We start from the raw sequence: 101,532 nt of genomic DNA, 5'->3' as shown, positions 1-101,532 counted from the left end.
AACCCCCCCCGCGCCCGTCCTCAGGCCGCGCTGCGGCGGCGCAGCAGGCTCGCATCCAGCAGGACGCGGCCGTTCTCGACCTTGGCGGGATGGCTGCGGGTGACGTAGTCATCCGCGCCCTGCGCCTGCCCGGTCGACAGGTCGAAGACCGTGGAATGCAGCGGGCAGGTCACCTTGTTGCCATGCACGATCCCCTCGCTCAGCGGTCCGCCCTTGTGGGGGCAGCGGTCATCGAGCGCGAAGACCTCGTCCTCGTTGGTGCGGAAGACCGCGACGCAGCCCTCGGCGGTCTTCACGACCCGCGCGCCCTGGCGCGGGATGTCGTCCAGCGATCCGATGTCGACGAACAGGGTCATTCCGCGGCCTCCCGGGTGAAATCCGCAAGCGGTTGCCATTTGGGGCGATCCTCGGGGCGGGCACGCTCCGCCCAGGGGTCCTTCTGATAGACCGACTGGCTGATCAGGAACCGGTCATAAAGCGCGCGGCGGCTGTCGATATCGGCCACCACCCGTTCCTTGACCCAGTCGAGCCCGACCTTCGCCACCCATTTGTAGGGCCGGTCCAGATACTTGGCGTTCTCGCGGTAGAGCTGGATGAAGGCCGCCGTGATCTCGAGCGCCTCTTCCTCGGTCGCGACATCGACCAGGCGTTCGGTCTCTTTCACGTCCATGCCCGCGGCCCCGGCGACGCCGATCTGATAGCCGCTATCGACGCAGATGATGCCCACGTCCTTGCAGGTGGCCTCGGCGCAGTTCCGCGGGCAGCCCGACACCGCCAGCTTGACCTTGTGCGGCGTCCACGACCCCCAGAGCAGCTTCTCAAGCTTGATCCCGAGCCCGGTCGAGTCCTGCGTGCCGAACCGGCACCAGTCCGAGCCGACGCAGGTCTTCACCGTGCGCAGCCCCTTGGTATAGGCGTGGCCCGAGACCATGCCCGCGTCGTTCAGATCCGCCCAGATCGCCGGCAGGTCTTCCTTCTTGATGCCCAAGAGGTCGATCCGCTGGCCACCGGTGACCTTCACAGCCGCGCCGTACTTGTCGGCGGCGTCCGCAATCGCGCGCAGTTCCTTGGCGTCGGTCATCCCCCCCCACATCCGCGGCATCACCGAATAGGTGCCGTCCTTCTGGATGTTGGCGTGGTTGCGCTCGTTCACGAAGCGGCTCTGCGGCTGGTCCTCATAGTCCAGCGGCCAGTCGGCCAGCAGGTAGAAGTTCAGCGCCGGGCGGCAGGAATGGCAGCCGTCCTTCGACTTCCAGCCCAGTTCCTGGAAGACCGCCGGCTGCGATTTCAGCTCCATCGACTTGATCAGGCGACGCACGTCCTCGTGGGTGTGGTCGGTGCATTTGCACATCGGCATCGAGGTGGGCATGACGAAGTCGTCGCCCAGCGTCACCGCCATCACCTGTTCCACGAGGCCGGTGCAGGTCCCGCAAGAGGAGCTTGCCTTGGTGGTGGCGCGCACCTGGTCCAGCGTGGTGGCGCCGCCCTTGATGGCCTCGACGATCTTGCCCTTGCACACGCCGTTGCAGCCGCAGATCTCCGCCTCAGGCGGCAATGCTGCAACGGCCGCCATAGGGTCCAGTGCGGCCCCCCCCTGGAAGGCCGGGCCGAAGATCAGCGTCTCGCGCATCTCCGACACGTCGGCGCCGTCCTTCATCAGGCCGTAGAACCAGTTGCCGTCGGCGGTGTCGCCGTACATCACGGCGCCGATGATCCGGTCGCCCTTCAGCACCAGCCGCTTGTAGACCCCGCGCGAGGGGTCGCGGAACACGATGTCCTCGCGGCCCTCGCCCTCGGCGAAGTCGCCCGCCGAAAACAGGTCGCAGCCGGTGACCTTCAGTTTGGTCGAGACTTCCTTCGACACGAAGACCGCGTGCTGGCCGTTCAGCGTGGCCGCCACGACCTTCGCCTGGTCGTAAAGCGGCGCCACCAGCCCGAAGATCGCACCCTGATGCTCGACGCATTCGCCAAGGCTCAGGACATCGGGGTCCGAGGTGACCATGTGGTCGTCGACGAGGATCCCGCGGTTCACCTCGAGCCCGGCCTCTTTCGCCAGCTGGGTGTTCGGGCGGATGCCCACCGCCATCACCAGCAGGTCGCAGGGCAGCTCGGTCCCGTCGGCGAGCGCCAGCGCGCGGACATGGCCGGCCTCGTCGCCCAGGATCTCTTTCGAGTTCGCCTGGCAGAGGACGTGGATGCCCTTGTCGTTCAGCGCCTTGCGCAGCAGGTAGCCGGCGCTTTCGTCCAGCTGGCGCTCCATCAGGTGGCCCATGATGTGCACCACGGTGACATCGACGCCCCGCGCCGCCATCCCGGCCGCAGCCTCAAGCCCCAGCAGGCCCCCGCCGATGACGACGGCCTTCGCGCCGGGCTTGGCGCCAAGGTCGATCATCGCCTGGGTGTCTTCCAGGTCACGATAGGCGATGACGCCCTTCAGGTCCTTGCCCGGCAGCGGGATGATGAAAGGGTTCGAGCCGGTGCCGATCAGCAGCTTGTCGTAAGCCACTTCGCCCCTCTCGCCCACGACCACCTTCCGCGCGCGGTCGATCGACACGACCTTCTCGCCGAAGCGGCAGTGGATGTTGTGCGCGGCATAGAAGCTGTCGTCATGGGTGACGATCTGCTCGTAGGTCTTTTCGCCCGACAGCACCGGCGACAGCATCAGCCGGTTGTAGTTGCCGCGCGGCTCGGCGTTGAACAGGGTCACGTCCCAGTCGGCCGAGGCGGTTTCGAAAAGGTGCTCCAGAGCCCGGCCGGAAGCCATGCCTGCACCGATGACGACAAGTCTCTTCTTCATGTCATTCACCCTCAGGTGTGGGAGGTTTCGGGGGCGCCGCCCGTGTAGGCGGCACGGATCATGATCTGGCTGAGCGCGGTGAAGGCCGCTTCCCAGGCGTGGCGCGTGTCTTCCGACCACGAGGCGCCAAGGCCGTGTTCCAGCGTCCACAAGAGCGCGTCACCGACGGGGCGGTAGAACTCGGGCTTGACGCCGTAGCGGACGTGGTCCTGGGCCAGCTCCTCGATCGCCGGCACCAGATGCGAGGGCTCGTCGAGCATGCTCACGATGGTGCCGAGCATGTTCCACAGCTTCTCGGACTGGCGGAACATGTCCGATCCGGCGAAGAGGGGGCGCACCTCGGGGGCGATGGTGAAGAGCCGGCCATAGAACATGCCCGCGGCCTGCCCCTTCACCTGGTCCAGCAGCCGGTAGCTGGCGCGGACCAGAACGACCTGGTCGGGGCTCATCACGCGGCATCCTTCTTCTTGTGGGCCCCATGCTCGTATTCCTCGAGGAAGCCGAGGATCTCTTCGCGATAGGTCCAGTAGTCGGGATGCTCGAGCAGGGCCTTGCGGGTGCGCGGCCGCGGCAGCTTCACCTCGGTGATCTTGCCGATCGTCGCGCGCGGCCCGTTGGTCATCATCACCACGCGGTCGGCCAGCAGGATCGCCTCGTCGACGTCATGGGTGACGCAGACCGCGGTGACCTTGGTCCGGCTCCAGACCTCCATCAGCACTTCCTGCAGCTCCCAGCGGGTCAGGCTGTCCAGCATCCCGAAGGGCTCGTCCAGCAGCAGCAGCTTCGGCGAGAGCGCGAAGGCCCGCGCGATGCCCACCCGCTGGCGCATGCCGTTCGACATGTCGGCCGCGGCCTTGTCCATGCTGTCGCCCAGGCCCACGCGTTCCAGGTAGTATTCCACCACCTCCTGCCGTTCGGCTTGGCTGGCCTTCGGGTAGACCTTGTCGACGCCGATCGCCACGTTCTCCTTGGCCGAGAGCCAGGGGAAGAGCGAGGGCGACTGGAACACCACCGCCCGTTCCGGGTCCGCGCCCTCGACGTGGTAACCGTCGAGCTTGATGGCGCCCTTCGAGATCGAGTTCAGACCGGCGGTCATCGTCAGCACCGTCGACTTGCCGCAGCCGGAATGGCCGATCAGGCTGACGAACTCGCCCTTCTTCAGGGTCAGGTTGAAGTCCTCGACGACCGTCAGCGGGCCCTTCGGCGTCGCGTAGATCTTGTGCAGCTGCGAATACTGCAGGTAGCGCTCGTCGGTGGCGCTTTCCTGCGCCTTAGCGACCGCCTGCGGCAGCGCATGGCGCGGGGTGACGTTCGGCAGGTTCCGCGTCTCGGCGGCCTTGCCGGCGATCCCCACGTCCATCAGGTACGAGGTGACGTTGGCGCGCAGTTCCTTGAAGATCTCGTCATGGTTCATCGCGGCGCGGTCGCGCGGCCGGGCGAGCGTGACCGGGAATTCCTGGCCCAGCGTGCCGTCGGGGTTCAGGCAGATGATCCGGTCGGCCAGCACGATCGCCTCGTCGACGTCGTTGGTGATCAGCACGACCGTGCGCTTGTCCTGCTCCCAGATCGCCTCGATCTCGTCGGCGAGGTTCGCCCGCGTCAGCGCGTCCAGCGCCGAGAGCGGCTCGTCCATCAGCAGCACTTCCGGCTCCATCGCCAGCGTGCGGGCAATGCCCACCCGCTGGCGCATGCCCCCTGACAGCTCGGCCGGGCGACGTTCGGCGGCATGGCCAAGGCCCACCATCGAGACGTATTTCGCCACCATCGCCGCGCGCTCGGCCTTGGACTTGCCCTTGTGGACCGCGTCGACCGCCAGCGCCACGTTGCCCGCCACCGTCAGCCAGGGCATCAGCGAGTAGGACTGGAAGACCAGCCCGCGCTCGGGGCCCGGGCCGTCGATCGGCGCGCCCTTGAAGGTGACGGCGCCTTTCGACGGGGTTTCCAGACCGGCCATCAGGTTCATCAGCGTGGATTTCCCGGTGCCGGAAAATCCGAGGATCGCCAGGAATTCGCCTTCGCGGACCTCGAGGTTGATGTCGCGAAGCACATCCGCTTTCTCAAGACCTTCGCCGAAGGACTTGAAGACATGAGAGAACTTGAGGATGCCCATCGCGCTCACCGGGTCTTCGAGTAGGTGAAGAGCGACTGCAGGGCGAACATCACGCGGTCGAGCATGAAGCCGATGATCCCGATGGTGAAGACCGCGACCATGATCTTGGCCAGCGACTGCTGCGAGCCGTTCTGGAACTCGTCCCAGACGAACTTGCCCAGGCCCGGGTTCTGCGCCAGCATCTCGGCGGCGATCAGAACCATCCAGCCCACGCCCAGCGACAGGCGAAGCCCGGTGAAGATCAGCGGCAGCGCCGAGGGCAGCACCAGCTTGGTGATCTTTGTCCAGGTGCCCAGCTTCAGCACCTTGCCGACGTTCACCAGGTCCTTGTCGATCGAGGCCACGCCCAGCGCGGTGTTGATCAGCGTCGGCCACAGCGAGCAGAGCGTCACCGTCACGGCCGAGATGATGAAGCTTTTCGCCATGTCCCCAGCATAGAGCGCCGAGACGACCATGGTGACGATCGGCAGCCAGGCCAGCGGCGAGACCGGCTTGAAGATCTGCACGATCGGGTTGATCGCGGCATTGGCGGTCTGCGACAGGCCCGCGGCGATGCCCAGCGGCACGGCGACGGCGGTGGCGATCAGGAAGCCGAAGAACACGGTCTGGATCGAGGTGAAGATCTGCGCGTAATAGGTCGGCTTGCCGGTATAGGGGCGCTCGCGCACCCGCTCGGGGTAGCCGTCCTTGACCAGCTGGGCATTCTTCGCGTCCTGCTCTGCATAGAAGGCGGCGGCCTTCTCACCCTCGGTCACGGCGTCGGCATGCAGCACCTTGGCCTGTTCCCAGACCTCGACCGGCCCGGGGATCGCGCCCAGCGAGGTCTGCACCTGCGGCGCGAGCGCGGCCCAGATGCCGAGGAAGATGGCGATGGCCAGCACCGGCACGCCCAGAAGCTTCCAGATGTCCTTGAGCTGCGCCTTCGGGTTGTCGCCGGCGGCGGCGCGCAGGATCGGGGTGATCCAGGCAAGGCCCAGCACCTTGAACCAGGCGTCGAGCTTGTTGATGCGGGAGAACAGGCGTTCGCGGCGGGCCTCACGGGCCGGATCGGGCATCGCGGACGGATCGATGGCGGTCATGGCGGCGCTCCTTCGGGGGCAGGGCGTGGCGAAATGCGATGGAAAAGACCCGCCGCGGGACGCGGCCGGCGCGGGCCGCGGCGGGAGGAAGAGTGCGTCAGATCAGTTCGTGACCTGGCCGGCGACGACCTTCTGGTCGTCCTTCAGGCCGATGGTCAGGCTGTCGATGTAGGCGTTCGGCGCCTTGCCGTCGTAGCTCACGCCGTCGAGGAACTCGGCGGTCGGTTCGCGATAGCCGTCGGCGTCGAACTCGAACATGTCGGCGGTCACGACACCCTCGGCGACCAGCGCCTCGGCGGCGGCCTTGTAGAGGTCGGGGCGGTAGACCTTCTTGGCGGTCTCGTCGAACCACGCGTCGGGCTTGGCCTCGGCGATCTGGCCCCAGCGGCGCATCTGGGTCAGGTACCAGACCGCGTCCGAGTAGTAGGGGAAGGTCGCGTTGTAGCGGAAGAACACGTTGAAGTCGGCCGCCGGACGCTTGTCGCCCTTTTCATATTCGAAGGTGCCGGTCATCGAGTTGGCGATCACCGCCTTGTCGGCGCCGACATATTCGGGGCGCGACAGGATCTCGACCGCCTCGGCGCGGTTGGCGTTGTCGTTCTCGTCCAGCCAGATCGCGGCGCGGATCAGCGCCTTGGTCACGGCCAGCACGGTGTTCGGGTTCTCTTCCGCGAATTTCTCGGTGAAGCCGAAGACCTTTTCCGGGTTGTTCTTCCAGATGTCGTGGTCGGTGATCACCGGCACGCCGATGCCCTTGGCGACGGCGGCCTGGTTCCAGGGCTCGCCCACCGAATAGCCGAGGATCGTGCCGGCTTCCATGGTGGCGGGCATCTGCGGCGGCGGGGTGACCGAGATCAGCACGTCGCCCTCGATCTGGCCCGAGGTGTCTTCGGGCGAGTAGAGGCCCGGGTTGATGCCGCCGGCGGCCAGCCAGTAGCGAAGCTCGTAGTTGTGGGTCGAGACCGGGAAGACCATGCCCAGGTTGAAGGGCTTGCCCTCGGCCTTGTACTTCTCGATCACCGGCTTCAGCGCGGCGGCCGAGATCGGATGCTCGGGCTTGCCGTCGGCGCCCAGCTTCACGTTCTTCTTCATCTCGTCCCAGATCGCGTTCGAGACGGTGATGGCGTTGCCGTTCAGGTCCATCGAGAAGGGCGTGATCACATTGCCCTGGGTGCCGTAGCCGATGGTCGCGGCGATCGGCTGGCCGGCCAGCATGTGGGCGCCGTCAAGCTCGCCCGAGATGACGCGGTCCAGCAGCACCTTCCAGTTCGACTGGGCCTCGACGGTGACCGACAGGCCCTCGTCGTCGAAGAAGCCCTTTTCCTTGGCGATGGCGATGGGCGCCATGTCGGTCAGCTTGATGAAGCCCAGCGTCAGCTGGTCCTTTTCGATGCCGTCGGTCCAGGCGAAGGCCGAGGTCGCCGACAGAAGCGAGGACAGCACGAGAAGCGAAGCGAAGCGTTTCATTCCAGGTCCCTCATACGATGGCGGCTCGAACTGACTGAGCATGTTGGAAGCCGCGCAAATGAAAATGGCCGCACGATCACCGCCGTCTCTTTCGAGGAAATGGCGGGGTCGAGCGGCTTTGCTCGGTTCCCAAAACTTTGGGGAATGGATGTCGGAACGCCCTTGTTCCGGTGTCTTAAGCTATGCCGCAGCTGCAGCGTGCCTGTCAAAGGTCATCAGGGTGTTAAGGCGAAAATCCGGCGAAAACGCGTTTAGATGTGTGCAGGTGCAGCGAAAATGCTTACAAAACCGTCATCATGTCGTTGCGGGGTCGAATTCCGCGCCATCGAAGAAACGGTTGCGGTTTAGAATCAACCGCCCCTGCGACGCCCCGGCCCCGGCCGGCGCCTCCAGCGCGCCCTCGATCTTTTCCGAGGCTCCGGGCATCGGCGCGCCGGTCCCGGACAGGAACTGACGGTAGAGATCGGCGCGGAACACCGGCTTCGCGGTCTCGGCCGCCCAGACGGGGTCAAGGCCGGTGCGCCCGGCCAGCCGGCGCGCGATCCAGGCCGCCTGACTGCGCCAGGGGAAGGCCGCGCCGCCCTCGTGGAAGACGATGAACTGGTCGGTCTGCACCTCGGCCCCGGCGGGGTCGATCACCAGCCGGCCCTGCATCGCGCGCTCGATCACCTCGGCGGGGACGTTCAGATAGGATTGCCGCGCCAGCACCTCGGAGGCGGTCGCGCGGTTGACCGGGTCGCCCAGCCAGCGCCCGGCGCGCCAGATGGCGCGCGACAGCCGCCCGCCCAGCTCGCGCTCGCTTTCCGCCCAGGAATGGCGCACGGCCAGCACCTTTTCGGGTGCGAAGGACCAGATCGCGGCGCCGGGCAGCAGCAGTTCCGCCACCCCGCGCGCCACGCCGATCGAGCCCCAGGGCTCGCCCACGCAGAAGGCATCGATCTCGCCGGCCTCGACCGCCTCGGCCATCCTCGGCGGCGGCACGGTGCGCACGATCAGGCCCCGTGCGGCATCGAAGCCCAGCGCGTTCAGCCAGTAGTGCACAAGCTCGGCCTGCATCGAGAAGGGGAAGGGCACGCCAAGGCGCAGTCCGCCGTCGCCGGCGGCCGCGATCATCGCCCGGCCCGCGGCGGTGGCATCCTTGAAGTCGAAGCTGTAGCCGTGGTGGCGCAGCGCCTCGGCCAGCCCGCGCGAGACGCCGATCACCGTGCCGTTCACCGACAGCACCTGCAGCGCATCGAGCCGAGGGACCGCGCCCCCCAGCCCCAGCGCGGTGGCGATCGGCACCGGGGCCAGCAGCTGGGCGGCCTCGATCTGTCCGAAGGCCAGCTGATCGCGCAGCATCGACCACGAGGGCGCGCGCCGCAGGTCCAGCGCCAGCCCTTCTTCCTCGGCAAAGCCCAGTTCCTGCGCGACGATCAGCGGACCCGCATCGATCAGCGCGACAAAGCCCAGCGACAGCGTCTCGGTCATTTCAGCAGCTCCGCCGCGGTGACCAGCGCCTGCGCCACGTCGCCGATCTTCTTGCCCTGGTCCATCGCGGTCTTGCGCAGCAGCGCATAGGCCTCGTCCTCGGAAATGCCGCGGGCGCGCATCAGCAGGCCCTTGGCGCGGTCCACGACCTTGCGCTCCTCCAGCGCGGCGCGAGTCGCGGCCAGTTCCGCCCGCATCTTCGAGAACATGTGGAAACGGGCGATTGCCGCGTCGAGCACCGGCTTGATGCGGTCGCCGCGCAGCCCGTCGACGACATAGGCCGACACCCCCGCCTCGATCGCGGCCTTGGTCAGCCCCTCGTCCGAGCGGTCGACGAACATCGCCACCGGCCGTTCCATCGGGCCCGAGGCGATGGCGAGTTCCTCGAGCTGATCGCGCGAAGGGTTCTCGACGTCGATCAGCACGATGTCGGGGCGGCGCTCGGCGATGCGGCGGGCGAGGCCCATCTCTTCGCCCAGAACCTGAATCGTGTGGTCTCCCGACTCGCGCAGCGCATCCACGATCCGCAACGCGCGGTCGCGGTCCTTTTCCACCACGATGATCGACAGACCCTCGGCCATTGGCATCCCTTCCCCGCCGGCGGCACGCCGGGTCGGCCTCAGGTGTAGCCGCCCCGCCGCAGCGCGGCAACGGGGACCGATGCCGCAGGGTCAGCCATACCGCTCTTCGGCCCAGGGATCGCCGCGCATGTGATAGCCGTTGCGCTCCCAGAAGCCGGCCTGATCGGTGCCGATCACCTCGATCCGGGTCAGCCACTTGGCGCTTTTCCAGAAGTAAAGATGCGGGATCACCGCCCTGAGCGGCCCGCCATGCTCGCGCGTCAAAGGCGCGCCCTGCCAATGGGTGGCCAGCATCGCGTCCGGGGCACAGAAATCGGCCAGCGGCAGATTGGTGACATAGCCGTCGGCGCCGTGCAGCAGCACATGGCCCGCGATCTCCATCAGCCCCGCGCGCTCCAGCAGGTCGGTGGTGCGGATCCCGCGCCAGTCGTTGTCATAGCGCGACCAGGTGGTGACACAGTGGATGTCCGAGCGCGCGTCACTTTGCGGCAGCGCCATCAGCGCCGCCCAGTCGAGCGACAGCCGCGTCTCGACGAAGCCGGTCACGTCGAGCCGATAGCGCGCGATGTCGATGGAGGGCTCGATCCCGAGGTCGAGCACCGGCCAGTCGGTCACCAGATGCTGGCCCGGCGGCAGGCGCGCGTCCGCGTCGTGCCGCCCGGTCAGGAACTTGCCCGCCGCCGCCCAGGCGCGCTTGGTGCGAGTCAGCTTGGTCTCGTCCTCGGCCATGTCCGATCCTCCTGCCGCGGATCCTGCCCGCGCCGCGCTATTGCTGCAACTCGGTCGGCGAGGTCGGCTTCAGCGGCATGTCGTCATGCAGCGGCACGGTCTGACGCTCGATCATCCGGTGCACCCGCGGCCGGCCCGGACCGCGGTGCAGGGCCAGCAGCCGTTCGAAATTGTCGAGATCGGCCTTGGTCCGCCGCTCGTTGTGGCGCACGTAGTCGGTCCAGGTGGCGACGTGATAGCTTTCCGTCCAGATGTCGGGGTTTTCCAGGTCGCGCAGCAGCACCCATTGCCGGGCCCCGTCGCGGATCCGCACCCGGCGGCGCGTCGTCATCTCGGCCAGGAAGGCATCGGTATCGCCGGCCGCGATCACGTAGTCGACCATCACCATGATCGGGCCGGACCGCGCGCGCAGGTCGATCTTCAGCTCGGGCTCCTGAAAGCGGCCGGCCGGGTCGAGGTCGAGGTTGGCGAACTGCGCCAGCGGCAGCCAGCGCCCGGCCCCGGCCCCGAACAGCAGCAGCGCCGCGGCCAGCAGCAGCGCCGGCACCACGCCATGCGCCTCGGCCACCAGACCCCAGATCCACGACCCCAGCGCCATGCCGCCGAAGGTGGCGGTCTGATAGAAGCTGAGCGCGCGGCCCACGACCCAGCGCGGCGTCGACAGCTGCACCGTCACGTTGAACAGCGACAGCGCCAGTACCCAGCAGGCCCCCGCCAGCAGCAGCCCCGGCGCCGCCATCCACAGCGCATGCGAAAAGGCCAGCCCCACCATTCCCAGCGCGAAGCCCGCAAAGGCCGCGACGCCGATCTGCTCGTTGCGGAAGCGCGCCCGCACCTGCGCATTGACCATCACCGCGCAGATCGCGCCGAAGCCGAAGAAGCCCAAGCACAGGCCATAGGTCAGCGCCGAGCCGCCCAGGCTCTCGCGCGCGACGATCGGCATCAGCGCCATCGCCGACGAGGCCGCGAAGCCGAAGAGCGACGCGCGTCCCATGACCCGCATCAGGTTCGGCGACATCGCGACATAGCGCAGCCCCGCCCCCAGCGCCTGCGGCAGCGGTTCGCGCGGCAGGCGGGCCGGGGCGCGCTCGGGTCGCCAGAGCCAGAGCGCGAGGATGTTCGGGATGTAGCTGGCCGCGTTCACCGCGAAGGCGGCGGCGGCCCCGGCGATGGCGACGAGGATCCCCCCCAGCGCCGGCCCGACCGAGCGCATCAGGTTGAAGCCCATCGAGTTCAGGCTGACCGCGGCCGACAGGTCCTCGCGCGCGACGATGTCGCCCATCGAGGCCTGCCAGGAGGGGTTGTAAAGCGCGACCCCGGCGCCGATCGCGAAGGTGAAGCCCAAAAGGCCCCAGGGCGAGAGCATGTCGGCCCAGGCGCAGACCGCCAGCCCGATCGAGACCGCCAGCATGAAGCCCTGCGCGGTGATCAGGATCGTCCGCCGCTCGAAACTGTCGGCCAGCGCGCCCGAGACCAGCGACAGCACCATGATCGGCAGCGTGTTCGAGGCCTGCACCAGCGCCACCATGTCGGCCGAGCTGGAGAGCGAGGTCATCAGCCAGCCGGCGCCCACGGTCTGGATCAGCCCGCCGAGGTTCGAGGTCTGCGAAGCGAACCACAGCCTGCGGAACGCGGGGTTCGCGAAGGGGGCGAAGGTCGATGAGCGGCGGGCGATGATGCTGTCCTCCTCCGGCGCCGGCGCGGCACCCCAGAGCCCGGACCGGGGTCTGTCGCGGCCATTTCGCAAAGGAATGCGGGGAAAGACAAGTGGATGCGGACGCGATGGCGTGATCGGCGGCGTGATCGGCTGAAACATCCGCGGCAAGGATCCGCCAGCCGCAGCGCAGCATCACCGATCGGTGAGTTGTGCGGGGGTGCCGGGCGGGCGCAGGCTGCCCATATCGCCCCTGCGGACCACAACAGGAGACGCGCGATGAAACGCAGACCGAGCCCCGCCCTGGCCCTGAGCCCGCTCGCCTTCGCCCTGGCCATGGGCGCCTATGCCGATCCCGGCACCCGCGCCATCGACCGCGAGGCGCGCCTGCCCTCCGAGGACAGTGCACTGGTCATCGACAGCCCGGCCCCCGGACCGCAGCTGCCCGCCGCCCACGCCTGAGCGACGGATGCGGTCCGCAAGGGCTGCAACGCTCAGCCGGAGGGTCGTGCGCGCGCCATGGTCAGTCCGGGCGGCCTGAACGCGTGCCGGCTGCGCCTGGAGTGAGATCACGACGTCTTCGATGCTAGCTGGCGACGTCTGCACGACAGCTCAACGTCGTGAACGCTAAGAGAGCCCCAAACCCGCTTCAGGCTGTGATCGCGCCTCACGCGCGACAAGGGCAAAGCCCCTGCGCCCTCCGTGATCGGCTTGCGGGGCGAAACGGCGGCGCAGGCATCTGCGCAGGCCTTGACCACCACGGCCAGGCTTCCGCAATGGACCCGAGAGGGCCGTGATCACCTCCGCGACAGGATAGCTGTCTGCTCGGCGGACTTTCTGCGGCTTGGTTCTCCGGCGGTCCGCAGCCGGTCGGGCGCCCGTCAGGAGCCCGAGGACAACGCGCACAGGAACCTTGCCGGGCGGCGCGAAATCGGCTTTCTGGGCCGGGCCATGACCCAGGAACGCAAGCCCTCCGCCCCGCTTCTCACCCCGCTCGTCGCGAGCCTGCCCGCAACCGTGCCCTTCGTCGGCCCCGAGGCGCAGGAGCGCGCCCGCGGCGCGGCCTTCACCGCCCGGCTCGGGGCGAACGAGAACGTCTTTGGCCCCTCGCCGCGCGCGATCTCGGCGATGGCCGCCAGCGCGCAGGATGCCTGGATGTATGCCGACCCCGAGGCGCATGACCTGCGCCGCGCGATCGCCGCGGCCGAGGACGTGGCGCCCGCCAACGTGATGATCGGCGAAGGCATCGACGGCCTTCTGGGCCTGCTGGTGCGGATCTGCATCGCCCCCGGCGACGTGGTCGTCACCTCGAAGGGGGCCTATCCCACCTTCAACTACCATGTCGCGGGCTTCGGCGGGCGGCTCGAGACCGTGCCCTACAAGGGCGATGCCGAAGACCCCGAGGCGCTGCTGGCCTTGGCGCGCGAGACCGGCGCGAAGCTCGTCTACCTCGCCAATCCCGACAACCCGATGGGCTCGCACCATCCGAGCCGGGTGATCGAGGCGATGATCGAGCGGATGCCCGAGGGCTGCCTGCTGGTGCTGGATGAGGCCTATGTCGAATTCGCCCCCGAGGGCACCGCGGCGCAGGTCGATCCCGAAGACGGGCGGGTGATCCGGATGCGCACCTTCTCGAAGGCCTACGGGCTGGCGGGGGCACGGGTCGGCTATGCGCTGGGCAGCACCGGCCAGATCGCGGCCTTCGACCGGGTGCGCAACCATTTCGGCATGGGGCGGATCTCGCTGGCGGGCGCGCTGGCGGCGCTGCAGGACCAGGCCTGGCTCGACACCGTGCGGGCCGAGGTCGCGGCCTCGCGCGCGCGCATCGGGGCCATCGCCGCGGCACAGGGGCTGAGCGCCCTGCCCTCGGCCACCAATTTCGTGACCATCGACCTTGGCGGCGACGGCGCGCTGGCACGGGCGACGGTGGCGGCGCTGTCCGCACGCGGGATCTTCGTGCGCATGCCCTTCGTCGCGCCGCAGGACCGCTGCATCCGGGTCAGCTGCGGCCGCGAGGCCGATCTCGACGCCTTCGAGGCCGCCCTGCCCGGCGCCCTGGCCGAGGCCCGCGCCGCCCGCGCCGCCGCCGAGTAGCCCTGCGCAGCCCGCGTGACGCCGGGGCCTGCGATCACAGGCTGCGCAGGCGGCCGGGTGGCTCCTTCCGGGCGGAAAGGCCGCCCGGCGGCGGGGTGATCACGACACCGCGCAGGCCCGCGGCCCGCAACCGGGGCCGCTGACCGTTCCGTGACTTGCCGGAACGACCCCGGCGCCACATCTTGCGTCCAAGCCACCCATACGGAGAGCCAGATGCGCCCCCTCGTCCTCGCCGCCGCCCTTCTTCTACCCGTCGCGGCCATCGCCCAGACCATGGACCATTCCGGCCACGGCATGTCCATGTCGGGCACATCCGCCGCGCAGGACAGCGCCTCGACCGAGGCCTACAAGGCGGCGATGGCGACGATGCATGAAGAGATGATGCAGCCCTATACCGGCGATGCCGATGTAGACTTCGTCAGGGGCATGATCCCGCATCACGAAGGTGCGGTCGCGATGGCGAAGGTCGTTCTGGAGCATGGCAAGGACCCCGAGGTCCGCAAGCTGGCCGAGGACGTGATCGCCGCGCAGGAAAAGGAGATCGCCTGGATGAAGGACTGGCTGGCCAAGAACGGCCACTGAGTCCGGCACCGCGCGGGCCCGGGTGCCGGGCCCGCAGCCCGGCGCGCTGGTCCGGCGGTTTCCGGTCAGGCGCTTTCTGGTCAGGCGCTTTCTGGTAAGGCAGGGCCGATCCGCACGGACCGGCCCGGGACCAGAGACGCGCGAACCGGGGCCCGGTCAGCGGGCCGGGATCACCAGCGTCGCCGTGCCGATGCCCGAGACGCCCGCGGTCAGCGTCGCCGGCCCCGCGATCTCGACCGGGCCGCGGCGGGCCCCGGTGATCACCCATTGCCCGGCCTTCAGCCCGCCGCGCGCCTGCGCGTGGTTGGCCAGCCAGACCAGCGCCGCCAGCGTCCGGGCCGAGCTGCCGCCGGCATTGGTGCCGCCGATCTCGGCGCTGCCGTCGCTCAGGCTGGCCACGCAGTCCGCGATCTCGCGGCTGCGCCAGTCGGCGCGTTCGGCCCCGATGACAAAACCGGCGTTCGACTGCGCATCGGCCAGCCCCGACAGCGGACCCACCGCCTTGCGCACCGCGTAGCGCGAGCCCAGCACCTCGATCGCGGCCGCAGCCTGCCCGAGCGCCGCATCGACCTCGTCCGCGGCATAGGCGCCATCGCGCGGCGGCAGGTCGCGGATCACCTCGATCGCGATCTCGACCTCCAGTTCGGGCAGCGCACCGCCGGCGGGCAGGCTGCCGCCGTCCTCGATGCGCAGCACCATCGGCGCGCAGCTGTGCGCCCCGTCGGCGGCGGTCGCGGCGATCTTCCAGCCCAGCACCGGGCGGCCGGCAACGACGAGGTCCTGCACGCGGTAGGCGGCGGCGGCATCGGCGGGCACCAGATCCCCGGGCAGGTCGGCGGGCCGCTCGCCGGTGGCGGCGGCGCGGGCCAGCAGCTCGGCGGCGGCGGTCAGGGTGTCGGTCATGGGCTCAGCCTTTCGCGATGACGGCAGCGGCGGCGGCCAGCGCCCCGCGGCCATGGGGGATCTCGAGCGCGGTCATCCCCGCCTCCATGGTGCCCAGCACGCCCATCACCATATGGGCGTTCAGATGGCCCATGTGCGCGACCCGCAGGAAGTCGCCATAGCGCGCATCCGAGGGCAGCGTCATGCCCAACCCGATGCCCAGCGTCACGCCGGCCTCGGTTTCCAGCCACTTGCGCAGCTTGCCCGCACCGCCGTCACCGATCTTCACCGCGGTGACCGAGCGGCCGCGCAGCGCCGGATCGGCGATGTTCATCGCGATGTCGCCGCCCTGCCCCCAAGTGTCGAGCGCGGCCCAGACCGCCTCGGACAGGGTGCGGTGCCGGGCCCAGACGTTCTCGATCCCTTCCTCGTCGAGGATCATGGTCAGCGACTCGCGCAGGCCGAACAGGTGGTGGGTGGGCGCGGTGCCGCAGAAGAACTGGTAGTATTCGTTGACCTCGATCCGCGGCGTCCAGTCCCAGTAGGGCGTCGCCAGATCGGCACCGCGGCAGGCGGCCAGCGCCTTGTCCGAGATCCAGACGAAGGCGAGGCCCGGCGGCACCATCAGCCCCTTCTGGCTGGCCGCGACCATGATGTCGACGCCCCAGTCGTCGAAGCGGAACTCGTCGCAGCCGAGCGAGGCGATGCAGTCCACCGCCAGCAACGCCGGGTGGCCGACGCCGTCGATCGCGCGGCGGATCGCGGCGATGTCGTTCCGGACGCTGGTCGCAGTGTCGACATGCGTCACCAGCACCGCCTTGATCCGGTGCGCGGTGTCGGCCTTCAGCGCCTCGGCGATCTTCTCGGGATCGGCGGGCGACTTCAGGCCGAAGTCGATGGTCTCGGCGTTGATGCCCATGCGCCGCGCGGCCTCGGCCCAGCCGATGCCGAAGCGCCCGGTCAGCGCCACCAGCGCCGTGTCCCCGCGCGAGAACATGTTGGCGATCGCCGCCTCCCACGCGCCATGGCCGTTGGCGATGTAGATCGCGACATGGCCCGAAGACAGCGCCACCCGCTTCAGGTCCGGGATCAGGCCCTTCGTCATCTCGACCATCGCGCCTTCGTAGATGTTCGGCGCGGCGCGGTGCATCGCGTTCAGCACCCGGTCGGGCATGACCGAGGGGCCGGGAATGGCGAGATAGCTGCGACCGTGGGCGAGGGGCATGGATCCTCCGGGGAACGGGCCGGGGCGCGCGCGGGCCGCCAACCGGCCGGTCGCGCCCGCGGACAAATGCGGGTGCGCCCTGCCTAGGACGGGGCGCAGGCAAGGTCAATGCGGGCGGCTGCGGCGCGCCGGGCACGCCCCCGCCACGCGCTTGCCAGAGGGGGGACAAGCCGCTAAGCCCTCGTCACCCCGACGCTAACCGATGCCCGAAGGAGCGCAATGCCCGGCCGAGGCCCAGAGCACGATCAGGCGGACGACCAAGCGGACGCCCCCGCCGAGACCGCGCCCCCCCGTCCCCGCACGCGCAGCGGCGGCAAGCGGCCGTTCGACCTGTCCGCCCCCTGGGGCCGGGTCCGCGCCCGTCTGCATATGTCGCTGAAGGACCACGGCATCCTGCGGGCGCTCTGGGCCAACGACCATCAGGTCTGCCCGGGCGTCTGGCGCGCGAACCAGCCCTCGCCCGAACGGATGCGCAGCTGGAAGGCGCGCGGCATCCGCACCGTGCTGAACCTGCGCGGCGACCGGCCGGAAAGCTACTGGCTGCTCGAAGCCGAGGCGGCCGAGGCGCTGGGGCTCGACCTTGTCGATGTCTCGCTGCGCGCGCGCAAGCTGCCCACGCGCGAACGTCTGCTCGAGCTCGAGGCGGTGTTCCGCAGGGTCGAGACGCCGCTGGTGATGCATTGCAAGTCGGGGGCCGACCGCACCGGCTTCGCGGCCGCGCTCTGGCTGATCATGATCGAGGACCGCCCGGTGATCGAGGCGATGCGCGAGCTGCACTGGCGCTTCCTGCATTTCCGCAACGGGCCGACCGGCGTGCTCGACCAGTTCCTGCGCAGCTATGCCGCCGCCGAGGCCGCGACCGGCATCGCCTTCATGGACTGGGTGCGCGAGGTCTATGACCCAGCCGCGGTCACCGCCGAATTCGCGCGCTGGCAGGCCGGACGGCGGCGCTGGCTGCCCGCCTTCCTGACCGGGGGCGGCGGCGCCGAAGAGGGCGAAGAGGGCTGAGCCCGCCCCCTTGAACGCGCCCCCTTGAACACGCCCCCCGCCCGGCGCGGGACGACCTAGCCGCCCGCGCCGCAGTCCAGATCCATCCGCGCCTCTCCGGTATCGCCGGGAAGGCCGGTCACCACGCTGCCGGGCAGGACGCGGCAGCCGGTCGCCTGCTCGGCCGCGCGGATCATCAGCGCCGGCACCGGCGCCCGCTGGGCCCGGGTCAGATAGCCCAGCCGGATCACCTCGGCCCGCTCGCCCTTCCAGAAAACGCTGAACCGGATCCCGCCCAGCTCGAGGTCATGGCGCACGGCGCCGAAGAACTCGGGCGCGGGCGAGGCGCAGGCGGCCAGCAGGGCCAGGGCAGGAAGGCAGCGCAGGGGCGTCATCAGCTCAGGCTGACCGCGGCAGGGTTAAGCAATGATTAAGGGATGGTTAAAAGAACGCCCCGGACCGGCAGGGTGCCGCCGCGGCGCCGCCGTTTCGAGGAATTTTCACGATCCGGGCGGGAACGCAGCGCAGGCGGCGGCGTTTGCCCCCCGAACCTAGCGAAGGAGAACGCCATGCGCATCGCACTCGTCCTGACCGCCCTTCTGGCCCTCACCGCCTGTGAGACCGTCAAGGGCGCCGGCCACGACATCCAGAAGGGTGGCGCCGCGATCAGCCAGGAAGCGGCGAAGACCCAGCAGCAGATGTGATCACGGCGGGTCGCGGCGCCCGGTGCCACCCGGGCCCGCGACCCTCTGAGACCGCAGCACTGATGCAGAAAGCCCCCGCCGGTCCGGCGGGGGCTTTCTGCCGTCTGGGGGTCCGCAAGTCGCAGTGCCGGGGTCTTCCCTGCAAGCGTGCGGACGGGGGACCGGTGGCGGGACCAGGGGCCCGCCACCGGCGCCTGCGGGGTCAGGACAGCGGCACCTGCGCCTGGCGGTCGGCGAAGTCGCGGCGCAGGTCGGCGCCGAACAGCGCCTTGGCGCCGGTCACGAGGCTCGACCCCGTTTCCCAGATCTCGGCGCTGTCCAGATCGAAGCGCAGCAGTTCCAGCGAGGGGTCCGACTTGCCGTTGGGATACCAGGCCGCGACGAAGGGGTTCCAGAGCCGCTCGACCACCGCCGGATCGGTGTCGATCACCAGCCGGCCGCGGATCGTGGCGTAAAGATCGTGGTTCTTCGCCACGAAGGTCGCCAGCGCCGGCTGCGCCCCGGTGCCCAGCGCGCGCGCGAGCGAGGTGTCCTTGGCGGTGAAGATCCAGAGCGGGCCCTGGTCCTTTCCGGTCGTCTCGTCGACCAGCGCGGTCATCGGCCGGGGATGGTCGTCGGTCGCCGTCTCGAGGCCCAGCATCAGCGTGCGATCGCTGGCGAGGTGCTTCCAGAGGTGGTGCTTGAGGTCTTCGGGGCTGCGCATGGCGCGTCCTTTCCTTCCATTGGCTGTCGGAAGGGAAACGCCTTGCGCCGGCCTGCGTTCCGGTGGCTCGACCGGATGTGAGCGCCGGGTGACGAGGCCGGAGGGGCTGCCTGCCCCTCCGGACCTCCCCGGGGATATTTTGACCAATGCGAAAGGATCAAGCGGCGCGGGCTGCGCGGATCAGGCCGAGGATGTCCTTCGCGGCCGAGGGGATGTTGGTGCCGGGGCCGAAGATCGCCTTGACGCCGCGGTCGTAGAGATACTGGTAGTCCTGCGCGGGGATCACGCCGCCGCAGATCACCAGAATGTCGCCGGCACCCTGCGCCTTCAGCGCCTCGACCAGCTTCGGCGCCAGCGTCTTGTGGCCGGCAGCCTGGGACGAGATGCCGATGACATGCACGTCGTTGTCGATCGCGTCCTGCGCGGCCTCTTCGGGGGTCTGGAACAACGGACCCACGTCGACGTCGAAGCCGATGTCGGCGAAGGCCGTCGCGATCACCTTGGCGCCGCGGTCATGGCCGTCCTGGCCCATCTTCACCACCAGCATCCGCGGGCGGCGGCCCTCTTCTTCCGCGAAGGTCTCGACGTCCTTCTGGATCTGGGCGAAGCCCGCGTCGCCCTCGTAGGCCGCGCCATAGACGCCGGCGAGGGTCTTCACCTCGGCGCGGTGACGGCCGAATTCCTCTTCCATCGCCATCGAGATCTCTCCCACCGTGGCCCGGGCGCGCGCGGCCTCGACCGCCGCGGCGAGCAGGTTGCCGCCCTCTTTCGCGCGCCGCTTCAGCTCGGCCAGCGCGGCGTCGCAGGCCGCCTGATCGCGGGTGGCACGGATCCGGTCCAGCCGCGCGACCTGCGCCTCGCGCACCGCGACGTTGTCGATGTCGAGGATGTCGAGCGCATCCTCCTTCGCCAACCGGTACTTGTTGACGCCGACGATCACATCCTCGCCGCGGTCGATCGCGGCTTGGCGGCGGGCGGCGCTCTCCTCGATCCGGAGCTTCGGCATGCCGGAGGCCACGGCCTTGGTCATGCCGCCCATCGCTTCGACCTCCTCGATCAGCGCCCAGGCCTTGTCCGCCAGCTCCGCCGTCAGGCTCTCGACATAGTAGGACCCGGCCAGCGGATCGACGACATGGGTGATGCCGGTCTCTTCCTGCAGGATCAGCTGGGTGTTGCGCGCGATGCGGGCCGAGAATTCGGTGGGCAGCGCGATGGCTTCATCCAGCGCGTTTGTGTGCAGCGATTGCGTGCCCCCCAGCGCCGCCGCCAGCGCCTCATAGGCGGTGCGGATGACGTTGTTGTAGGGGTCCTGTTCCTGCAAGCTCACGCCCGAGGTCTGGCAATGGGTGCGCAGCATCGACGAGCCCGGCTTCTTCGGATTGAACTCGGCCATGATCCGCGACCACAGGAGGCGCGCGGCGCGCAGCTTCGCCGCCTCCATGAAGACGTTCATGCCGATGGCGAAGAAGAACGACAGGCGCCCGGCGAAGGCGTCGACATCCATCCCCCGTGCCAGCGCCGCGCGGACGTATTCGCGCCCGTCGGCCAAGGTGAAGGCCAGCTCCTGCACCAGGTTCGCACCGGCCTCCTGCATGTGGTAGCCGGAGATCGAGATCGAGTTGAACTTCGGCATCTCGGCGGCGGTGTATTCGATGATGTCGGCGATGATCCGCATCGAGGGTTCGGGCGGGTACACATAGGTGTTCCGCACCATGAATTCCTTCAGGATGTCGTTCTGGATCGTCCCCGACAGCTCGGCCCGCGGCACGCCCTGTTCCTCGCCGGTGACGATGAAATTGGCGAGGATCGGGATCACCGCGCCGTTCATCGTCATCGAGACCGAGATCTTCTCCAGCGGGATGCCGTCGAAGAGGATCTTCATGTCCTCGACCGAGTCGATGGCGACCCCGGCCTTGCCGACATCGCCCACCACGCGCGGGTGGTCGCTGTCATAGCCGCGGTGGGTGGCCAGGTCGAAGGCCACGGACACCCCCTGCTGCCCGGCGGCCAGCGCCTTTCGGTAGAAGGCGTTCGATTCCTCGGCCGTCGAGAAGCCGGCATATTGCCGGATCGTCCAGGGGCGGCCCGCATACATCGTGGCACGCACGCCGCGGGTGAAGGGCGCGATGCCCGGCAGGCTGCCCATATGCGGCAGGTCGGCGGTGTCCGCCTCGGTGTACAGGGGTTTGACGCGGATCCCCTCCAGCGTCTCCCAGTCGAGGCTCGACGGGTCGCGGCCCTTCAGTTCCTTTGCCGCCAGCGCCTTCCAGTCGTCGATCTTGCCGCTCATGCCCGTCTCTCTCCCACCGTCGCGGGTGCGCTCCTCGCGCGCTCCGCAGGTTGCTGCTTCCGACCGCGCCGCCCTTCCCCGGGCCCGCGCCGCCGCCTATATTCCGAAGGACAGGAGGACCGATGCCGCGACCCCATGCCCTTGCCCTCGCCTCACTGCTGCTGGCAGCGATCCCGGGCGGCATCGCCGCCACCACGCCTGCCCTCACCCAAAGCCCCGCCGAAACGCTGGTGCGCCCGGCCGCCGACCAGCGGCTCGAGGATTTCCGCTGGCAGAGCCGGCTGGTCGTCGTCTTCGCCGATACCGAGCAGGACCCGGCTTTCACCCAGCAGATGCGCTGGATCGCCGAGCGGCCCGAGGATCTGACCACCCGCGACGTCATCGTGCTGACCGACACCGATCCCGCCAGCCCCGGCCCGATCCGGCAGGGCATGCGCCCGCGCGGCTTTTCCGTGGTGCTGGTCGACAAGGACGGCGTGGTGAACCAGCGCAAGCCCTTCCCGCAGGAGCTGCGTGAGCTGACCCGCGCCATCGACCGGATGCCGGTGCGCCAGGAAGAGATCCGCCGCCAGCGCTTCGGCGGCTGATCCCTGCCCCGTCCGGGTCCCGGTCGCAGGCCCCATCACTCGAACTCTAGGATCACGTCGTCGACCTTCAGGCTGGCGCCCGGGGCCGCGTTGACCTTCTTGACCACGGCCTTCTTCTCGGCGCGCAGGATGTTCTCCATCTTCATCGCCTCGACCGTGGCCAGCGCCTGACCCTCCTGCACCTCGTCGCCCTCGGCCACGTTGATCTTCACCACCAGGCCCGGCATCGGGCACAGCAGGTATTTCGAGGTGTCGGGCGGCAGCTTTTCAAGCATGTGCCCGGCCAGTTCCGCCGCGCGCGGGCTGCGCACGTTCACCTTCAGATCGGCGCCGCGGTGGCGCAGGCGGAAGCCCTGCGGGATCTTGCCCACCTTCACCACCAGCGGCTCGCCATCGACCATGGCGCGGCACAGCTGCATCCCCGGCGTCCAGTCGGCGGTGACACGATGCGTGGCCCCATCGGCGAAGGTCACGGTCGAGCCCTCGCGGTCGGCCGCGATGGTCACCGGGAAGCTCTCGTCCTGCAGCGTCACCACCCAGTCTGTGCCGACCCGGCGCTCATGGTTGCCAAGCGTGCCAGAGATGCGGGCGCGCCGGATCTCTGCCACCCGGTTCATCGCCGCGGCCACCGCCGCAACCTTGCGCAGCGTCGGCTGCGGCAGCACCGCGCCCTGGAAGCCCTCGGGATATTCCTCGGCGATGAAGGCGGTGGTGATGTTGCCCTTCACGAAGCGGTCATGGTCCATCACCGCCGCCACGAAGGGCAGGTTGTGGCCGATCCCCTCGACCTCGAAAGTGTCGAGCGCGATGCGCATCTTCTCGATCGCCTCGAGACGCGTCGGCGCCCAGGTGCAGAGCTTGGCGATCATCGGGTCGTAGAACATCGAGATCTCGCCGCCCTCGAAGACACCGGTGTCGTTCCTGACGATCCCGCCCGCATCCTCGCCCTCGGCCGGGGGCCGGTAGCGGGTCAGCCGGCCGATCGAGGGCAGGAAGTTGCGATAGGGGTCCTCGGCGTAAAGCCGGCTTTCCATCGCCCAGCCGTTGATCTTCAGGTCTTCCTGCTTGAACGGCAGCGGCTCGCCATGCGCCACGCGGATCATCTGCTCGACCAGGTCGACGCCGGTGATCAGTTCGGTCACCGGGTGTTCCACCTGCAGACGGGTGTTCATCTCGAGGAAGTAGAAGTTCCGCGACCCATCGACGATGAATTCGACGGTCCCGGCGCTGGTATAGCCCACGGCCTTGGCCAGCGCGCAGGCCTGCTCGCCCATCGCCTTGCGGGTGGCCTCGTCGAGGAAGGGCGAGGGCGCCTCTTCGATGACCTTCTGGTTGCGCCGCTGGATCGAGCATTCGCGCTCGTGCAGATACACGCAGTTGCCGTGCTTGTCGGCCAGCACCTGGATCTCGATGTGCCGGGGCTGGGTGACGAACTTCTCGATGAAGATCCGGTCGTCGCCGAAGCTGTTGGCCGCCTCGTTCTTCGAGCTCTCGAAGCCCTCGCGGGCCTCCTGCGCGTTCCAGGCGATGCGCATGCCCTTGCCGCCGCCACCGGCCGAGGCCTTGATCATCACCGGATAGCCGATCTGGTCAGAGATCTTCACCGCCTCTTCGGCATCGGCGATCAGGCCCATGTAGCCCGGCACGGTCGAGACCCCGGCCTCTGCCGCCAGCTTCTTCGAGGTGATCTTGTCGCCCATCGCTTCGATCGCCGGGCTCGGCGGGCCGATGAAGACCACGCCCGCCGCCTCGAGCGCGGCGGCGAAGTCCATCCGTTCCGACAGGAAGCCATAGCCCGGATGCACGGCCTCGGCGCCCGTGGCCTTGATCGCGGCCATGATCTTGTCGATCACGATATAGGACTGGTTCGCAGGCGGCGGGCCGATATGGATCGCCTCGTCGGCCATCTTGACATGCAGCGCGTTGCGGTCGGCGTCGGAATAGACCGCAACCGTCCGGATCCCCATCTTGCGCGCGGTCTTGATGACGCGGCAGGCGATCTCGCCCCGGTTCGCGATCAGGATCTTCTTGAACATCAACGCTCTCCCCCTGCGTGCGGTCCCCGGCCCCGCGGGCCGGACATGACAAAGGGCCGCGCGGGGGCATCATCCCCCGGCGGCCCGGAAATCTGCGAAATCTGGCAGCGGTCAGTGGCAGACGCCCGCGTCGTCGCAAAGCGCGCCCGCGGCGGCACCGACCGCGGCGGCAGCGCCGACGGTTGCCAGGTTGTTGCCGGTCGCGACGGCGCCAAGGCCGGCGATCGTGGCGCCGACGGCACCGCGTTCCATGTCGTTCTGTCCGCAGGCCGCAAGGCCGAGAAGACCTGCGAGCCCGAAGGCGAGAGCTGTGCGCTGCATGGGGCTTTCCCTTCCAGAGTGCTGTCCTGCGGGGCGAACCCTTGCGGCGTCAGACGGTTCCGGGACCAAAGCGTTTCCACCCCGCAGCCGCGGGGGGCAGACAGCAAACGGCCGCCGCGCCCGGGGGGCGTGACGGCCGCGACAGGACTGCGCGCCGCGCGGGCGCGGGTCAGGTCAGTACGAGCGGCGGCAGATGCCGGCGTCGTCGCAGAGCGCACCGGCGCCCGCGCCAAGCGCGGCCCCGGCGAGCACGTTGTTGTCGGTCGCATCGGCGATGAGCGCACCGGCGCCGGCGCCGATCGCGGCGCGGCCGCCGTCGGTCTGGGTGCAGCCGGCAATGGCCAGAGTGCCGAGGATCGCGGCGAGGAACAGTTTGGAATGACGCATGTCGAGGCTCCGCCTTCAGAACGGTTTGTTGTCATGCAACATATGACCGGCGCCGACGGTTCCGAAAAGCCGCATTCGGCGCGATGGGCGGCGGGGCGCCGATCTGCCGCGGGCGGGGGAAAAGCCGACCCGGTCCACGCGGGACCAGGCCGGAAGTCAGGGGAAGGGTAACGGTTACAACGAACCGATGCGGCGCCGCGGAACGCGACCGCCGCAATGTCCGAACGATGCAGACCAACCTGTTGCGTCGCAACGCAAAGATGAACAGTGCTCGCGCCATAGGCGAAAACCGGCCGGGTGGTGACCTGCATCGGCGGCATGGTGCTCAGTCCTCGTCCTCGTCCCAGTCGTCATCCTCGTCGTCGAAGCCGTAGTCCGGCTCCTCCTCGGCGAAGACGGCCGGGAACGACGCCTGCGCGCGCTTCAGGTCGATCTTGAGCATCGCGTCGTAACTCTGCGGATCGAAAGGATCTTCCGCGGCCACGACCTCGCGTCCGAACAGCCAGCTCAGCCGGCCGGCGTCCAGGTTGCCGCGTTCGAAAGGCTCTTCCCCGAAGTGGTTCCAGAGCGCGGCCATGAAGGCCTCGTCCGCGCGGCGGTCCATCGCGGCGCGATCCTTGAACCGCTCGCGGCGGATGATCTTGGTGACGCCCTTCTTGGTGACGGCGCGTCGGATGGTGAACTGGAAATCGGTGCCGGTCAGGCGGCCGGGAAAACCGCGATGCTTCAGCATGGCGCGCTCCTCGTCAGGGGGCCGCGCGTCCGGGATATGGCAGGCCGCCAGCCGGGGCCGGCGGCCCGGCAGGTCTCAGTATTTGGCCGTCGGCGCGGGTTCCGCGGTGACGGTCGGCTGTTCGATGTAGGTAACCGGATCCGGCTCCTTAGAACAGGCGGCAAGCGCCGCGCCGAGAACGGCGAGAAGAACGAGCTGACGATGCATGGGATACCCCCTTGTGCGATTGCGGTCGGGGCGCAGGCGACCACGCTGGCCGCCGCGCCGCAAGCCGATGGCCGGACGGTGATCGGAAACCCGCGCATCAGAACATCTCCCATTCGCAGGTCTCCGCCCCGGGGCGATAGGCCTCGAAGAACTGGGTGACCTCGGGATCGGTCTCGCCGAAGGGGATCTCGCTGTCGGCGAGCGAGATGACGATCTGCTGCGGCCTCGGCCCGGTCGAGGACAGCCGCGGCAGCGCGAAGCTGTCGCAGAGCCACTGCATGTCGGCCGAGACCGCCTGAAGATCCAGCCCCGCCGCCTCGCCGCCCTTGATCCCGGGCGCGAGGAACCGGAAGCGCGCGGTCAGCCCGTCGGGGCCCTGCGCGTCCTGCAGGGTCTCGACCCAGCTCACCTCCAGCCCGGAGGGCGTGGCGATGGGCGCGGCCAGCGCCGGCAGCGGCGCCAGGATCAGGACCGCGAGCCGGATCACCGTTCCGCCTCGGGGCGATGCGGACGCTCCGGCCGGCGGGCCAGGCAGTCGATCTCGACCAGCGCGCCGACGGCCAGCGCGGTCACCCCGATCGTGGTGCGGGCCGGGCGGCGGGCGGCGGGGAAATAGCCCGCGTAGGTCTCGTTGAAGGCGGGATAATCCCGCTCGAAGTCCGTAAGGTAGCAACGGCATTGCAAAACATCCGACCAGGAGAGTCCGATGCCTTCTAGCACGATGCCAAGGTTGTCCATCACCCGCCGTGTCTGCGCGACGATGCCTTCGGGCAGTGCCGCATCGGGCGCTGCCGGATCGGTAGGCATCTGCCCGGTCAGGAACACCCAGCCGTCCGCCTCGGTGGCGTGACTGAAGGGGGCGACGGGCCGGGGGCCGTCCGACAGGAGATGGAACAGGGTCATGGCGTGATCACAGCGGGATGTTGTCGTGCTTCTTCCACGGATTCTCGAGCCGCTTGCCCCGCAGCGAGGCGAAGGCCCGGGCGACGCGCCGGCGCGTGGACCGCGGCTGGATCACCTCGTCGATGAAGCCCTTTTCCGCAGCCACGAAGGGGTTTGCGAAGCGATCCTCGTAATCCTTGGTCCGGGCCGCGATCTTCTCGGCATCGCCCAGTTCCGAGCGGTACAGGATCTCGACCGCGCCCTTCGCGCCCATCACCGCGATCTCCGCCGTGGGCCAGGCATAGTTGAAGTCGCCGCGCAGGTGCTTCGAGCTCATCACGTCATAGGCGCCGCCATAGGCCTTGCGCGTGATCACGGTCACCTTCGGCACCGTCGCCTCGCCATAGGCGAACAGCAGCTTCGCCCCGTGCTTGATGACGCCGCCATATTCTTGGCCCGTCCCCGGCAGGAAGCCCGGCACGTCGACGAAGGTCAGGATCGGGATCTCGAAACAGTCGCAGAAGCGCACGAAGCGCGCGGCCTTGCGGCTGGAATCGATGTCGAGACAGCCGGCCAGCACCATCGGCTGGTTGGCGACGATCCCCACCGTCTGCCCCTCGATCCGCGCGAAGCCGGTGATGATGTTGGCCGCGTAATCCTTCTGGATCTCGTAGAAATCGCCTTCGTCCACGACCTTCTGGATCAGCTCCTTCATGTCGTAGGGCTGGTTCGGGTTGTCGGGGATCAACGTGTCGAGGCTTTCCTCGATCCGCGCCGGATCATCGAAGAACGGGCGCACCGGCGCCTTCTCGCGGTTGTTGAGCGGCAGGAAGTCGAAGAGCCGGCGCACTTCGGCCAGCGCCTCGACGTCATTTTCGAAAGCGCCGTCGGCGACCGAGGATTTCTTGGTGTGGGTCGAGGCGCCGCCCAGTTCCTCGGCAGTCACCACCTCATTGGTCACCGTCTTCACCACGTCGGGGCCGGTGACGAACATGTAGCTGGTGTCCTTCACCATGAAGATGAAGTCGGTCATCGCCGGGGAATAGACCGCGCCACCGGCGCAGGGGCCCATGATCACGGAGATCTGCGGCACCACGCCCGAGGCCATGACGTTGCGCTGGAACACCTCGGCATAGCCGGCGAGCGAGGCCACGCCCTCTTGGATCCGCGCGCCGCCCGAATCGTTCAGCCCGATGACCGGGGCACCGTTCTGCACCGCCATGTCCATGATCTTGCAGATCTTCAGCGCATGGGTTTCCGACAGCGAGCCGCCGAAGACGGTGAAGTCCTGGCTGAACACATAGACCATGCGCCCGTTGATCGTGCCCCAGCCGGTGACGACGCCATCGCCCGAGGGCTTCTCGTTCTGCATGTCGAAATCGACCGCCCGATGGGCGACGAACATGTCGAATTCCTCGAACGACCCTTCGTCGAGCAGAAGCTCGATCCGCTCGCGCGCGGTCAGCTTGCCCTTGGCGTGCTGGGCGTCGATCCGGCGCTGACCGCCGCCGAGCCGCGCCTGCTGACGCCGCTCTTCCAGCTGCTGCAGGATATCCTTCATCGCCTTCCCCCCATTCCAAGGCACGGGACCGGGGCCCCGCGATTGCTGTGCACCCTAGCGTCGCACAAGAGTGTTCCCAAGCGCGATTGCGAAAATTTGCAAACTGTTGGCAGAGCGCATTGTGCAAATTGCGTAGTCGCAAATACCGGCGCGTCGCGCTGGCACCTTTGGGCGCTTGGCACTAGCTCTTCGACATCCTCGGTCCGGAGCCACTCCATGCCCTTCGCCCTGCCTGCCCTGCCGCCCGCGGTCTGGACGGTATTGCTGCTGCTTGCCTCGAACATCTTCATGACATTCGCCTGGTATGGCCACCTGAAATTCAAGACATCGCCGCTGATCGTGGCGATCCTGGCCAGCTGGGGCATCGCCTTCTTCGAATACCTGCTGCAGGTTCCGGCAAACCGCATCGGATATGGGCAGCTTTCGGCCGCGCAGCTGAAGACCATCCAGGAAGTGATCACGCTGTCGGTCTTCGTGGTGTTCTCCTGGGCTTGGCTGGGCGAGGCCCCGACCTGGCGGCACCTGATGGGCTTCGCCCTGATCGGCGCCGGGGCGGCGATCATCTTCCTGGGTGCCGGGGACAAGCCGTGATCACGCGCCGCGGTCCGCATATCCTGACGCTGGTCACGCTGGCCGGGATGAGCGCGCTGTCGATCAACCTGTTCCTGCCCTCGCTGCCCGGCATGGCCCGGCACTTCGGTGTCGACTACGCGGTGATGCAGATCGCGGTCTCGGGCTATCTGGCCGTTTCGGCGGTGGCGCAGTTCGTCATCGGCCCGATCTCGGACCGCTACGGGCGCCGCCCGGTGATCCTGGCCGCGCTGGCCGTGTTCCTGCTGGCGACCCTGGGCGCGATGCTGGCCGAGACGGCAACCGCCTTCCTGCTGTTCCGCATGCTGCAGGCGGTGGTCGCGGCGCTGATCTCGCTGACCCGCGCCGTGGTCCGCGACATGCTGCCGGGGCCCGAGGCCGCCAGCCGCATCGGCTATGTCACGATGGGCATGGCGATCGCGCCGATGCTGGCGCCGATGATCGGCGGCGCGCTGGACGAGGCCTTCGGCTGGCGCGCCGGGGTCGCCTTCCTGTTCGCCGTGGGGCTGATCGCCTTCGCCGTCGCCTGGATCGACCTGTCGGAAACCGCGACCCGCGGCACCGGCTCGTTCCGCACCACCCTCGCCACCTATCCCGAGCTGCTGCGATCACAGCGCTTCTGGGGCTATGCGCTGGCAGCGGCGCTGGGGTCGGGCGGGTTCTTCGCCTATGTCGGCGGCGCGCCCTTCGTCGGCAGCGCGGTCTTCGCGCTGAGCCCGACCGAGATCGGCATGTTCTTCGCCTGCCCGGCGCTGGGCTATGCGATCGGCAACTTCATCTCGGGCCGCTACGCGGCGCGGATCGGGATGAACGCCTCGGTGCTGCTGGGCGGCATCCTCGCCACCCTGCCGATGGTCGCGGCGCTGCTGGCGGATCTTGCCGGGCTGATGCATCCGGCGATCTTCTTCCCGGCGGTGGGGGTGATGGCGCTGGGCAACGGCGTGCTGCTGCCCTCGGCCAATTCCGGGGCGATGTCGGTCCGGCCAGAGCTGGCGGGCTCGGCCTCGGGCCTTGCGGGAATGCTGGCCATCGGCACCGGCGCCGCGCTTTCGGCGCTGGCAGGCGCGCTGCTGGGCGAGGGCACCGGGGCGACACCGCTGGTCTTGCTGATGCTGGCCGCCTCGGCGCTCTCGATCCCCTCGATCCTCTGGGTGATCCGGCGCGAGCGGCAACTGGCGCGGTGACCCCTTCCCCGCTTGCTTTGCAAAGGCTATCCTTCGATTAGCAAACGGAGACGGGGATGGCGACGCAGAAGCTTTACGCGGGCCTGAAGCTTCGCGAGACGCGCGGCAGGCTCGGCCTGACCCAGAAGACCTTCGCCGAACGGCTCGGCGTCTCGCTTCCCTATCTGAACCAGATGGAGAACAACCACCGCCCGGTCTCGGCCGCGGTGGTGCTGGCGCTGGCGGGGGAATTCGGGCTCGACGTGACCGAGCTGACCGCGGGCGATGCCGAGCGGATCGTGTCGGACATGCGCGAGGCGCTGGCCGACCCGGTCTTCGCCGATACCGCGCCGCCGCTGGCCGACCTGCGGCTGGCGGCCTCGAACGCGCCGGCGCTGGCGCGCGCCTTTCTCGAGCTGCACCGCGCCTATCGCCAGACCCACGAACGCCTCGCCTCGCTGGACGAGGCGCTGGGCCGCGACGGCACCTCGATGCATGCGAGCCCTTGGGAAGAGGTGCGCGACTTCTTCCACTATTGCGACAATTACATCGATGCCGTGGATCGGGCTGCGGAACGCTTCGCCTGTCCGAAGGGCACTAGGATGGACGTGATCGAGGCTGCGACGGCCGCCCTGAAGACACGGGGCATCGAATTGCAATTTTCCGACATTGCGGAGTTTCGCCAGCAAAGCGCCGATCGGCTGGTGATCTCGACCCGGATCGCCGATGCGACGCGCCGCTTCCAGCTTCTGCACCAGATCGCGCTTCTGACCCAGAACGACCTGCTCGAGGCGACGCTGGACCTCGCGCGGTTCCAGTCCGACACCGCCCGCGCCATCGCCAAGATCGGGCTGGCCAACTATTTCGCCGGCGCGGCGCTTCTGCCCTACAACCGCTTCATCGAGGCCGCGCAGGAGACGCGCCACGATCTGGAACGGCTCGCCGACCTTTTCGGCGCCTCGATCGAGCAGGTGGCGCACCGGCTTTCGACCCTGCAGCGGCCCGGCAACAAGGGCGTGCCCTTCTTCTTCGTCCGGGTCGACCAAGCCGGCACGATCACCAAGCGCCACTCGGCCACGCGGCTGCAATTCGCCCGCTTCGGCGGCGCCTGCCCGCTGTGGAACGTGCACCAGGCCTTCGAGACGCCCGGCCGCTTCCTGCGCCAGCTGGTCGAGACACCGGACGGGCTGCGCTACCTGTCGCTCGCCCGCGACATCTCGAAGCCCGGCGGCAGCTTCACCGCGCCGGTGCGCCGCTACGCGATCAGCCTCGGCTGCGAGGTCAGCCATGCCGCCCAGCTGGTCTATGCTGACGACCTCGACCCGTCGAACCCGCATGCCTACCAGCCGATCGGCATCTCCTGCCGGATCTGCGAGCGGCGCGACTGCCACCAGCGCTCGGTGCCGCCGCTGGAGCGGCGGCTGCGGGTCGACCCGGCGCGGCGGGGCCTGCTGCCCTACGAGATCGCCTGAATCTCAGCCCTGCGCGGGTACCATGCCGCCGATCAGGCGATGCGCGATCTCGTCCTTCAGCGCGGCGCGGCGCTTGCGCAGCTCGGTCTCGGCCTGCGCACCCAGCGGCTCTACCAGCGTCTCGGCCTTGTAGACGGCGCGGTTGACCTCGTCATACTGCGCCAGCAGCCCGGCGAAATGCGGATCGGCGATCTTCAGCAGGTGCAGGCGTTCGACATGCTCGGGGAAATCCTGGGCGATCTGGTGCGGAACATGGGTCATGGAAGCTCTCCGTCCTGAGGTGACGCTCCGACCCTGCGCCCGCGCCGCGGCGCGCGCCTTGATCCGGATCAAGATCCGCCGGCGCGGCGCCATCCGGCGGAACGCGCCTCGGCCTCGGAGCAGAACCAGCGCTCGCCGCGTCCGGTGTCTATCCGGGTCTTGGCGTAGCTGCGCATCCCCGGCAGATGGTAGAGCCGCCCGTTGTCGGAGATGTTGCCCTTGATCGCGCAGGTCTCGGCCGGGGCGGGCTGCGGGGCGGGTTGCCCGGCCGCGCGGAAGGCGGCGGGCGCCTCGGCCTCGCCCTGCCAGATGCCGAGCCCCGCGATCGCGGCGCGCTTCTCGGCATCGACGTAATCGAGCGCGTAGCGACGATAGGCGAAGGCGGCGCCGGCCTCGACCATCGCGGCGCCGATATCGCCGCCGGGCCCGCGGCAGCGCGCGACCAGCCGCTTGTAGCGGTCGCGCTCGATCCCCTCGCAGCGGATCTCGCCCGAGGCCAGGACCGCCAGCTTCTCGCGCGACCAGCGCCCGCAGGGCCAGTCGCGACCGTCGCTGCGGCTGCAGGTCTGCGCGAGTTCCGGCGCGTCGATGCCGTAAAGCCGGACCCGCTCGCCCCCGATGCGAAGCGTGTCGCCGTCATGGACCACGGCGCGGCCCTGCAGGCTCTGCGCCCCGGCCGCGGACGCAAGGCAGAGGGCGGCAAGCAGGATCGTGACGGCAAGGCGGGACATGGGCACTCCGTTCGGTCGGTTTCGGCGCCGCCGAGGCCGCGCGCGGACTTGCCCGCGGGCGGGCTTCATGGGAAGGGAACCGCCAAATCCGGCCTTGGTGAGGCAGGACGGGGAACAGGCGGGGGCAATGCCGGGTCGCGCGCGATGATGCAACTGACGAACGGTCCCGATCGGCGGCCGATCGCCTTCGGCCGCCCGCTGCGGATCCTGCGCGCCGACCATCCGTCGGACGTGATCACGGTGCTGGACGCGGCGGAGGCGGCGCTGGCGGCCGGGCACTGGGTCGCCGGGCTGCTGGCTTACGAGGCGGCGACCGCCTTCGAGCCGCGGCTGGCCGGCCTGCCGCTGGGCGACGGCCCGCTGGTCCATCTGGGGGTCTTCGATGCGCCCGTGATCGCACCCTCGCCCGTGACGCCGGCGCCGCTGCCACGCTTCTCACCCGTGATCACGCAGGCCGAGCACGAGGCGCGGGTGGCGCGGGTGCTCGACTACATCGCGGCGGGCGACTGCTACCAGGTGAACCTGACCCTGCCGTTGCGGGCCGAGACCGAGGCCCCTCCGGCGGCGCTGTGGGCGGCGCTTTTGGCGCGCCAGCCGGTCCCGCATGCGGCGCTGGTCACCCTGCCCGAGGCGCCGGCACTGATCTCGCTGTCGCCGGAAAGCTTCTTCAGCCTCGACGGCGCGTGCGGGATCCGCACACGACCGATGAAGGGCACCCGCCCCCGCCATGCCGATCCCGCCGCGGATTCCGCGGCAGCGCGCGAGCTCGCGCGGTCCGAGAAGGACCGGGCCGAGAACCTGATGATCGTCGACCTTCTGCGCAACGACATTTCGCGCCTCTGCCGGCCGGGCAGCGTGAAGGTGCCGCTGCTGTGGCACGTCGAACCCTATGCGACCGTCCACCAGATGGTGTCCGAGGTGACCGGCCAACTGCGCCCCGGCACCGGGCTGGCCGAAGTGATCACGGCGCTCTTTCCCTGCGGATCGATCACCGGGGCCCCGAAGATCCGGGCGATGCAGATCATCGCCGAACTCGAGGCGCGGCCGCGCGGCGCCTATTGCGGGGCGATCGGCTGGGCGGCGCCCGACGGGCGCGCGGCCTTCAACGTGGCGATCCGCACACTGATCGCCGAAGACGGCGGGCTGACGCTGAACGTCGGCGGCGGCGTCGTGGCCGACAGCACCCCCGCGGGCGAATGGCAGGAGGCGCTGTGGAAGAGCCGTTTCGCGAACCCGGACTGAGCCCGGACGACAGGCTGATCGAGACGCTGGGCTGGACCGGGCGCGAGATCGCGCGGTTGGCGCTGCATCTCGACCGGCTCGCAGCCTCGGCCGCGGCGCTGGGTTTCGCCTGTGATCGCGGACGCGCGGCCGCGGCGCTGGAACGGATCGCGCAGGGTGCGGCGCCGCTGCGCCTGCGGCTGACGCTGGCCCGCGACGGCGTCCTTGAGGCGACGGCGCAGCCGATGGCTCCGGCCCCCGAGGAATGGCGCGTGGCACTGGCGCCGCGGCGCATCGCCTCGGACGATCCGCTGCGCGGGCACAAGACCACTGCGCGCGGGCTCTACGACCGCGGTCGCGCCGCCCTGCCCGCCGGCATCGACGAATTGCTTTATGTCAACGCGGCTGGACGGCTGGTCGAGGGCACGATCACCACGCTGTTCTTCGACCTCGGACAGGGTCCCTGCACGCCGCCGCTGGCCGAGGGCTGCCTGCCCGGCGTGCTGCGCCGGGCACTGCTGGACGCGGGCCGGGTGCAAGAGGCGCCGCTGCCGCTCGACCAGTTGGCGGCGGCGCGGCTCTGGTGCGGCAATTCGCTGCGCGGTCTGATCCCGGCGCGGCTGGCCTGACCCTATCCCTCGCCCCGCCCGTCTCTGGCTAGCGGCGCGGCGAGGGTGACGACACCCCGTCCCGCCGCCTTCGAGGCATAAAGCGCCCGGTCGGCGGCGTCCGCCATGCCGCCGAGTTCGCCCGGCGCGCGGTCGCGCGACAGGGCGATGCCGAAGCTGCCCGAAACGCGGCGGCCCTCGGGCTGGGTCTCGCCCAGGGCGACAATGCGGGCGATGATCCGCTCGCAGATCGCCACCGCCTCGGCCGGTCCGAGGCCGCCACGCAGCAGCAGCACGAATTCGTCGCCCCCGATCCGCGCCGCCTGGTCGCGGGCCCGGATCTCTTCGCGCAGGATCTCGGCCACCGCCACCAGCAGCCGGTCGCCGGCCGCATGCCCCTCGGCATCGTTGACCTGCTTGAAATGGTCGAGGTCGAGATGCGCCAGCGCGAAGGCATCCTCGTTCCGCCGCGCGCGGCGGATGGCCTCGTCGAAGGCCATCTCGAACGCGCGGCGGTTGCCAAGGCCCGTCAGCGGGTCGGCGAGCGAGCGCGCCAGCGCCGCGCGATGCGCGGAATCGAGCCGCAGCGCCAGCCCGCGCAGCTCTGCCGCGACGGCGGATTTCGCTTCGAGCAGGTAGAGCATGTCGACCGTCGGATCGGTCGGCGCGAAATCGGCATCGGTCAGGGCATGGCCCGCAACCGCCTCTGCCACCGCCAGCCCGAAGCCGAGGTTCAGCAGCCAGCCCGGACCCAGCGCGAAGCGCGCGGGCACCGCATGGGCGCGCAGGCGGGTCGGCATCGCCCCGGCCAGCACCAGCTCGAGCCGGCGCGGCTTGGCCTCGGCCAGCCAGCCCATCCCGCCCTCTCGCGTGCCGGGACCGGAGCGCGAGGGCAGGAACAGGTCTTCAAACCGCGCCCCCGGCGGCGGCTCGCCCAGCAGCCGGCGCAGCGTCGGGCCGGTGGCGAGAATCTCTCCGGCCGGTCCGAGCGCGAGGAACATCGGCATCAGCCGCCCCAGCTCTGCCCAGCCCAGCACCGCGCCTTCGTCCGGTGGCCCGGCCCGCGGGCGCAGGCCCGCCTCATCGTCCAGCGAGCGCGGGGCCGCTTCATTGCCAAGCGGGCACAGGCCCGCTTCATTGCCCGTCGAACGCAGGCCAGCGTCTTCGCCCCGCGGGCGGGGCCCCGCATCCGCGGCCCGCGCGGCATCCGCCACGACAGGCGGCGTCCCGGCGAGGGCGGCCTTCGACACACCGTGGGCGGCGACCGGCAGGGCGCCGCTCCCGGCCTGCCGCCACTGGTCCTGACCCGCCAGACAGCGCATCTCAGGCCACCGTCGCGGCCAGCCGGAACCCGCGGCCCGGCGCATAGCGGTCTTCCAGCAGCACCAGCGCGATCTCTGCCCCGCCATCCGCCAGCGTGGCGAAATCGAGGAAGACCAGCGCCCCGTAATCGTCGGCCATCGCCCGCAGCAGGCCCGCCAGCACCGGCGTCACAAGCTCGGGCGGCAGCGTGCCGTCGGCGGCGGGCGCGACCGTCACCCGGTAATGCCCCCCCGCCACCGCCCGTACAGCGAGCGCCGGAAGCCGAAGCTCCGGCAGGGCAAGCGCGACCCGGTCCGGCAGATCCTCGAGCGACAGCAGGAAGTCGGGATAGCTGCTGCCGCCGAAGCGCAGAAGCCGGCGGATCGCCTCGCGGCCCACCAGATAGGCGCCCAGATCCTCGAGCAGAACCAGATCCGGCTTCCCCAGACGGTCCGCCGCCAGCGCGAGGAAGCGGCGGGCGAGCGGTTCGGGATAGTCCAGCATCGCCTCGAACCCGTCGCGGCCGATGCCCAACTCTGACGCGAGGTCGCGCCAGACCTGCGGGGGGTAAGTGTCCCGCAGGAAACACTGCAATGCCCTGTTCACCAACCCGTGCATGATCCGGCCCATCCGATTTGGGCCAAGTCTAGGGATGCATCCTTAACGAACCCCGAACGCGTCAGGGGGCCATCCAGAGCGCCGCCCCATCGGCCCCATCCAACTCGAGCGCCGTGACCGGCGCCGGTGCGAGGCGGAACTCGCCGGCATGCAGGCGCGCCATCAGCGCGGTCGCGGCGGCACCCTCGGGGCCCTCGACCGCAGGACCACGCCGCGCGCCCGACGCGAAATCGAGCCGCGTCACACGACCGTCGGCCAGCAGGAACAGCATCGCCTCTTCCCCCGGCAGGTCGGGACGGAAATCCCCGGCCACCAGCACGCAGCCCGGCCGGCCCTGCGCGTCGCGCGCCGCACAGGCCCGCGCCCAGAGCGTCTGTTCCCAAGGCGCGACGGTCAGATCCAGCCCCGCCGGCAGCCCCGCACCCGCGGGACGGATCACGAGCGCCGCGACCAGCGCCGCAGGGTCGGGCCGCGGAGTCGCGCCGCGGGGGCTGCGGCCTTGCGCGGCGGACAGCGCGTCAATGCGGGCCACCAGCTCTGCCGCGCCCGCGGCCTCGGCCTGCGCCCTGAGCCGCGCCAGCGCCCGCGTGCCCGCACGGCCCCAGTCGAAGCGTAGCTCCTCAAGCGGCAGGTCGTGCTCTGGCGTCCGCCCATCGCCGAACCGCGCGACCTGGCTGGCGGCGGCGAGCCGATAGGGATCGAGCAGCGGCGTCAGCACCAGCGCGGCCAGCGCCCAGACCACCAGCGCCATCGCCCGGTCGACCCGCGCCACCGCGCCCAGCCAGCCCGCACCGCCGCGCAGTGCCGCCGCGGCGTGGCCGATCGCCAGCCCGGCCAGCACCGCCACCAGCAGCAGCGCCGCGACCCGCTCGGGCGTCAGCCCATAGGCCTGGACCCGGGCAAGGACCGCCCAGCCCGCCATCGCCGCCAGCGGCACCAGCGCCAACGACAGGCCGCGGGCCGCCAACCGCTCGACCCGCCCGCTCTCGTCGCGGGCGGCGGCCAGCAGCGCCAGCAGCCCGACCGCGCCAAACCCGATCGCGAGCATCGTGCCTGCGGCCGAAACCTCGCGGAACACCAGGGCGAAGCCGCCAAAGGGCAGCACCAGCAGGAACAGCGCCAGCACCAGCGCCAGCGGCGGCAGGATCAGCCGCAGCATCCGGCTGGCCAGCGCCAGCGGCACCTGCCCCGCCGCCTCGGCCATGACCGCCAAGCCAAGGCCGAAGATCGCCCCGGTGATAGCCCAGGGCAGCGCCTCGACCCGGCGGAACAGCGGCTCGAGCAGGTGCAGACCGACCAGCCCCAGCAGCGTGTCGCACAGCCAGATCACCGCCCAGCAGAGCAAGGTGAACAGCAGCCCGACCACGGCCCGCAGCGCCAGTCCCCAGCCCGCGGCCAGCACCGCGGCCGCGCCTGCCCCCGGTGCCAGCAGGAAGGGCAACGGCATCAGCCCGAGCAGGCTCAGCGCCGGGATCACCTCGTCCGAGGAAATCAGCGCCGCGACCGTGTCGAAGCGGGGCGATGACAGAGCGGCGAGCGCGGCCACCGGCAGTGCGACCAGTGCCGACAGGGCCAGTGCCCGACGCCCGGGCAGATGCCCGGCCAACGCCAGCCAGGCGGAAAAGAAGCTGGCCGCATAGACGATCGCCACCAGCTGCAGCGCCCCGTCGCCCAGCACCGGCACGAGCGCATCGCCCAGAAGCCAGCCCGAAAGTCCGGCCGCCGCTCCGATCGCCGCCAGCCCGATGCGCCCGGCCGGGCGCTGCATGCCCGCAGGCCCTGACGTCTGGGTCATCACCCGCTCCTGTCTGCCGCCTGCCCCTGTCTAGCAGCCGGCGCGCGCGGCGGGAATGCGACCGGAGCGCCGGCCGGTCAGCCGCGGGAGCGAGGTCAGGAGGTCAGAAGTCGGTGGGCGCCCCGCCTTCGGCCTTGCGGCGGGCAACGAAGTCGTCGAGCTCGGCCAGCGCGCCGGCGTCGATCGGCGGCGGTTCGTATTCTTCGAGGATCGCCTTGAAGATCCGGTGCGCGCGGTCCGCCGACCACAGGCCGCCATCGGCCTGCCAGGCCTCGAAATTGCGCCAGTCCGAGGCGATCGGCTGGTAGAAGGCCTCGGTATAGCGCTCCTGGGTATGGGCGCAGCCGAAGTAATGGCCGTCGAAGCCCACTTCCGCGACCGCCTCGACCGCGATGTCCTCGGGGGTCGTGGCCCAGGTCACCGGCTCCATGTAGCGCTGGATCATCTGCAGCATCTCGCAGTCCATCACGAATTTCTCGGGGCTGGCGATCAGCCCGCCCTCGAGCCAGCCGGCCGCGTGATAGACCATGTGGCTGCCCGACTGCACCGCCGCCCAGAGCGAGTTCGAGGTCTCCCACATCGCCTGCCCGTCCGGCACGTTCGCCGCGCAGGTGCCCGAGGAGCGCAGCGGCAGCCCGTAGAAGCGCGCCATCTGCCCGGTCATCTGCGTCGCGCGCATGTATTCGGGGGTGCCGAAGGCCGGCGCGCCCGACTTCATGTCGACGTTCGAGGTGAAGGTGCCGATCATCGAGGGCGAGCCGGGGGCCGCGTATTGCAGCAGCGCGATCGCCGACAGCGCCTCGGCCAGCGACAGCGCCACGGCGCCCGACATGGTGACCGGCGCCATCGCGCCCGCCAGCGTGAAGGGCGTGACCACGACCACCTGCCCCGCGCGGGCGCAGCGCAGCGCCCCGTCGATCATCGGCTGGTCATGCTTCAGGGGCGAGACCGAGTTGATGTTGGTGAACATCCGGGGCGCGGCGCGGAACGCGTCATGGGTCAGGCCGCCGGCGATGCGCACCATCTCCATCGCGTCCTCGATCCGCTCGCGGCCCAGCGAATAGGCATGGCAGACCTTGTCGGTCAGCGTCAGCTTCGCGTGCAGGCAGTCGAGATGGCGGACCGAGGCATGCACGTCGATCGGCTCGACCGGGTAGCCGCCGGCGAAATGGATGCAGTTAAAATACTGGGTCAGCTTCATCATCGTCTGGAAGCCGCCCATGAAGCCCGAGACCTTGCCAGTCTCGAGATCCCAGTAGTTCGGCGGCGACGAGACATTGCCGAACAGGATCTCGCGGCCGCCGAAGGGCAAGGCCCGCTCGGGGTTGCGCGGGGTGATGGTGAAGGTCCGCGGCGCGCGCGCGATCATCTCCATCACGAAATCCTCGTCCATGCGGACGGTGTTGCCCTCGACGATGCAGCCGGCCTGCCGGAACAGCTGCAGCGCCTCGTCATGCAGGAAGCGGATGCCGATCTCTTTCAGGATCCGCATCGCGCCCTTGTGGATCGCCTCGACCCCCTCGGGGCCCAGCGGCTCGGTCGGACGGTCGTGGTTCTGGGGGATGCGCCAGGGCATCTGCTCGATGACATGGGTCTTGGCGCCCGCCCCGCGGCCGCCGGCCCGGCCGCCCGCGCGCCGCCGGCGCTGCCCCTGCTCGATCACCGCATCCGTCATCACCCGCCCTCCTTGGCCTCGCTCACAGGATTGGCGGCGGCGGAGCGGGCTTCGCGGCGATCCGCGACATGAACATGTCGTTTTCGCGCGGCAACCTGCCGCAGATCGCGGGCGTGGCCGGTTGGCAGGCGCGTCCCCCGGCCCGGCGCGCATGGCCGCGACACCGGCAAGCACCTGCGGTGCGGCAACGTCCGCGCGGTGCGACCCGCATTCCTTTGCGCTCTCGGATGCAGGAGGCGCACCAGGCCCTGCGCGGCGCAGCGAGGGCCCAGCTCGCACCCAGCCACAGGCGGCGCGCGCGCATCGCAGCCAGTCAGACGCTGCTCGGCGAAGTGCGCTGTGCACTACCTTGCGGCAGCATCGGGCACAGCCGGCCGCGCCAGGCCGCGCGCCATCCACGCCCACGCGCCAGCCGCGCGGCGGGCGCGCAAGCTCAGGCGGCGTCGACCTCGGCCCGGTCCGGGCAGGCGGCCATGTCGTCCAGCCAGCGCGGCAGGTGGCTGATGTCGGGCAGCACGATCTCGGCCAGCGGGTCGAGATCCGCCGTCCCGGCAAGCCCGGTGAGCACGCCCACGCCGCGCATGCCCGCGGCGCGCGCGGCATGCAGGTCGTGGCGGCTGTCGCCGACCATCGCGATCCGGCCCGGGGCGACGCCGATCTGGTCGGCAAAGGCCAGCAGCTGGCCCGGCCCCGGCTTGGCGCCATGCCCCGAATCGAAGCCGGCGATGAAATCGAAGAGCCCCTCGATCCCGGCCTCTGCCAGATGGCTGCGCGCCGGCCCCTCGGCATCGTTGGTCGCCAGACCAAGCCGCAGCCCCCGCGCCTTCAGCGCCCCGAACAGCGCCGGAAGATCGGTCGCCGCCACCTGCGGCGCCGCCGCGGCCAGCGCGTTCATCCGCGACACCAGCGTCAGCGGGCTGGCGCCGGGCACATGGGGCAGCAGTGTCTCGGCGATCTCGCCGGGGGTGCCGGCGATCACCGGGCTGTCGGGCGCGAACTGCCCGGTCGCCAAGTCAAAGCCGATCGCCTCGCCCAGCCGGGCGGCACGCTCGGCCTCCTGCCCGGCAAGGTCCAAGAGCAGCGCGCGCGCCCAGGCGCTCCACGTCGCCGAGAAATCGAACAAGGTGCCATCCTTGTCGAAGATCAGTCCCTGAATGTCGGTCATGTCGGCCTCTCCCTGGCGGCGAACCTCGCCGATCCATGGCTGTGGTGCAAGCACGGCTTCCGCCGCGCCGCGGCAATATCAGGTAAAATGCGGCAGATCACCGCCCGGAAGCGCCGCCCGCGCCCGCTGCACGCGGAGCGGATCGATCCCGCGCTCGGCGGCGAACTCCAACACCCAGGCGTCCTCCTGCATCAGGAAATCCAGCACCGCCGCCAGGAAATCCGGATCGGCCGCGCGGGCCCGCAGCTCGCCAAGGTCGACGCCGCTGGCCACAAGGAAGTCGCGCAGCGGCGCCCCCTGCCCGGCCAGCCAGGCCAGCGCCTCGGCCGCCAGAGCCTCGGCCGCGCCGCCGTCGGCCCCCGATCCCGAACCTGTTGTCCTCCCGGTCATCGCCGTCGCCCCCGTCATCCCGCGTCAAATGCCCCGCTGCCCCGGCGGATCCCCGCCGGTGTGTCATGTTCGGGCGGCCTGTGAAAGCCTCGCGAAGACTTCGCGCAGGGACGGAAAGGATTTGTTAACTACCTTGGCGCCAGCCTGACGCACGCGCCGCACTCCTGCGGCCGCCGCCATCGCGGAGCGTCCCGTGCCAGGCCGTGTCCTCCTTCACGATCCATCGACCTCGCGCAGGATCCTGCTCGGGGCGCAGCTTGCCGCCGCCGGGCATGTGCCGCTACGCGCGGCCTCGCCGCCCGAGGCGGCCGAGCTTGCGCGCCGCGCGGCGCCGGACCTCGCGCTCGTCTCGCTCGACGAACCCGAGGCGGGCGTCGCCCTGATCGGCGCGCTGGCGCGCGGACCGGGGGCGATCCCGGTGCTGGCGCTGGCCGCCGCGCCGCCGCCGCCCGGCCTGCGGCTGGCCGCGCTCGCCGCCGGCGCCGAAGATATCCTCGAACCGCTGCCCGAGGTGGTCGAACTTGCCGCGCGCATCCGGCACCTGACGGCGCGCCGCGCCGATGCGGCAGAGCTTGCCGCCAGCCGCGACGCCTGCCGCAGCCTGGGCCTGGCCGAGGCTGCGGCGGGGTTTGAGCCGCCCTGGTCGCTGTGCATCCTCGGGACGGCCACCGGCGGCGACGAGCGGGCCGAGCGGACGTTCCTCACCGGCCTTGGTCGCAGATTGCCGGCCCGGCTCGACCGCGCCAGCGCCGAGGCCGCGCTGTCGGGGCGCATTGGTGCGCCGGACGCGGTACTGGTTTGCCTGGCCCCCGGCACCGGCCCTGGCGCGCTGCAGCTGCTGTCGGAACTGCGCTGCCAGCCGGCGCTGCGCCGCGCGGCGATCTGCCTTGGCCTGCCGGCGCGCACCGGGGCGGCGACGGTCGCCGCCGCGCTGGACCTCGGGGCCGCCGAGGTGCTGCCGCTCGACGCCCCGCCGGAAGAGGCCGGCCTCAGGCTCGCACGCGCGATCGGCCGCAAGCGACAGGCCGACCGGGTGCGCGCCGCCATCGACGAGGGGATCCGACAGTCGGTCACCGATCCGCTGACCGGGCTCTACAACCGCCGCTTCGCGCTGCCCGAGCTGGACCGCATCGCCGCGGCGGCCCGGCACCGGCGGCAGAGCTTCGGCCTGATCATCGCCGATATCGACCGGTTCAAGGCGGTGAACGACCGCTTCGGCCATGGCGGCGGCGACGCTGTGCTGGCCGAGATCGCCCGGCGGCTGGCGGCCGAGCTTGGCCCCGGCGACCTGCTGGCGCGGATCGGCGGCGAGGAGTTTCTGGTGGTGCTGCCCGGACGTGGCCCGGCAGAGGCGGCTGCGGTCGCCGAGCGGCTGCGCCGCGCCATCGAGCGGTGCAGCGTGCGCCTGCCGCAGGCCGCACCGGTGGCGGTGACGCTGTCGCTGGGCCTTGCCGCGCTGGACGAGGCCGCCACGACCCGCACCGATGCCGCCGTCCGGGCGCTGGCGCTGGCCGATGCCGCGCTGATGCGCGCCAAGGCCGAGGGGCGCAACCGGGTCTGGCTGGATGTCACGCTGGCGGGGTCTTCGCTGCGCGACGAGGCCACGCCGGTCCGCGAGGGCTGGCTGACCCCGGGCCGGCTGACGCTGCGGCGGCCCGCCGTCTAGCGCGAGCCCCCGCACCCGCCGGCCCGGCCGGCGCTGCGGCAGGCACCGCCTGTCGGCCCGGCCCCGCGGGGCGACCGGCCCGAGCCGGGGGCAGAACCGGGGACAGCCCTGTCGGGGCGATTTTCACCGGGCGACGTGCCCACGGCCGCTTGAGAGGGACCGGCGATACGCGGCGCTCGCAGCGGGCCGTGGTCGGGGCCCTCAGCCGGCACCGATCGGTCGGCACCCCGCCAGGGCAGCGCAAACGTCAGTCCTCGTCGCCGTCGCGGCGGTCGTGCGGCGGCGGGCGCAGGACGCTTTGCAGCCGGTCCGCGAAGGCCTGCCGCTCGGCCGCGGTCATCCGGCCCAGCCGCTCGATCAGCAGCTTGTGGCCAAGGTCGAACGCCCCGTCGACGCGGTGCTGCTGCGCAAGGATCAACTGCGCCGCGGCCTCGGCATCGTAGGGATCCTGCCGCAGCAGCACCAGCAGCCGGTCGAAATCGCCGCGCATCTGCGCGCGCATGTCGCGCATGCTGCCGGCCTGCTCGCGGAAGGCGCTGCGCAGCCCGCGCCGGTCCTCGGGCGAGAGCGCCTCGCCATAGGGTCCGAAGCCGAGATCGGGCGGCGGGCCGCGGTGCCGTTCGCTGAGCGCCGCACCGGCGATCAGCCCGGCAAGGCCGAGGTTCAGCGCGACCGACACGAAGAAGGCAGGCTTCAGCCAGCGCGGGGCGACGGCAGAGGGGGTCTTCATTGGCCGGGAAGTCCTTCGATCTGGTCGAGGAAGCTGGCCGCGACCTCGTAGGAGGGGATCAGCGTCAGCGTCTCGTCGGCGCTTTCGTCGCCGCCAAGACCCGCCGCGAGACCCGAGGTCAGCCCGGAGGCGAGCCCCGGTGCAGCGAAGCCGATCCAGAGCCCGGCGAGCCCGGCGGTGGCGAGCCCGCCCGCCACCTGCCAGCCGTCGCGCAGCCGCGCCAGAAATCCGCGAAGCCCGCCCGCCTGCGTCGCCACCGTGGAACTGGCCGCCGCGGCGCGCAGCGACAGCTGCTCGTCCAGCGCCTCGCCCAGCACCCGCGACAGGAAGTCGGTCCCCGGCTCGACCCGCCGCGCCGCCGCCCAGTCGCCCAGCAGCGTCTCGACCATCTCGAGATCGCGCGCCGCCACCGGGACCCCGGCCCCGTCGCGCTCCATGGCGTCACGGCCCACGGTTTCGCGGCCGTCTGCGTCCCTGTGCTCAGTCATCGCCAAACCCCAGCTCTGCGCGCCGCGGCATCAACAGCCCCGCGAGCGCCCTCTTGGCCCGTGCGGTCAGACTTTCGACCGCCTCGACCCCTATGTCCATCACCTCGGCGATCTCGGGGTTCGAGAGCCCCTCGATATGCCGCAGCATCACCGCCTGCCGCTGCCGCTCCGGCAGAGTGTCGAGCGCGCCGGTCAGCGCCTGCTGCCGGGCCGTCGACATCATCCCCGCCTCGGCGCCCGGGCGGTCGTCCTCGGGCTCGGCCACCTCGTCGAGCGCGACCGAGCGTCCGCGCCGCCGCAGCCGGTCGGTCGCGAGATTGGCCGTCACCCGGTAGAGCCAGGTCGAGACCTTGGCCTCGCCCGCCCGCCACTCGGGCGCGATCCGCCAGAGACGCAGCATGGCCTCCTGCGCGACATCCTCGGCCTCGGCCATGTCCTTCAGCCGGGCCTGCGCCACGCGCAGCGCCAGCGGCGCGAAGCGCAGCGTCAGGGCCCGCGCCGCGGCCGGGTCTCCCTCGGCGTAGCGGGCAAGCAGGTCCTCGTCCGAGGCTTCGGCAACCAGATCGAGCGGCATTCCCATCTCCTCAGCCCTAGTGCGGTTCCGGCCCGCCTGCAACGGCGGGCCGGGGCGTCAGGGCTCAGTTGCTCCCGGGGGCGGGCACGGGGGCGGGCACAGGGGCAGCCTCGGGCGCATCCGAGGGGGCTGCGGCGGGCGCGTCGCCCGGCGCCGGGGCCCCGGCCGGCGGCGGCATCATCCGCTGCATCGGCATACCGCCCCATCCCGCACCATGTCCCATGCCGTGATGCCAGCCGTCCTGACCGCGGCCGCGCCGGCCCTCGCGCATCTCGGCCATCCGGTCGCGCGCCGACTGGAACTCCTCGGCGCTCAGCGCGCCGTCGTCGTCGCCGTCGATCCGGTCGAACATCCGGTCCATCATCGGCATCGGCCGCGCCAGAAGCTCGTCGACATCGAGGAAGCCGTCGCCGTCGACATCCTGCGCCGCCATCTGCCGCGCGACCCGGGCGCGGATCCGCGCCTCGGCCTGCTCCATATCGTGCGCGACCAGCTCGTCGGCGCTGATCCGGCCGTCGCCGTCGCTGTCGACCGCGATCCGGTCCTGCCGCCAGGCCGCCAGTTCCTCGGGGGTGACCGAGCCGTCACCGTCGGCATCGAGCTCGGCGAAATCGGGCAGCATCGCCATCATGCCGCCGCGCCGGCCGTCATGACCGCCACCATGATCACCACCGTGACCGCCGGCCTGCTGCCGCCAGCCCGGACCGGCCTCGCCCAGAGCCGCGCTTCCCGGCCCGCGGTCGGCCAGCGCCGGAACCGCAAGCGCGCCCGCGCCCAGCGCGACGACCAGCGCCCCGCCCAGAATCCGTGCCCGGCTCGAAAGTTTCCTGCCCGTCATGGGTCTCTCCTTGGGTTGCTCCTCTCACCGGCGGCGCGGGTCGGGCCCGTCATCCGCCAGTCCCTCCTGTTACGGCGGGTCGCGGACATTCCGTCGCGGGCCCGCCCCCTTCCCCTCGGGACCGGCCCGCCGCATAGTCGGGGCGGAGACGCGGCCGGGCCCGCCAGTGCAGCCCGGAGGCGAGGGAGAGAAGATGACCGACTGCACCCCAGACCCCGTCGGCCTCCGCCGCACGGCGGCCGCCCCGCCCCCGCGCGACGGGGCCGCGGCCGAACGCCCGCTGGGCCCGGCCCTGCGCCGCGGCTGGCGCCGCCGCTGCCCGCGCTGCGGCTCGGGCCCGATGTTCTCGGGATATCTCAAGGTGCGCGACGCGTGCCCGGTCTGCGGGCTGGACCTGCATCACCACCGCGCCGACGACGGCCCGGCCTATCTGACGATCCTGATCGTGGGCCATATCCTCGCGCCGGTGCTGCTGGGGGTCTACACCGCCTTCCGGCCCGAACCGCTGGTGATGGCCTCGGGCCTTGCGGTTGGCACGGTCGCGCTGTCGCTGTGGCTGCTGCCGCGGCTGAAGGGCGGCCTTGTCGCGCTGCAATGGGCCAAGCGCATGCACGGCTTCGGCCATCCCTCGCAAGACGACCCGGATCACAGCCAATGACAGAGCCCGCCAAGGCCCCCGCCGAGCTTCCGATCCGCGACGCCGCCACCGTCATCGTCCTGCGCCAGACCGGCGCGGGCCCCGCGGTGCTGATGGGCCAGCGCGGCGCCGGGGCTGCGTTCATGCCGTCGAAATACGTCTTTCCCGGCGGCGCGCTCGACCCGGGCGATGGTGCGGTGCCGCTGGCGCGCGAGCTTGACGCGGTCTGTGCCGCGCGGCTCGGCGAGCGCGCGCGGGCGCTGGCCGCCACCGCGATCCGCGAGCTGTTCGAAGAGACCGGGCTGCGCCTTGGCCAGCCCGGCGACTGGCGCGACCCGCCCGCCGACTGGGTCGACTTCGCCGCGACCGGGCTGATGCCCGACGCGGCGCCGCTCGGCTTCGTGTTCCGCGCGATCACGCCGCCCGGCCGGCCGCGCCGCTTCGACGCGCGCTTCCTGCTGATCGACGCGGCGGCGCTGGCCGACGACCCCGACGACTTCTCGCGCGCGACGGACGAGCTGGCGCATCTGCACTGGGTGCCGCTGGCCGAGGCGCGCGCGCTCGACCTGCCGTTCATCACCGAGGTGGTGCTGGCAGAGGTTTCGTCGATGGCGGCGCGCGGCCTGACCCGGCCGATCGCGGTGCCGTTCTTCGACAATTCCGGCCCGGTCAGCCGCTTCTCGCGGATCGGCTGACGCCCGCGGCCTCAGCCCAGAAGCACCACCAGCATCAGGACCGAGGCCACGACCAGCGCGATCCCGCCATATTCGCGCCGCGACAGCCGCTCGCGGAACACCGTGGCAGAGACGATCAGCGTGAACACGATCTCGACCTGCCCCAGCGTGCGGACATAGGCCGCGTTCTGCAGGGCGAAGGCGGTGAACCAGCCCAGCGAGCCCAGCATCCCGGTGACGCCCACCCAGATCGTCTTGCGCCAGGCGCGCACCACCCGCGTCAGCTCGCCCCGCTCCCGCCAGCGCAGCCAGGCGGCCATGCCAAGGCTCTGCACCGTCGTCACGCAGGCCAGCGTCGTGACCGCACGCAGGAAATAGGGCGCAGGCTCCAGCTGCAGCGAGGCGCCGCGATAGCCGATGGCCGACAGGCCGAAGAGCCCGCCCGCCAGAACGCCATAGGCCGTCGCCCGCGACCAGAGCCCGCCCGAAAGCCCGTCCTTCGGCGCCTTCGACAGCATCAGCACCCCCGCAAGCCCCACCGCGATCGCGGCAGCCCCGGCGGCCGAGACGCTCTCGCCCAGCAGCACGGCCGAGAACAGCGCGACCTGCACCGTCTCGGTCTTGGTGAAGGCGATGCCGACGGCGAAATTGCGCAAGGAGAACAGCGCGACGGTCATGTAGGTGGCGCAGACCTGCGCCGCGCCGCCGGCCACCGCGAAGGCCCAGAACCGCGGCCCCGGCAGCGGCACCCCGGCGCCGGTGATCGCCAGCGTCGCAAGGGTCGTGGCAATGGCGAGCGGCGCCCCGAACAGGAAGCGGCTGAAGGTGGCGCCCCCGGTCGAGAGGCCCGCGCCCTTCAGCCCCTTCTGCAGCATGAAGCGCAGGGTCTGCACGGCGGCGGCGACGAGGGTGATGGGGATCCAGATCGGCATGATGGGCGATCCATGGCATGCCGTTCAGCCCGCGAAAAGCTGCATCCTCAACAAATTCGCGACTGTGGCGGGCGCGATGCGGGGGTCACGGCCCCGGCGGCGGCAGCGCCTTGCGCAGGGGATGCGGCACCGGGTCCTTGGCGCGCCAGAAATGCGCCCGGAACACCTCGGCATAGGAGCCGTAGCGATAGTGGTCGTTCTTCGCCAGGAACAGCTCGCGCCGCGCGGCATAGAGCGCGGGCAGCCGGTACCAGGCCACCTGCGGATGGGTGTGGTGCACCGAATGCAGGTTGTTGTTCAGGAACAGGAAGGCCAGCAGTCCCCGGTCCTCGACGATGACCGAGCGGCCGCGGGCGCGCTCATGCGCGCGATGTTCCAGGAAGGTGCGGATCTTCAGCACCGACATCGCGCCATAGGCCGACAGGACGTAGGCCCAGAGCGGCATCTCGGCCACCGCCAGCAACCACAGCACCACCGGCACCAACCCCGCCAGATGCAGCAGCCAGTCGCGCCGGATCCGCCGGTCGCCGGCCCGGATCGCGCGGACATCCGCCCCGCAGAACACCACCGCCCCGATCGCCGGCCCCAGCAGCATCCGCCCCGCCAGCGTATTGTTCACCCGCAGCAGCCGCTGCCCCCAGCGCGGCAGCCGCTGCCAGACGGCAGGATCGAGGTAGTTCGCCTCGGGGTCGTCATAGGGGTCGGTCAGGTTCTCGTCGAAGTGATGCGCCAGATGCGTGTCCTTGAAGCGCCGGTAGGGATAGACGAGGCCCAGCCCCGCGAAGACCAGCGCCTCGTTCGCGCGCGGGGCGCGGAACGGATGGCCGTGCAGCACCTCGTGCTGCAGCGACGAATGCAGCACGATCGCCAGCACCGTCAGCACGACGCCCAGCGGCGCGAACCCCGCCCAGGCCCAGGTCGTGCCCATTCCCCAGGCCAGATAGCAGGCGGCCAGCAGCCCCAGCGTCGGCCATTCGGTTCCGGCATCGTGTCGATGTGCCACGACCTCGGCGGCGTGGCGCATCGCCATGCCCTCGGCGCCACGCAGCGCTTCGTCCTCAAGGTACCGCTCGGCAGCCCTCGTCCCCGCGTCCTTCGGCACGGCAATCCCCTCTCAAGTCCCCGGTTCGGGGATGCGGGGAAATCGCCGGTTTTTCAATCCCGACGGCGACAGAGTTGCGTCGTTTCCGCGCAACTGCCCGCGAAATCGGCAATTTCGCGTCCAGTCTGCCTCCCGCTTGGCGGAGTCAGCGCGGACGCAGCGCCGCCAGCGGATAGCCGTTGAAGGCCATCGCCTCGCGCGCGGCGGCGACGAGATCGCCCCGCGCGGTCGGCTGGCGCGAGACGATCGCCCCGAACCGCCCCGAGGGCGTGCCCAGCGCCGCGACCCGCGCATCGGCATCCATCCACAGCACCCAGATCGGCTCGGTCCCCCAGTCGGGGCGTCCCTCGCCGCCCGGCGTGATCCGCCCCGGGCCGGTGACATGGGCGACGCCGGCCAGCTTCGCCGGGCCGCGCGGGCCGCAGGCGACGCCGCTGACCGCGAAGCCGCCGGGGCCACCCTGCCAATGCTCGCGGGTGATGGCGCAGCGCGCCCGGCCGGGCGGCGGAACGTCGGCCACCACGTACCAGTCGCCCGCGAAGCGGGCCGGGTCGAACAGCGCCTGCGAGGCGATGAAGGCGCGGGTGTCGCGCACCACCGGCGGCACCGGCGGCGGCTTCGGCGCGCAGGCGGCCAGCCCGGTCAGCAGGGCCGCGGCAAGGGTCAGTCGATGCATTGGGTTACCTCTGCGCCGCGCTCGGTCAGGATCGGGTGGCAGCCGAACAGCGGCTGGACCGGGGCGCAGGTGCGGTTGGCGGCCAGACAGGCCGAGGAACAGTCGGAGGCCTTGCTGCAGCTGCGCCCCGCGTCGCGCGGCACCCTGAAGCAGGTCCAGGAATGCGCGCCGGGCTGGCGCGGGGCGAAGCGGCCCCCCTGCTTTAGGCAGGCCGCGGCCGCCCCGGCCATCGCGGCCGGATAGGCGGGGGCCGGCGGCGTTTCGGGCGCGGCCTCGGCGGCCGCTTTCGACGCAGCCTCGGCGGCGGTCCCTGCAGGCGCGGAGGCGGGGGCCGAGGCAGGCGACGCCGGAACCGCAGCGGTGCCAGTGGCCGATCCGGCGGCCGGGGCTGCGGCGGCCGCGGCCGGCGGCAGGGCCGAGGTTTCGATGCTCTCCGCACCCGCACCGCCGCTGACCGGCGCGGTCGCCGCCGCCGGATCGGCAGGCGGGGCCGCCCCCCGACCTGTGCCCTGCCCCGCGCCCGGTCCGAGCCCGGCCAGCTGGCAACCCGCCAGCCCCGTCGCAAGGACGGCGGCCAGCAGGCAGGTCGGGATCCGGGTCGGCAGGCGGCGGGTCATGGGCTCAGAATGGCAGCGGATGGCTGCGGTGGATACGGTCGATGGCGGTCAGAAGTTCCGGCGCCAGCACCAGATCCGCGGCGCCCAGCACGCAGTCGAGCTGCTCCATGCTGGTCGCGCCGATGATCGGCACGATCGGGAACGGCCGCGACAGCGTCCAGGCGATGGCCATCTGCGCGGGGTCGAGCCCGTTGACCCGCGCAAGATCGACATAGGCATCCGCCGCCGCGAAGGCGCGCGGGCCGATGCGCCCGCCCAGATCCGGGGTGCGCGACCGGCGCGAGCCCGCGGGCGTCGCGTCGCCCCGGTATTTGCCGGTCAGCAGCCCCGTCGCCAGCGGCGAATAGGCCAGCAGCGTGATCTTCTCGTTCACCCCCAGCTCGGCCAGGTCGGTGTCGTAGTAGCGGCACATCAGCGAATATTCGTTCTGCACCGCGATCGGCTTCGGGCCATAGCTTTCGCCGCCCAGCCGCAACCATTCCGACATGCCCCAGGCGCTCTCGTTCGAGGTGCCCCAGTTCAGCACCTTGCCCTCGGCCTTCAGGTCGGCCAGAGCGCCAAGGCAGTCTTCCATGTTGGCCAGCGTCGCCGCGCGGTCCTGCTTGCTGGCGTCGAAGCTCCACATCTGGCGGAAGTGGTAGCTGCCGCGGTTCGGCCAGTGGAACTGGTAGAGATCGACGCGGTCGGTCTTCAGCCGCTTCAGCGAGGCGTCGAGCGCCTTGCGGATCGACACCGGGGTGATCGGCTCGCCGCCCCGCGCCTTGCCGCCCTTGCCGCCGATCTTGGTGGCCAGCACCACCTCGTCGCGCCGCCCGGTCTTCGCGAACCAAGTGCCGATGATCTCTTCCGTGCCGCCGATCGTCTCTTCGGACACCGGGTTCGTCGGATACATCTCGGCCGTGTCCCAGAAGTCGACCCCGCGGTCGAGCGCGTGGGACATCTGTTCGTGACCTTCGGCTTCGGTGTTCTGGGTGCCCCAGGTCATGGTGCCAAGGCAGATGGCCGAGACCATCGGCCCGTCGGGTCCGAGCTTCACGCGCTTCATGGGGAGAGCCTTCCTGTCGTTCCAAGACCGCTGGCCGGGAGAGGCCGGCGGCGGGCACGATAGCCAAGCGCGCGGCGGGCTCAAGCCCCCCGCGCGCCAAGGGCCGCCCGGACCCGCTCAACCCTGCGTCACCCGGTCGGGGCCCCTGAAAAGACCCCGAACAGACCCCGGTTCACGCCCCTGTTCAGGCCCCGACCGCCTCCGGCGGCTGCAGGGCGGCCGACAGCGCCGGGACGAAGCGCAGGTGGAACCGGGCGGCCAGCGCGTCGATCTCGAAGGGGCCCTGCGGCTCTTCGGCCTCGATCGCGCCGAAGAAGCCCTCGAACCCGCCGGGGGTGACCAGGGTCATGATCTCGCCCGGCGTGTCGCCCACGTTCTGGAACCGGTGGACGGCCCCGCGCGGCACCACGATCAGCCCGCCCGCCTCCAGATCGACGCGGGCGCCGTTGCACCAGAAGGCGAAGCGGCCCGAGAGCACGCGGAAGAACTCGTCCTCGCGGTCGTGGACATGGTCGGGCGGCCCGGCACCGGGGGGCACCTCGGCCTCGAAGACGCCAAGGCGCCCCCCGGTGTCTTCCGCGGAAATGCGGATCCTGTGCGGCCCGAAGCCGTAGGCCATCGCCCCGGCGCCGGCCACGGAAAATACGGCCTGTTCAAAAGACTTCATCTGTAGCTCCATCAATATTATCGTGCTCAAGTGCGGGTTGTATAAATCTGCGCAGCTTGCCGATAAAGCGGGGCGACCCGGCATCACTGTCTTGATGAGCTGGCTAATGAAGACCGTCGATCCCCTGCATGGCATCGCCGCCTTCCTGGCCGTGGCGCGGCTGGAAAGCTTCACCGCCGCGGCCGAGGACCTGGGCCTGTCGCGCGCCACGGTCAGCGCGCAGGTGGCCGATCTGGAACGGCGCCTGGGCCTGAGGCTGTTCCACCGCTCGACCCGCCTCGTGCGGCTGACCCCGGCGGGCGAGGCCTACAGGTCGGAGCTTTCGGACATCGAAACCCGCGTCGCCACCGCCGAACGCGCCGCGCGCGCCCAGCATGCCGCGCCCGAGGGCCGGCTGCGGCTGACCGCGCCCCCCGATTTCGCGCATCGCTTCCTCGTGCCCTGGGCGACGGAATTCCTGGCCGCCAACCCCGGCGTGCAGCTGGAAATCGACGTCTCGACCGAGGCGCGGCGGCTGATCGAGGGCGGCTATGACCTTGCGGTGCGCGGGTTGATCGAGGTCGCGCCGGACCTGATCACCCGCGAGATCGGACGCTCGCGCTTCTACACCTGCGCAGCACCCGGCTATCTTGCTCGCGCGGGCGTGCCCGCGCTGCCGATGGACCTTGCAGGCCACGACCTGCTGCATTTCGCCCCCCTGCGCCGCGGCCGGATCTGGACGATGACCCGCGGCACCGAGACGGTCGAGGTGCCGGTCACGCCGCGGCTCGCGCTGGGCGATGGCACCGGGCTGATGCGGGCGGCGCTGATGGGCGGCGGCATCGCCCAGCTGCCCGCCTTCGTCGTCGGCGACGAGATCCGCGCCGGCCGGCTGGTCGAGGTGCTGCCCGACTGGAGCGCGGGCGTCGTGCCGCTGCACGCGGTCTATCCCGACAACCGGCTGATCGCGGCGCGGGTGCGCGCCTTCGTGGCCTATCTCGCGCGCCGCGCCGCGGCCGAGCCGGACCTCAGCCGTCACTGACCGCTCAAACCCCGAGCCACGAAGCCCGCGCCCGGCCCCGCGCCCGCCGACAGCCAGCGCGATGACCCGCGCTGCGCCGGACCGCCCCGGCGGCCGGACCTTGCGTTCCGCCACGGCAGGCGGCGGGAAAGTGCCGGGCCGCGCCGCAATCGGCCGGGACATCGCCGGGGAATCGGCTAGGGTGCCCGGGCCATGCGCCTGCTGATCTCTTTCGCCGCCCTCTTCCTGTCGGTCCTGCTCACCCAGCTGGGGGCCGGCGGCGTCGCCCCCCTCGACGCGGTCTCGGGCCTCGCGCTCGGCTTCACCACGGCGCAGGTCGGCCTGCTCGGCTCGGCGCATTTCCTGGGCTTCTTCGTCGGCTGCTGGTGGGCGCCGCGGCTGATGGGCTCGGTCGGCCATTCCCGCGCCTTCGCCGCCTTCACCGCCACCGGCACCATCGGCATCGCCGCCCACATGATGCTGGTCGATCCCATCGCCTGGGCGCTGATGCGCACCCTGACCGGCCTGGCCGTCGCCGGCTGCTACACGATCATCGAGGCCTGGCTGCAGGCCTCGGTCACCAACGAGACCCGCGGCCGCGCCATGGCCACCTACCGCATCGTCGATGTCGGCGCCTCGCTGGCCGCGCAGCTGATGATCGGCGTGCTCGAGCCCTCGTCCTACGCGTCCTACAACCTGCTCGCGATCCTGGCCTGTGCGGCGCTTCTGCCGCTGACGCTGACCTCGGCCAAGCAGCCGGCCACGCCGAAGGCGCCGCGGCTGCGCCCGATGCTGGCCTGGCGGATGTCGCCCCTGGGCGCGGTGATGGTCGTGGTCTCGGGCGTGACCGGCGCGGCCTTCCGCTTCGTGGGCCCGGTCTATGGCGCGGCGGTGGGCCTCAGGCTCGACCAGATCGGGGTGTTCCTTGCCGCCTATGTCGCTGGCGGCTGGGTCGCGCAGATGCCGGTGGGCTGGCTGGCCGACCGCTACGACCGCCGGCTGGTGCTGATCGGGCTCTCGGCCGGGACGCTCGTCACCTCGGCGATGGTGGTGGGCGCCGCGCAGCTGGGCGGCCTGCCGATCTTCGTCGCCGCCGCCGCCTTCGGCTTCACCACCCTCACCCTCTATTCCGTGGCCTCGGCCCATGCCAACGACTTCGCCGAAACGCACGAGCGGGTCGAGCTGTCGGCGGCGCTGATGTTCCTCTACGCGGTCGGCGCCATCGCCTCGCCGCTGGGCGCCTCGTGGCTGATCGGGCTGCTGGGCCCCTCGTCGATGTTCGGGGCCATCGCGCTGGTGCATGTCGCCACCATCGTCTTCGGCCTTGCCCGGATGCGCGCCCGGCCGGCGCCCGAGCCCGGCGCCCGCACCGCCTATGCTTGGGTGCCGCGCACCTCGTTCGTCATCGGCCGGCTGCTCGGGCGCAACCGCTGACCCGCGTCTAGCCCGCCCCCCGCACACATCAACTCACGTTCCGCGCAGGGCGGGCCCCGCCGGCCCGGTCGGCGCAGCATCGCCTGTTTGCCCCCGCGGCATCGGTGGAGCGCCACCGATGCCGCCACGGTCGCTGCCCCGGGTCATTTCCCCCGCGCGCCCGGCCCCTACAAGGGGGGCTGCGGGTGCCGCCTGCCGTGCCGAGACCAGTGACCTGTTCAGCTGTGCCGCGGAGGGCGCCCGTGGACGACACTCCCTCACCTGAAAGGAACAGGACGTGAAAACTCTTGCCCTCGCCGCCGTCTCGGCGGTCGCCCTCTCCTCCGCCGCCGGCGCCGCAACCCTCGCGGTGGACGAGGCGAACTATGACGGCGCCCTGCTGACCCCGAACAGCAGCTACTCGACCACCTGGACCTCGAACGGCACCAGCTGGGACATCCAGGGCTTCTCGTTCACGCTGAACGGGCTCAGCGGCGGCAACGACCTGCCGCTGGTCACCCTCAGCTTCGACGACGGATCGGGCGCGAAGACCTACAGCGACTGGGACATCAAGACCTCGGGCAGCCGCGCGACCGGCACGATGTTCCTTGACGGCTTCGTCACGGACGCCGACTTCACCATCGGCTTCGACTATGGCGACGGCGCGAAGAACGTCTTCGCGAACTACGTCTTCGACGCGACCGTCGCCACCGACGGCGGCACCGACCCGGGCCCGGCCCCGGTGCCGCTGCCGGCCGCGGGCGTGCTGCTGCTGGCCGGTGTCGGCGGTCTTGCCGGCGTGAAGCGCCTGCGCCGCAAGGGCTGACGCCCCGGAAGGCGCCGCGCCCGCGCGTGGCGCCTTCACCGCTGCTGGCCTCCGGCCCCGGGCTGGGCTAAAGGAAGCGCGACACCAACGCGCAAGGCATCTTCATGGCACGGATCCTCATCACCTCGGCCCTGCCCTACATCAACGGCATCAAGCACCTGGGCAATCTCGTGGGCAGCCAGCTGCCCGCCGACCTGACCGCCCGCTACATGCGTGCCCGCGGCCACGAGGTGATGTTCATCTGCGCCACCGACGAACACGGCACCCCGGCGGAACTCGCCGCCGCCAAGACCGGCGAGGCCGTGGCCGACTACTGCGCGCGGATGCATGACGTGCAGGCGGAACTGGCCCGCGGCTTCCGGCTGAGCTTCGATCATTACGGCCGCTCGTCGAGCGCGCAGAACCACCGGCTGACCCAGCATTTCGCGGGCAAGCTGGCCGAGAACGGCTTCATCGAGGAAGTGTCGGAAAAGCAGGTCTATTCGATCGCCGACGGCCGCTTCCTGCCCGACCGCTACATCGAGGGCACCTGCCCGAACTGCGGCTACGACCGCGCGCGCGGCGACCAGTGCGAGAACTGCACCAAGCAACTCGACCCGACCGACCTGATCAATCCGCGCTCCGCCATCTCGGGCTCGACCGAGCTCGAGGTGCGCGAGACCAAGCACCTGTACCTGAAGCAGAAAGCCCTGAAAGGCGACATCGACGGCTGGATCGACGGACAGAAGGACTGGCCGATCCTGACCACCTCGATCGCCAAGAAGTGGCTGCATGACGGCGACGGCCTGCAGGACCGCGGCATCACCCGCGACCTGAACTGGGGCATCCCGGTCAAGAAGGGCGATCAGGACTGGCCGGGGATGGAGGGCAAGGTCTTCTACGTCTGGTTCGACGCCCCGATCGAATACATCGCCGCGACCGCGGAATGGGCCGCCAAGCAGGGTCTGGGCGACGAGGCTTGGGAGCGCTGGTGGCGCACCGACAAGGGCGCCGAGGACGTGCGCTACCTGCAGTTCATGGGCAAGGACAACGTGCCCTTCCACACGCTGTCGTTCCCGGCGACGATCATGGGCTCGCGCGAGCCGTGGAAGCTGGTCGACTACATCAAGTCGTTCAACTACCTGAACTATGACGGCGGCCAGTTCTCGACCAGCCAAGGCCGCGGCGTGTTCATGGATCAGGCGCTGTCGATCCTGCCGGCCGACTACTGGCGCTGGTGGCTGCTGTCGCACGCCCCCGAAAGCTCGGACAGCGAATTCACCTGGGAGAACTTCCAGGCCTCGGTCAACAAGGACCTGGCGGACGTGCTGGGCAACTTCGTCAGCCGGATCACCAAGTTCTGCCGGTCCAAGTTCGGCGAGGCCCTGCCCGAGGGTGGTGAATTCGGCGAGCGCGAGGCGCAGCTGGTGGCCGAGCTGGAAACCCGCATCCGCGCCTACGAGGGCTTCATGGAGGCGATGGAGGTCCGCAAGGCGGCCTCCGAACTGCGCGCGATCTGGGTGGCCGGCAACGAGTACTTGCAGTCCGCCGCCCCCTGGACGGTGATCAAGACCGAGCCCGAGCGCGCGGCGGCGATGGTGCGGCTGTCGCTGAACCTCGTGCGGCTCTACGCGGTGCTGTCCGAGCCCTTCATCCCCGACGCCGCCGCCACCATGCTGGCCGCGATGAAGACCGAGGACCGCAGCTGGCCGACCGACGTGTCCGCCGCGCTGTCGGTGCTGCCGGTCGGTCACGCCTTCGAGACGCCGGAGGTTCTGTTCGGCAAGATCGCGGACGAGAGCCGCGAGGAATGGGCCGCGCAATTCGCCGGCGTCCGCACCTGAGATCAGGCGCTTGCGGGGCGACCTTCACGCAAAGCGTGAGGCGCCCCCCCCAAGGCCCTGTCAGCCGCCAAGATATTGGGTGACGCCGGTCCCGGCCTTCCAGGCCAGCCAGATCAGCACGCCGAAGTAGACCATCGTGATCACGTTGAACGCGTAGCCGGCGATCACCATCGCGCCGTCGCGCTGCATCATGCCCAGCGACAGCAGCAGCACCGCGATCCCGGGCAGCGTGTTCGAGAAGGGCACGAAGCCGAAGGGCGCCATCAGCAGCACCCCTGCCAGGATCAGCATCAGCCCGTTGAACCGCGCCACCGCGCCGGGCGTCGTCAGGCCTGTCAGCCGCGGCCTGACGAAGCGTTCGATCCGGACTACGATGCCCGCCCCGCGTTCCAGCGCCGCACGCAGCTTCTCGGCCGGAAGCTCGCGGTCCAGCACGCGGCGCGGCAGCCAGGGCATGCGGTTCAGCGTGATCGCCACCGCGATCAGCACGATCGCCAGCCCGAACACGGTCGAGACGCCGGGGATCGACACCGGCAGCAGGAAGGGCAGCGAGGCCAGCCCCGAGATCATCAGAAGCCCCTGCTCGCCGATCAGGTCCATCAGCCGGCGCAGGGTGATCTTGTCGCCGTCGATGCGGCCGATGGTGTCGGTCAGCGCGGCAGCGAAGCCCTGCCGGGTGTCGGAAAAGGTGGAGCTGTCGGTCATCGGGGATCCGGGGAGAGGTGCACGGCAGCATCCGGCGCGATGGCGGGACGCACGAGGGCAGAACGTCGGATCCGGGGTCTGGATCCCGGGGAGGACGGGAAAAGGAAAAGGCGCCCCTGCGCGAGGGGCGCCTTCCCCGGAATATCGCTCAGGCGAGCGCGAGGTTGATCGCGGATTCGCGACCGTCACGGCCCGGCTGGATGTCGAAGGTGACCTTCTGGCCGTCCTTCAGCTCGGTCAGGCCCGCGCGCTGCAGCGCGGTGATGTGCACGAACACGTCCTTAGCGCCGCCATCGGGGGCGATGAAGCCGTAGCCCTTGGTTGCGTTGAACCATTTGACGCTGCCGCTGGCCATGCGTCTCTCTCCTCTGTTTCGCCGCCCGCAGGATTGCGACGGCCCGGCACGACGTGTTCGAAGCCAGTGGAAACAGGATCGACAGGCACGTAGCGGCCCTAGATATGACCCGCGAACCCCTTTCTGGCAAGTGTTTGCTGCGCGGAAACGCCGCGTTCAGGCGATCCTTTGCCCCTCTGCGGTGTAGCCCGCCAATGCCCCCGGTTTCACCGAAAGCCCCAGCTCGGAGCCGGGCGCGAGACTGGCCTCCGGCATGCCCGGACGGCGCCATGTAAGGGGCGTGCCGCAGGGCAGCGCGAGATGCACCAGCGTCTCGGCGCCCAGCGCCTCGGTGAAGCGCACGGTGCCTGTCACCTGCGCCCCGCCGGGGGCCGCAAGGGCCATCGCCTCAGGGCGGATGCCGACCTCGGCGGTGCCGGCGGGCAGCGTGCCGGGGTCGCGCACCGAAGCGACCGGCAGGAAATTCATCGGCGGCGCGCCGATGAATTCGCCCACGAAGCGGGTCGCCGGACGCTCGTAGATCTCGAGCGGGGTGCCGATCTGCTCGGCCCGGCCGCCGTTCATCACGATCACCCGGTCGGCCAGCGTCATCGCCTCGACCTGATCATGGGTGACATAGAGCGAGGTCACGCCAAGGTCGCGCTGCAAGGTCTTGATTTCCAGCCGCATCTGTACGCGCAGCTTGGCGTCGAGGTTCGACAGCGGCTCGTCGAACAGGAAGGCCGCGGGCTTGCGCACGATCGCGCGCCCCATCGCCACCCGCTGCCGCTGCCCGCCGGACAGCGCCCTGGGCTTGCGGTCGAGATAGGGGCCGATCTGCAGAAGCTTCGCCGCCTGCGCGACCCGCGCCTCGATCTCTGCCTTCGGCAGTTTCGCGATCTTCAGGCCATAGGCCATGTTCTCGCGCACGGTCATGTGCGGGTAGAGCGCGTAGTTCTGGAAGACCATGGCGATGTCGCGCGCCATCGGTTCCAGATCGTTCACCCGTCTGCCGCCGATCGCGATCTCGCCCGAGGTCACGGTTTCCAGCCCCGCGACCATGCGCAAGAGCGTGGACTTGCCGCAGCCCGAGGGGCCGACGATCACGATGAACTCGCCTTCCGCGATGTCGAGCGAGACGCCGTGGATCACCTCGGTCGGCCCGAAGCTTTTCTTCACGTCTGCGAGGGAGATGGTGGCCATTGGTTATTTCTCGCTGTCGACGAGGCCGCGGATGAACAGCCTCTGCATTCCGATCACCACCGCGACGGGCGGCAGCATGGCAAGGATCGCCGTGGCCATGATCACCGGCCAGTCGGCGAGGTCGTCGCCCGAGGGGAACATCTGCTTGATGCCCATCACCACGGTGTTCATCCGCGGATCGGTGGTGATCAGCAGCGGCCAGAGATACTGGTTCCAGCCGTAGATGAAGAGGATGACGAAGAGCGCGGCGATGTTGGTGCGGCTCATCGGCAGCAGGATGTCCCGGAAGAAGCGCAGCGGCCCCGCCCCGTCGACCCGCGCGGCCTCTGCCAGCTCGTCCGGGACGGTCAGGAAGAACTGCCGGAACAGGAAGGTCGCGGTGGCCGAGGCCAGCAGCGGCAGGATCAGGCCGGTGTAGCTGTTCAGAAGGCCCAGCGAGGCCACGACCTCGAAGGTGGGCAGGATCCGCACCTCGACCGGCAGCATCAGCGTGAGGAAGATCGCCCAGAAGAACAGCTGCCGCCCGGGGAAGCGGAAGTAGACGATGGCGAAGGCCGAGGTCAGAGAGATCGCGATCTTGCCCAGTGCGATACCCAGCGCCATCACCGCCGAGTTCAGCAGCATCATCGCGACCGGCGCATTCGTGCCGCGGGTCAGGGCGCGGGTGTAGTTCTCGATCAGGTGGGGCCCGGGCAGCAGCGGCATCGGCGCACGGGCGATCTCGGCCTGCGTCACGGTCGAGGCGACGAAGGCCAGCCAGATCGGGAAGCAGATCACCGCGACGCCGGCGATCAGCAGGGCATGGGTGGCAAGGCGCGAGGCGCCGTGCGCCTCGACCATGCCCGAGGTGTCGGAAGCGGCCATCAATAATGCACCTTGCGTTCGATGAAACGGAACTGGACCACGGTCAGCAGCCCTACCAGCACCAGCAGGATCACCGATTGTGCTGCCGAGGCGCCTAGGTCCTGCCCCACGAAGCCGTCGGCGAAGACCTTGTAGACGAGGATCGTGGTCGATTGCTGCGGCCCGCCGGCGGTGATGGTGTGGATCACGCCGAAGGTTTCGAAGAAGGCGTAGATCAGGTTCACGACCATCAGGAAGAAGGTGACGGGCGACAGCAGCGGCAGCACGATGGTGCGGAACCGCGTCCAGAAGCCCGCGCCGTCGATCGCCGCCGCCTCGATCACCGAGGCGGGGATCGATTGCAGGCCGGCGAGGAAGAACAGGAAATTGTAGCTGATCCGGCTCCAGGCCGAGGCGAGCACGACCAGCGTCATCGCCTGCCCGCCGTCAAGGACGTGGTTCCAATGGATGCCGATCTGCCCGAGGTACCAGGACACGACGCCGACGCGGGTGTTGAACATGAACATCCACAGCACGCCGGCGATCGCCGGGGCGACGGCATAGGGCCAGATCAGCAGCGAGCGGTAGGTGCCCGCGCCCTTCAGCAGCCGGTCGGCCAGCACCGCGAGGAAGAGCGCCGCCCCCATCGACAGCGCGGTGACGGCGATCGAGAAGACGGCGGTCGTCAGGAACGCCGCGCGGTAGTAGCGGTCGGTGAGCAGATATTCGAAATTGCCCCAGCCCACGAAGCGGGCGGAAAGCCCGAAGGGATCGGGGACGAACATCGACTGCCAGACCGCCTGCGCGGCCGGCCAGAAGAAGAACACCGCCGTCACCGCGATCTGCGGCGCGAGCAGCGCCAGGGGCAGCCAGCGGCCCCGGAAGATCACCCGTTTTTCCATGCGTCCTGTTCCGTGCGTCCTGTTCCGGAATGGGATCGGGCCCCGCCGCTGCGGCGGGGCCCGTCGGTCGTGGCCTCAGGGGCTCAGCGGTTGGCCTGCTCGAAGCGGCGCAGCAGCTGGTTGCCACGCTCGACGGCGCTGTCGAGGGCGGCCTGCGCGGTCTTGTCGCCCGACCAGACGGCTTCCAATTCCTCGTCGATCACCGCGCGGACCTGATCGAAGCTGCCCAGGCGCACGCCCTTCGAGTTCGGGGTCGGCGCCTTGCCGGTCATCTGCTTGATCGCCACGTCGGTGCCGGGGTTCCTGTCGTAGAAGCCCTGTTCCTTCGACAGTTCGTAGGCCGCGGTGGTGATCGGCAGGTAGCCGGTGTCCTGGTGCCACTGCGCCTGGATCTCGGGCGAGGAGAGGAAGTTCAGGAACTGGCCGACGCCCTTGTAATGGTCGGCGTCCTTGCCCTGCATCACCCAGAGCGAGGCACCGCCGATGATGGTGTTGTAGGGCGCGCCCTCGGCGGTCGCGTCATAGGGCAGCGGGCGGATCTCGAAGCCGAACTGGGCCTCTTTCTTCACGCCCGCGTAGCCGGCCGAGCTTTCGGTATAAAGCGCGCACTGGCCCGAGCGGAACGAGGCGCCGGCTTCCGAGCGGCGGCCGCCATAGACGAACTTGCCGTCCTTCGCCCACTGGCCCAGCATCTCGATGTGCTTGACCTGCAGCGGCTGGTTGAAGGTCAGCTCGGTCCCCAGGCCCGCGAAGCCGTTCTCTTCGGTCGAGAAGGGCACGTTGTGATAGGCCGAGAAGCTTTCGAGCTGGATCCAGCTCTGCCACGAGGTGGTGAAGGCGCAGTCGACGCCGCCGGCCTTCAGCTGGTCGACCACGGTCGAGACCTTGTCCCAGGTGCTGAGGTCGACGGTCGGCTCGATCCCGGCCTTCTTCAGCAGGTCGAGGTTGACATACATCACCGGGGTCGAGCTGTTGTAGGGCAGCGACAGCATGTTGCCCTCGGTGTCCGAGTAGTAGCCGGTGACGGCCGAAAGGTAGTTGCCGGGCTCGAACGGCAGGCCTGCCTCTTCCATCACCTCGTAGACCGGCTTCACCGCGCCCTTGGCGGCCATCATCGTGGCGGTGCCGACCTCGAAGACCTGCAGGATGTCGGGCTGTTCGCCGGCGCGGAAGGCGGCGATGCCGGCATTCAGCGCCTCGGAATAGTTGCCCTTGGGGGTGGCGACGACGGTGTAGTCGGCCGAGCCCGCGTTGAAGGCGGCGACCTGGGCGTCGAGCAGCTCGGCCAGGCGGCCGGTGAAGGCGTGCCAGAACTGGATCTCGGTCTTGGCCGAGGCGGGACCGGCCAGCGACAGGCCGGCGGCGAGGGCGGTGGCCGACAGGGCCATGGCGCGAAGGGTCATCGGGTCTCTCCGGTTGCGGATGAGACGCGGGTAGGCAGGTTTCACGACAGCGGGGTGTGGGTCAGGCGACAGTTTGATGACCGGCTCTTACCGCTGCGGGCAGGCGCAGGCCGACGCCGCGCGGCGCCGGACCGCGCGAGGTGATCCGGCTGCGTCGCTGAAAGGGCACCGGCCGCCGATCGGACCAACGGCGACGCCGGGCATGACACCGGGTCGGGTCGTGGCCGCGGAGGGCGCGCCGGTCACGGTCAGCGTCAGTGTTGCATGTCGCCCTCTGCTGCCGCGCGGTGCGACGCGCTGTCTGGCAGCAGGCCGGACGACAGCGCCCGGGGCCGCGTCTTCCGCCTGTCCTGCGGCGCGACGGGCCGGACGGTCGCGGGATGGCCGGGGATGGTCGGCAGCTGCGGGCTTCGCGCAGGCGACCCGGATCGCGACTGCGGCCGGCCCCGCCGGGCCTCGAGCGCATCGGCCCTGCGCGTTGTCCCGCTCGCAGTGTCCCCCGCTGCCTGGTCGCGCAGTCCCGGCTGGGGCGCCGCCCCCCGGGCAGCGCGATGGCACCGCGCCTGTCGCGAGACCGCACGCCATCCGCCTGCGCCGTCGCCGGCACATTCCGTCGGATCGGCACGGGGTGCGATCACCCCGTGCCTGCAAGCAGGTTCCTTGGGTTTTCGCGCCCTGGACAGGCCCGGCGGCCTGCAGACCCGGGCCCGGAAAGCCCCGTGCCTCAGGCGTCGAAGATCACCAGCTGGCGCACGGCCTGACCGGCGGCGAGACGCTCGAACCCCTCGTTGATCTCGTCGAGCGTCAGGCGGTGGGTGACCAGCTTTTCGACCGGCAGCTGGCCGCGCATCATCATCTCGGCGAAGCGGGGGATGTCGCGCATCGGCACGCAGGACCCCATGTACGAGCCCTTCAGCGCCTTCTCGCCCACGGTCAGCGAGACGGCGGGGATCTTCAGCTCGGCCTGCGGATGCGGCAGGCCCGCGGTGACGGTGGTGCCGCCGCGGCGGGTGATGTCATAGGCGAAGGTCAGCGCCGGCACCGCGCCCGCAAGCTCGACCGCCAGATCGACGCCGCCGCCGGTCGCGCGGCGCAGATCCTCGGCCGCGCCGGGGGCGGTGGGATCGATGGCCTCGGTCGCGCCGAGGTCGAGCGCCAAAGCGCGCTTCTCGGGCGAGAGGTCGACGGCGATGACCCGGCGCGCGCCGCCGGCGACCGCGCCCAGCAGCGCCGCCAGCCCGACGCCGCCAAGCCCGATGATCGCGACGCTCTGGCCCGCGCGCAGGTTGCCGGTGTTCAGCACCGCCCCCACGCCGGTCAGCACCGCGCAGCCCAGCACCGCCGCGCGGTCGAGCGGGATCGCGGGGTCGATCTTCACGCAGGAGCCCTCGGCCACCACCACCCGGTCCGAGAAGGCCGAAACGCCGATGTGGTGGTCGACGCGGTGCCCCTCGTGGCTGATGTGATGGGTGCCGGTGATCAGGCTGCCCTGCCCCGCCGCCACCGCCGCCGGCTCGCAAAGCGCCGGACGCCCCTCGGCGCAGGGCAGGCAATGGCCGCAGGAGGGCGCGAAGATCAGCACGACATGGTCGCCCGGCGCGAAGCGGGTGACATGGGGGCCCACGGCCTCGACCACGCCCGCGGCCTCGTGGCCCAGCGCCAGCGGCAGCGCGCGCGGGCGGTTGCCGTCGATCACCGAAAGGTCGGAATGGCACAGGCCCGCGGCGGCGATGCGCACCGACAGTTCGCCCGGCCCGGGGGGTGAAAGCTCGGCCTCGACGATCTTCAGCGGTCGGGAGCGGTCGTAGGGCCGCGGCAGCGCCGTCTCGGCCAGCATCGCGATGCGGGTCTTCACCTGGATCCTCCGCGGGCGGCCTCCTCCGGCGCCCGTTCCGCGGGAAGCTTACCGGCCCGGGCGGCAGGGCCAAACGTGACGTCGCGTTCGCCACGGCACCTTCAGCGCGACACGGGGCCGTGCGCGCCGGGGGACCGGCCCGCAGCGACCGTGCGGCGGGGCACCGCGCGCGCCATGGCCGCGCCTGCCCGGCCCGGCGTCCCTATTTCGCGGCGACCCGGCCCGGCGCCATGTCCCGGACGGTCGCACCTGCACCGGCCTCGCCAAGCGCGAGATCGCGTTCGACCCGGCATCTTCGACACGACGCGGGACCGTGCGTCCTTGGGGAAGCGCTCCGCAGCGGCCGGGCAGCGGGGCACCGCGCGCGGCGTGACCGCGCCTGCCTTGCCCGGCGTCCCTATTCTGCGGCGGCCCGGCCCGGCGCCGCCAGATCCCAGACGGTCGCCGCGGCATCGGCGACGGCTTCCGTCACCCCGCGCGGCAGCTTCGCGTCGCCGATCCGCGTCACCGGCAGGCCGGCGGCGGTCAGCGCCGCCTCGGCCGAGGTCTCGGACAGGGTGCGGTCGAGATGCACGATCAGGTCCACCGCCTCGATCGCCGCGCGCGGCTCGTCGAAGACGCCGCGCAGGATCAGCCGGCGCGGCTCGAGCGCCACCGGCTCGGCCCGGTCGGTAACCGCGATCCCGGCCCGGGCGAGGCTGCGCAGAAGCGCGTAAGCGGTTGTGATCCCCTCGCCTTCGCCGGGGTGCAGGCTCGAGGTGACATAGCTCACGCGCCCCCAGCCCGCGGCGGCCAGACGCTCGGCCGTCAGCATCCCGGCAAGGCGGCCGAAACGGTCGAGCACGACGGCATGGCCCTCTGCCCGCGGCGGATCGACGGCCGCGTCCCAGGGGCCACATTGCGAAGGGCCATCGCCCGGCACCGGCACGAAGACCGGGCGCGAGCCGGTGGCCAGCAGCACCTGCGCCGGGCGCAGCGCCGCCACCGCGACCGGGTCCGCGGGCTGGCCAAGGCGCAGCTCAATCCCCAGCCGGTCGATCTCGGCCCGCCACCAGCCGATCAGCTTCAGGAACTCGCGGCGCGAGGGCGTGTCGGCCCAGCGCGCCATCTGCCCGCCGATCGCCTCTGTCCGTTCGAAGATCACCGCGCGCCCGCCGGCCAGCGCCACCCGCCGCGCGGCCTCTAGCCCGGCGGGACCGGCGCCGATCACCGCGACGGTGCTGCCCTCGGGCAGGCGCGCGGCGGCGGCCTGAGCGGGCGCCCGGCCCAGCGCCGGGCTGGCCATGCAGGTCAGCGTCTCATGCGCCATCAGCGAGTTGATGCAGACATTGGCGCCGATGCAGGGGCGCACCTCGGCCTCGCGCCCCTCTTGCGACAAGGGCAGGATCCGCGGATCGGCGACATTGGCGCGCACCATGCCCACGAGATCGGCATCCCCCGCAGCAAGGATCTCTTCGGCCAGCGCGATCGAGGTGACGCGCCCCACCGTCGCCACCGGCAGGTCGGCATGGCCCGCGGCGGTCAGCGCGCGGCGCACGGCCGCGGCGGCGGTGCGGAAGATCGCGAAGGGCGCGGGGGTCGGCGGCCAGTGGTCGATGCGGGCCAGCTTGCGCAGGTTGTTGCCGCCGGTGACGCTGATGTAGTCGACAAGCCCCGACCCTGCGATCTCGACCGCGATCCGTCCGGCTTCCTCGGGGTCGATGCCGCCGGTCAGGAACTCGTCGCCGGGCATCCGGATGCCGAGGATCCGGTCCTCGCCCAGCGCCCCTCGCACCGCCGCAAGCACCTCGAGCGGATAGCGGCAGCGCGCCGCAAGCGCGCCGCCATAGCCGTCCTCGCGCCGGTTCATCGCCGGGCTGAGGAAGCTCGCCAGCAGCATGCCGTGTGCCAGCGAGACCTCGACCCCGTCGAGATCGCCCTCGCGGCAGCGCCGGGCCGAGGCGGCGAAGCGGCCGGTGATCCAGCCAAGCTCCTCGGCGCTGGCCGCGCGGCTCATCCGCTGTGTCAGCTCGGAGCGGTCCCACGAGGCCGAGACGATGTGATCGCCCGCGGTCTCCATCGCGCCGACATGGGCAAGCTGGGCCAGCATCAGCCCGCCCTCGCCCTGCACCGCCGCCGCCAGCCGCCGGTAGCCCGGGATGATGCCGTCGTCGACATTGACCAACGTCTTGCCGTCGGCCCAGACCTCGGAGGCGACGACCGGCGTCGCCCCGGTGATCTGCATCCCCAGCCCCGCCGCGGCGCGGGCGCGGTGATAGGCGATGTAGCGCTCGCCCGGCGCGCCGCCCTCGGCGAGCCCCGGCTGGTGCGCGGGCAAGTAGACGCGGGCGCGCAGCCTGCGCCCCCTCAGCGACAGCGGACGGGCGGCAAGCGGATAGCGCGGGCTGGCGGTCATGGCGGCCTCGGGATCGGATCGGGATGCCCCGATCAGACCCGCGCCGTCCTTCGCAGGCAAATGAATTCCGTCGCACTGTTCCATTCGGCTTGGCAAAAATACTCCGGGGGAGCCTCGCCCGCAGGCGCGGCGGGGGCAGAGCCCCCTTGCACACGTCCCCGTCCGCCGCTACGTCATGGGAACTTCATCCGTTGGGGTGCCCCGCCGTCACAGGCCGGGGCTGAGAGGCCGCAAGCCAACCCATCGAACCTGATCCGGTCAGCACCGGCGGAGGGAACGGATACGCGCCTTGGCCCCAAGCGGGCGGACCGGCGCGCACTCGCCCCCGATGCCGATGTTCCGACCGCCGCATGGAGGGCGGCAGATGGACCAAGGGGCACAAGACCGCGGCGCACAGGACCGCCAGGCGAAGGCTGGCACCGGATCCGGCGCGCGGGTCGCGCTGACCATCGCCGGTTCGGATTCGGGCGGCGGCGCCGGCATTCAGGCCGATCTCAAGACCTTCTCGGCGCTGGGCGTCTTTGGCGCCTCGGCGCTGACCGCCGTCACCGCGCAGAATACCGTCGGCGTGCAGGGGGTGGCGGCGATCGCGCCAGAGATGGTCGCCGCGCAGATCCGCTCGGTGCTGGAGGACATCCGCGTCGATGCGGTGAAGATCGGCATGCTGGCGACGCCCGAGGTGATCGCGGCGGTGGCGGGTGCGCTGAAGGACTACGCGGGCCCGGTGGTGCTCGATCCGGTGATGGTCGCGAAGTCCGGCGATGCGCTGTTGACCGAACCCGCGGTGGCGGCGCTGGTGTCCGGGCTGTTGCCCCGCGCCACGCTTTTGACCCCGAACCTGCCCGAGGCCGCGCGGCTGCTGGGAACCGCCCCCGCCGCGACCCGCGATGCGGCCGAGGCGCAGGGCCATGCGCTCCTAGCCCTTGGCGCGCGGGCGGTGCTGATGAAGGGCGGCCATGCCGAGGGCGCGGTCTGCACCGACCTGCTGGTGACGCCGGGGGGAACGCTGGCCTTCGAGGCGCCGCGCCTGCCCACCGGCAACACCCATGGCACCGGCTGCACGCTTTCTTCTGCCATCGCGGCGGGGCTGGCGCGCGGGCTGGCGCTGCCCGCGGCCGTGGCGCAGGCGCATGGCTGGCTGCACCGCGCCATCGCCGGGGCCGATGCGCTGAAGATCGGCGCGGGCCACGGGCCGGTGCATCATTTCCACGCGCTCTGGCCGACCCTGGAAGAGGTGAGCAGATGAAGGCGCATATCCTCGGCGGCGGGGTGATGGGGCTGTGCGCGGCGGTGGAACTGGCCGCGCGCGGGATCGAGGTCAGCCTCTTCGACCCGGAACCCGCCCCCGGCCCCCATGCCTGTTCCTGGTGGGCGGGCGGCATGCTTGCACCCTTCTGCGAGGGCGAGACCGCCGAGGAGCCGGTGGTGCGCCTTGGCCAGCAGGCCGCCGGCTGGTGGGCGGCGCAGGGCGTGGCGGTCGAGCACCGCGGCACGCTGGTGCTGGCGCTGGGCCGCGACCGGCGCGAGCTCGACCGGTTCGCGCGGCGCACCGAGGGGCACGAGTGGCGCGACGCCGCCGGCATCGCGGCGCTGGAGCCCGGCTTGGGCGACCGCTTCGACCGGGCGCTGTTCTTCCCGACCGAGGCGCATCTGACCCCGCGCGCGGCGCTGGCCCGCCTGCGCGAAAATTGCGACCGGCTGGGCGTGAGCTTCACCGACACCGCGCCGCAGGGGGCGCGGATCGTCGACTGCCGCGGCCTTGCCGCCCGCGACGCCCTGCCCGAGCTGCGCGGCGTGAAGGGCGAGGCGATCACGCTGCTGGCCCCGGGGATCGACTACGCCCGCCCGATCCGGCTGCTGCATCCGCGGATCCCGATCTATCTGGTCCCGCGCGGTGGCAATGTCTTCATGCTGGGCGCGACGATGATCGAAAGCGCCGAACGGGCCCGCGCCAGCGTGCGCTCGGTGATGGAGTTGCTGAGCAGCGCCTACGCGCTCGACCCCGCCTTCGGCGAGGCCGAGATCCTCGAGATCGGCGTCGATGCCCGCCCCTCGTACCCCGACAACATCCCGCACCTGACCGAGCGGGGCGGCGTGCTTTACCTCAACGGCCTGCACCGCCACGGCTACCTGATGGCCCCGGTGATCGCCGGGATGGCCGCCGATCTGCTGGCGGGTGCCAAGACACCGGAGCTGATGCTGTGAAAGTCTATCTGAACGGAGAGCCCTTGGAGGTCGCGGACGACACGCTCGCCGCGGCATTGGAGGCCGCGGGCTATGGCGGGGCCAAGGTCGCGACGGCGGTGAACGAGGACTTCGTGCCCGCCGCCGCCCGCGCCGCCACCCCGATCGAACCCGGCGACCGGATCGAGGTCGTCACCCCCCGGCAAGGAGGCTGAGATGAGCGATCCCGTCACCTTCTACGGCACCGAAGTATCGTCGCGCCTGATGCTCGGCACCTCGCAATACCCCTCGCCGGCGGTGCTGGCGGAGGCCTTCCGCCGCTCGGGCGCGGGCATCGCCACCGTCTCGGTCCGGCGCGAGGCCGGGGGATCGAGGGCCGGGGCGGATTTCTGGCGCCTGATCTCCGATCTGGGCGTGAAGGTTCTGCCCAACACCGCCGGCTGCCATTCCGCGCGCGAGGCGATCACCACCGCGCAGATGGCACGCGAGCTTTTCGACACCGACTGGATCAAGCTGGAGGTGATCGGCAATGCCGACACGCTGCAACCCGATCCCTTCGCGCTGCTGGACGCGGCGAAAAGCCTGACGGCCGAGGGCTTCAAGGTCTTTCCCTACATGACCGAGGACCTGATCCTGGCCGAGAAGCTGCTGGCCGCGGGCTGCGAGGTGCTGATGCCCTGGGGCGCGCCGATCGGCACGGGGCTGGGCCTGAACAACCGCTATGGCCTGCGGTCCCTGCGCGCCCATTTCCCCGAGGTGCCGCTGGTGATCGATGCGGGCCTCGGCCTGCCGTCGCAGGCCGCCGACGCGATGGAGCTGGGCTTCGACGCGGTTCTTCTGAACACCGCCGTCGCCAAGGCCGGCGACCCGGCGGCGATGGCCGAGGGCTTCGCGCTGGCGCTGAAGGCCGGGCGGCTTGGCTATCTTGCAGACCCGATGGAGCCGCGCGACATGGCCGCGCCCTCGACCCCCGTTCTTGGAAAGGCGTTCCTTTCATGACCCTCGACCGTTTCTACCCGATCTTCCCCGATGCCGACTGGATCGAGAGCATGGTGCCGCTGGGCATCAAGCTGGTGCAGATCCGCCTGAAGGACATGGACGAGGCCACGGTCCGCGCCGAGATCGAGCGCGCGCAGGCGGTCTGTTCCGACTATGGCTGCACGCTGGTGGTCAACGACTACTGGCAGATCGCGCTGGAGCTGGGGGCCGAGTGGATCCACCTCGGGCAAGAGGATCTGGACGAGGCCGATCTCGACATGATCCGCGAGGCGGGGGTGAAGCTGGGCGTTTCCACCCATGACGAGCTGGAGCTGGACCGCGCGCTGGCGCTGCACCCCGATTACATCGCGCTGGGGCCGGTCTGGCCGACGAAGCTGAAGAAGATGCGCTGGGAACAGCAGGGGCTGGAGCGCGTCAGCGAGTGGAAGCAGATCATCGGCGCGACGCCGCTGGTTGCCATCGGCGGGATCACCATCCCGCGCGCGGGTCAGGCCTTCGCCGCCGGCGCCGATGTCTGCTCGGTCGTGACCGACATCACGCTGGACGAGGACCCCGAGCAGAAGGTGCTCGACTGGCTCGCCGCCACCCGCGCCGAAGGAGAAGGCGAGGAAGAAGAGATCGCCGAGATCACCGGGCACGAGGACGAGAGCCCCGACATGGCCGACGACTGGCTGTCGGGCAAGCGATGAGCCGCTACGCCCGCCAGATCGCCGTCGAGGGTTTTGGAGTCGCGGGCCAGCAGGCGCTGCGCGGTGCGCATGCGCTGGTCGTGGGCGCGGGCGGGCTGGCGGCGCCGGTGCTGCAGTATCTTGTCGGTGCGGGTTTCGGACGGATACGCCTCGTCGATCCGGACGTGGTCGACCGCTCGAACCTGCACCGCCAGACGCTGTTCACCGAAAGCGACATCGGCCGTCCGAAGGTCGCGGCGGCGGCGGCGCGGATGGCGGCGCTGAACCCCGAGACGGCGATCGAGTCCCTCCGCGCCGCGCTAACGCCCGCCACTGCCGCAAGGCTGGCCGAGGGCGTGACGATGGTGCTCGATTGCGCGGACAGCTTCGCGGTCAGCTACATCCTGTCGGACCTCTGCCTTGCCGCAGGGCTGCCGTTCCTGTCGGCCTCGGTCGTGGGGCGTGACGGCTATGCGGGCGGGTTCTGCGCCGGGGCGCCGTCCCTGCGCGCGGTCTTCCCCGACCTGCCGCAGCGCATGGGCTCCTGCGCGGTCAATGGCGTGCTGGGGCCGGTCGTCGGCGTGATCGGCAGCCTGCAGGCGCAGATGGCGCTGGCCATCGCCACGGGTGACAGAACCCCGCTGGGAAGGATCGTGACTTTCGACGGCGCGGGCTTCCGCGCCGGCGGCTTCCGCTTCGACCGCGCGCCCGAGCCCGATCACGCGCCGCGCTTCATCGATGCCGGCGCGCTCGACGGCCGCGACTTCCTCGTCGACCTGCGCGCCGAAGACGAGGGGCCGCTGGCCCATCCCACCGCGCGCCGCCTGACGGTGGCCGATTTCGACGCCCCGCCGCTGCCCGCCCCGGGCCAGCGCGCGGTGCTGATCTGCCGGTCCGGCCTGCGCAGCTGGCAGGCGGCCGAGAAACTTTCCGCACAGTGGCCGGGCGAGATCGCGCTCGTGGCGCTGGGCGATCATTCTCAGGGAGAGACCCGATGAAGACCACGCTTCCCGCAGCCCTGATGGCGCTGATCGCCCTGCCGGTTTCGGCGCAGGAGCCCACGCATCTGAAGCTGATGCTCGACTGGTTCGTGAACCCCGACCACGCGCCGATCATCGTCGCGCAGGAGAAGGGCTTCTTCAAGGACGAGGGGCTCGAGGTCGAGGTGATCGCGCCGGCCGATCCCTCGGACCCGCCGAAGATGGTCGCCGCCGGACAGGCCGACATCGGTGTCTCTTACCAGCCGCAGCTGCACCTGCAGGTGGCCGAGGGGATGCCGCTGACCCGCGTCGGAACGCTGGTCGCGACGCCCTTGAACTGCCTTCTGGTGCAGAAGGACGGGCCGGTGAAGACCGTGGCCGACCTGAAGGGCAGGAAGATCGGCTTCTCGGTCGCGGGGGTCGAAGAGGCGTTGCTGACCGCGATGCTGAAGCCCGCCGGGCTGACGCTGGACGATGTCGAGCTGGTCAACGTCAACTGGTCGCTGTCGCCGGCGGTGATGTCGGGTCAGGTCGATGCGGTGATCGGCGCCTATCGCAACTTCGAGCTGACGCAGATGAAGATCGAGGGCGTCGAGGGCACCTGCATCTATCCCGAGGAGAACGGCGTTCCGACCTATGACGAGCTGATCTACATCGCCAATCCGAAGACGATGGACCGCGCGGCGGTGCAGAAGTTCCTGCACGCGACCGAGCGGGGTGCACAATGGATCGTCAACCACCCGACCGAGGGCTGGGAGATCTTCTCGGGCACCGCGCCCGAGCTGAACGACGAGCTGAACGCCCGCGCCTGGGACCTGACGCTGCCGCGCTTCTCGCAAAGCCCCGCCGCGCTCGACCAAGGCCGCTACGCGCATTTCGAGGCCTTCCTGAAGGACGCGGGCCTGATTCCCGAGGTGAAGCCGGTCTCTGACTTCGCCGTCGATCTCGGGGCAACCGAGTGAGCTACGGCACCACCTTCCCGGCGCTTCGGGCGGCGGCGGGCGGGCATTGGCCCGCCTACACCCGCCACGCCTTCGTGCGCAGCATGGGCACCGGAGAGCTGCCGAGCGCGGCCTTCCTGCACTACTTGCGGCAGGACTACCTGTTCCTGATCCACTTCTCGCGCGCCTGGGCGCTGGCGGTGACCAAGGCGCCCGACCTGCCGGCGATGCGCGCCTGCGCGGCGACGGTGCATGCGCTTCTGGACGAAGAGATGAAGCTGCATGTCGCGACCTGCGCCGCGGCGGGCATCCCCGAGGCCGAGCTGCTGGCCACGCCCGAGGCCGTCGAATGCGTGGCCTATACCCGCTTCGTGCTGGATTGCGGCCATGCGGGCGACTTCCTCGACCTGCTGGTGGCGCTGGCGCCCTGCGTGCTGGGCTATGGCGAGATCGGGACGGCCCTGCGGGACGAGGCGACCTCTGACGCCTATGCCGACTGGATCGCGACCTATGCGGGCGATGAGTATCAGGGCGTCTGCGAGGGCGTCGCGGTGCTGATCGACCGCACCGTGGCCGAACGCATCGGGCCCGCGCCCGAGGCCTCGCCGCGCTGGGCGTCGCTGGTCGAGACCTTCGCCACCGCGACCCGGCTCGAGGCCGCCTTCTGGGACATGGGCCTGCGGGGCTGCCCGTGATGCCGCCCGCGGCGCCTCTCGTGGCGCCTCTCGTGGCGCCTCCGGGGCTGGTCCTGCAGGGCGCCGCGCGCTTCGGCGCGCAACCGCTCTTCCCGCCGCTCGACTTCCGGGCGGATGCGGGGGAATGGACCTGCCTCCTGGGCCCCTCGGGCGTCGGCAAGTCGACGATCCTGCGGCTTTTCGCCGGGCTCGACACCGGCGCCGCGTTCGAGGGCCATGTCGGGGCCGATGACGGCGCGGCGCTGGCCGGCCGCGTGACCTTCATGGCGCAGGACGACCTGCTGCTCCCTTGGCTCGACGCATTGGGCAACGTCACGCTGGGCGCGCGCCTGCGCGGCGAGCGTCCGGACCGGGCCCGCGCTTCGGAAATCCTCGGGCGGGTGGGGCTTCAGGGCTTCGAGGCGCGGCTGCCCTCGGAACTGTCGGGCGGCCAGCGCCAGCGCCTCGCGCTCGCCCGCACGCTGATGGAGGACCGCCCGGTGGTGCTGCTGGACGAGCCGTTTTCGGCGCTGGATGCCGCGACCCGGGCGCGGATGCAGGGGCTGGCGGCCGAGCTGCTGGCGGGCCGCACCGTGCTGTTGGTGACCCATGACGCCGCCGAGGCCGCGCGGCTGGGCCAGCGGATCTGGCAATTGACCGAGGATGGCCTGACGGCGCTCGAAGCGCCCGCAACGCCCCTGCCCCGCGCCCCCGACGCGCCCGAGGTGCTGGAGGCGCAGGCGCGGCTTCTGCGCGCCCTGATGGCCGGAGAGCGCGCATGATCCGCGCCCTGCGCCTGCCGCTTGCCCTTTGCGCCGCGCTGGTCTTCTGGCAGGCGCTGGTCAGCGTGACCGGCCTGCCGCCTTTCATCCTGCCACCGCCCGAACGGGTGCTGACCACGCTGTGGTCCTCGCGCGCGCTGATCGCGGAACATGCGGGCATCACCCTGACCGAGATCCTCGCGGGGCTTTTGCTGGGCTCGCTCTTCGGCGCGGGCACCGCGGTCGCGATGGCGGCGCTGCCGCGGCTGGAAGCCGTGCTGCGCCCGGTGCTGGTCTTCAGCCAGACGATCCCGGTCTTCGCGCTGGCACCGCTGCTGACGCTGTGGCTGGGCTACGGGCTGTCGGCCAAGATCGTGATGGCGGTGCTGGTGATCTTCTTCCCCGTCGCCTCGGCCTTCCACGACGCGATCCTTGCCACCCCCCGCGGCTGGATCGAGCAGGGCCGGGTGATGGGTGCCACGCCCGCGCGGCTGCTGTGGCAGGTCCGGCTGCCCGCGGCGCTGCCGGGGCTGGCCTCTGGCCTGAGGCTCGCGGCGGTCTATGCGCCGATCGGGGCGGTGATCGGGGAATGGGTCGGCTCGTCGGGCGGGCTTGGCTACCTGATGCTGCTGGCGAACGGGCGGGCGAAGACCGACCTGATGTTCGCGGCGCTTCTGGTGCTGGCGGCGATGACGCTGGCGCTGCACTGGGCGATCGACCGGCTGGCGACGCGCGCGAGCCTCAGGATGCGCGGCGAGCGGCGGGCTACTGCTTCGCCGCGTTGACGGGGGGCGTCGCGCCGCGCTTCAGCCGCGCCTCGCGCCAGGTGATGTAGCTGATCGCGGCGATGATCATCACGCCGCCGAGGATCACGAAGGGATCGACCGGCTCGCCGAACATCAGCAGGCCAAGGAGCGAGGCCCAGATCAGCTGCAGGAAGGTCACCGGCTGGGTGACCGAGACCGGCGCCACCCGGAACGCTCGCGTCATCGAATAATGCGCAAGGGTCGCGAAGAGCGCGGTGGCGAAGAGTCCGAGGTATTGCGCCCCCGTCGGCGGCACCCAGACCGCGATCGCGAAGGGCGCGAGGAACAGCGCCACCGTCACCGACATCATCGCGACCACCACCCCCGCGGGGGCGAGGTCCGACAGCTTCTTCATCGTCAGGTAGCTGCCCGCGAAGCAGATCGCGGCGCCGAGCTGGGCGAAATGGCCGGGCGACAGCTCGCGCAGGCCTGGGCGCAGGATCACCAGCGCCCCCAGCATGGCGACGGCGATGGCGAGGATCCGGCGCAGCGCCAGCCTTTCGCCGAAGAGCAGCGCCGCACCAAGGGTGACGCCGATCGGGTTCAGGTAGCCGATGGCCTGCACCTCGGCCACCGGGATCCGGGCCATGGCGTAGAACCACAGCACCACGGCGACGGAATGGATCGCGCCGCGCAGCCCGAAGAGCCGCCAGGTGCGCGCCGGGAAGCGGCTGAGCGCCACGGTGCGCAGCGCCGGCAGCAGGAACACGAGGCCCAGCAGGAAGCGCAGGAAGGCGCTTTGCGCGGTGGGCAGGTCGGTGCCCAGGTGGCGCACGATCCCGTTCACCGCGATGAAGGCAAGGCTCGAGCCGAACATCCAGGCCACCCCCATCACGGGGTTCTGGGCGGGACGGGCGGCGGCGGCGGGGGACGGGTTCGGGGACGGGTTCGGGCGCATGGCCCTTCCTCGCCGCTTCGCGCGGCGAAGACAATGCGGCAGATGCAGGCCCCGGCCCGTCAGCCCCCGAGGGCAAGCCCCAGCGCCAGCACCCACATCACCGCGGCGATCAGCCCGTCGAGCACGCGCCAGGCCCCCGGCCGCGCAAACAGCGGCGCCAGCAGCCGCGCGCCATAGGCAAGGCCGAAGAAGAACAGGACAGAGCCCGTCGCGGCCCCCAGGCCGAAGGCCAGCTGGTGCGGCGCATGGGAGGCGCCGACCGAGCCCAGCAGCACCACGGTGTCGAGCCAGACATGCGGGTTGAGGAAGGTGATCGCGGCCAGCGTCGCGATCACCGCCCGCAGGCTCTGGCGCGGGGCCTGCCCGGGGTCGAGCGCCTCGGCCCCCGAGAGCGCGCGCCTGAGCGCCAGCGCGCCGTAGCCCGCCAGGAAGGCCGCCCCCGCCCAGCGCAGCCCCGGCCCCAGCGCCGGCACCGCGGCGATGGGGCCCGACAGGCCCGCCAGCCCCAGCGCGATCAGCAGCGCATCGGCCAGCGCGCAGAAGGCCGCGACCGCGAAGACATGCTCGCGCCGCAGGCCCTGGCGCAGCACGAAGGCGTTCTGCGCGCCGATCGCGACGATGAGGCCGAGGCCAAGGCCCATGCCGGAAGCCGCCGATGTCCACATGATCCTGCTCCGTTCCTTGCCCAAGGCCGGGGGCGCTGCCCCCGGACCCCCGGGATATTTCTGCCAATGCGAAAACACAGGCGCGACATAGCGGACGACGTCGGATAAGAGAAATTCATCCATCTAAATCTGATGAAGTTTATCTTATGCTCGACTATACCCAGCTCGACACGCTTTCGATGGTCCTGCGCCTCGCCGGGTTCGAGGCGGCGGCCGAGCGGCTGGGGGTCACGCCCTCGGCGGTGTCGCAGCGGATCCGGGCGCTGGAAGAGCGCGTGGGCGCGGTGCTGGTCGAGCGCGGGCCGCCGGTGGTGGCGACGGCCGAGGGCGCGCGGCTCGCCGCCCATGCCGAAGCGGTGCGCCTGCTCGAGGCCGAGGTGCTGGCGCCCGCCGCGGGCGAGGACTGGCCGGTGATCCGGATCGCGGTGAATGCCGACAGCCTCGCCACCTGGTTCCTGCCGGCACTGGCGGGGATCGAGGGGCGGCTTTTCGAACTGGTGATCGACGACCAGGACCATTCCGCCGACTGGCTGCGCCGCGGCGAGGTGCTGGCGGCGGTGACCGCGCACGCGCGCCCGGTGCAGGGCTGCGACGCCCGCGCGCTGGGCGCGCTGCGCTATGTCGCGACCGCGAGCCCCGGTTTCGTCGCGCGCTGGTTCGGGGACGGCGTCACCGCCGAGGCGCTGGCCCGCGCCCCGGCGCTGGTCTTCGACCGCAAGGACCGGATGCAGGCCGACTGGGCGCGCGCCGCCACCGGGCGCGCGGTGGCATTGCCGGGGCACCGCATGGCCTCGTCCGAGGCCTTCGTGACCGCGGCGGAACTCGGCATCGGCTGGGGCATGAACCCGGAACCCATGGTCCGCGCCGCCCTGGCCGCGGGCCGGCTGGTGGCGCTGCGCCCCGACCTGCCGATGGATGTCGCGCTGCACTGGCAATGGTCGCGCCGCGCCGCCGGGCCGCTCGGCGCGCTCACCAAGGCGGTGCGCGGGGCGGCCGCCCGTTCGCTGATCGCCCCCTGACCCTTTCGGCTTGGCGAAAATACTCCGGGGGGGCCGCGGCACGCGGCGGGGGCAGAGCCCCTTTCTCGCCCTCAGGGCGTCTCGACCCCCGGCAGGGCGCGCACCAGTTCCATGAAGGCCTCGCCGCGCTTCTCGAAGTTCGGGAACTGGTCGAAGCTCGCCGCGGCCGGGGCCAGCAGCACCACCTCGCCCTCCTTCGCCTCGTCCGCTGCCCGCGCCACCGCGACCTCCAGCGTCTCGCAGATCTCGTGCGGGGTGTCGCCGATCTGCAGGGCGAAGTCGCGGGCGGAATGGCCGATCAGATAGGCCTTCGAGACCGACCCCAGATGCTCCCACAGCCCGGCAATGCCGCCGTCCTTGCCCAGCCCCCCGGCGATCCAGCGGATCTTGGGGAAGGCCTGCAGCGCCTTGGCGGCACTGTCGACATTGGTGGCCTTGCTGTCGTTGACGAAGCGCACGCCGGCGCGCGTGCCCACGGTCTGCGAGCGGTGCGGAAGGCCTGCGAAGCTTTTCAGCGCCTCTTCGATCCCCCGTGGCGCCAGCCCCAGCGCGCGCGTCGCCGCGTAGGCGGCGCAGGCGTTCTGGTGGTTGTGCGCGCCCGGCAACCCGGCGATCCCGCGCAGGTCGATCGAGGCGACCTGCCGCCCCTTGCGCCATTCCGACAGGAAGCCCTTGCGGGCGTAGACCGACCAGCCCTCGCCCTCGATCCTGCGCGCCGACGAGATCCGGATCACCCGGTCGTCGGCCGGGCCCATCGCCAGCTGATTGGCGAGATAGAGCCCCTCGGTCTCGTCAACGCCGATCACCGCGCGGTCGGGGCCGCCTTCCGCGAAGAGCCGGCGCTTGGCGGCGAAATAGCCGCCCATTCCGGCGTGGCGGTCGAGATGGTCGGGCGAGAGGTTGGTGAAGACCGCCACATCGGGCGTCAGCGCACGCGCGAGGTCGGTCTGGTAGCTGGACAGCTCCAGCACCACCACCTCGCCGTCCTGCGCGGGCTCGATGTCGAGGACGCCGCGGCCGATGTTGCCGGCCATCTGCGTGGGCCGCCCGGCCTGGGCCAGGATGTGATGGATCAGCGCCGTGGTCGTCGACTTGCCGTTCGAGCCGGTGACCGCGACCACTTTCGGCATCACGTCGAAATTGTCCCAGGCCCGGTCGGCCCAGCTGCGGAAGAACAGACCGATGTCGTTGTCGACCGGCACGCCCAGCTCCAGCGCCTTCAGGATGTGGCGGTTGGGTTGCGGGTAAAGATGCGGGATGCCCGGCGAGGTGACCAGCAGCTCGATCCCCGTCCAGGCGGCATCGCGCCCGAGGTCGGTGGTGACGAAACCCGCGGCCTCGGCCTTCTCGCGCGCCTCGGGGCTGTCGTCCCATAGAAGCGGCTCGGCCCCGCCCGCGACCAGCGCCTTCGCCGTCGCGAGACCCGAGCGCCCGAGCCCGAGCACCGCAACCTTCCGCCCCTCGAGGCCCTTCACCGGAATCATCGCGCCGCTCCCGTCCTGCCAGATCCGCCGGGGTCGCTGCCCCGCTGCCGCCGTCATAGCGCCCCGGGGCGGGCAAGGTCCACAGTCCCGCCCGATCCGTCCGCGTCCCGGGCTGTCCGAAAGAGAGACTTGGAGCGCCCCCGGCAGATGTGGCAGGGAAGGCCGGACGCAGCGGGACGGGAAGCGGGACTTGGCCGGCGGACAGCATCGGAGGGACATCCAGGGTCTGCGCGCGATCGCCGTGCTGGGCGTGGTGGTGTTCCATGCCTTCCCGCGGGCCCTGCCCGGCGGCTTCGCCGGGGTCGATGTCTTCTTCGCGATCTCGGGCTTCCTGATCGGCGGCATCCTGCGCCGCGACATCGCCGCGGGCCGGTTCGGGCTGGCCGAATTCTATCGCCGCCGCATGCGCCGGATCGCGCCGGCGCTGCTGGCGATGCTGGCGCTGACCGTCGCGGGCGGGCTGCTGGTGCTGTCGCCCGAGGCCCTGCGCGAGCTGGCCCGCACCGCCTTCAGCTCGATCTTCTTCGTCTCGAACGTCGATTTCTACCGCCACAGCGGCTACTTCGACCGCGCGGCAGAGCTGCGTCCGCTGCTGCACACCTGGTCGCTGTCGGTCGAGGAACAGTTTTACCTGGTCTTCCCGCTGGCGCTGGCCCTGCTGATGCGCCGCGGCGCGGGCGCGCTGGTGCCGGTCACCGCCGTCGCCGCGCTCGGGCTGCTGGGGCTGTCGCACTGGGGGATCGGGCAGGATCCGCTCGGCGCCTATTTCCTGCTGCCCTACCGCGGGTTCGAGTTCCTGCTGGGCGCGCTGGCCGCCTATCTGCCGCCGCCGCGGCCGCGGGCGGGCCGCGCGGCCAGCGCGCTGGGCCTTGCGCTGATCGTGGCGAGCCTTTGGCTGATCACGCCCGAGCATCCGTTCCCCGGGCTTTGGGCGCTGCTTCCGGCCGGCGGGACGGCGCTGGTGCTGCATGGCGGCCGGTCCGGCGCGACCGGCCTGCCCGACAGGCTTCTGGGCCATCCGCTGGCGCTGTTCTTCGGGGCGATTTCGTATTCGCTCTACCTCTGGCACTGGCCGGTCATGGCCTATCTGCGGATCCTGACCCCGGGCGAGCCGCCGGTCCCGGTGATGGCGCTGGCGCTGGCGCTGTCGGTGCTGCTGGGCTGGGCCAGCTGGCGACTGGTCGAGCGCCCGGCGATGGCGCTGCCGCCGACCGCCCCGATCCTGCGCGGGGGCCTTGCGGCGATGGTGGTGCTGGGCGCGGGCACGGTCGTGCTGCACCAGTCGGGCGGCTGGCCCGGGCGCTTCCCCGATGCGGCACGGGCCTATTTCGCCGGGGCGCAGGACTTCAGCCCTGACCGGGGGCGCTGCCATCAGGACGACGACAGCCGCCTGCCCTATGCGCAGGCCTGCGTGCTCGGACCGGCGCAGCAGGAGCCCGCGGGCACGGTGGATCTCGTCGTCTGGGGCGACAGCCACGGAACCGAGCTTGCGGCGGCGCTCGCGCAAGGGCACCGGCTGCGGCAGGTGACGGCCTCTGCCTGCCCGCCGGTGACCGGCCTCGACTTCCCGCGCCGCCCGCATTGCCGCAGCGCGAATGCGGCGCTGCTGGCGGATCTCGTGGCCGATGGCGCGGTGCGCAGCGTGGTGCTGGCGGTCAACCACGACGCCTATCCCGAACTGCCGGGCCCGGGTCTGGCCGAGGGGCTTGGCCGCGTGGTGAGCGCGCTGCGCGGTGCCGGCAAGCAGGTGATCCTGCTGGGACAGATCCCGGTGCCGGGCTTCGAGGTGCCGCAGGTCGCGGGCGCCCGGCGCGCGATCGGGATCGACCCGGCCGGGCTGGCCTTCGCGCCGGAGCGCTCGGCGGATTGGGACGCGGCGCTGGCCGATCTTGCCCGGGATCCGGGGGTGCGGCTGGTGGACCCGCGGCCGCTGCTCTGTCCCGCGGGCCGCTGCCCGGTGACCGCGGACGGCCGGGTGCTCTACTTCAACGCCACCCACCCCAGCATGGCCGGGGCCGCGCTTCTGGCGCGGGCGATCGAACCGCTGCTGTGAGCCGGGGGGCGCAGGTCAGCCGGCGGCGGCGTAGTGGTCGCGCTTGCGGCCGTACATCGCCCGGTCGGCGCGGCGCAGCATCGCTTCCAGCGTTTCGCCGGGCTGCACCGTCGCCGCGGCCATCGCCAGCGACATCGGCATGGTCGAATAGAACTGGTTGTTGACCTCGACCAGCCGGTCGAGCGCCGCCAGCAGCGTCGCGGTCTCCGCCGCATCGGCGCGGGGCATCAGCAGCACGAATTCGTCGCCGCCCACCCGCGCGGCGTGCCAACGGCTGCCGGCCGCCTCTTTCAGCACCTCGCCCACGCGGCGCAGCAGCGCGTCGCCCGCGTCATGGCCCCATTCGTCGTTCACCGCCTTCAGCCCGTTCAGGTCCAGCGCGATCGCCGAGATCGGTGCCACCTGCTGACGGGTCAGCCGGTTCAGCATGTCGATGTAATGGCCCCGGTTGTAGAGCCCGGTCAGCACGTCATGCTTGCCCAGATAGACCAGATAGGCCTCGGCCTTCTTGCGCGCGGTGATGTCGGTCAGCGAGACCAGCACCCGGCTCCAGTCGCCTTCGCGCCCCGGGATCACCGAGAACTGCATGATCGCGTTGCGCTCGCTGCCGTCGAGGGCGTAGTTCAGCACCTCGCGGCTGTGCACGAGATGGCCGTTCCACAGCTCGATCAGCTGCTCGCGGAAATGCGCCTGCATCCCGTCGCGGAACACCTCGTGCAGCCGGTCCAGCAGCACGTCCTGATCGGGGGCGCAGAACATCTCGAGCGTGGCGCGGTTGACCTCGAGCACGCGGATCTCGGACATGCATTCGGTGACGAACTCGGGATGCACGTCGGTGAAGACCCGCAGGTCGGTGATGCCTTGAAAGCGCAGCTCTTCCAGCATCTCGCGGATGCGGCTGAAATCCTCGACCCAGAGCGAGACGGGCGAATGCTCGAACAGGCCCTCGGCATACTGGCGGTTCACCAGCTCGCCGCGCAGCGCCTGCTCGCGCCGGGTCACGTCCTCGGCGGTCAGCAGCACCCGGCCGAGGTCCGCCTCGTGTCCCGGCAGCACCGCCGCGCGCAGCTGGATGTCGAGCCGGCGCCCCGACAGCGTGTAGTTCACCGCGGCGCTGGTGAAGCCCGCGCGCCCCTCCCACAGCTGGCAAAGCTCGCCGACATGGGTCAGCAGCATGTCGTCGCGGAACACCTGCCCAAGGTTCTCGACCAGATGCCCGAGGCTCTCGGCCTCGAACAGCTCGAGCGTGCGGGCATTGACGCGCAGCACCCGGATCCGGGCCGAGCACTCGGCGATGCGGCGCGGATCGGCCAGAAGATGCGCGCGCAGATCGGTCACGCCCTCGGCCCGCCAGCGATCGAACTGCGCCTTCACCCCGCTGAAATCCTCGAGCCACATCGACACCGGCGCGAGATCGAAGACCGCGTCGAGCTGCGCATCGGCCGCCGAGGCACCGGGGACGGCCCTCGCCGCGGAAATGGGGGTCATGTCGCGTCCCGGGCGCAGGGCCCGCTCCTGAACCGTCAAGTCCAGTCGTTAATATTGATTAATCAGCCGGGGGGAAGCCCCGCGCGTCCCGGCCCCGCAGTTGGCGCCGGAATGCGGCACCGCGGCAACCCTGCGGCCCGCGCGTCAATCCCACATGCCGCGCAGTTTCGCCGCGACGTCCAGCCGGGGCGGCGCGGGGACCGCGGCGGCGCCGGGGGCGAGGGGCGGCTGCCAGTAGACCTGCTCGAACCGGTCGAGCATCGGCGTCGGGATGAAGCGGGTGCGGGTGGCATACAGGTGGCGGTCGCCGCGCTTGGCCTGCTGGGTGACGTAGAACTTCAGCGGCACCCCGAGGCTGAGCGCATCCTTGGCCCGCGTCATCGCGACATAGAGCAGCCGGCGCTCTTCCTCGAGATCGGCGCTCTGCCCGGTGCCGAGGTCCGAGGGGATACAGCCATCGACCACGTTCAGCACGAAGACCGACTTCCACTCCTGCCCCTTTGCGGAATGGATCGTCGACAGGATCAGGTAGTCGTCGTCCTTCAGCGGCACCCCGGCGGGGGCGCTGGTCGCATCGGGCGGATCGAGCGTGAGGTCGGTCAGGAACGCCTCGCAGCCCGGATAGCCGGCGGCGATCTGTTCCAGCTGGCCCAGGTCGGCGCGGCGGAACTCTGGCTCGTCATGCAGGCGGTCCATCTGCGCGTCGTACCAGCTGCGCGCGCGCGACAGCGCCTCGGGCCAGCCGGCGCCCTCGGGCAGGGCCGCGACGAAGCCGGCCCAGTCGGTGCTGCGCGGCGGGGCGGGCAGCGTGCGCAGGGCGGCAAGCGGCGCGGGGCTCGCGTCCAGCAGCTTGAGCACGCGGCGCGCGGCGACCGGTCCCACGCCCTCGACCAGTTGCAGCGCGCGGAAGCCCGAGACGCGGTCGCGCGGGTTCCGCGCGAAGCGCAGCAGCGCCATCACGTCCTTCACATGCGCCGAATCGAGGAACTTCAGCCCGCCGAACTTGCGGAAGGGCACGTTGCGGCGGGTCAGCTCGACCTCGATCTGGCCGGAATGGCTTGCGGTGCGGAACAGCACCGCCTGATCCATCAGCCGCTGCCCGGCCTCGCGGTTGGCCAGCACCGCATCGACGAAGGCGCGGGCCTGGTCGGCCTCGGACGCGACCGTCACCAGCCGCGGCAGCCGTGCCGAGTCGCGGTCGGACCACAGGTCCTTGGTGAAGCGTTCGCGCGAGGCGCCGATCACCGCGTTCGCGGCGGCCAGGATCGGCCGGGTCGAGCGGTAGTTGCGGTCAAGCGTCACCACCTCGGCCCGCGGCGCGAAACTGGCGGGAAAGTCGAGGATGTTGCGCACCTCGGCCGCGCGGAAGCCGTAGATCGACTGCGCGTCGTCGCCCACCACGGTCAGGCCGCGCCCGTCGGGCTTCAGCCCCAGCAGGATGCGCGCCTGCAGCCGGTTGGTGTCCTGATATTCGTCGATCAGCACATGGTCCCAGGCACCGCCCAGATGGGCCGCGAAGGCCGGGTCGTCCATCACCTGCGCCCAGGCCAGCAGCAGGTCGTCGTAATCGAGCACGTTCTGCGCCTGCTTCGCCGCGACATAGGCGGCGAAGAGCCGTTTCAGTTCGGCCTCCCAGGCCGCGCACCAGGGGAAATGGTCGCGCAGCACACCGTCCAGCGCCTCGCCCGAGTTCACGCAGCGCGAATAGATCGACAGGCAGGTGCCCTTGGCGGGGAAGCGCGCCTCGGTCCGCGAGAGGCCGGCCTCGTGGCGCACGAGGTTCATCAGGTCGGCGCTGTCCTCGCGGTCGTGGATGGTGAAGTCGGGATCGAGGCCGATCGCCGGCGCATGGTCGCGCAGCAACCGGGCACCGATGGCGTGGAAGGTTCCCGCCCAGTCCAGCGCCGCGGCCAGCGCCTCTTGCCCGGTGGCGCCGGCGACGATCCGTTCGACCCGGCGGGTGAGATCGGCGGCGGCGCGGCGCGAGAAGGTCATCAGCAGGATCCGCCGCGGATCGGCGCCGTTGACCAGCAGATGCGCGACCCGGTGCGCGAGGGTCGAGGTCTTGCCCGACCCCGCCCCCGCGATGACCAGCAGCGGCGGCGGCACCCTGCCCGGGGCCACGCCGAAGGTGACAGCCGCGCGCTGGCGGTCGTTGAGCCTGTCGAGATACGCCGTGGTCATGCCTGTGCTCCGCGACCTGTGCCCGGTCGTTGCCGGAAGCTTAACGAAGCCGGAACACAAAGGGAACATGAACCTGCGCGGACCTGTCGCCGCCAAATTTTTTCCACGCGCGGCACCGCCGATGTCCTGTGACGTAGCGCGCGGGCGCGATCCGGCGTAGGCAAGGGCAGGCTTTCATTCGGGGGGATGTCGGTCATGCAGTCCCGTGTGTTCTGGAACCGTGCGTTTCTGGCCTATGTCGCGGCAGCCTGGATCGGCGCCGCCTACAAGCTGGCCCAACTGCTGCTGCACTGAGCGCGCTGCGCCTCGCGAACCATCCCGTTCCGAAACAATCTTCTCGCAGGGCATGGTTTGGCGGACTTCTCGCGCTAATTCACCGACGGTGTGACGGAGGAGGAGGAGATGCCATGAAGGACGAGAAAATTGCCGTGCCACGCGCGTCTTCGGGCGCTGGCAAGCCTGCGCCGGAACCGCTGCGCCCGCAGGACGAGCCGCATTGGTGGCTGATGAAGCGCAATGCGATGGCGCTGCGGCGCGAGTTGTCCGAAACCCGGCGGCGTCCCAAGCTGAACGACGCCTGATCCGCGCGCGCCACTGTATCTGGCGGCAGGACTGAAGGTCTTGTGGGGGTTTACTCCCGCCTCGGCGGGCCACCATTCCGGTCCTGAAAGGGGGGAATGGTGGGCGACCCTGGAATCGAACCAGGCATGGGTCTCCCCGGCGGAGTTACAGTCCGCTGCCGCACCTTGCAGCACGTCGCCCGACGCTGGCGGCGGAATATCGGAGCCCCCCAAGGGCGTCAAGCGGGTTTTTCCCGCTGCCGCAGCGGCAGCCTGTTCGGGTCGATGAGCCCCGCCGCGCACCGGGTGCCGGCCCCGGGCGCCGCAGCCCGGGCATTGTGCGCCGCGCGCGAACCGGCTATCGCGGAGGGATGAAAAAGCCGACCTGGGTCATCGACAAGGAACGCGCCAAGCGCAAGGCAGAGGCCGAGACCATCTGGCTCTTCGGCATCCACGCCGTGCGCGACGCGCTGGGCAACCCCGCACGCGAGAAGCTGCGGCTGGTGGTGTCCAAGAACGCGCAGGACCGTCTCGCGACCGAGATCGCGGCCTCGGGGATGGAACCCGAGATCGTCGATCCGCGCGTCTTCGACCGCGCCGTGCCGCTGCCGCCGGAAAGCGTGCACCAGGGCGCCGCGCTCGAGGTGAAGCCGCTGAAATGGGGCCGGGTCGCCGATGTCTGCATCGACGGGGCTGGCCTGCCGCTGGTGGTCATGCTCGACCAGGTCACCGATCCGCACAACGTCGGCGCCATCCTGCGCTCGGCCGAGGTGTTCGGCGCGCGCGCGGTGATCGCGACCGCCCGCCATGCCGCGCCGGAGACCGGGGCGCTGGCCAAGACCGCCTCGGGCGCGCTGGAACGCCAGCCCTACCTGCGGGTCACCAACCTGTCGGACGCGATGACCGAACTGCGCGAGATGGGCTACTGGCTGGTTGGCCTTGCCGGCGAGGCCGAGACCGAGCTGGCCCCGGCGCTGGCCGCGGCCGGATCGCGCCCCGTGGCGCTGGTGCTGGGCGCCGAGGGGCCGGGCCTGCGCGAGAAGACCCGCGCGACCTGCGACGTGCTGGCGAAGATCCCCTTCGCCCGCGATTTCGGCTCGCTTAACGTCTCGAACGCCGCGGCCGTCGCGCTCTACGCTGCCGCCACACGATAAGGTGTAGCGTCGCGGCCCTTCCGAAGGGCGCCCGGCGCTGCCATCTTTCGCAGCGAGCCCGCAAGGAGACCTTCGTGACCGCTGCCGCCAGCCCCGTGATGCCCCCGTTCCCGTCCCTGCCCCGCCCGCGCCTGCGGCGGTTGCCGCGCAGAACGACGCAGGGCCTGCACACGCTGCTGGCCGCGCTTGTCTGCGCCCTGTCGCTGTCGCTGGCGGTTCCGGCGCTGGCCAAGTCCAAGCACTATGCCGCGACCGGCGGCGTCGCGATCGGCGGCTACGACCCGGTCGCCTATTTCAGCCAGTCGGTGGCGCAGCCCGGCGACGCCGGCCATGCCGTGCGCTGGCGCGGCGTCACCTGGTATTTCGCCACGCCCGAGAATCGGCAGGCCTTCGAAATGAACCCGGCCGGATTCGCGCCGCAGTTCGGCGGCTGGTGTCCGGTGGCGCTGGCCGCGGGGCGGCTCGCGGCCGGAGACCCGGACCTGTTCCGCATCCTCGACGGCAAGCTTTACCTTCTGGAAACCCCTGAAGCCGCTCAGGTTTTCGAAGCGACCGCGCCAGAGACCATCGGCAAGGCCGCCGCCGGCTGGAAGGCGATTCCGCGCAAGTAGCCGGGCGGCGCGGGCCCTGCCCCATCCCCGGATCGCGCGCAAGTCACGCACCGATAACAAATTTGGGATGGTGGCTTTAACGCCACAGAAACCGCGCTATATTCATAGCAGGAAGACGGCAACGGAACTGTCGTGTTCTCTTCACTGTCCCTCGTTCCGCCACTTGCGCCCGGGCCTGTCCCGGGCGCTTTTTTCTTTGAGAACCGTCCCCTGCAGGCGCATGCCGGACGGCGTAGCGCGCCCGAGCCCCGCGGTGCGGGGTCAGCCCGGCGCGTTTCCGCCATAGGGCGGCACCGCGCCCTGGCGCAGCGCATCGGGCAGCAGCACCTGCAGATCCTCCCAGGCCCAGGTCGCCTCGGCCCGCGCCCCGCCGCCGAGCCGCGCCACCAGACGCGCCCCCAGATGCGCATAGAACGCCCCGGCCGGCTGGTTCGAGGCCAGCACCTGCGCACTGGCCGCCCAAGCCCCCAGACGCGCCAGTGTCACCGCCCCCGCCCCGATCAGCCGCCGCCCGAAGCCCTGCCCCTGCCAGCGCCGCAGCAGGTAGAGCGCGCGGATCTCGCCGTCATAGCCCATCTCGGCCAGCGGCGGATGGCGCTGCGGACCGGCGGTGACGAAGCCCGCGGGCAGGCCGTCGGCCAGCAGCAGCTGCGTCGCGGCGCCACCGGCACGTCCGCTGATCTCGGCCTCGAGGATCGCGCGCCAGCGCTCGCGCCGCCGCGCGGGGTCGAGCCGCGCCACCTCGGCCGGCAGCAGCGTCGCATAGGTCTCGCGCCAGGCGGCGACATGCAGCCGCGCCAGGATCGTCGCGTCCTGCGGCGTGGCGGCGCGGATCTCGACGAAGGCCATTCCCGATCTTCCCTTTTCGCGCGGACGCCCCAGATTCAGGGCCTGACGTCAAAGATGGGAGCGATTCCGGCCATGACCAGCACCGATGCCTTCCTGCGCGACACGCTGCATTCGACCCGGGTGATCGCCGTGGTCGGCTTTTCCCCCGATCCCGAACGTCCCTCGCATTATGTCGCGGAATATCTGAAGGCACAGGGCTATCGGGTGATCCCGGTCAATCCGGGTCAGGCGGGCAAGGTCCTGCTGGGCGAGACGGTCCATGCGAGCCTGTCGGAGATCCCCGCGGACATCCATGTGGACATGGTCGACATCTTCCGCCGCCCCGAGGCGGTGCCCGAGGTCGTCGACGAAGCCATCGCGGCGCTGCCGCATCTGCGGACGATCTGGATGCAGCTTGGCATCTCGCACCCGGCCGCGGCGGCCAAGGCCCGCGCCGCTGGCCTTGGCGTCGTCGAGAACCGCTGCCCGCGGATCGAGATCCCGCGCCTGTTCGGCGCCCGATCGCCGCTGGCACCGCCGGTCAGCGGCTGATCCCCCTTGGCGCGAGGGTCAGGCAAGGCTCTGCTCCAGCGCCGCCGCCAGACGCGTCGCCGCCGCCCGGATCTCGGGGATCGCGGTCGTCTCCCAGAGCGAGCCGCGGCAGGGCGGCCCGAGGGCGCGGATCCGCTCCTGCACCGCGCCTGAGGCCGCGATCAGCGCCCCGCCGCGATCCGTCTCGAACCCGAGCCCGGCATCGTCGGGCCGGGCGATCCCACGCGAGAACAGCGCTCGCACCAGCGGATCCTCGGCCCGGATCCGGCCCGCGCCGCGACAGTCGCGGATCTCTGCACAGTTTAGCGCGTCGGGCACGCCCGCCGCCCAGGGGGCAAGGCGTGCGGTGAGGCCGGCCGGTCCCGCCTCGGCCCCCAGGAAGCCCGCACGCAGCACCCGGAACTGCCCCGCGACCCGCGCGGCCTCGAGCGCGCGCAGGCTCGCCGGCGGCAGGCGGTGGCGGTGCACCTCCCACCAGGGTGCGGCATGGCGCAGGAAGCGCTGGCGCTCCTCGGGCGGCAGGCTGGCCCAGATCTCGCTCGCATGCGGGCGGATCGCGTCGATCGCCGCCTGCCAGCCGCCGCCCCGTGCCCCGCATTCGCGCGCGAGCCTGCGCACCAGCGCAAGCCAGGACGACAGCGGCTGACCGAAGGGCAGCACGCCCGCCGGAAGCGCCAGTTTCGGGCTGCCTGGCCGCATATGCGCCCGTGGCAACAGCCCGCGGCGCGACACCGCGACGATCTCGCCACGGTGGCCCGCCTTCAGCAGCGCCAGCGCATGGTCGGCCATGGTCAGCCCCGTGCCGACCAGCAGCACCCGCCCGTCGGGATCGACCGGCGGGCTGGTGCTGGCCCAGCCGTCGCGCACCAGCCCCTCGCCGTCGGGGGCGCGGCGCGGGTGCCCGGTCGCCAGCACCGCGAAACTGCCCGCGACCCGCCGCCCGTCGCCCAGATGCGCCTCGACGCCGCCCGGAACGGTGCGCAGGTCGATGCAGGCCGCCTCGATCCGCAGGATCCGGGCGCCCTCGGGATCGGTCGCGGCCCTTGCGTAGCGGTCGGCCAGATAGCTGCCAAAGGCCGCGCGCGGCGCGAAGCCGCCCGCCGGCGGTGCCATGCCGCGCGCGGCGAGCCAGTCGGCGAAGTCGCCGGGCGCCTCGGCCAGCACGCCCATCGCCTCGGCCGGGCTGTTCAGCAGATGGCCGCGGTCGGGCTGGGCATAGGCGACGCCGCGCCCGACGCGGGCCGCGGGGTCGATCAGGGTGATCGTCGCCTCGGGCCCCAGCCGCTTCGCCAGCGTGATTGCCAGGATGGTGCCGCTGGCCCCTGCCCCGACGATCAGGATCGCGCGTCCGGCCCCGCGCGGCGGCGCGGTTCCGGCGGTTTCGGCCTTGGCGGTGTGCTCCGGTGTCTGGACGATATCGCGCATCTGACCCTCCTCAGCCGTAGCACCGGCCCCAGACCGCCGCGCGCGACGGCAGGGGCGCAGGGATCGCGGGCTCGGCAATGGCCGGCCGGCGCGCAGAGGCGGCTCGCTTCTCGGGCCGCAGTTCGGGCAGATCCGAGGCGTCCAGCCGGCCCAGCAGACCACTAGCCAGCGCCTTGCCGCGCGCCCAGGGGCCGAAGCCGCTCGCCACGTTGATGTGCCCGGCAGGCCCGAGATCCACCAGCCGCGCGCCGAGGTCGCCCGCCAGCCGTTCGGCCCGGGCGTATCCCAGCCAGGGGTCATTGCGGCTGGCGACCAGCGTCGCGGGCACCGGCAGCCGGCGGTCGGGCAGCGCGCCGAAGCCGCAGGTCCGCTCGCTTTGCGCCGGATCGGCCGGGGCGACCAGCAGCGCGCCCGCCACCGGCAGGTCGGGCCAGCGCGCCAGCAGCCGCGCGATAGTGATCGCGCCAAGACTGTGGCCCACCAGCACCGCGCCCGGATGATGCAGAACGGCGCCGGCGAGTTCCGCCTCCCAATCCGCGGCCTCGGGGCGCGCGGGGTCGCGCCAGTCGAGCAGGATCGCCCGGGGATCGGTCGCGGCCCACCAGGCCTGCCAATGGGCGGGCCCCGAACCGTCGAGACCGGGGACGAGCAGGATCTTGGTCATCGGCTGTCTCCTTCGCTGGACCATCTGGCTTCGAACACCGGGTCCGACGAAGAAAACTCTACCAATCGAATCGTGAATTACGGTTCCAAACTCGGCGCCCGACAGAGACGGGAATGCTGCGGGCAGACGCCGTCGCAGGGGATCTGCCCTTCCGGGCTGCGCGGCAGGGCGCGATTGCCTGACGCTTGCATGCGGCGGGGGCGCGCCCTATATCTCGTCCTGTTCCGGGCTTGCCCGGGACTATGGGCATAAACGCGCTCGGAATAAGCGGCTCGGACCCGGGGGCGGTACCCGGCGGCTCCACCAAACCCTGTCTTGTTGGGACAGTCTGGGGCCGAAATAGGATCGACGAACGTCTAAAGGGGTTGGCTTTGTCCCGGTGAGGTACCACCGTTATCGGTCCGAAACGTACAGTTGCCAACAACAACCGTGCTCCGGCAATGGCTCTGGCTGCGTAAGCAGTTCGGGTCGCCGAAACTAAGTCCTTGCGCTTAGCCGCGTAAGGCGGGGTTCGCAGGTACCTGGCAACAGAAACCTGCACCTTTCCCCCCTAGCTTGATCGCAGATCCCTCATGGCTGGCCGCTTGCTGCGGAACGCCCGTCGCGCCGTGATGTCACCTGTCCGGCGTCGGGCGACCAAAACCGCACGCCCCCGCCCCAGCGCGGCAGCCGCCAACCGAAGGCGTGCCGGAACGCGGGCGTTCTAGCCTGGACCTGCCCTGCGAGCGGCGCGCGGAGTCTTTATGTGAGGTAGGTGGCGGAGGGAATGGGCCTGACGTCCAACCTTCTCCACTCTAACTGATTGTTTTTGTTGGCAGGATAGGCAGAGCGGGACATCACATCGACAGCGAGTCCGTCCGCCCAGCGTCGTGAAGCCGAAACAAGGAGGGTCTGATCTACCGATTCTCGTCGGTAGAAGTGGCGGCAGCGAGCAGGCCGCGCTTCGGCGCCTTACGCATCACCCACCAGATCTTGCCCTGGGTTCGGAACGCCGCCTCCCGCTCGCCGCTGACATAGCCCTTGTCACCGAACACCGCGCGCTCGTCACCGTGCAGCAGGTGGTCGAACTTCTGGATGTCGTGCACCTTGGCGGTGCTGGTCTCCAGTGTGTGGACCACGCCACTGTCGAGGTCGACGCCAACATGCGCCTTCATGCCGAAGTACCAGGCGTTGCCAATCTTCGTGCTGCTCATCTCCGGGTCGCGAGCGCCCCGCTTGTTCCTGGTCGAGCTCGGCCCGTCGATGAGTGTTGAATCGACCAGCGTGCCTTCACGCGGCAGGATGCACTTCTCGCGCAAGTAGGCGTTCACCGCCACGAAGATCGCCCGCGTCAGCGCTTGCCGCTCCAGCAGGTGCCGGAAGTTTTGGGATCGTCGTCTCGTCGGGAATCGCATCATCGCCCAGCTCAAGCCCGGCGAACCGGCGCATCGCCTCGCTGTCGCAGAGCGCCTCCTCGGCCGCCAGGTCGGACAGCGCGTACCATTGCCGGAGCCAGTAGATCCGGAGCATCACCTCCAGCGCAATCGGCTGCCGCCCGCCCTTCGGCCCCGCCTTGGGGTAGTGCGGCTCGATCAGCGCCGACAGTAGCGCCCAGGGCACCACCGCGTCCATCTCGCCGAGAAGCTTCTCCCGCCGGGTTCGCTTCTTCTATCCATCATAGGCCTGCGAGGTGAAGGTGGTCTGCTTCATCGGCGGCGCTCCATCGAGTTCGCCGCCAGCCTATCAGATCACCGCCCGTGGCCGAGGTTGTTCAGAGGTTCCACAACTTCCTAGCGAAATCCCTGAAATGTTGCTACCCTCCGACTCGCACTACTCGGAAATATTGAGGTGCGACCGTAAGCGTGGCTTGAACATTTGGGAGTCATGTGATGCCGGATGAATGGATGGTGCGACGGCAGACCACGAGCGGTATCTGTCACGTTCAGCTAAAGACAGCTAGTCCTTTGGGCGCTGATCTTGCTGGCCCATTTTCCACACGGAAGGACGCGTGCAAAAAGGCGTCGCAGTTGTACGATGCGTCAGGCACCGACTCGAGTAAATGTAGTGGCTATGGATCTGGAACAGCTTCGGCGTGCCAGAATGACGGCATCAAACTACCTTAGTTTTTACATGGTTCACGCCAGGCGGCGCATCGTGTAAATTGACTCAGGCGCTGGAAGCTTAGGGAGAATGCGTCATGACCTTTGACCTCGCTGACTTAGAGCGTCGACTGAACGAAAATCAAGATTTGCAAGCAGATTTCATGAAGGATCCAACTTCCGTCCTTGAACGCGAAGGCATCGTAATGACGCCAAAGATGAAGGAGAATCTTCAGAAGTTTGTGCGTGAGATGCAAGATCCAAAGTTCGCGGCTTCCGGTGCCAGCACGGCCGCGCAGGGTGGGATAATGATTAGCATTGGAAAATCATTCTGAAGGATGGCCGATGAATGCGAGAGCGATCTCTGAAAGATTATTAGTCTCCGACGCGCTTCTTATCATGCCACCCTTCGCGGGTATTGATCGCCCGTCGCTCGGTTTGCATCTGCTTCAAGCGTGCGGGGCCAAAGAGGGTCTGAAGGTCAGCGTCGCTTACGCTAACATCTCCTTCGCAAGTCGAATTGGCGCTGAACTCTATGAAGCCATATGCTTTGCACCGACGGCCGCGCTGCTCGGTGAGAAGATTTTTGCGCCGGCTGCATTTGGAACGAAGCCGACCGACAGGCCCAGCGAATCCTCTTTCCGTCGCGCCGACGTCAATGATCCGCTCAAACGCTTCTGTGTCGACCTTAGAGAAATTCAGGAGGAGGCAACTTCGTTCGTCCGCGACTTCGCGGAGTGGGCTACGACCGGAAGCGTCAACGTCTTCGGGTGCACCACGACCTTCGAGCAGACGGCAGCATCAGTCGCTCTGCTCAAGGCCATAAAACGACTTCGACCCACCGGAAAGACGCTTATCGGCGGAGCCAACTGCGACGGAGCCATGGCGGCCGGCGTTGCGGATCTGACACCCTCGATCGATCACGTCTTTTCAGGTGAGTCGGAACTGACGTTCCCCCGTGCTCTAAAGAGTATCTTAGCCGGCGAACCTTTCGTGGAACGAGTTGTGGCAGGGCAACCCTGTCGCGATATGGAAGCACTCCCAACACCTACTTTTGCTGAATACTACGAGCAACTGAACGGAATTACGAAGTTGGGCGGGCAGGCTGTTTGTGAGACCCTTTGGCTGCCATATGAAGCCAGCCGTGGGTGCTGGTGGGGCGAAAAGAACCACTGCACTTTTTGTGGAATCAATGGAAGCGGCATGGCTTTCCGACAGAAATCTGCCGAAAAGGTAGTGAAGGAAATAACAGACCTTTTGGTTGATCATCCTAATGGAAAGATATTGTTCACAGATAATATAATGCCGAGCAATTATTTCGACTCTCTTCTACCGCAGCTCGAGCCAATTCGCGATAAGCTACATATTTTTTATGAGCAAAAGGCAAACCTTACGCTCTCGAAGGTCGAGCAGCTGGCAAGATCGGGCATTAGGGTAATCCAGCCAGGAATTGAATCTCTTTCCACGTCGCTTCTGCGTCATATGCGAAAGGGCGTTTCGGCTGGACAGAACATCGCCCTGCTCCGCTACGCCCTTTCATTGGATGTCTCGGTAAATTGGAATCTTCTCCATGACTTTCCTGGAGATGAAGAGATACAGTACGCAGATATTATTGGATTAATTCCAAAGTTGTGTCACCTCAACCCGCCCACGGGTTTTTGCCAGTTGAGCATTGATCGCTTCAGCCCCTACTTCGACGCGGCTGAAAAGTTTGGCATAACAAATGTGAGGCCTATGGAAGCTTACTTCGACGTTTACCCGAGCGACGTCGATGTTAGTAGGATAGCATACCACTTCGTAGGAGACTACGAGAGCGCGAGCAGGCGCAGCCCGGCGCTGGCCGCGCGCCTAGAAACGTTGGTTGAGGACTGGCGAAGGGAGTGGACGGAGCGAGCCGGTCGCCGTCCAATGCTGCACCTCGCCGAATTGAGCGAAGATCTTTTCATCCTTTTTGATACGAGGTTTGGTGAGGACCGACGGTCTGTTCGCTTCATCGACAAGGACAGGGCCAGACTGGCGCTAAGCCTTCAACGCCCGGATGCCTGGCCAGAAGTCGACGTCGATTGGGCGGTGAAAGTGGCGCAGGTGTCTCTTCATATCGACGGATTGCTCGTTCCGCTCGCGGTAGCTGAGCCAGAGCTGCTTGCTCGGTTTGAGAGCGATAGGCTTTCCGGTCCTCGGCTGGACGAGATGCCGCTCGCCGCAAGAGAAGATCGATGGCAAGAGCAGGCAGCGATCTAAGATCTGAATACCTGCGGGATGGAGTGACTGTCGCACGAGCAGTGCTGGACAGCACGGAGGTACGGACTCTACGCGAGGAAATTGAGAAGTTTGTTGCTGCTCCTCATTATCTTTGGAAGGATCAAACGCGCAGTGCCGACAAGAGCGGTAAATTTCTCGTCGGTGCTTTCATGTGGCGCTGGAGTGACGTAGTTCGCAACATTGCTCTGGAGTCGACCATACCGCATCTGGCAAGCGATGTTCTCGGTGGGGAGCGGGTTCGCCTATTCTACGATCAGTTGTTCTTCAAACGAGCGGGAACCAGAACACCTACCCAGTGGCATCAGGACCTTCCATTCTGGCCGTTCACTGGCGATCAGATCCCGAGCATTTGGATCGCCGTTACTCGGGTAGATCGGAACGGTAGCGCTGTAGTCTACAGGCGTGCGAGCCACGTTATGGGGCCGATGCTCCGCCCCGTTGATGCATTCGAGACTAGCTCGACCAAGGTCGAGGCAACCCCTGTAGACTCGTCTGTCGCTATGGACACCGATGACCTAGATCTCGTCAGCTTTGAGCTTGAGCCCGGAGACGTCGTGCTACACCATCCGCTCGTCATCCACGGTGCCGGAGCGAACAAGTCCCAGAGTGATCGCATAGGGTTGTCAATAAGATATTTGGGCCCAAGCGTGACTTGGAGTGCGCGCCAAGGCGCAATGTTTGTTCCGGGGGCAACGGGGCATTTGCGTGACGGCGATGCGGTTGCCCTGGAAGAGGTGTTTCCTCTAGTGCGAAGTACGTGACTTTGTAAGGCCCGGCGGCCGCCTCGTCTTTCTCTGCATCATGGGACGCTATGCGGCGGCGCAAAGGTCTGTTAGACTAGCAAAGTGCTGAACGAGGAGTTGAGCGATGGCTGAAAATGACCAAACCAAGGTTCCCGGTCGAGAAGTTCTCGAGTTTGATCTTCTGGATCCGAAAACGCGGGAAGATGTCATCAAGTGCATCCAAGAGCGCGGAAAGATATCGGTTGTCATCGAAGATCGCGGCACTGTATCTCTTGATCGGCTTTCTGCCTTTAAGCAACTGATCGACTGACCGGAGCGGTTCGGCAATGACTCCTGCGCGGCCCTTTCCGAGCGACCGCACGGTTGTGGGATTGACGTACTCCGAGTACGTTCCGGGGTTGGTCAAGGCTGAGCCTGGTCTGGTTGATTACGTAGAGATAGCGTTCGAACAACTTTTGGGAACTCCCGAGGTGGGTGCCCTGCACGATGAAATTCCGATCGTTCTTCATTGTGCCTCGCTCTCGATTGCAGGGAATAATCCGCCAGAGCAAGCGTTGGTCGAAAAGCTGGCCTACTGGATCAAGAAGACAAAAACTCCGTGGGTGGGCGAGCATCTCGCCTATGTACGTAGCGACGGACGCTATCGCGAGATAGCGGAGCATGATGCGGTGACGGCCGCAGAAGATCGAACGGGTGCAGAGTTCGTTGTGGACGGCATACCGTTCAACGTTGGCTATACCGTCAGTCCGCAGCTCAGTGAGGCCGTCCTCAACAGGGTGGTGAGTGCCAGCGCCACCTGGGAAGCCAAGCTAGGGGCGACGGTGCTGCTTGAGAATGGACCAATTTACTTTTGCATGCCGGGCAGCACTATGGACCAGGTCGAATTTCTCAACTTGCTCTGCGCCAGACGCTCTGAGGCGCGGCTGCTTCTCGACCTTTCACATCTCGCCATCAGCTGTTCGAACTTATCTTTGGACCCGTTCGAGACACTGATGGCGCTCCCGCTGGATCGGGTAGTGGAAGTGCATCTTTCCGGAGCGCGCGAGGAAGGAGGCACAGTTTGGGACGATCACACTATGCCGGCACCAGCACTGGTCTTCGAACTGTTCGACCGATTGATGTCCGCCTCCCGGCCGAGGGCGGTGACACTGGAGTATAATTGGGATGCGACGTTTCCGACGGAGACAGTCATCCGCGACGTCCAGCGCGTGCGCCGAATAATCTTGGCCCGACAGGCCAAAGCTACGCTGGCATGAACCCCGACCATGCGCAAAGTGTTGTTGCGCGTTGTTTGACGGATCCTGAGTTTTTGCTGCGAGCGCACAGCCGGAGCCTATCTGAGACGTCTAGCGAGGGCACGGCTGAAGACATCGCGGCTGAGATGTTAGGTACCTCAGAGCTTGAGCGGCTCCTACGCTTTCGCGGCTTTATAACCAAAGTGAAGCATAACGCCCTGCGCCGCCGTATTCCCGCAACACTCGGCCTGATGGGTGGACTCGGCGTCGAGCTGTTGTTCTTTTGTGACTTTTCTCAAACCTACGTCTCCGCGCGGCGCAAGGGGCCTTTAGAAGAAAGGACTCACCTCGATCTTTTTTCGGAGGCGCTCTCAGGGTTTCTCGCTGAACAGCCCGAACAGCTGGCCACTCCAGTGGCGGAGACTTTTGCGCACGAACGCCTTCTCTTCGATCTGGGCAGGACACGGCCGGCAATCAGAGAAACAAACCACATGCGCTGGCATGGTGCGATGTCACTAGTACCAAAGACGACTGACGTAATTCGGATTTGCGACTGCCTCGGAGCGCGGAATTTTACTCTATTAGATGTGGTAATGCGTCGGCATACCCTCTGCTACTGGCGTCCTGAGAATGGGGATTCTGTTTCGATATTCGAGGTGGACGCACTCACCGCCGCGGTGTTCGCTGCTCTTCGCGCGGGCGGTGGGCCGGAAGAGACGCGGCGAATGCTGGCTGAGGCACACTTATCCCAGATTAGCCCAGAGGAGTTGCGTGCAACCGCGGTCGCGGCTGCTCGTCGCGGCTTCGTCGAGTTGCGCGGGGAGTGGTTACGGTGAAACTTCTGCTCGTGGACAACCTGCTTTTTGAGGGCGACCCCGATACTCCGGCATTTGACCCGCAGCCGCATCTGGGTCTGATGTCCCTCGTCGCCGTGGCGCACGGCGCCGGACATCACGCATCTATTCTCAATCCTAGGCAGTTGCTGCTCGACGGGAAGTTGAAGCTGGGACCAAGCCTATATGCAACTCTAGCCCAGATCATCTCGGATGCAGAAGCCGACGCGGTAGGCTTCACTGCACTCGGATGCAACATCCATTGTGTTGTGCAGACCGCGCAGGCGCTGCGGAGGATTAGTCCTGATCGTCCCGTTCTTCTGGGGGGGCCTCATGCAACGATCCTTCATCGCGAACTCCTCGACGCATTTGGCTGTTTCGACATCATCGCCCGGCACGAGGCTGAGCACAGTCTGCCACTGGTGCTGGACGCGCTCGAGGCGGACAAGTCGCTCTCGGGCATACCCGGGATCAGTTTTAGGTCTGCCAGGGGGTTGATAGTCGAGAATTCGCCTGCGCAAGTTATCGAGGATTTGGATGCGCTACCGGTTCCCTCCTACGAGGCCTATCCGCTGCATCGGCTGGGACTAGGCGAGATCCGTGTCGAGGCAGGACGGGGTTGCCCGTTCAGCTGCACTTTCTGTTCCACCGCGACCTTTTTCGGGCGACGCTACAGGCTGAAATCCGCAACGCGCCTTGTTTCTGAAATGGACATGCTGGCGGAGCGCTACGGGTTCTTACGGTTCAAACTAAACCACGATCTCTTTACCGTTAACCGCAAGCTGGTTCTCGCGTTTTGTGAAGCAGTTTCCAATCGCGGCTACGAGTGGTCCTGCTCCGCCCGGATGGATTGCGTCGACGCGCCGCTTTTGGAAGCAATGGCCAAGTCGGGGTGCCGCGACATCTATTTCGGCGTCGAGGCAGGCTCGTCCCGGATGCAGGAGATAACAAAAAAGCGCCTCGACCTGGGCCTTATTGCTCCCACTCTGGCTGAAACAGCACGGCTTTCGATCCGGACTACGACGTCCTTCATCACGGGATATCCCGAGGAAAACATGGAGGATCTCGACTCGACGCTCGATGCGGTGGGAGAGGCGCATCAATGCGCCAGCGCCCTAAACGTGTCGCAGCTGCACCTTCTGACGCCGGAGCCGGGAACTGAGCTCATGGCACGGCACGGCGGCACCCTGCGTCTGGATGCGCATGTGTCGGAGTTCAACTTCCCGCGGCTTGCACCTGAGGATGACGATCTCTTGCGGCGGCATCCCGGAATCTTCCCAAACCACTATCATTTTCCGACACAGATCGCGCGCGCTCGACTGATCTTCACGACCGACCTCTGGCCTGTACTTTACGAGCTTGATCGGCCCGTTCTGGCCTACCTAATCGCATGGCATGGCGGGCGACTCAGCCGGCTGGCGGACGGTTTTTACAGCTGGTCTTGCAGGCAAATGCCGGAAATGCCGCCGCCCGGGCTTGCTTCGCTTGCAGCTTATGTTGCGGAACGCTTCGGCGCAGGGGCCCCGGTGTCTTCGGTTGCCCGGTTCGCTGCGCTTCTGTCAGCGTTCAAGCGGGTCGTGCCCGAGCAGGACGGTGCCGCCGAACGCAATACCAACGGTGCGCTGCGGCTATCGCATGCGGTGCGTCTGCTGCCGGACTGTCACGATGTTCCCGCTCTGCTGGCCGAACAAGAAGACCTTCGGATCTACGGCGCGGACAACTCGGCACGGTCCCTCTCGGATTGGTTACTACTTCGCAAGGATGGGCAGGTCCGTCTCTTCGCCATCGGCGCAGAAACCCTTGAGTTTCTCGGCATGTTTTCCAAGCCTGTGACCTATGATGAGGTCTTGCGTACCTGCCTGTTGCAGGGCCGTCCGGCTGCCACACCTGAAGATGTCGCCGCGCTGGTCGACCTGGGCGCGCTCGTACGCATTGCAGAAGCAGCAGGGCAAGACGCCGCATGAGCTCCGGGTCGGCGCCGACGATAACTGCCTTGATGGAAGGCTACTACGTCGTCAGAATCCTTGACGCTTTCCACAGCGCCGGGCTTCTCGATCACCTGTCTTCGGGCGCTACTGTGGACACACTCTCAGCTAAACTTGGCTATGAGCGCGAACACCTTACCGTGCTGCTCGACTACTTGTCCTTGCGGAGCGATGTCGTCAAAAAGACAGCGTTAGGCTATCACGTCGCCACAGAAGATCCGGAAACTCAGTTCGCGCTGCATCTGCTCGACCAGTATGTGGGGGCCTACGGTCCTTGCCTAGACGCGCTGTCAGGCATTCTGGGTGGAAGAGTCGATGGCGGCGCTCTGGTCGATCAGGCCCGGCATGCAGCAGCATTTGCCCGCGCCGATCGAAACCAAGCGGACCTCGTTACCTTGCAGCTGCTCAGTGAGCTTCGCATCAACAATCTGGTCGATCTGGGCTGCAGTACAGCCGGCCTTATGATCGAGTATGCATTGCGCAATCCTAAGGCGCGCTGCATTGGCATTGATTGCAGCGCGCCCGCCATCAAAGAGGCACAGAGGCGGATCGCTAGAAGCGGCCTGTCCGGCCGGGTGCGCGCGGTCGAAGGTGATCTGAGCGAAGTCGATGGGTTGCTGGGCGTGGAAGAGCGCGATGCGGTAGAATGTCTCATCGCAACAAACGTTGCCAATGCCTTCTTCAGCGATCCCGATGGCACTGAGATCGACGCATGGTTTGCTACGTTAAAGAGTGCGTTCCCTCGCCGCATCATGCTGCTCGGCGACTATTTCGGAAGTCTCGGCCATCCACTGGACGATGATAGTGCGAGAAAACGCGGGTTGTTTCATGACGTTGCCCAGGTGCTGTCCGGCCAAGGAATTCCACCTGGCAGTCTTGTAGATTGGACAGAGGTGCTCGAGCGCAATGGATTCAACATCATTCGGGCTTTCGAAGGCGAGGGCGGCGATATGAGGCGCTTTATTCTTCTCTTTCAGCTGTAAGTACTGCGACGGTGTCTCCGCGCGCTGCTGCGACCTCGGCTGTGGACCAAGGCACTAGGTTGGCCTGCCGCAGTGCCTCATCGGGCAGCATGTCGAGCACGTTCCGCCTCACGATAGAAATCAGTTTTGTTAGATCGTTACAATAAACTGAAGGATTGTCGAAGCCCCGCGCTGCGCTGTAACGATGCGAAAGATATCCTCCGCCGCAGATGCGATTGATTGGACAGGCTCTGCACGTCGCGCAGAGGGAGCTGTTCGAGCCGTGATACTGCCGCAGGAGCGGGTGATCTAGGGCAGCCAGCAAGCTATCGCGGAGCACGTTGACGCCCGTGCGGCTTGCTCCTGGGATTGCTGCACGCAGCGTGTCGACCGGGCCGACCTCACCGTCGGTCTCAATCACTACTATCTCGTTCTCTCCCGCGCCCATCGAGTCGTTCGGATATGCGAGGCCAAGTGTCGTCGCAATGATCTGTTCGAAGACCCGCACCCGAAACGGCCGCTCTTCCTCCGAGTACCAGAGGCGGAAGACATCGAGCAGCCAGTCTGCGTGGGGGGTGCCGCCGTGGTCGCCTGGAGGTCGCCGGTCGTGGTTCGCATCAGGCAGAAGGAAGTCCACGTTAACAGGACCTAACTCGCGCAAGTGCTTGTACGCCTCGTCAGCGGCACTTACCGGATCGATGACCGTCAGGATTCCAGGTCTTAGTCCGTGTGCCTTGGCTCGGTCCCAGCCGGAAATCACCTTGTCATAGGATCCTTCGTCAGTGTGCGTAACCCGCTGTCGATCATTCACCGCCTTGGGTCCGTCAAGGCTGACACCCACCCTTACGCCCCAGTCCGCAAGCCTTCGGCACCAATAGTCTGTCAGAAGAGTCCCGTTTGTCTGGACGGAGAAGTCCGGCACGACGCCGACGTCACGTCCGCGGAGCCGGGCCGCTTCGATCAGCCGTTGGAACTTGCCAGCTCCCGCCATAAGCGGCTCGCCCCCATGAAATACAAATCGGAACCGTTTGAGACCATGCTCGGCAGCATGATTCATGCAAATGTCTACAGTTGCATCGATCACAGCATCCGGCATCGTCTTCGGTTGAGCTAGCGCAGTGCGGTCGCCGAGGTTGTACATGTAGCAATAGGTGCAGTTCAAATTGCACCGGCTTGCGATCTTGACGACTGCCAAGCGACAAGTTGGATGACTCTGCATCTCGCATGCCGATCTATCTAAGGGAATTTTAGTATACGACGTGGAGCCCCCACTAGCTATGGCCATGCCATGATAAGATTTAGGGAAGAAGCATTCAACTTCACCGCTGTGGCCTGCCCCGAACGGGTGGTCCGGATTCGATCTTAGTGCATGACGGGCGTCGGCGCCACGGCCTGAATGGCCGGCGGAGCTGAGCCCGATGGCGAAGC

Annotated in this window: 102 protein-coding genes, 1 tRNA gene, 1 other RNA gene, 1 pseudogene and 1 riboswitch; of the genes and pseudogenes, 44 read left to right on the top strand and 61 right to left on the bottom strand. The window is 69.4% G+C overall.

The window, feature by feature from the left end; all coding sequences use genetic code 11:
- Positions 1-20: 20 nt before the first annotated feature.
- The 10 genes from nirD to V8J36_RS12645 all read right to left on the bottom strand — a co-directional run bounded on the left by nirD (position 21) and on the right by V8J36_RS12645 (position 11,854).
- Positions 21-356, bottom strand: coding sequence for a nitrite reductase small subunit NirD (gene nirD / locus V8J36_RS12690; protein ID WP_336467665.1), 336 nt, complete (start codon positions 354-356; stop codon positions 21-23).
- Positions 353-2,797 carry a nitrite reductase large subunit NirB gene (gene nirB, locus V8J36_RS12685; protein ID WP_336467664.1) on the bottom strand — a complete coding sequence of 815 codons (2,445 nt, stop codon included), beginning with the start codon at positions 2,795-2,797 and terminating at the stop codon, positions 353-355. Before nirB ends, nirD begins: the two co-directional genes overlap by 4 nt.
- An 11-nt stretch (positions 2,798-2,808) precedes the next feature.
- Entirely contained in the window at positions 2,809-3,246 is a 438-nt protein-coding gene (locus V8J36_RS12680; RefSeq protein ID WP_336467663.1) for a globin family protein, read from the bottom strand.
- Positions 3,246-4,907, bottom strand: coding sequence for an ABC transporter ATP-binding protein (locus V8J36_RS12675; protein ID WP_336467662.1), 1,662 nt, complete (start codon positions 4,905-4,907; stop codon positions 3,246-3,248). Before V8J36_RS12675 ends, V8J36_RS12680 begins: the two co-directional genes overlap by 1 nt.
- Before the next feature lie 5 nt (positions 4,908-4,912).
- Positions 4,913-5,986, bottom strand: coding sequence for an ABC transporter permease (locus tag V8J36_RS12670; RefSeq protein WP_336467661.1), 1,074 nt, complete (start codon positions 5,984-5,986; stop codon positions 4,913-4,915).
- A 102-nt stretch (positions 5,987-6,088) separates the two neighbouring features.
- Positions 6,089-7,453 (bottom strand): CmpA/NrtA family ABC transporter substrate-binding protein, encoded by a 1,365-nt coding sequence (locus tag V8J36_RS12665; protein ID WP_336467660.1) that lies wholly within the window; start codon positions 7,451-7,453, stop codon positions 6,089-6,091.
- Between the two features lie 294 nt (positions 7,454-7,747).
- Complete coding sequence (locus V8J36_RS12660; protein WP_336467659.1) at positions 7,748-8,923, bottom strand: CmpA/NrtA family ABC transporter substrate-binding protein; 1,176 nt, start codon at positions 8,921-8,923, stop codon at positions 7,748-7,750.
- Complete coding sequence (locus tag V8J36_RS12655) at positions 8,920-9,504, bottom strand: ANTAR domain-containing response regulator (RefSeq protein ID WP_336467658.1); 585 nt, start codon at positions 9,502-9,504, stop codon at positions 8,920-8,922. The genes V8J36_RS12660 and V8J36_RS12655 overlap by 4 nt, the downstream gene beginning before the upstream one ends.
- 90 nt (positions 9,505-9,594) lie before the next feature.
- Complete coding sequence (locus V8J36_RS12650) at positions 9,595-10,233, bottom strand: sulfite oxidase-like oxidoreductase (protein ID WP_336467657.1); 639 nt, start codon at positions 10,231-10,233, stop codon at positions 9,595-9,597.
- 37 nt (positions 10,234-10,270) lie between these two features.
- On the bottom strand, positions 10,271-11,854 hold the full coding sequence (locus V8J36_RS12645; RefSeq protein ID WP_336467942.1) for an MFS transporter: 1,584 nt from the start codon (positions 11,852-11,854) through the stop codon (positions 10,271-10,273).
- Here V8J36_RS12645 and V8J36_RS12640 point away from each other — a divergent pair.
- From V8J36_RS12640 to copM, 4 genes are all read left to right on the top strand, one after another.
- Positions 11,760-12,044 carry a hypothetical protein gene (locus tag V8J36_RS12640; RefSeq protein ID WP_336467956.1) on the top strand — a complete coding sequence of 95 codons (285 nt, stop codon included), beginning with the start codon at positions 11,760-11,762 and terminating at the stop codon, positions 12,042-12,044. The two genes, V8J36_RS12645 and V8J36_RS12640, sit on opposite strands and share 95 nt — an antisense overlap.
- Positions 12,045-12,166: 122 nt before the next feature.
- Complete coding sequence (locus V8J36_RS12635) at positions 12,167-12,349, top strand: hypothetical protein (RefSeq protein WP_336467656.1); 183 nt, start codon at positions 12,167-12,169, stop codon at positions 12,347-12,349.
- A 489-nt stretch (positions 12,350-12,838) separates the two neighbouring features.
- Positions 12,839-13,981 carry a pyridoxal phosphate-dependent aminotransferase gene (locus V8J36_RS12630; RefSeq protein ID WP_336467655.1) on the top strand — a complete coding sequence of 381 codons (1,143 nt, stop codon included), beginning with the start codon at positions 12,839-12,841 and terminating at the stop codon, positions 13,979-13,981.
- 213 nt (positions 13,982-14,194) lie between these two features.
- Positions 14,195-14,563, top strand: coding sequence for a CopM family metallochaperone (gene copM / locus V8J36_RS12625; RefSeq protein WP_336467654.1), 369 nt, complete (start codon positions 14,195-14,197; stop codon positions 14,561-14,563).
- 156 nt (positions 14,564-14,719) lie between these two features.
- On the opposite strand, the gene V8J36_RS12620 is transcribed toward copM, so the two are convergent.
- The gene (locus V8J36_RS12620; protein ID WP_336467653.1) at positions 14,720-15,466 is read right to left on the bottom strand and encodes a hypothetical protein; all 747 of its coding nucleotides are present in this window, start codon (positions 15,464-15,466) and stop codon (positions 14,720-14,722) included.
- A 4-nt stretch (positions 15,467-15,470) separates the two neighbouring features.
- Positions 15,471-16,670 (bottom strand): pyridoxal-phosphate-dependent aminotransferase family protein, encoded by a 1,200-nt coding sequence (locus V8J36_RS12615; protein WP_336467652.1) that lies wholly within the window; start codon positions 16,668-16,670, stop codon positions 15,471-15,473.
- A gap of 219 nt (positions 16,671-16,889) precedes the next feature.
- On the opposite strand from V8J36_RS12615, the gene V8J36_RS12610 reads away from it, so the two are divergent.
- Positions 16,890-17,678 carry a fused DSP-PTPase phosphatase/NAD kinase-like protein gene (locus tag V8J36_RS12610; protein WP_336467651.1) on the top strand — a complete coding sequence of 263 codons (789 nt, stop codon included), beginning with the start codon at positions 16,890-16,892 and terminating at the stop codon, positions 17,676-17,678.
- Between the two features lie 56 nt (positions 17,679-17,734).
- Here V8J36_RS12610 and V8J36_RS12605 read toward each other — a convergent pair whose 3' ends face one another.
- Positions 17,735-18,052, bottom strand: a complete 318-nt coding sequence (locus tag V8J36_RS12605; RefSeq protein ID WP_336467650.1) for a hypothetical protein — start codon at positions 18,050-18,052, stop codon at positions 17,735-17,737.
- 174 nt (positions 18,053-18,226) lie between these two features.
- Between V8J36_RS12605 and V8J36_RS12600 the strand changes: the two genes are divergently transcribed.
- Positions 18,227-18,361 (top strand): entericidin A/B family lipoprotein, encoded by a 135-nt coding sequence (locus V8J36_RS12600; protein WP_336467649.1) that lies wholly within the window; start codon positions 18,227-18,229, stop codon positions 18,359-18,361.
- Positions 18,362-18,563: 202 nt separating this feature from the next.
- Here the strand turns inward: V8J36_RS12600 and V8J36_RS12595 are convergent, their stop codons facing one another.
- Together V8J36_RS12595 and scpA are read right to left on the bottom strand one after the other, a co-directional pair.
- Positions 18,564-19,064, bottom strand: coding sequence for a pyridoxamine 5'-phosphate oxidase family protein (locus tag V8J36_RS12595; protein WP_336467648.1), 501 nt, complete (start codon positions 19,062-19,064; stop codon positions 18,564-18,566).
- A 157-nt stretch (positions 19,065-19,221) separates the two neighbouring features.
- A complete protein-coding gene (scpA, locus tag V8J36_RS12590) occupies positions 19,222-21,354 on the bottom strand; it encodes a methylmalonyl-CoA mutase (RefSeq protein WP_336467647.1) in 2,133 nt (710 codons plus the stop codon).
- Positions 21,355-21,476: 122 nt separating this feature from the next.
- Between scpA and V8J36_RS12585 the strand changes: the two genes are divergently transcribed.
- A complete protein-coding gene (locus V8J36_RS12585) occupies positions 21,477-21,941 on the top strand; it encodes a DUF4174 domain-containing protein (RefSeq protein WP_336467646.1) in 465 nt (154 codons plus the stop codon).
- Positions 21,942-21,976: 35 nt separating this feature from the next.
- Here V8J36_RS12585 and V8J36_RS12580 read toward each other — a convergent pair whose 3' ends face one another.
- From V8J36_RS12580 to V8J36_RS12545, 8 genes are all read right to left on the bottom strand, one after another.
- On the bottom strand, positions 21,977-23,977 hold the full coding sequence (locus V8J36_RS12580) for an acetyl/propionyl/methylcrotonyl-CoA carboxylase subunit alpha (protein ID WP_336467645.1): 2,001 nt from the start codon (positions 23,975-23,977) through the stop codon (positions 21,977-21,979).
- 111 nt (positions 23,978-24,088) lie between these two features.
- Positions 24,089-24,298, bottom strand: coding sequence for a hypothetical protein (locus tag V8J36_RS12575; protein WP_336467644.1), 210 nt, complete (start codon positions 24,296-24,298; stop codon positions 24,089-24,091).
- 174 nt (positions 24,299-24,472) lie between these two features.
- Positions 24,473-24,685 carry a hypothetical protein gene (locus V8J36_RS12570; protein WP_336467643.1) on the bottom strand — a complete coding sequence of 71 codons (213 nt, stop codon included), beginning with the start codon at positions 24,683-24,685 and terminating at the stop codon, positions 24,473-24,475.
- A 325-nt stretch (positions 24,686-25,010) separates the two neighbouring features.
- Positions 25,011-25,418 carry a hypothetical protein gene (locus V8J36_RS12565; RefSeq protein ID WP_336467642.1) on the bottom strand — a complete coding sequence of 136 codons (408 nt, stop codon included), beginning with the start codon at positions 25,416-25,418 and terminating at the stop codon, positions 25,011-25,013.
- 75 nt (positions 25,419-25,493) lie between these two features.
- Positions 25,494-25,625 carry a hypothetical protein gene (locus tag V8J36_RS12560; RefSeq protein ID WP_336467641.1) on the bottom strand — a complete coding sequence of 44 codons (132 nt, stop codon included), beginning with the start codon at positions 25,623-25,625 and terminating at the stop codon, positions 25,494-25,496.
- A 97-nt stretch (positions 25,626-25,722) separates the two neighbouring features.
- Positions 25,723-26,112: a DUF6497 family protein gene (locus V8J36_RS12555; RefSeq protein WP_336467640.1), complete on the bottom strand. Its 390-nt coding sequence runs from the start codon at positions 26,110-26,112 to the stop codon at positions 25,723-25,725.
- On the bottom strand, positions 26,109-26,528 hold the full coding sequence (locus V8J36_RS12550; RefSeq protein ID WP_336467639.1) for a RidA family protein: 420 nt from the start codon (positions 26,526-26,528) through the stop codon (positions 26,109-26,111). Before V8J36_RS12550 ends, V8J36_RS12555 begins: the two co-directional genes overlap by 4 nt.
- 7 nt (positions 26,529-26,535) lie before the next feature.
- Positions 26,536-28,068 (bottom strand): acyl-CoA carboxylase subunit beta, encoded by a 1,533-nt coding sequence (locus tag V8J36_RS12545; protein WP_336467638.1) that lies wholly within the window; start codon positions 28,066-28,068, stop codon positions 26,536-26,538.
- A gap of 228 nt (positions 28,069-28,296) precedes the next feature.
- Here V8J36_RS12545 and V8J36_RS12540 point away from each other — a divergent pair, with 228 nt between their 5' ends.
- From V8J36_RS12540 to V8J36_RS12530, 3 genes are read left to right on the top strand one after another with little or no spacing between them, the layout of a single operon-like run.
- Positions 28,297-28,659 carry a DMT family protein gene (locus tag V8J36_RS12540; protein ID WP_336467941.1) on the top strand — a complete coding sequence of 121 codons (363 nt, stop codon included), beginning with the start codon at positions 28,297-28,299 and terminating at the stop codon, positions 28,657-28,659.
- Positions 28,656-29,843: a multidrug effflux MFS transporter gene (locus tag V8J36_RS12535; protein WP_336467637.1), complete on the top strand. Its 1,188-nt coding sequence runs from the start codon at positions 28,656-28,658 to the stop codon at positions 29,841-29,843. The genes V8J36_RS12540 and V8J36_RS12535 overlap by 4 nt, the downstream gene beginning before the upstream one ends.
- Positions 29,844-29,899: 56 nt before the next feature.
- On the top strand, positions 29,900-31,294 hold the full coding sequence (locus V8J36_RS12530; RefSeq protein ID WP_336467636.1) for a helix-turn-helix domain-containing protein: 1,395 nt from the start codon (positions 29,900-29,902) through the stop codon (positions 31,292-31,294).
- A 3-nt stretch (positions 31,295-31,297) separates the two neighbouring features.
- Here V8J36_RS12530 and V8J36_RS12525 read toward each other — a convergent pair whose 3' ends face one another.
- Together V8J36_RS12525 and V8J36_RS12520 are read right to left on the bottom strand one after the other, a co-directional pair.
- A complete protein-coding gene (locus V8J36_RS12525) occupies positions 31,298-31,555 on the bottom strand; it encodes a YdcH family protein (RefSeq protein ID WP_336467635.1) in 258 nt (85 codons plus the stop codon).
- A 68-nt stretch (positions 31,556-31,623) separates the two neighbouring features.
- Positions 31,624-32,286, bottom strand: a complete 663-nt coding sequence (locus V8J36_RS12520; protein ID WP_336467634.1) for a thermonuclease family protein — start codon at positions 32,284-32,286, stop codon at positions 31,624-31,626.
- A 144-nt stretch (positions 32,287-32,430) separates the two neighbouring features.
- Here V8J36_RS12520 and V8J36_RS12515 point away from each other — a divergent pair, with 144 nt between their 5' ends.
- Together V8J36_RS12515 and V8J36_RS12510 are read left to right on the top strand one after the other, a co-directional pair.
- On the top strand, positions 32,431-33,528 hold the full coding sequence (locus V8J36_RS12515) for an aminodeoxychorismate synthase component I (protein WP_336467633.1): 1,098 nt from the start codon (positions 32,431-32,433) through the stop codon (positions 33,526-33,528).
- Complete coding sequence (locus V8J36_RS12510; protein ID WP_336467632.1) at positions 33,498-34,136, top strand: aminotransferase class IV; 639 nt, start codon at positions 33,498-33,500, stop codon at positions 34,134-34,136. Before V8J36_RS12515 ends, V8J36_RS12510 begins: the two co-directional genes overlap by 31 nt.
- A gap of 2 nt (positions 34,137-34,138) precedes the next feature.
- Here V8J36_RS12510 and V8J36_RS12505 read toward each other — a convergent pair whose 3' ends face one another.
- The 6 genes from V8J36_RS12505 to V8J36_RS12480 form a co-directional block, all read right to left on the bottom strand.
- On the bottom strand, positions 34,139-35,437 hold the full coding sequence (locus V8J36_RS12505) for a GGDEF domain-containing protein (RefSeq protein ID WP_336467631.1): 1,299 nt from the start codon (positions 35,435-35,437) through the stop codon (positions 34,139-34,141).
- 1 nt (position 35,438) lies between these two features.
- A complete protein-coding gene (locus V8J36_RS12500) occupies positions 35,439-36,035 on the bottom strand; it encodes a heme NO-binding domain-containing protein (protein WP_336467630.1) in 597 nt (198 codons plus the stop codon).
- A 61-nt stretch (positions 36,036-36,096) separates the two neighbouring features.
- Positions 36,097-37,830, bottom strand: a complete 1,734-nt coding sequence (locus V8J36_RS12495) for a hypothetical protein (RefSeq protein ID WP_336467629.1) — start codon at positions 37,828-37,830, stop codon at positions 36,097-36,099.
- Positions 37,831-37,933: 103 nt separating this feature from the next.
- A complete protein-coding gene (locus V8J36_RS12490) occupies positions 37,934-39,505 on the bottom strand; it encodes a trimethylamine methyltransferase family protein (protein ID WP_336467628.1) in 1,572 nt (523 codons plus the stop codon).
- Positions 39,506-39,938: 433 nt separating this feature from the next.
- Positions 39,939-40,670, bottom strand: coding sequence for an HAD family hydrolase (locus V8J36_RS12485; protein ID WP_336467627.1), 732 nt, complete (start codon positions 40,668-40,670; stop codon positions 39,939-39,941).
- Between the two features lie 78 nt (positions 40,671-40,748).
- Entirely contained in the window at positions 40,749-41,060 is a 312-nt protein-coding gene (locus V8J36_RS12480) for a DUF3572 family protein (RefSeq protein ID WP_336467626.1), read from the bottom strand.
- A 193-nt stretch (positions 41,061-41,253) separates the two neighbouring features.
- Between V8J36_RS12480 and V8J36_RS12475 the strand changes: the two genes are divergently transcribed.
- A complete protein-coding gene (locus V8J36_RS12475) occupies positions 41,254-42,726 on the top strand; it encodes a GGDEF domain-containing protein (protein ID WP_336467625.1) in 1,473 nt (490 codons plus the stop codon).
- A gap of 247 nt (positions 42,727-42,973) precedes the next feature.
- Here V8J36_RS12475 and V8J36_RS12470 read toward each other — a convergent pair whose 3' ends face one another.
- From V8J36_RS12470 to V8J36_RS12455, 4 genes are read right to left on the bottom strand one after another with little or no spacing between them, the layout of a single operon-like run.
- Positions 42,974-43,456, bottom strand: a complete 483-nt coding sequence (locus tag V8J36_RS12470) for a periplasmic heavy metal sensor (RefSeq protein WP_336467624.1) — start codon at positions 43,454-43,456, stop codon at positions 42,974-42,976.
- The gene (locus V8J36_RS12465) at positions 43,453-43,944 is read right to left on the bottom strand and encodes a hypothetical protein (protein WP_336467623.1); all 492 of its coding nucleotides are present in this window, start codon (positions 43,942-43,944) and stop codon (positions 43,453-43,455) included. Before V8J36_RS12465 ends, V8J36_RS12470 begins: the two co-directional genes overlap by 4 nt.
- On the bottom strand, positions 43,937-44,524 hold the full coding sequence (locus tag V8J36_RS12460; RefSeq protein ID WP_336467622.1) for an RNA polymerase sigma factor: 588 nt from the start codon (positions 44,522-44,524) through the stop codon (positions 43,937-43,939). The genes V8J36_RS12465 and V8J36_RS12460 overlap by 8 nt, the downstream gene beginning before the upstream one ends.
- 58 nt (positions 44,525-44,582) lie before the next feature.
- Positions 44,583-45,356 carry an EF-hand domain-containing protein gene (locus V8J36_RS12455; protein ID WP_336467621.1) on the bottom strand — a complete coding sequence of 258 codons (774 nt, stop codon included), beginning with the start codon at positions 45,354-45,356 and terminating at the stop codon, positions 44,583-44,585.
- 193 nt (positions 45,357-45,549) lie between these two features.
- On the opposite strand from V8J36_RS12455, the gene V8J36_RS12450 reads away from it, so the two are divergent.
- Positions 45,550-46,014 (top strand): DUF983 domain-containing protein, encoded by a 465-nt coding sequence (locus V8J36_RS12450; protein ID WP_336467620.1) that lies wholly within the window; start codon positions 45,550-45,552, stop codon positions 46,012-46,014.
- Positions 46,011-46,688 (top strand): NUDIX hydrolase, encoded by a 678-nt coding sequence (locus V8J36_RS12445; RefSeq protein WP_336467619.1) that lies wholly within the window; start codon positions 46,011-46,013, stop codon positions 46,686-46,688. Before V8J36_RS12450 ends, V8J36_RS12445 begins: the two co-directional genes overlap by 4 nt.
- A gap of 11 nt (positions 46,689-46,699) precedes the next feature.
- On the opposite strand, the gene V8J36_RS12440 is transcribed toward V8J36_RS12445, so the two are convergent.
- The 6 genes from V8J36_RS12440 to V8J36_RS12415 all read right to left on the bottom strand — a co-directional run bounded on the left by V8J36_RS12440 (position 46,700) and on the right by V8J36_RS12415 (position 51,706).
- Positions 46,700-47,599 carry an EamA family transporter gene (locus V8J36_RS12440; RefSeq protein WP_336467618.1) on the bottom strand — a complete coding sequence of 300 codons (900 nt, stop codon included), beginning with the start codon at positions 47,597-47,599 and terminating at the stop codon, positions 46,700-46,702.
- 85 nt (positions 47,600-47,684) lie between these two features.
- A complete protein-coding gene (locus V8J36_RS12435) occupies positions 47,685-48,623 on the bottom strand; it encodes a fatty acid desaturase (protein WP_442902494.1) in 939 nt (312 codons plus the stop codon).
- A gap of 223 nt (positions 48,624-48,846) precedes the next feature.
- Positions 48,847-49,377, bottom strand: a complete 531-nt coding sequence (locus V8J36_RS12430) for a lipocalin family protein (protein ID WP_336467617.1) — start codon at positions 49,375-49,377, stop codon at positions 48,847-48,849.
- Positions 49,365-49,994 (bottom strand): hypothetical protein, encoded by a 630-nt coding sequence (locus V8J36_RS12425; protein WP_336467616.1) that lies wholly within the window; start codon positions 49,992-49,994, stop codon positions 49,365-49,367. Before V8J36_RS12425 ends, V8J36_RS12430 begins: the two co-directional genes overlap by 13 nt.
- A gap of 4 nt (positions 49,995-49,998) precedes the next feature.
- Complete coding sequence (locus tag V8J36_RS12420; RefSeq protein ID WP_336467615.1) at positions 49,999-51,039, bottom strand: aldo/keto reductase; 1,041 nt, start codon at positions 51,037-51,039, stop codon at positions 49,999-50,001.
- 184 nt (positions 51,040-51,223) lie between these two features.
- The gene (locus V8J36_RS12415; RefSeq protein ID WP_336467614.1) at positions 51,224-51,706 is read right to left on the bottom strand and encodes a cupin domain-containing protein; all 483 of its coding nucleotides are present in this window, start codon (positions 51,704-51,706) and stop codon (positions 51,224-51,226) included.
- Positions 51,707-51,812: 106 nt separating this feature from the next.
- On the opposite strand from V8J36_RS12415, the gene V8J36_RS12410 reads away from it, so the two are divergent.
- The 4 genes from V8J36_RS12410 to metG all read left to right on the top strand — a co-directional run bounded on the left by V8J36_RS12410 (position 51,813) and on the right by metG (position 56,768).
- Positions 51,813-52,727 carry a LysR family transcriptional regulator gene (locus V8J36_RS12410; RefSeq protein ID WP_336467613.1) on the top strand — a complete coding sequence of 305 codons (915 nt, stop codon included), beginning with the start codon at positions 51,813-51,815 and terminating at the stop codon, positions 52,725-52,727.
- A gap of 192 nt (positions 52,728-52,919) precedes the next feature.
- Positions 52,920-54,140, top strand: a complete 1,221-nt coding sequence (locus V8J36_RS12405; protein ID WP_336467612.1) for an MFS transporter — start codon at positions 52,920-52,922, stop codon at positions 54,138-54,140.
- A 277-nt stretch (positions 54,141-54,417) separates the two neighbouring features.
- Positions 54,418-54,945 (top strand): VPLPA-CTERM sorting domain-containing protein, encoded by a 528-nt coding sequence (locus tag V8J36_RS12400; RefSeq protein ID WP_336467611.1) that lies wholly within the window; start codon positions 54,418-54,420, stop codon positions 54,943-54,945.
- Positions 54,946-55,049: 104 nt separating this feature from the next.
- Positions 55,050-56,768 (top strand): methionine--tRNA ligase, encoded by a 1,719-nt coding sequence (metG, locus tag V8J36_RS12395; protein WP_336467610.1) that lies wholly within the window; start codon positions 55,050-55,052, stop codon positions 56,766-56,768.
- A 60-nt stretch (positions 56,769-56,828) separates the two neighbouring features.
- Here metG and V8J36_RS12390 read toward each other — a convergent pair whose 3' ends face one another.
- The 8 genes from V8J36_RS12390 to V8J36_RS12355 form a co-directional block, all read right to left on the bottom strand.
- Complete coding sequence (locus V8J36_RS12390) at positions 56,829-57,473, bottom strand: exopolysaccharide biosynthesis protein (RefSeq protein WP_336467609.1); 645 nt, start codon at positions 57,471-57,473, stop codon at positions 56,829-56,831.
- Between the two features lie 148 nt (positions 57,474-57,621).
- Positions 57,622-57,828, bottom strand: a complete 207-nt coding sequence (locus V8J36_RS12385; RefSeq protein ID WP_336467608.1) for a cold-shock protein — start codon at positions 57,826-57,828, stop codon at positions 57,622-57,624.
- 156 nt (positions 57,829-57,984) lie between these two features.
- The gene (ugpC, locus tag V8J36_RS12380) at positions 57,985-59,010 is read right to left on the bottom strand and encodes a sn-glycerol-3-phosphate ABC transporter ATP-binding protein UgpC (protein ID WP_336467607.1); all 1,026 of its coding nucleotides are present in this window, start codon (positions 59,008-59,010) and stop codon (positions 57,985-57,987) included.
- A gap of 3 nt (positions 59,011-59,013) precedes the next feature.
- Positions 59,014-59,850: a sn-glycerol-3-phosphate ABC transporter permease UgpE gene (gene ugpE / locus V8J36_RS12375; protein WP_336467939.1), complete on the bottom strand. Its 837-nt coding sequence runs from the start codon at positions 59,848-59,850 to the stop codon at positions 59,014-59,016.
- Positions 59,851-59,873: 23 nt separating this feature from the next.
- Positions 59,874-60,755 (bottom strand): sn-glycerol-3-phosphate ABC transporter permease UgpA, encoded by an 882-nt coding sequence (ugpA, locus tag V8J36_RS12370; protein ID WP_336467606.1) that lies wholly within the window; start codon positions 60,753-60,755, stop codon positions 59,874-59,876.
- An 83-nt stretch (positions 60,756-60,838) separates the two neighbouring features.
- Positions 60,839-62,158 carry a sn-glycerol-3-phosphate ABC transporter substrate-binding protein UgpB gene (ugpB, locus tag V8J36_RS12365; RefSeq protein WP_442902490.1) on the bottom strand — a complete coding sequence of 440 codons (1,320 nt, stop codon included), beginning with the start codon at positions 62,156-62,158 and terminating at the stop codon, positions 60,839-60,841.
- A gap of 724 nt (positions 62,159-62,882) precedes the next feature.
- Complete coding sequence (locus tag V8J36_RS12360) at positions 62,883-64,013, bottom strand: zinc-dependent alcohol dehydrogenase family protein (protein WP_336467605.1); 1,131 nt, start codon at positions 64,011-64,013, stop codon at positions 62,883-62,885.
- A gap of 397 nt (positions 64,014-64,410) precedes the next feature.
- Positions 64,411-66,408, bottom strand: coding sequence for an oxidoreductase (locus tag V8J36_RS12355; RefSeq protein ID WP_336467604.1), 1,998 nt, complete (start codon positions 66,406-66,408; stop codon positions 64,411-64,413).
- 182 nt (positions 66,409-66,590) lie between these two features.
- A riboswitch (TPP riboswitch) is annotated at positions 66,591-66,701 on the top strand.
- A 71-nt stretch (positions 66,702-66,772) separates the two neighbouring features.
- Here V8J36_RS12355 and thiD point away from each other — a divergent pair.
- From thiD to V8J36_RS12305, 10 genes and pseudogenes are all read left to right on the top strand, one after another.
- The gene (gene thiD / locus V8J36_RS12350; RefSeq protein WP_336467603.1) at positions 66,773-67,654 is read left to right on the top strand and encodes a bifunctional hydroxymethylpyrimidine kinase/phosphomethylpyrimidine kinase; all 882 of its coding nucleotides are present in this window, start codon (positions 66,773-66,775) and stop codon (positions 67,652-67,654) included.
- Positions 67,651-68,613: an FAD-dependent oxidoreductase gene (locus tag V8J36_RS12345; protein WP_336467602.1), complete on the top strand. Its 963-nt coding sequence runs from the start codon at positions 67,651-67,653 to the stop codon at positions 68,611-68,613. Before thiD ends, V8J36_RS12345 begins: the two co-directional genes overlap by 4 nt.
- Positions 68,610-68,807, top strand: coding sequence for a sulfur carrier protein ThiS (gene thiS / locus V8J36_RS12340; protein ID WP_336467601.1), 198 nt, complete (start codon positions 68,610-68,612; stop codon positions 68,805-68,807). Before V8J36_RS12345 ends, thiS begins: the two co-directional genes overlap by 4 nt.
- Position 68,808: 1 nt before the next feature.
- Positions 68,809-69,591, top strand: coding sequence for a thiazole synthase (locus V8J36_RS12335; protein WP_336467600.1), 783 nt, complete (start codon positions 68,809-68,811; stop codon positions 69,589-69,591).
- Positions 69,588-70,181, top strand: a pseudogene (locus tag V8J36_RS12330) (thiamine phosphate synthase); the annotation flags it as partial. The gene V8J36_RS12335 and the pseudogene V8J36_RS12330, both read left to right, overlap by 4 nt.
- A gap of 95 nt (positions 70,182-70,276) precedes the next feature.
- Complete coding sequence (locus V8J36_RS12325; protein WP_336467599.1) at positions 70,277-71,257, top strand: HesA/MoeB/ThiF family protein; 981 nt, start codon at positions 70,277-70,279, stop codon at positions 71,255-71,257.
- Positions 71,254-72,201 (top strand): ABC transporter substrate-binding protein, encoded by a 948-nt coding sequence (locus V8J36_RS12320; RefSeq protein WP_336467598.1) that lies wholly within the window; start codon positions 71,254-71,256, stop codon positions 72,199-72,201. The genes V8J36_RS12325 and V8J36_RS12320 overlap by 4 nt, the downstream gene beginning before the upstream one ends.
- A complete protein-coding gene (locus tag V8J36_RS12315; protein ID WP_336467597.1) occupies positions 72,198-72,875 on the top strand; it encodes a TenA family protein in 678 nt (225 codons plus the stop codon). The genes V8J36_RS12320 and V8J36_RS12315 overlap by 4 nt, the downstream gene beginning before the upstream one ends.
- The gene (locus V8J36_RS12310; protein ID WP_442902493.1) at positions 72,875-73,636 is read left to right on the top strand and encodes an ABC transporter ATP-binding protein; all 762 of its coding nucleotides are present in this window, start codon (positions 72,875-72,877) and stop codon (positions 73,634-73,636) included. Before V8J36_RS12315 ends, V8J36_RS12310 begins: the two co-directional genes overlap by 1 nt.
- Entirely contained in the window at positions 73,633-74,400 is a 768-nt protein-coding gene (locus V8J36_RS12305) for an ABC transporter permease (protein WP_336467595.1), read from the top strand. The genes V8J36_RS12310 and V8J36_RS12305 overlap by 4 nt, the downstream gene beginning before the upstream one ends.
- On the opposite strand, the gene V8J36_RS12300 is transcribed toward V8J36_RS12305, so the two are convergent.
- Positions 74,381-75,319 (bottom strand): DMT family transporter, encoded by a 939-nt coding sequence (locus tag V8J36_RS12300; RefSeq protein ID WP_442902489.1) that lies wholly within the window; start codon positions 75,317-75,319, stop codon positions 74,381-74,383. The genes V8J36_RS12305 and V8J36_RS12300 overlap by 20 nt on opposite strands.
- 59 nt (positions 75,320-75,378) lie before the next feature.
- On the bottom strand, positions 75,379-75,984 hold the full coding sequence (locus V8J36_RS12295; RefSeq protein ID WP_336467594.1) for a LysE/ArgO family amino acid transporter: 606 nt from the start codon (positions 75,982-75,984) through the stop codon (positions 75,379-75,381).
- A gap of 146 nt (positions 75,985-76,130) precedes the next feature.
- On the opposite strand from V8J36_RS12295, the gene V8J36_RS12290 reads away from it, so the two are divergent.
- The gene (locus V8J36_RS12290) at positions 76,131-77,003 is read left to right on the top strand and encodes a LysR family transcriptional regulator ArgP (RefSeq protein ID WP_336467593.1); all 873 of its coding nucleotides are present in this window, start codon (positions 76,131-76,133) and stop codon (positions 77,001-77,003) included.
- Between the two features lie 71 nt (positions 77,004-77,074).
- Here V8J36_RS12290 and murD read toward each other — a convergent pair whose 3' ends face one another.
- The gene (gene murD / locus V8J36_RS12285; protein ID WP_336467592.1) at positions 77,075-78,487 is read right to left on the bottom strand and encodes a UDP-N-acetylmuramoyl-L-alanine--D-glutamate ligase; all 1,413 of its coding nucleotides are present in this window, start codon (positions 78,485-78,487) and stop codon (positions 77,075-77,077) included.
- 190 nt (positions 78,488-78,677) lie between these two features.
- Between murD and V8J36_RS12280 the strand changes: the two genes are divergently transcribed.
- Positions 78,678-80,540 (top strand): acyltransferase family protein, encoded by a 1,863-nt coding sequence (locus V8J36_RS12280; RefSeq protein WP_336467591.1) that lies wholly within the window; start codon positions 78,678-78,680, stop codon positions 80,538-80,540.
- A 15-nt stretch (positions 80,541-80,555) separates the two neighbouring features.
- Here the strand turns inward: V8J36_RS12280 and V8J36_RS12275 are convergent, their stop codons facing one another.
- Positions 80,556-82,028: a sensor domain-containing diguanylate cyclase gene (locus tag V8J36_RS12275; protein ID WP_336467590.1), complete on the bottom strand. Its 1,473-nt coding sequence runs from the start codon at positions 82,026-82,028 to the stop codon at positions 80,556-80,558.
- A gap of 144 nt (positions 82,029-82,172) precedes the next feature.
- Positions 82,173-84,212, bottom strand: a complete 2,040-nt coding sequence (locus tag V8J36_RS12270; RefSeq protein ID WP_336467589.1) for an ATP-dependent helicase — start codon at positions 84,210-84,212, stop codon at positions 82,173-82,175.
- 407 nt (positions 84,213-84,619) lie between these two features.
- Here V8J36_RS12270 and V8J36_RS12265 point away from each other — a divergent pair, with 407 nt between their 5' ends.
- A complete protein-coding gene (locus tag V8J36_RS12265) occupies positions 84,620-84,793 on the top strand; it encodes a hypothetical protein (protein ID WP_336467588.1) in 174 nt (57 codons plus the stop codon).
- Positions 84,794-84,890: 97 nt separating this feature from the next.
- Here the strand turns inward: V8J36_RS12265 and V8J36_RS12260 are convergent.
- Positions 84,891-84,974 (bottom strand) — tRNA-Tyr (locus V8J36_RS12260).
- Between the two features lie 169 nt (positions 84,975-85,143).
- Between V8J36_RS12260 and rlmB the strand changes: the two genes are divergently transcribed.
- Complete coding sequence (gene rlmB / locus V8J36_RS12255; protein ID WP_336467587.1) at positions 85,144-85,926, top strand: 23S rRNA (guanosine(2251)-2'-O)-methyltransferase RlmB; 783 nt, start codon at positions 85,144-85,146, stop codon at positions 85,924-85,926.
- A gap of 74 nt (positions 85,927-86,000) precedes the next feature.
- A complete protein-coding gene (locus V8J36_RS12250) occupies positions 86,001-86,537 on the top strand; it encodes a YHS domain-containing (seleno)protein (protein WP_336467586.1) in 537 nt (178 codons plus the stop codon).
- A gap of 261 nt (positions 86,538-86,798) precedes the next feature.
- Here the strand turns inward: V8J36_RS12250 and V8J36_RS12245 are convergent, their stop codons facing one another.
- Entirely contained in the window at positions 86,799-87,386 is a 588-nt protein-coding gene (locus V8J36_RS12245) for a GNAT family N-acetyltransferase (RefSeq protein WP_336467585.1), read from the bottom strand.
- A gap of 72 nt (positions 87,387-87,458) precedes the next feature.
- On the opposite strand from V8J36_RS12245, the gene V8J36_RS12240 reads away from it, so the two are divergent.
- Positions 87,459-87,917: a CoA-binding protein gene (locus V8J36_RS12240; RefSeq protein ID WP_336467584.1), complete on the top strand. Its 459-nt coding sequence runs from the start codon at positions 87,459-87,461 to the stop codon at positions 87,915-87,917.
- An 18-nt stretch (positions 87,918-87,935) separates the two neighbouring features.
- On the opposite strand, the gene V8J36_RS12235 is transcribed toward V8J36_RS12240, so the two are convergent.
- Both V8J36_RS12235 and V8J36_RS12230 read right to left on the bottom strand, forming a co-directional pair.
- Positions 87,936-89,342: an FAD/NAD(P)-binding protein gene (locus V8J36_RS12235; RefSeq protein ID WP_336467583.1), complete on the bottom strand. Its 1,407-nt coding sequence runs from the start codon at positions 89,340-89,342 to the stop codon at positions 87,936-87,938.
- A 10-nt stretch (positions 89,343-89,352) separates the two neighbouring features.
- Positions 89,353-90,006, bottom strand: coding sequence for an RBBP9/YdeN family alpha/beta hydrolase (locus V8J36_RS12230; RefSeq protein ID WP_336467582.1), 654 nt, complete (start codon positions 90,004-90,006; stop codon positions 89,353-89,355).
- A 181-nt stretch (positions 90,007-90,187) separates the two neighbouring features.
- Between V8J36_RS12230 and ssrA the strand changes: the two genes are divergently transcribed.
- Positions 90,188-90,548: a transfer-messenger RNA gene (gene ssrA, locus V8J36_RS12225) on the top strand.
- Between the two features lie 354 nt (positions 90,549-90,902).
- On the opposite strand, the gene V8J36_RS22870 is transcribed toward ssrA, so the two are convergent.
- Together V8J36_RS22870 and V8J36_RS22865 are read right to left on the bottom strand one after the other, a co-directional pair.
- Entirely contained in the window at positions 90,903-91,322 is a 420-nt protein-coding gene (locus V8J36_RS22870) for a transposase (protein ID WP_442902488.1), read from the bottom strand.
- The gene (locus V8J36_RS22865; RefSeq protein WP_442902487.1) at positions 91,276-91,617 is read right to left on the bottom strand and encodes a transposase; all 342 of its coding nucleotides are present in this window, start codon (positions 91,615-91,617) and stop codon (positions 91,276-91,278) included. Before V8J36_RS22865 ends, V8J36_RS22870 begins: the two co-directional genes overlap by 47 nt.
- Before the next feature lie 565 nt (positions 91,618-92,182).
- On the opposite strand from V8J36_RS22865, the gene V8J36_RS12215 reads away from it, so the two are divergent.
- The 8 genes from V8J36_RS12215 to V8J36_RS12185 all read left to right on the top strand — a co-directional run bounded on the left by V8J36_RS12215 (position 92,183) and on the right by V8J36_RS12185 (position 100,125).
- The gene (locus V8J36_RS12215; protein ID WP_336467581.1) at positions 92,183-92,419 is read left to right on the top strand and encodes a hypothetical protein; all 237 of its coding nucleotides are present in this window, start codon (positions 92,183-92,185) and stop codon (positions 92,417-92,419) included.
- A 10-nt stretch (positions 92,420-92,429) separates the two neighbouring features.
- On the top strand, positions 92,430-94,325 hold the full coding sequence (locus V8J36_RS12210) for a RiPP maturation radical SAM C-methyltransferase (protein ID WP_336467580.1): 1,896 nt from the start codon (positions 92,430-92,432) through the stop codon (positions 94,323-94,325).
- The gene (locus tag V8J36_RS22860) at positions 94,301-95,107 is read left to right on the top strand and encodes a phytanoyl-CoA dioxygenase family protein (protein ID WP_442902486.1); all 807 of its coding nucleotides are present in this window, start codon (positions 94,301-94,303) and stop codon (positions 95,105-95,107) included. The genes V8J36_RS12210 and V8J36_RS22860 overlap by 25 nt, the downstream gene beginning before the upstream one ends.
- 106 nt (positions 95,108-95,213) lie before the next feature.
- Positions 95,214-95,399: an ApyA family aminopyruvatide-related RiPP gene (locus tag V8J36_RS12205; RefSeq protein WP_336467579.1), complete on the top strand. Its 186-nt coding sequence runs from the start codon at positions 95,214-95,216 to the stop codon at positions 95,397-95,399.
- A gap of 61 nt (positions 95,400-95,460) precedes the next feature.
- Positions 95,461-96,345: a DUF692 domain-containing protein gene (locus V8J36_RS12200; protein WP_336467578.1), complete on the top strand. Its 885-nt coding sequence runs from the start codon at positions 95,461-95,463 to the stop codon at positions 96,343-96,345.
- Positions 96,342-97,160, top strand: coding sequence for a hypothetical protein (locus V8J36_RS12195; protein WP_336467577.1), 819 nt, complete (start codon positions 96,342-96,344; stop codon positions 97,158-97,160). Before V8J36_RS12200 ends, V8J36_RS12195 begins: the two co-directional genes overlap by 4 nt.
- A complete protein-coding gene (locus V8J36_RS12190; RefSeq protein WP_336467576.1) occupies positions 97,157-99,121 on the top strand; it encodes a B12-binding domain-containing radical SAM protein in 1,965 nt (654 codons plus the stop codon). Before V8J36_RS12195 ends, V8J36_RS12190 begins: the two co-directional genes overlap by 4 nt.
- Positions 99,122-99,153: 32 nt before the next feature.
- Positions 99,154-100,125, top strand: coding sequence for a class I SAM-dependent methyltransferase (locus V8J36_RS12185; RefSeq protein ID WP_336467575.1), 972 nt, complete (start codon positions 99,154-99,156; stop codon positions 100,123-100,125).
- Here V8J36_RS12185 and V8J36_RS12180 read toward each other — a convergent pair.
- The gene (locus V8J36_RS12180; protein ID WP_336467936.1) at positions 100,103-101,323 is read right to left on the bottom strand and encodes a radical SAM protein; all 1,221 of its coding nucleotides are present in this window, start codon (positions 101,321-101,323) and stop codon (positions 100,103-100,105) included. The genes V8J36_RS12185 and V8J36_RS12180 overlap by 23 nt on opposite strands.
- Positions 101,324-101,532 lie beyond the last annotated feature (209 nt).

It is taken from the genome of Frigidibacter sp. MR17.14 (assembly GCF_037095735.1).
Classification (GTDB): domain Bacteria; phylum Pseudomonadota; class Alphaproteobacteria; order Rhodobacterales; family Rhodobacteraceae; genus Frigidibacter.
The sequence above is the reverse complement of the archived record's forward strand: the minus strand, read 5'-3'. Positions and strand labels throughout refer to the sequence as shown.

What these genes read in the sequence shown, in the direction of transcription:
- nirD (WP_336467665.1), bottom strand. Translation starts at nt 356, where the DNA reads ATGACCCTGTTCGTCGACATCGGATCGCTGGACGACATCCCGCGCCAG.
- nirB (WP_336467664.1), bottom strand. Translation starts at nt 2,797, where the DNA reads ATGAAGAAGAGACTTGTCGTCATCGGTGCAGGCATGGCTTCCGGCCGG.
- V8J36_RS12680 (WP_336467663.1), bottom strand. Translation starts at nt 3,246, where the DNA reads ATGAGCCCCGACCAGGTCGTTCTGGTCCGCGCCAGCTACCGGCTGCTG.
- V8J36_RS12675 (WP_336467662.1), bottom strand. Translation starts at nt 4,907, where the DNA reads ATGGGCATCCTCAAGTTCTCTCATGTCTTCAAGTCCTTCGGCGAAGGT.
- V8J36_RS12670 (WP_336467661.1), bottom strand. Translation starts at nt 5,986, where the DNA reads ATGACCGCCATCGATCCGTCCGCGATGCCCGATCCGGCCCGTGAGGCC.
- V8J36_RS12665 (WP_336467660.1), bottom strand. Translation starts at nt 7,453, where the DNA reads ATGAAACGCTTCGCTTCGCTTCTCGTGCTGTCCTCGCTTCTGTCGGCG.
- V8J36_RS12660 (WP_336467659.1), bottom strand. Translation starts at nt 8,923, where the DNA reads ATGACCGAGACGCTGTCGCTGGGCTTTGTCGCGCTGATCGATGCGGGT.
- V8J36_RS12655 (WP_336467658.1), bottom strand. Translation starts at nt 9,504, where the DNA reads ATGGCCGAGGGTCTGTCGATCATCGTGGTGGAAAAGGACCGCGACCGC.
- V8J36_RS12650 (WP_336467657.1), bottom strand. Translation starts at nt 10,233, where the DNA reads ATGGCCGAGGACGAGACCAAGCTGACTCGCACCAAGCGCGCCTGGGCG.
- V8J36_RS12640 (WP_336467956.1), top strand. Translation starts at nt 11,760, where the DNA reads ATGTCGGCCGAGCTGGAGAGCGAGGTCATCAGCCAGCCGGCGCCCACG.
- V8J36_RS12635 (WP_336467656.1), top strand. Translation starts at nt 12,167, where the DNA reads ATGAAACGCAGACCGAGCCCCGCCCTGGCCCTGAGCCCGCTCGCCTTC.
- V8J36_RS12630 (WP_336467655.1), top strand. Translation starts at nt 12,839, where the DNA reads ATGACCCAGGAACGCAAGCCCTCCGCCCCGCTTCTCACCCCGCTCGTC.
- copM (WP_336467654.1), top strand. Translation starts at nt 14,195, where the DNA reads ATGCGCCCCCTCGTCCTCGCCGCCGCCCTTCTTCTACCCGTCGCGGCC.
- V8J36_RS12620 (WP_336467653.1), bottom strand. Translation starts at nt 15,466, where the DNA reads ATGACCGACACCCTGACCGCCGCCGCCGAGCTGCTGGCCCGCGCCGCC.
- V8J36_RS12615 (WP_336467652.1), bottom strand. Translation starts at nt 16,670, where the DNA reads ATGCCCCTCGCCCACGGTCGCAGCTATCTCGCCATTCCCGGCCCCTCG.
- V8J36_RS12610 (WP_336467651.1), top strand. Translation starts at nt 16,890, where the DNA reads ATGCCCGGCCGAGGCCCAGAGCACGATCAGGCGGACGACCAAGCGGAC.
- V8J36_RS12605 (WP_336467650.1), bottom strand. Translation starts at nt 18,052, where the DNA reads ATGACGCCCCTGCGCTGCCTTCCTGCCCTGGCCCTGCTGGCCGCCTGC.
- V8J36_RS12600 (WP_336467649.1), top strand. Translation starts at nt 18,227, where the DNA reads ATGCGCATCGCACTCGTCCTGACCGCCCTTCTGGCCCTCACCGCCTGT.
- V8J36_RS12595 (WP_336467648.1), bottom strand. Translation starts at nt 19,064, where the DNA reads ATGCGCAGCCCCGAAGACCTCAAGCACCACCTCTGGAAGCACCTCGCC.
- scpA (WP_336467647.1), bottom strand. Translation starts at nt 21,354, where the DNA reads ATGAGCGGCAAGATCGACGACTGGAAGGCGCTGGCGGCAAAGGAACTG.
- V8J36_RS12585 (WP_336467646.1), top strand. Translation starts at nt 21,477, where the DNA reads ATGCCGCGACCCCATGCCCTTGCCCTCGCCTCACTGCTGCTGGCAGCG.
- V8J36_RS12580 (WP_336467645.1), bottom strand. Translation starts at nt 23,977, where the DNA reads ATGTTCAAGAAGATCCTGATCGCGAACCGGGGCGAGATCGCCTGCCGC.
- V8J36_RS12575 (WP_336467644.1), bottom strand. Translation starts at nt 24,298, where the DNA reads ATGCAGCGCACAGCTCTCGCCTTCGGGCTCGCAGGTCTTCTCGGCCTT.
- V8J36_RS12570 (WP_336467643.1), bottom strand. Translation starts at nt 24,685, where the DNA reads ATGCGTCATTCCAAACTGTTCCTCGCCGCGATCCTCGGCACTCTGGCC.
- V8J36_RS12565 (WP_336467642.1), bottom strand. Translation starts at nt 25,418, where the DNA reads ATGCTGAAGCATCGCGGTTTTCCCGGCCGCCTGACCGGCACCGATTTC.
- V8J36_RS12560 (WP_336467641.1), bottom strand. Translation starts at nt 25,625, where the DNA reads ATGCATCGTCAGCTCGTTCTTCTCGCCGTTCTCGGCGCGGCGCTTGCC.
- V8J36_RS12550 (WP_336467639.1), bottom strand. Translation starts at nt 26,528, where the DNA reads ATGACCCTGTTCCATCTCCTGTCGGACGGCCCCCGGCCCGTCGCCCCC.
- V8J36_RS12545 (WP_336467638.1), bottom strand. Translation starts at nt 28,068, where the DNA reads ATGAAGGATATCCTGCAGCAGCTGGAAGAGCGGCGTCAGCAGGCGCGG.
- V8J36_RS12530 (WP_336467636.1), top strand. Translation starts at nt 29,900, where the DNA reads ATGGCGACGCAGAAGCTTTACGCGGGCCTGAAGCTTCGCGAGACGCGC.
- V8J36_RS12525 (WP_336467635.1), bottom strand. Translation starts at nt 31,555, where the DNA reads ATGACCCATGTTCCGCACCAGATCGCCCAGGATTTCCCCGAGCATGTC.
- V8J36_RS12520 (WP_336467634.1), bottom strand. Translation starts at nt 32,286, where the DNA reads ATGTCCCGCCTTGCCGTCACGATCCTGCTTGCCGCCCTCTGCCTTGCG.
- V8J36_RS12515 (WP_336467633.1), top strand. Translation starts at nt 32,431, where the DNA reads ATGATGCAACTGACGAACGGTCCCGATCGGCGGCCGATCGCCTTCGGC.
- V8J36_RS12505 (WP_336467631.1), bottom strand. Translation starts at nt 35,437, where the DNA reads ATGCGCTGTCTGGCGGGTCAGGACCAGTGGCGGCAGGCCGGGAGCGGC.
- V8J36_RS12500 (WP_336467630.1), bottom strand. Translation starts at nt 36,035, where the DNA reads ATGCACGGGTTGGTGAACAGGGCATTGCAGTGTTTCCTGCGGGACACT.
- V8J36_RS12495 (WP_336467629.1), bottom strand. Translation starts at nt 37,830, where the DNA reads ATGACCCAGACGTCAGGGCCTGCGGGCATGCAGCGCCCGGCCGGGCGC.
- V8J36_RS12490 (WP_336467628.1), bottom strand. Translation starts at nt 39,505, where the DNA reads ATGACGGATGCGGTGATCGAGCAGGGGCAGCGCCGGCGGCGCGCGGGC.
- V8J36_RS12485 (WP_336467627.1), bottom strand. Translation starts at nt 40,670, where the DNA reads ATGACCGACATTCAGGGACTGATCTTCGACAAGGATGGCACCTTGTTC.
- V8J36_RS12480 (WP_336467626.1), bottom strand. Translation starts at nt 41,060, where the DNA reads ATGACCGGGAGGACAACAGGTTCGGGATCGGGGGCCGACGGCGGCGCG.
- V8J36_RS12470 (WP_336467624.1), bottom strand. Translation starts at nt 43,456, where the DNA reads ATGAAGACCCCCTCTGCCGTCGCCCCGCGCTGGCTGAAGCCTGCCTTC.
- V8J36_RS12465 (WP_336467623.1), bottom strand. Translation starts at nt 43,944, where the DNA reads ATGACTGAGCACAGGGACGCAGACGGCCGCGAAACCGTGGGCCGTGAC.
- V8J36_RS12460 (WP_336467622.1), bottom strand. Translation starts at nt 44,524, where the DNA reads ATGGGAATGCCGCTCGATCTGGTTGCCGAAGCCTCGGACGAGGACCTG.
- V8J36_RS12455 (WP_336467621.1), bottom strand. Translation starts at nt 45,356, where the DNA reads ATGACGGGCAGGAAACTTTCGAGCCGGGCACGGATTCTGGGCGGGGCG.
- V8J36_RS12450 (WP_336467620.1), top strand. Translation starts at nt 45,550, where the DNA reads ATGACCGACTGCACCCCAGACCCCGTCGGCCTCCGCCGCACGGCGGCC.
- V8J36_RS12445 (WP_336467619.1), top strand. Translation starts at nt 46,011, where the DNA reads ATGACAGAGCCCGCCAAGGCCCCCGCCGAGCTTCCGATCCGCGACGCC.
- V8J36_RS12440 (WP_336467618.1), bottom strand. Translation starts at nt 47,599, where the DNA reads ATGCCGATCTGGATCCCCATCACCCTCGTCGCCGCCGCCGTGCAGACC.
- V8J36_RS12435 (WP_442902494.1), bottom strand. Translation starts at nt 48,623, where the DNA reads ATGCGCCACGCCGCCGAGGTCGTGGCACATCGACACGATGCCGGAACC.
- V8J36_RS12430 (WP_336467617.1), bottom strand. Translation starts at nt 49,377, where the DNA reads ATGCATCGACTGACCCTTGCCGCGGCCCTGCTGACCGGGCTGGCCGCC.
- V8J36_RS12425 (WP_336467616.1), bottom strand. Translation starts at nt 49,994, where the DNA reads ATGACCCGCCGCCTGCCGACCCGGATCCCGACCTGCCTGCTGGCCGCC.
- V8J36_RS12420 (WP_336467615.1), bottom strand. Translation starts at nt 51,039, where the DNA reads ATGAAGCGCGTGAAGCTCGGACCCGACGGGCCGATGGTCTCGGCCATC.
- V8J36_RS12415 (WP_336467614.1), bottom strand. Translation starts at nt 51,706, where the DNA reads ATGAAGTCTTTTGAACAGGCCGTATTTTCCGTGGCCGGCGCCGGGGCG.
- V8J36_RS12410 (WP_336467613.1), top strand. Translation starts at nt 51,813, where the DNA reads ATGAAGACCGTCGATCCCCTGCATGGCATCGCCGCCTTCCTGGCCGTG.
- V8J36_RS12405 (WP_336467612.1), top strand. Translation starts at nt 52,920, where the DNA reads ATGCGCCTGCTGATCTCTTTCGCCGCCCTCTTCCTGTCGGTCCTGCTC.
- metG (WP_336467610.1), top strand. Translation starts at nt 55,050, where the DNA reads ATGGCACGGATCCTCATCACCTCGGCCCTGCCCTACATCAACGGCATC.
- V8J36_RS12390 (WP_336467609.1), bottom strand. Translation starts at nt 57,473, where the DNA reads ATGACCGACAGCTCCACCTTTTCCGACACCCGGCAGGGCTTCGCTGCC.
- V8J36_RS12385 (WP_336467608.1), bottom strand. Translation starts at nt 57,828, where the DNA reads ATGGCCAGCGGCAGCGTCAAATGGTTCAACGCAACCAAGGGCTACGGC.
- ugpC (WP_336467607.1), bottom strand. Translation starts at nt 59,010, where the DNA reads ATGGCCACCATCTCCCTCGCAGACGTGAAGAAAAGCTTCGGGCCGACC.
- ugpE (WP_336467939.1), bottom strand. Translation starts at nt 59,850, where the DNA reads ATGGTCGAGGCGCACGGCGCCTCGCGCCTTGCCACCCATGCCCTGCTG.
- ugpA (WP_336467606.1), bottom strand. Translation starts at nt 60,755, where the DNA reads ATGGAAAAACGGGTGATCTTCCGGGGCCGCTGGCTGCCCCTGGCGCTG.
- ugpB (WP_442902490.1), bottom strand. Translation starts at nt 62,158, where the DNA reads ATGACCCTTCGCGCCATGGCCCTGTCGGCCACCGCCCTCGCCGCCGGC.
- V8J36_RS12355 (WP_336467604.1), bottom strand. Translation starts at nt 66,408, where the DNA reads ATGACCGCCAGCCCGCGCTATCCGCTTGCCGCCCGTCCGCTGTCGCTG.
- thiD (WP_336467603.1), top strand. Translation starts at nt 66,773, where the DNA reads ATGGACCAAGGGGCACAAGACCGCGGCGCACAGGACCGCCAGGCGAAG.
- V8J36_RS12345 (WP_336467602.1), top strand. Translation starts at nt 67,651, where the DNA reads ATGAAGGCGCATATCCTCGGCGGCGGGGTGATGGGGCTGTGCGCGGCG.
- V8J36_RS12335 (WP_336467600.1), top strand. Translation starts at nt 68,809, where the DNA reads ATGAGCGATCCCGTCACCTTCTACGGCACCGAAGTATCGTCGCGCCTG.
- V8J36_RS12325 (WP_336467599.1), top strand. Translation starts at nt 70,277, where the DNA reads ATGAGCCGCTACGCCCGCCAGATCGCCGTCGAGGGTTTTGGAGTCGCG.
- V8J36_RS12320 (WP_336467598.1), top strand. Translation starts at nt 71,254, where the DNA reads ATGAAGACCACGCTTCCCGCAGCCCTGATGGCGCTGATCGCCCTGCCG.
- V8J36_RS12310 (WP_442902493.1), top strand. Translation starts at nt 72,875, where the DNA reads ATGCCGCCCGCGGCGCCTCTCGTGGCGCCTCTCGTGGCGCCTCCGGGG.
- V8J36_RS12305 (WP_336467595.1), top strand. Translation starts at nt 73,633, where the DNA reads ATGATCCGCGCCCTGCGCCTGCCGCTTGCCCTTTGCGCCGCGCTGGTC.
- V8J36_RS12300 (WP_442902489.1), bottom strand. Translation starts at nt 75,319, where the DNA reads ATGCGCCCGAACCCGTCCCCGAACCCGTCCCCCGCCGCCGCCGCCCGT.
- V8J36_RS12295 (WP_336467594.1), bottom strand. Translation starts at nt 75,984, where the DNA reads ATGTGGACATCGGCGGCTTCCGGCATGGGCCTTGGCCTCGGCCTCATC.
- V8J36_RS12290 (WP_336467593.1), top strand. Translation starts at nt 76,131, where the DNA reads ATGCTCGACTATACCCAGCTCGACACGCTTTCGATGGTCCTGCGCCTC.
- murD (WP_336467592.1), bottom strand. Translation starts at nt 78,487, where the DNA reads ATGATTCCGGTGAAGGGCCTCGAGGGGCGGAAGGTTGCGGTGCTCGGG.
- V8J36_RS12275 (WP_336467590.1), bottom strand. Translation starts at nt 82,028, where the DNA reads ATGACCCCCATTTCCGCGGCGAGGGCCGTCCCCGGTGCCTCGGCGGCC.
- V8J36_RS12270 (WP_336467589.1), bottom strand. Translation starts at nt 84,212, where the DNA reads ATGACCACGGCGTATCTCGACAGGCTCAACGACCGCCAGCGCGCGGCT.
- V8J36_RS12265 (WP_336467588.1), top strand. Translation starts at nt 84,620, where the DNA reads ATGAAGGACGAGAAAATTGCCGTGCCACGCGCGTCTTCGGGCGCTGGC.
- rlmB (WP_336467587.1), top strand. Translation starts at nt 85,144, where the DNA reads ATGAAAAAGCCGACCTGGGTCATCGACAAGGAACGCGCCAAGCGCAAG.
- V8J36_RS12245 (WP_336467585.1), bottom strand. Translation starts at nt 87,386, where the DNA reads ATGGCCTTCGTCGAGATCCGCGCCGCCACGCCGCAGGACGCGACGATC.
- V8J36_RS12240 (WP_336467584.1), top strand. Translation starts at nt 87,459, where the DNA reads ATGACCAGCACCGATGCCTTCCTGCGCGACACGCTGCATTCGACCCGG.
- V8J36_RS12235 (WP_336467583.1), bottom strand. Translation starts at nt 89,342, where the DNA reads ATGCGCGATATCGTCCAGACACCGGAGCACACCGCCAAGGCCGAAACC.
- V8J36_RS12230 (WP_336467582.1), bottom strand. Translation starts at nt 90,006, where the DNA reads ATGACCAAGATCCTGCTCGTCCCCGGTCTCGACGGTTCGGGGCCCGCC.
- V8J36_RS22865 (WP_442902487.1), bottom strand. Translation starts at nt 91,617, where the DNA reads ATGGACGCGGTGGTGCCCTGGGCGCTACTGTCGGCGCTGATCGAGCCG.
- V8J36_RS12215 (WP_336467581.1), top strand. Translation starts at nt 92,183, where the DNA reads ATGACCTTTGACCTCGCTGACTTAGAGCGTCGACTGAACGAAAATCAA.
- V8J36_RS12210 (WP_336467580.1), top strand. Translation starts at nt 92,430, where the DNA reads ATGAATGCGAGAGCGATCTCTGAAAGATTATTAGTCTCCGACGCGCTT.
- V8J36_RS22860 (WP_442902486.1), top strand. Translation starts at nt 94,301, where the DNA reads ATGGCAAGAGCAGGCAGCGATCTAAGATCTGAATACCTGCGGGATGGA.
- V8J36_RS12205 (WP_336467579.1), top strand. Translation starts at nt 95,214, where the DNA reads ATGGCTGAAAATGACCAAACCAAGGTTCCCGGTCGAGAAGTTCTCGAG.
- V8J36_RS12195 (WP_336467577.1), top strand. Translation starts at nt 96,342, where the DNA reads ATGAACCCCGACCATGCGCAAAGTGTTGTTGCGCGTTGTTTGACGGAT.
- V8J36_RS12185 (WP_336467575.1), top strand. Translation starts at nt 99,154, where the DNA reads ATGGAAGGCTACTACGTCGTCAGAATCCTTGACGCTTTCCACAGCGCC.
- V8J36_RS12180 (WP_336467936.1), bottom strand. Translation starts at nt 101,323, where the DNA reads ATGCAGAGTCATCCAACTTGTCGCTTGGCAGTCGTCAAGATCGCAAGC.